This is a genomic window from Pantoea sp. JZ2 (genome assembly GCF_035191405.1).
Lineage (GTDB): Bacteria > Pseudomonadota > Gammaproteobacteria > Enterobacterales > Enterobacteriaceae > Pantoea > Pantoea stewartii.
In genome coordinates this window covers 57,672-173,014 of record NZ_CP045247.1, presented here as the reverse complement: position 1 = coordinate 173,014, position 115,343 = coordinate 57,672, and the positions used below count along the sequence as shown (strand labels likewise).

The 115,343-nt window shown below is 52.2% G+C and carries 104 protein-coding genes, 1 tRNA gene and 3 rRNA genes (2 of these 108 cut by a window edge); 62 read left to right on the top strand and 46 right to left on the bottom strand.

Annotation, left to right across the window (positions count from 1 at the left end; translation table 11 throughout):
- From GC087_RS00805 to cpxP, 6 genes are all read right to left on the bottom strand, one after another.
- On the bottom strand, window positions 1-408 hold the 5' portion of the coding sequence (locus tag GC087_RS00805) for a CDP-diacylglycerol diphosphatase (RefSeq protein WP_058701586.1). Its footprint begins 366 nt before the window's first position; only the first 408 of its 774 coding nucleotides appear in the window; it begins with the start codon at window positions 406-408; its stop codon lies off the left edge, out of view.
- A gap of 108 nt (window positions 409-516) precedes the next feature.
- Window positions 517-1,506 carry a sulfate ABC transporter substrate-binding protein gene (locus GC087_RS00800; RefSeq protein ID WP_033738094.1) on the bottom strand — a complete coding sequence of 330 codons (990 nt, stop codon included), beginning with the start codon at window positions 1,504-1,506 and terminating at the stop codon, window positions 517-519.
- Between the two features lie 138 nt (window positions 1,507-1,644).
- On the bottom strand, window positions 1,645-2,607 hold the full coding sequence (gene pfkA, locus GC087_RS00795; RefSeq protein WP_006121288.1) for a 6-phosphofructokinase: 963 nt from the start codon (window positions 2,605-2,607) through the stop codon (window positions 1,645-1,647).
- A gap of 205 nt (window positions 2,608-2,812) precedes the next feature.
- Window positions 2,813-3,715, bottom strand: a complete 903-nt coding sequence (gene fieF, locus GC087_RS00790) for a CDF family cation-efflux transporter FieF (protein WP_006121287.1) — start codon at window positions 3,713-3,715, stop codon at window positions 2,813-2,815.
- 231 nt (window positions 3,716-3,946) lie between these two features.
- A complete protein-coding gene (locus GC087_RS00785) occupies window positions 3,947-4,111 on the bottom strand; it encodes a KGG domain-containing protein (protein ID WP_028723167.1) in 165 nt (54 codons plus the stop codon).
- A 434-nt stretch (window positions 4,112-4,545) separates the two neighbouring features.
- Window positions 4,546-5,055, bottom strand: coding sequence for a cell-envelope stress modulator CpxP (gene cpxP, locus GC087_RS00780; RefSeq protein ID WP_033738090.1), 510 nt, complete (start codon window positions 5,053-5,055; stop codon window positions 4,546-4,548).
- Between the two features lie 148 nt (window positions 5,056-5,203).
- Between cpxP and cpxR the strand changes: the two genes are divergently transcribed.
- The 3 genes from cpxR to trmL are packed head-to-tail and all read left to right on the top strand — an operon-like array spanning window position 5,204 to window position 7,787.
- Window positions 5,204-5,902, top strand: a complete 699-nt coding sequence (cpxR, locus tag GC087_RS00775; RefSeq protein WP_006121283.1) for an envelope stress response regulator transcription factor CpxR — start codon at window positions 5,204-5,206, stop codon at window positions 5,900-5,902.
- Window positions 5,899-7,278: an envelope stress sensor histidine kinase CpxA gene (gene cpxA / locus GC087_RS00770; RefSeq protein ID WP_058701579.1), complete on the top strand. Its 1,380-nt coding sequence runs from the start codon at window positions 5,899-5,901 to the stop codon at window positions 7,276-7,278. Before cpxR ends, cpxA begins: the two co-directional genes overlap by 4 nt.
- 35 nt (window positions 7,279-7,313) lie before the next feature.
- Entirely contained in the window at window positions 7,314-7,787 is a 474-nt protein-coding gene (gene trmL / locus GC087_RS00765; protein ID WP_006121281.1) for a tRNA (uridine(34)/cytosine(34)/5-carboxymethylaminomethyluridine(34)-2'-O)-methyltransferase TrmL, read from the top strand.
- On the opposite strand, the gene cysE is transcribed toward trmL, so the two are convergent.
- The 5 genes from cysE to GC087_RS00740 form a co-directional block, all read right to left on the bottom strand.
- On the bottom strand, window positions 7,784-8,605 hold the full coding sequence (cysE, locus tag GC087_RS00760; RefSeq protein ID WP_006121280.1) for a serine O-acetyltransferase: 822 nt from the start codon (window positions 8,603-8,605) through the stop codon (window positions 7,784-7,786). The two genes, trmL and cysE, sit on opposite strands and share 4 nt — an antisense overlap.
- Window positions 8,606-8,672: 67 nt before the next feature.
- Window positions 8,673-9,689, bottom strand: a complete 1,017-nt coding sequence (gene gpsA, locus GC087_RS00755) for an NAD(P)H-dependent glycerol-3-phosphate dehydrogenase (RefSeq protein WP_006121279.1) — start codon at window positions 9,687-9,689, stop codon at window positions 8,673-8,675.
- Complete coding sequence (secB, locus tag GC087_RS00750; RefSeq protein ID WP_006121277.1) at window positions 9,689-10,153, bottom strand: protein-export chaperone SecB; 465 nt, start codon at window positions 10,151-10,153, stop codon at window positions 9,689-9,691. The genes gpsA and secB overlap by 1 nt, the downstream gene beginning before the upstream one ends.
- Before the next feature lie 38 nt (window positions 10,154-10,191).
- Window positions 10,192-10,446, bottom strand: a complete 255-nt coding sequence (grxC, locus tag GC087_RS00745) for a glutaredoxin 3 (RefSeq protein ID WP_033738087.1) — start codon at window positions 10,444-10,446, stop codon at window positions 10,192-10,194.
- A 16-nt stretch (window positions 10,447-10,462) separates the two neighbouring features.
- Window positions 10,463-10,894, bottom strand: coding sequence for a rhodanese-like domain-containing protein (locus GC087_RS00740; protein WP_006121275.1), 432 nt, complete (start codon window positions 10,892-10,894; stop codon window positions 10,463-10,465).
- A gap of 252 nt (window positions 10,895-11,146) precedes the next feature.
- On the opposite strand from GC087_RS00740, the gene envC reads away from it, so the two are divergent.
- Both envC and GC087_RS00730 read left to right on the top strand, forming a co-directional pair.
- A complete protein-coding gene (gene envC, locus GC087_RS00735) occupies window positions 11,147-12,448 on the top strand; it encodes a murein hydrolase activator EnvC (protein ID WP_033738084.1) in 1,302 nt (433 codons plus the stop codon).
- A complete protein-coding gene (locus GC087_RS00730; protein ID WP_033738082.1) occupies window positions 12,449-13,360 on the top strand; it encodes a divergent polysaccharide deacetylase family protein in 912 nt (303 codons plus the stop codon).
- A 63-nt stretch (window positions 13,361-13,423) separates the two neighbouring features.
- Here GC087_RS00730 and tdh read toward each other — a convergent pair whose 3' ends face one another.
- Together tdh and GC087_RS00720 are read right to left on the bottom strand one after the other, a co-directional pair.
- Entirely contained in the window at window positions 13,424-14,452 is a 1,029-nt protein-coding gene (gene tdh / locus GC087_RS00725; RefSeq protein ID WP_033738079.1) for an L-threonine 3-dehydrogenase, read from the bottom strand.
- A 9-nt stretch (window positions 14,453-14,461) separates the two neighbouring features.
- On the bottom strand, window positions 14,462-15,658 hold the full coding sequence (locus GC087_RS00720; RefSeq protein WP_039342497.1) for a glycine C-acetyltransferase: 1,197 nt from the start codon (window positions 15,656-15,658) through the stop codon (window positions 14,462-14,464).
- Window positions 15,659-15,885: 227 nt separating this feature from the next.
- Here GC087_RS00720 and rfaD point away from each other — a divergent pair, with 227 nt between their 5' ends.
- From rfaD to GC087_RS00690, 6 genes are read left to right on the top strand one after another with little or no spacing between them, the layout of a single operon-like run.
- On the top strand, window positions 15,886-16,818 hold the full coding sequence (rfaD, locus tag GC087_RS00715) for an ADP-glyceromanno-heptose 6-epimerase (protein WP_033738074.1): 933 nt from the start codon (window positions 15,886-15,888) through the stop codon (window positions 16,816-16,818).
- A 16-nt stretch (window positions 16,819-16,834) separates the two neighbouring features.
- On the top strand, window positions 16,835-17,893 hold the full coding sequence (gene rfaF / locus GC087_RS00710) for an ADP-heptose--LPS heptosyltransferase RfaF (RefSeq protein ID WP_324029429.1): 1,059 nt from the start codon (window positions 16,835-16,837) through the stop codon (window positions 17,891-17,893).
- Complete coding sequence (rfaC, locus tag GC087_RS00705; RefSeq protein ID WP_054632875.1) at window positions 17,881-18,849, top strand: lipopolysaccharide heptosyltransferase RfaC; 969 nt, start codon at window positions 17,881-17,883, stop codon at window positions 18,847-18,849. The genes rfaF and rfaC overlap by 13 nt, the downstream gene beginning before the upstream one ends.
- Entirely contained in the window at window positions 18,846-20,015 is a 1,170-nt protein-coding gene (locus GC087_RS00700) for a glycosyltransferase (RefSeq protein WP_054632874.1), read from the top strand. The genes rfaC and GC087_RS00700 overlap by 4 nt, the downstream gene beginning before the upstream one ends.
- On the top strand, window positions 20,012-21,268 hold the full coding sequence (locus GC087_RS00695) for an O-antigen ligase family protein (RefSeq protein WP_164482766.1): 1,257 nt from the start codon (window positions 20,012-20,014) through the stop codon (window positions 21,266-21,268). Before GC087_RS00700 ends, GC087_RS00695 begins: the two co-directional genes overlap by 4 nt.
- Entirely contained in the window at window positions 21,265-22,233 is a 969-nt protein-coding gene (locus GC087_RS00690; protein WP_324030560.1) for a glycosyltransferase family 2 protein, read from the top strand. The genes GC087_RS00695 and GC087_RS00690 overlap by 4 nt, the downstream gene beginning before the upstream one ends.
- A gap of 22 nt (window positions 22,234-22,255) precedes the next feature.
- Here GC087_RS00690 and GC087_RS00685 read toward each other — a convergent pair whose 3' ends face one another.
- Entirely contained in the window at window positions 22,256-23,227 is a 972-nt protein-coding gene (locus GC087_RS00685; protein ID WP_054632871.1) for a polysaccharide deacetylase family protein, read from the bottom strand.
- Between the two features lie 320 nt (window positions 23,228-23,547).
- On the opposite strand from GC087_RS00685, the gene GC087_RS00680 reads away from it, so the two are divergent.
- A complete protein-coding gene (locus GC087_RS00680; RefSeq protein ID WP_033738067.1) occupies window positions 23,548-24,633 on the top strand; it encodes a glycosyltransferase in 1,086 nt (361 codons plus the stop codon).
- A 102-nt stretch (window positions 24,634-24,735) separates the two neighbouring features.
- Here GC087_RS00680 and GC087_RS00675 read toward each other — a convergent pair whose 3' ends face one another.
- Window positions 24,736-25,818 (bottom strand): glycosyltransferase family 9 protein, encoded by a 1,083-nt coding sequence (locus tag GC087_RS00675; protein WP_054632869.1) that lies wholly within the window; start codon window positions 25,816-25,818, stop codon window positions 24,736-24,738.
- Window positions 25,819-26,033: 215 nt separating this feature from the next.
- On the opposite strand from GC087_RS00675, the gene GC087_RS00670 reads away from it, so the two are divergent.
- The 6 genes from GC087_RS00670 (at window position 26,034) to coaD (ending at window position 31,883) form a co-directional block, all read left to right on the top strand.
- Window positions 26,034-26,984: a glycosyltransferase gene (locus GC087_RS00670; protein ID WP_232379007.1), complete on the top strand. Its 951-nt coding sequence runs from the start codon at window positions 26,034-26,036 to the stop codon at window positions 26,982-26,984.
- Between the two features lie 73 nt (window positions 26,985-27,057).
- The gene (gene rfaQ / locus GC087_RS00665; protein WP_033738063.1) at window positions 27,058-28,134 is read left to right on the top strand and encodes a putative lipopolysaccharide heptosyltransferase III; all 1,077 of its coding nucleotides are present in this window, start codon (window positions 27,058-27,060) and stop codon (window positions 28,132-28,134) included.
- Window positions 28,127-29,263 (top strand): glycosyltransferase family 4 protein, encoded by a 1,137-nt coding sequence (locus tag GC087_RS00660; protein WP_058701566.1) that lies wholly within the window; start codon window positions 28,127-28,129, stop codon window positions 29,261-29,263. Before rfaQ ends, GC087_RS00660 begins: the two co-directional genes overlap by 8 nt.
- A 90-nt stretch (window positions 29,264-29,353) precedes the next feature.
- Window positions 29,354-30,628 (top strand): lipid IV(A) 3-deoxy-D-manno-octulosonic acid transferase, encoded by a 1,275-nt coding sequence (gene waaA / locus GC087_RS00655; protein WP_039342468.1) that lies wholly within the window; start codon window positions 29,354-29,356, stop codon window positions 30,626-30,628.
- Window positions 30,628-31,407 carry a glycosyltransferase family 2 protein gene (locus tag GC087_RS00650; RefSeq protein ID WP_324029425.1) on the top strand — a complete coding sequence of 260 codons (780 nt, stop codon included), beginning with the start codon at window positions 30,628-30,630 and terminating at the stop codon, window positions 31,405-31,407. Before waaA ends, GC087_RS00650 begins: the two co-directional genes overlap by 1 nt.
- A complete protein-coding gene (gene coaD, locus GC087_RS00645; RefSeq protein ID WP_006121252.1) occupies window positions 31,404-31,883 on the top strand; it encodes a pantetheine-phosphate adenylyltransferase in 480 nt (159 codons plus the stop codon). The genes GC087_RS00650 and coaD overlap by 4 nt, the downstream gene beginning before the upstream one ends.
- On the opposite strand, the gene mutM is transcribed toward coaD, so the two are convergent.
- The 4 genes from mutM to radC form a co-directional block, all read right to left on the bottom strand.
- A complete protein-coding gene (gene mutM / locus GC087_RS00640; protein WP_324029423.1) occupies window positions 31,880-32,689 on the bottom strand; it encodes a bifunctional DNA-formamidopyrimidine glycosylase/DNA-(apurinic or apyrimidinic site) lyase in 810 nt (269 codons plus the stop codon). The genes coaD and mutM overlap by 4 nt on opposite strands.
- Window positions 32,690-32,758: 69 nt before the next feature.
- Window positions 32,759-32,926, bottom strand: coding sequence for a 50S ribosomal protein L33 (rpmG, locus tag GC087_RS00635; protein ID WP_001051798.1), 168 nt, complete (start codon window positions 32,924-32,926; stop codon window positions 32,759-32,761).
- 20 nt (window positions 32,927-32,946) lie between these two features.
- Window positions 32,947-33,183 carry a 50S ribosomal protein L28 gene (gene rpmB, locus GC087_RS00630; protein ID WP_006121249.1) on the bottom strand — a complete coding sequence of 79 codons (237 nt, stop codon included), beginning with the start codon at window positions 33,181-33,183 and terminating at the stop codon, window positions 32,947-32,949.
- Window positions 33,184-33,421: 238 nt separating this feature from the next.
- Window positions 33,422-34,078, bottom strand: a complete 657-nt coding sequence (gene radC / locus GC087_RS00625) for a RadC family protein (protein WP_033738055.1) — start codon at window positions 34,076-34,078, stop codon at window positions 33,422-33,424.
- Window positions 34,079-34,259: 181 nt separating this feature from the next.
- Between radC and coaBC the strand changes: the two genes are divergently transcribed.
- The 3 genes from coaBC to slmA all read left to right on the top strand — a co-directional run bounded on the left by coaBC (window position 34,260) and on the right by slmA (window position 36,633).
- Window positions 34,260-35,480 (top strand): bifunctional phosphopantothenoylcysteine decarboxylase/phosphopantothenate--cysteine ligase CoaBC, encoded by a 1,221-nt coding sequence (gene coaBC / locus GC087_RS00620; protein ID WP_324030558.1) that lies wholly within the window; start codon window positions 34,260-34,262, stop codon window positions 35,478-35,480.
- Window positions 35,458-35,916, top strand: coding sequence for a dUTP diphosphatase (dut, locus tag GC087_RS00615; RefSeq protein ID WP_058701564.1), 459 nt, complete (start codon window positions 35,458-35,460; stop codon window positions 35,914-35,916). The genes coaBC and dut overlap by 23 nt, the downstream gene beginning before the upstream one ends.
- 120 nt (window positions 35,917-36,036) lie before the next feature.
- Window positions 36,037-36,633 carry a nucleoid occlusion factor SlmA gene (slmA, locus tag GC087_RS00610; protein WP_006121245.1) on the top strand — a complete coding sequence of 199 codons (597 nt, stop codon included), beginning with the start codon at window positions 36,037-36,039 and terminating at the stop codon, window positions 36,631-36,633.
- Between the two features lie 30 nt (window positions 36,634-36,663).
- Here slmA and pyrE read toward each other — a convergent pair whose 3' ends face one another.
- Window positions 36,664-37,305, bottom strand: coding sequence for an orotate phosphoribosyltransferase (gene pyrE, locus GC087_RS00605; protein ID WP_006121244.1), 642 nt, complete (start codon window positions 37,303-37,305; stop codon window positions 36,664-36,666).
- Window positions 37,306-37,354: 49 nt separating this feature from the next.
- Window positions 37,355-38,071 carry a ribonuclease PH gene (rph, locus tag GC087_RS00600; RefSeq protein ID WP_058701563.1) on the bottom strand — a complete coding sequence of 239 codons (717 nt, stop codon included), beginning with the start codon at window positions 38,069-38,071 and terminating at the stop codon, window positions 37,355-37,357.
- Between the two features lie 154 nt (window positions 38,072-38,225).
- Between rph and GC087_RS00595 the strand changes: the two genes are divergently transcribed.
- Window positions 38,226-39,410, top strand: coding sequence for a NupC/NupG family nucleoside CNT transporter (locus GC087_RS00595; protein WP_033738051.1), 1,185 nt, complete (start codon window positions 38,226-38,228; stop codon window positions 39,408-39,410).
- Window positions 39,411-39,444: 34 nt separating this feature from the next.
- Here GC087_RS00595 and GC087_RS00590 read toward each other — a convergent pair whose 3' ends face one another.
- Window positions 39,445-39,888 (bottom strand): DUF3574 domain-containing protein, encoded by a 444-nt coding sequence (locus GC087_RS00590; RefSeq protein WP_324029420.1) that lies wholly within the window; start codon window positions 39,886-39,888, stop codon window positions 39,445-39,447.
- Between the two features lie 160 nt (window positions 39,889-40,048).
- Here GC087_RS00590 and GC087_RS00585 point away from each other — a divergent pair, with 160 nt between their 5' ends.
- The 5 genes from GC087_RS00585 to GC087_RS00565 all read left to right on the top strand — a co-directional run bounded on the left by GC087_RS00585 (window position 40,049) and on the right by GC087_RS00565 (window position 45,643).
- Window positions 40,049-40,912, top strand: coding sequence for a YicC/YloC family endoribonuclease (locus GC087_RS00585; RefSeq protein ID WP_033738048.1), 864 nt, complete (start codon window positions 40,049-40,051; stop codon window positions 40,910-40,912).
- A gap of 504 nt (window positions 40,913-41,416) precedes the next feature.
- Complete coding sequence (locus GC087_RS00580) at window positions 41,417-41,692, top strand: YmdA family protein (RefSeq protein ID WP_033738047.1); 276 nt, start codon at window positions 41,417-41,419, stop codon at window positions 41,690-41,692.
- Window positions 41,693-42,206: 514 nt separating this feature from the next.
- A complete protein-coding gene (lpxP, locus tag GC087_RS00575; protein WP_033738046.1) occupies window positions 42,207-43,130 on the top strand; it encodes a kdo(2)-lipid IV(A) palmitoleoyltransferase in 924 nt (307 codons plus the stop codon).
- A gap of 785 nt (window positions 43,131-43,915) precedes the next feature.
- On the top strand, window positions 43,916-44,557 hold the full coding sequence (locus GC087_RS00570; RefSeq protein WP_324029418.1) for an oligosaccharide flippase family protein: 642 nt from the start codon (window positions 43,916-43,918) through the stop codon (window positions 44,555-44,557).
- A 468-nt stretch (window positions 44,558-45,025) separates the two neighbouring features.
- On the top strand, window positions 45,026-45,643 hold the full coding sequence (locus GC087_RS00565) for a trimeric intracellular cation channel family protein (RefSeq protein WP_006121350.1): 618 nt from the start codon (window positions 45,026-45,028) through the stop codon (window positions 45,641-45,643).
- On the opposite strand, the gene ligB is transcribed toward GC087_RS00565, so the two are convergent.
- Complete coding sequence (ligB, locus tag GC087_RS00560) at window positions 45,557-47,326, bottom strand: NAD-dependent DNA ligase LigB (RefSeq protein WP_164482760.1); 1,770 nt, start codon at window positions 47,324-47,326, stop codon at window positions 45,557-45,559. The two genes, GC087_RS00565 and ligB, sit on opposite strands and share 87 nt — an antisense overlap.
- A gap of 241 nt (window positions 47,327-47,567) precedes the next feature.
- Between ligB and gmk the strand changes: the two genes are divergently transcribed.
- The 7 genes from gmk to GC087_RS00525 all read left to right on the top strand — a co-directional run bounded on the left by gmk (window position 47,568) and on the right by GC087_RS00525 (window position 56,682).
- Window positions 47,568-48,191, top strand: a complete 624-nt coding sequence (gene gmk, locus GC087_RS00555; RefSeq protein ID WP_006121348.1) for a guanylate kinase — start codon at window positions 47,568-47,570, stop codon at window positions 48,189-48,191.
- A 54-nt stretch (window positions 48,192-48,245) separates the two neighbouring features.
- A complete protein-coding gene (gene rpoZ, locus GC087_RS00550; RefSeq protein WP_003851346.1) occupies window positions 48,246-48,521 on the top strand; it encodes a DNA-directed RNA polymerase subunit omega in 276 nt (91 codons plus the stop codon).
- 20 nt (window positions 48,522-48,541) lie between these two features.
- The gene (gene spoT / locus GC087_RS00545) at window positions 48,542-50,647 is read left to right on the top strand and encodes a bifunctional GTP diphosphokinase/guanosine-3',5'-bis pyrophosphate 3'-pyrophosphohydrolase (protein ID WP_006121343.1); all 2,106 of its coding nucleotides are present in this window, start codon (window positions 48,542-48,544) and stop codon (window positions 50,645-50,647) included.
- Window positions 50,648-50,650: 3 nt separating this feature from the next.
- A complete protein-coding gene (gene trmH / locus GC087_RS00540) occupies window positions 50,651-51,352 on the top strand; it encodes a tRNA (guanosine(18)-2'-O)-methyltransferase TrmH (RefSeq protein ID WP_006121342.1) in 702 nt (233 codons plus the stop codon).
- On the top strand, window positions 51,349-53,427 hold the full coding sequence (gene recG, locus GC087_RS00535) for an ATP-dependent DNA helicase RecG (protein ID WP_033738042.1): 2,079 nt from the start codon (window positions 51,349-51,351) through the stop codon (window positions 53,425-53,427). Before trmH ends, recG begins: the two co-directional genes overlap by 4 nt.
- Window positions 53,428-53,510: 83 nt before the next feature.
- A complete protein-coding gene (locus GC087_RS00530; RefSeq protein WP_394515237.1) occupies window positions 53,511-54,884 on the top strand; it encodes a nucleobase:cation symporter-2 family protein in 1,374 nt (457 codons plus the stop codon).
- Window positions 54,885-55,002: 118 nt separating this feature from the next.
- A complete protein-coding gene (locus GC087_RS00525) occupies window positions 55,003-56,682 on the top strand; it encodes an AsmA family protein (protein WP_172912710.1) in 1,680 nt (559 codons plus the stop codon).
- Between the two features lie 32 nt (window positions 56,683-56,714).
- On the opposite strand, the gene fabY is transcribed toward GC087_RS00525, so the two are convergent.
- From fabY to typA, 5 genes are all read right to left on the bottom strand, one after another.
- Complete coding sequence (gene fabY / locus GC087_RS00520) at window positions 56,715-57,662, bottom strand: fatty acid biosynthesis protein FabY (protein ID WP_033738037.1); 948 nt, start codon at window positions 57,660-57,662, stop codon at window positions 56,715-56,717.
- 59 nt (window positions 57,663-57,721) lie between these two features.
- Window positions 57,722-58,159, bottom strand: coding sequence for a D-aminoacyl-tRNA deacylase (gene dtd / locus GC087_RS00515; RefSeq protein ID WP_006121336.1), 438 nt, complete (start codon window positions 58,157-58,159; stop codon window positions 57,722-57,724).
- Complete coding sequence (locus tag GC087_RS00510) at window positions 58,156-59,025, bottom strand: virulence factor BrkB family protein (RefSeq protein ID WP_033738033.1); 870 nt, start codon at window positions 59,023-59,025, stop codon at window positions 58,156-58,158. Before GC087_RS00510 ends, dtd begins: the two co-directional genes overlap by 4 nt.
- A 3-nt stretch (window positions 59,026-59,028) precedes the next feature.
- A complete protein-coding gene (gene yihX / locus GC087_RS00505; RefSeq protein ID WP_006121333.1) occupies window positions 59,029-59,625 on the bottom strand; it encodes a glucose-1-phosphatase in 597 nt (198 codons plus the stop codon).
- Window positions 59,626-59,850: 225 nt separating this feature from the next.
- On the bottom strand, window positions 59,851-61,674 hold the full coding sequence (gene typA, locus GC087_RS00500; protein WP_006121332.1) for a ribosome-dependent GTPase TypA: 1,824 nt from the start codon (window positions 61,672-61,674) through the stop codon (window positions 59,851-59,853).
- A 432-nt stretch (window positions 61,675-62,106) separates the two neighbouring features.
- On the opposite strand from typA, the gene glnA reads away from it, so the two are divergent.
- The 3 genes from glnA to glnG all read left to right on the top strand — a co-directional run bounded on the left by glnA (window position 62,107) and on the right by glnG (window position 66,177).
- On the top strand, window positions 62,107-63,516 hold the full coding sequence (glnA, locus tag GC087_RS00495) for a glutamate--ammonia ligase (RefSeq protein ID WP_006121331.1): 1,410 nt from the start codon (window positions 62,107-62,109) through the stop codon (window positions 63,514-63,516).
- Between the two features lie 194 nt (window positions 63,517-63,710).
- Entirely contained in the window at window positions 63,711-64,760 is a 1,050-nt protein-coding gene (gene glnL, locus GC087_RS00490; protein WP_033738029.1) for a nitrogen regulation protein NR(II), read from the top strand.
- A gap of 7 nt (window positions 64,761-64,767) precedes the next feature.
- Window positions 64,768-66,177, top strand: coding sequence for a nitrogen regulation protein NR(I) (glnG, locus tag GC087_RS00485; RefSeq protein ID WP_006121329.1), 1,410 nt, complete (start codon window positions 64,768-64,770; stop codon window positions 66,175-66,177).
- Window positions 66,178-66,213: 36 nt separating this feature from the next.
- Here the strand turns inward: glnG and hemN are convergent, their stop codons facing one another.
- Window positions 66,214-67,587, bottom strand: a complete 1,374-nt coding sequence (gene hemN, locus GC087_RS00480; RefSeq protein WP_324029414.1) for an oxygen-independent coproporphyrinogen III oxidase — start codon at window positions 67,585-67,587, stop codon at window positions 66,214-66,216.
- Between the two features lie 235 nt (window positions 67,588-67,822).
- Window positions 67,823-68,341 carry a Der GTPase-activating protein YihI gene (gene yihI, locus GC087_RS00475; protein WP_205958961.1) on the bottom strand — a complete coding sequence of 173 codons (519 nt, stop codon included), beginning with the start codon at window positions 68,339-68,341 and terminating at the stop codon, window positions 67,823-67,825.
- A gap of 551 nt (window positions 68,342-68,892) precedes the next feature.
- Here yihI and yihA point away from each other — a divergent pair.
- Entirely contained in the window at window positions 68,893-69,528 is a 636-nt protein-coding gene (yihA, locus tag GC087_RS00470; protein WP_006121326.1) for a ribosome biogenesis GTP-binding protein YihA/YsxC, read from the top strand.
- Window positions 69,529-69,894: 366 nt separating this feature from the next.
- Here yihA and polA read toward each other — a convergent pair whose 3' ends face one another.
- The 4 genes from polA to GC087_RS00450 all read right to left on the bottom strand — a co-directional run bounded on the left by polA (window position 69,895) and on the right by GC087_RS00450 (window position 75,022).
- Window positions 69,895-72,678 (bottom strand): DNA polymerase I, encoded by a 2,784-nt coding sequence (polA, locus tag GC087_RS00465; protein WP_162286826.1) that lies wholly within the window; start codon window positions 72,676-72,678, stop codon window positions 69,895-69,897.
- Window positions 72,679-73,059: 381 nt separating this feature from the next.
- Window positions 73,060-73,689: a thiol:disulfide interchange protein DsbA gene (gene dsbA, locus GC087_RS00460; RefSeq protein WP_006121321.1), complete on the bottom strand. Its 630-nt coding sequence runs from the start codon at window positions 73,687-73,689 to the stop codon at window positions 73,060-73,062.
- A gap of 25 nt (window positions 73,690-73,714) precedes the next feature.
- Window positions 73,715-74,701, bottom strand: coding sequence for a serine/threonine protein kinase (locus GC087_RS00455; protein ID WP_006121320.1), 987 nt, complete (start codon window positions 74,699-74,701; stop codon window positions 73,715-73,717).
- Between the two features lie 45 nt (window positions 74,702-74,746).
- Window positions 74,747-75,022, bottom strand: a complete 276-nt coding sequence (locus GC087_RS00450; RefSeq protein ID WP_006121318.1) for a YihD family protein — start codon at window positions 75,020-75,022, stop codon at window positions 74,747-74,749.
- Between the two features lie 71 nt (window positions 75,023-75,093).
- On the opposite strand from GC087_RS00450, the gene mobA reads away from it, so the two are divergent.
- The gene (gene mobA, locus GC087_RS00445) at window positions 75,094-75,684 is read left to right on the top strand and encodes a molybdenum cofactor guanylyltransferase MobA (RefSeq protein ID WP_324029412.1); all 591 of its coding nucleotides are present in this window, start codon (window positions 75,094-75,096) and stop codon (window positions 75,682-75,684) included.
- Complete coding sequence (gene mobB / locus GC087_RS00440) at window positions 75,666-76,175, top strand: molybdopterin-guanine dinucleotide biosynthesis protein MobB (protein ID WP_205952450.1); 510 nt, start codon at window positions 75,666-75,668, stop codon at window positions 76,173-76,175. The genes mobA and mobB overlap by 19 nt, the downstream gene beginning before the upstream one ends.
- 274 nt (window positions 76,176-76,449) lie before the next feature.
- On the opposite strand, the gene rrf is transcribed toward mobB, so the two are convergent.
- From rrf to GC087_RS00420, 4 genes are all read right to left on the bottom strand, one after another.
- Window positions 76,450-76,565 (bottom strand): 5S ribosomal RNA (rrf, locus tag GC087_RS00435).
- A gap of 104 nt (window positions 76,566-76,669) precedes the next feature.
- A 23S ribosomal RNA gene (locus GC087_RS00430) occupies window positions 76,670-79,575 on the bottom strand.
- Window positions 79,576-79,788: 213 nt separating this feature from the next.
- A tRNA-Glu gene (locus tag GC087_RS00425) sits at window positions 79,789-79,863 on the bottom strand.
- Window positions 79,864-79,955: 92 nt separating this feature from the next.
- A 16S ribosomal RNA gene (locus tag GC087_RS00420) occupies window positions 79,956-81,497 on the bottom strand.
- The 16S, 23S and 5S rRNA genes sit together here with 1 tRNA gene alongside, the layout of an rRNA operon.
- Before the next feature lie 537 nt (window positions 81,498-82,034).
- On the opposite strand from GC087_RS00420, the gene mdtD reads away from it, so the two are divergent.
- A complete protein-coding gene (mdtD, locus tag GC087_RS00415) occupies window positions 82,035-83,435 on the top strand; it encodes a multidrug transporter subunit MdtD (protein ID WP_006121179.1) in 1,401 nt (466 codons plus the stop codon).
- On the opposite strand, the gene rbsR is transcribed toward mdtD, so the two are convergent.
- The 7 genes from rbsR to GC087_RS00380 all read right to left on the bottom strand — a co-directional run bounded on the left by rbsR (window position 83,432) and on the right by GC087_RS00380 (window position 89,809).
- Window positions 83,432-84,415 carry a ribose operon transcriptional repressor RbsR gene (gene rbsR, locus GC087_RS00410; RefSeq protein ID WP_033737206.1) on the bottom strand — a complete coding sequence of 328 codons (984 nt, stop codon included), beginning with the start codon at window positions 84,413-84,415 and terminating at the stop codon, window positions 83,432-83,434. The genes mdtD and rbsR overlap by 4 nt on opposite strands.
- A 13-nt stretch (window positions 84,416-84,428) precedes the next feature.
- Complete coding sequence (rbsK, locus tag GC087_RS00405; RefSeq protein ID WP_262959630.1) at window positions 84,429-85,358, bottom strand: ribokinase; 930 nt, start codon at window positions 85,356-85,358, stop codon at window positions 84,429-84,431.
- Window positions 85,359-85,419: 61 nt separating this feature from the next.
- Complete coding sequence (gene rbsB, locus GC087_RS00400; RefSeq protein WP_033737208.1) at window positions 85,420-86,295, bottom strand: ribose ABC transporter substrate-binding protein RbsB; 876 nt, start codon at window positions 86,293-86,295, stop codon at window positions 85,420-85,422.
- A 26-nt stretch (window positions 86,296-86,321) separates the two neighbouring features.
- Window positions 86,322-87,293 (bottom strand): ribose ABC transporter permease, encoded by a 972-nt coding sequence (rbsC, locus tag GC087_RS00395; RefSeq protein ID WP_006121183.1) that lies wholly within the window; start codon window positions 87,291-87,293, stop codon window positions 86,322-86,324.
- Window positions 87,290-88,798 (bottom strand): ribose ABC transporter ATP-binding protein RbsA, encoded by a 1,509-nt coding sequence (rbsA, locus tag GC087_RS00390; RefSeq protein WP_033737209.1) that lies wholly within the window; start codon window positions 88,796-88,798, stop codon window positions 87,290-87,292. The genes rbsC and rbsA overlap by 4 nt, the downstream gene beginning before the upstream one ends.
- Window positions 88,799-88,805: 7 nt before the next feature.
- Window positions 88,806-89,225 carry a D-ribose pyranase gene (gene rbsD, locus GC087_RS00385; RefSeq protein WP_006121185.1) on the bottom strand — a complete coding sequence of 140 codons (420 nt, stop codon included), beginning with the start codon at window positions 89,223-89,225 and terminating at the stop codon, window positions 88,806-88,808.
- A 182-nt stretch (window positions 89,226-89,407) separates the two neighbouring features.
- Window positions 89,408-89,809, bottom strand: a complete 402-nt coding sequence (locus tag GC087_RS00380; RefSeq protein ID WP_006121186.1) for a YgiW/YdeI family stress tolerance OB fold protein — start codon at window positions 89,807-89,809, stop codon at window positions 89,408-89,410.
- 160 nt (window positions 89,810-89,969) lie between these two features.
- On the opposite strand from GC087_RS00380, the gene qseB reads away from it, so the two are divergent.
- On the top strand, window positions 89,970-90,641 hold the full coding sequence (gene qseB, locus GC087_RS00375; protein WP_006121187.1) for a quorum sensing response regulator transcription factor QseB: 672 nt from the start codon (window positions 89,970-89,972) through the stop codon (window positions 90,639-90,641).
- Entirely contained in the window at window positions 90,629-91,969 is a 1,341-nt protein-coding gene (gene qseC / locus GC087_RS00370; protein WP_324029410.1) for a quorum sensing histidine kinase QseC, read from the top strand. Before qseB ends, qseC begins: the two co-directional genes overlap by 13 nt.
- A 30-nt stretch (window positions 91,970-91,999) precedes the next feature.
- Here qseC and kup read toward each other — a convergent pair whose 3' ends face one another.
- Complete coding sequence (gene kup, locus GC087_RS00365) at window positions 92,000-93,868, bottom strand: low affinity potassium transporter Kup (protein ID WP_006121188.1); 1,869 nt, start codon at window positions 93,866-93,868, stop codon at window positions 92,000-92,002.
- 271 nt (window positions 93,869-94,139) lie between these two features.
- Between kup and ravA the strand changes: the two genes are divergently transcribed.
- The 19 genes from ravA to pstS form a co-directional block, all read left to right on the top strand.
- Window positions 94,140-95,636 (top strand): ATPase RavA, encoded by a 1,497-nt coding sequence (gene ravA, locus GC087_RS00360; RefSeq protein ID WP_033737396.1) that lies wholly within the window; start codon window positions 94,140-94,142, stop codon window positions 95,634-95,636.
- Window positions 95,633-97,093, top strand: coding sequence for an ATPase RavA stimulator ViaA (gene viaA / locus GC087_RS00355; RefSeq protein WP_033737214.1), 1,461 nt, complete (start codon window positions 95,633-95,635; stop codon window positions 97,091-97,093). Before ravA ends, viaA begins: the two co-directional genes overlap by 4 nt.
- A gap of 74 nt (window positions 97,094-97,167) precedes the next feature.
- The gene (gene ovoA / locus GC087_RS00350) at window positions 97,168-99,306 is read left to right on the top strand and encodes a 5-histidylcysteine sulfoxide synthase (protein WP_324029408.1); all 2,139 of its coding nucleotides are present in this window, start codon (window positions 97,168-97,170) and stop codon (window positions 99,304-99,306) included.
- Between the two features lie 103 nt (window positions 99,307-99,409).
- Complete coding sequence (gene asnC, locus GC087_RS00345) at window positions 99,410-99,871, top strand: transcriptional regulator AsnC (protein ID WP_006121192.1); 462 nt, start codon at window positions 99,410-99,412, stop codon at window positions 99,869-99,871.
- A 154-nt stretch (window positions 99,872-100,025) separates the two neighbouring features.
- The gene (gene mioC, locus GC087_RS00340; RefSeq protein WP_054634784.1) at window positions 100,026-100,466 is read left to right on the top strand and encodes an FMN-binding protein MioC; all 441 of its coding nucleotides are present in this window, start codon (window positions 100,026-100,028) and stop codon (window positions 100,464-100,466) included.
- A gap of 431 nt (window positions 100,467-100,897) precedes the next feature.
- Window positions 100,898-102,787 carry a tRNA uridine-5-carboxymethylaminomethyl(34) synthesis enzyme MnmG gene (gene mnmG / locus GC087_RS00335; protein ID WP_324029406.1) on the top strand — a complete coding sequence of 630 codons (1,890 nt, stop codon included), beginning with the start codon at window positions 100,898-100,900 and terminating at the stop codon, window positions 102,785-102,787.
- A 47-nt stretch (window positions 102,788-102,834) separates the two neighbouring features.
- Window positions 102,835-103,452: a 16S rRNA (guanine(527)-N(7))-methyltransferase RsmG gene (gene rsmG / locus GC087_RS00330; RefSeq protein WP_006121195.1), complete on the top strand. Its 618-nt coding sequence runs from the start codon at window positions 102,835-102,837 to the stop codon at window positions 103,450-103,452.
- Window positions 103,453-104,141: 689 nt separating this feature from the next.
- Window positions 104,142-104,525 (top strand): F0F1 ATP synthase subunit I, encoded by a 384-nt coding sequence (atpI, locus tag GC087_RS00325; RefSeq protein ID WP_006121196.1) that lies wholly within the window; start codon window positions 104,142-104,144, stop codon window positions 104,523-104,525.
- A gap of 8 nt (window positions 104,526-104,533) precedes the next feature.
- Window positions 104,534-105,352: a F0F1 ATP synthase subunit A gene (gene atpB, locus GC087_RS00320; protein ID WP_033737226.1), complete on the top strand. Its 819-nt coding sequence runs from the start codon at window positions 104,534-104,536 to the stop codon at window positions 105,350-105,352.
- A gap of 48 nt (window positions 105,353-105,400) precedes the next feature.
- Window positions 105,401-105,640 (top strand): F0F1 ATP synthase subunit C, encoded by a 240-nt coding sequence (gene atpE / locus GC087_RS00315; RefSeq protein WP_003849523.1) that lies wholly within the window; start codon window positions 105,401-105,403, stop codon window positions 105,638-105,640.
- A gap of 102 nt (window positions 105,641-105,742) precedes the next feature.
- Window positions 105,743-106,213 (top strand): F0F1 ATP synthase subunit B, encoded by a 471-nt coding sequence (gene atpF, locus GC087_RS00310; RefSeq protein WP_013023933.1) that lies wholly within the window; start codon window positions 105,743-105,745, stop codon window positions 106,211-106,213.
- A 14-nt stretch (window positions 106,214-106,227) separates the two neighbouring features.
- A complete protein-coding gene (gene atpH / locus GC087_RS00305; protein ID WP_006121199.1) occupies window positions 106,228-106,761 on the top strand; it encodes a F0F1 ATP synthase subunit delta in 534 nt (177 codons plus the stop codon).
- 14 nt (window positions 106,762-106,775) lie between these two features.
- Window positions 106,776-108,317, top strand: a complete 1,542-nt coding sequence (gene atpA, locus GC087_RS00300) for a F0F1 ATP synthase subunit alpha (RefSeq protein WP_028725331.1) — start codon at window positions 106,776-106,778, stop codon at window positions 108,315-108,317.
- Window positions 108,318-108,369: 52 nt separating this feature from the next.
- Window positions 108,370-109,236 (top strand): F0F1 ATP synthase subunit gamma, encoded by an 867-nt coding sequence (atpG, locus tag GC087_RS00295; protein WP_006121201.1) that lies wholly within the window; start codon window positions 108,370-108,372, stop codon window positions 109,234-109,236.
- A 30-nt stretch (window positions 109,237-109,266) separates the two neighbouring features.
- Window positions 109,267-110,664, top strand: a complete 1,398-nt coding sequence (gene atpD / locus GC087_RS00290) for a F0F1 ATP synthase subunit beta (protein WP_006121202.1) — start codon at window positions 109,267-109,269, stop codon at window positions 110,662-110,664.
- A gap of 24 nt (window positions 110,665-110,688) precedes the next feature.
- On the top strand, window positions 110,689-111,108 hold the full coding sequence (locus GC087_RS00285) for a F0F1 ATP synthase subunit epsilon (protein ID WP_013023936.1): 420 nt from the start codon (window positions 110,689-110,691) through the stop codon (window positions 111,106-111,108).
- 161 nt (window positions 111,109-111,269) lie between these two features.
- Complete coding sequence (gene glmU / locus GC087_RS00280) at window positions 111,270-112,640, top strand: bifunctional UDP-N-acetylglucosamine diphosphorylase/glucosamine-1-phosphate N-acetyltransferase GlmU (protein ID WP_110268684.1); 1,371 nt, start codon at window positions 111,270-111,272, stop codon at window positions 112,638-112,640.
- A 145-nt stretch (window positions 112,641-112,785) separates the two neighbouring features.
- Window positions 112,786-114,615 carry a glutamine--fructose-6-phosphate transaminase (isomerizing) gene (gene glmS, locus GC087_RS00275; RefSeq protein WP_006121205.1) on the top strand — a complete coding sequence of 610 codons (1,830 nt, stop codon included), beginning with the start codon at window positions 112,786-112,788 and terminating at the stop codon, window positions 114,613-114,615.
- A gap of 684 nt (window positions 114,616-115,299) precedes the next feature.
- Window positions 115,300-115,343 carry the start of a phosphate ABC transporter substrate-binding protein PstS gene (gene pstS / locus GC087_RS00270; RefSeq protein ID WP_006121207.1) on the top strand. The gene runs 1,000 nt beyond the window's last position, so 44 of the gene's 1,044 nt are visible here — the first part of the coding sequence; the start codon lies at window positions 115,300-115,302; its stop codon lies beyond the right edge, outside the window.

Below are 115,343 nucleotides of genomic sequence, written 5' to 3'. Positions count from 1 at the left end.
ACGGCCGTACTGGGAATTGATGGCCAGTGACAGCACACTGTCGTTGATGGGCTTGCCATATTTTTGCGCCACGACGCCTCTGTCCTGCCAGGACAGGTCAAAATAATTCGGCGTGTCTGAACGGAGCAACTGTGGGCTTTCGATTCCGGTGATTTTATCAATGGGGATGAGCAGATACTGAAGGGGGCCGTTTCGGTCTTTCAACAGCGCGTAGCGGTGCTGCAGATCAACGTGCTGACACGGCGCGGGTTGACCATGCGTGAGCTGATCGGGCAGACACTTTTCACTGACGATTTGCCAAAGCGCATCCGCATTCGTTTTAACATGCGTAGCCGCAACCAGGATCCCTGCGCCAATCAATACCAGCAGAAGCGCAATGATGATGAAGGCCCGACGATTTGCCTGCATTGTTATCTTCCCCTGACTGTTTTCATTCGCATCCTCACCTGACAGCGCGTAAATGTCACGCATAAAAAAACCAGCGTTTCCGCTGGCTTCAAGAATAACCGGTAAGGATTACGGCTTCATGATCTGATCATAGGTGCCGCCATCAGCGAAGTGCGTTTTTTGCGCCTTCGCCCAGCCGCCAAACTTATCGTCGATGGTAAACAGTTTTACCGGCGCAAACGTACTGGCGAACTTCTTCGCGACCTCTTCATTGCGCGGACGATAATAGTTTTCAGCCGCAATCGTCTGCCCTTCCGTCGAGTAGAGATATTTCAGATAGGCTTCCGCCACCTGACGCGTTCCCTTCTCATCGACCACCTTATCCACGACGGACACAGTTGGCTCCGCGAGAATCGATTCACTTGGCGTCACAATTTCAAATTTGTCTTTACCCAGTTTATTGACCGCCAGGTAGGCTTCGTTTTCCCAGGCGATCAGGACATCACCAATACCACGCTCTACAAAGGTATTGGTTGCGCCGCGCGCACCGGAATCCTGCACTTCAACATGCTTAAACAGATCTTTCACGTAACGCTGTGCTTTTGCCTGATCGCCGTTGTTATGATCCAGTGCCCAGCCCCAGGCAGCCAGGTAATTCCAGCGAGCGCCGCCTGACGTTTTAGGATTTGGAGTAATCACCGAAACGCCGGGCTTGATAAGATCGCTCCAGTCATGGATGCCTTTAGGATTGCCTTTACGCACCAAAAAGACAATCGTGGAGGTATAAGGCGCGGAGTTGTCGGGCAGACGTTTAATCCAGTCTTTATCAATGCGACCGCGATCAGCAATTGCATCAACATCCGACTGCAGCGCCAGCGTCACCACATCAGCACGAATACCGTTGATGACAGAAGTCGCCTGTTTACCTGAACCGCCGTGCGACTGGCGGATGACCACGTTGTCGCCCGTTTCCTGTTTGTAGTGCGCGCTAAAGGCCTTGTTGTACTGCTCGTAGAGTTCCCGGGTAGGATCATAAGAAACGTTTAGCAGCTGAATATCCTTCGCCAGAACACTGCCAGATGCCAGTAACAACCCTAAACCCACGGCCCATTTATTCATTGCGCACTCTCCCCATTCATGATGAGACAAGCGTGACATAAACGTGATTATAGCTAAAAGAATTAAAAATAAGCGGTTATAACTTTGGGGAATATGAGGAAGGCACAAGGGCATGCCGTTAAGCATGCCCGGTAATACTTAGTACAGCTGCTTAGCCGTATCCATCCAGTCACGCTTAAAGGGACGTTTCATATTTTCAATGGCATCAATGATATCGTGATGGACCATCTTGTCATTCTGGATACCTACACACCGGCCACCGTAGCCCTGCATCAGCAACTCAATCGAATAGGCACCCATGCGCGACGCAAGAATGCGGTCATAAGCGCAGGGCGCGCCGCCGCGCTGGATATGACCAAGTACCGTGGCGCGCGTTTCGCGTTTGGTTTCTGTTTCGATGAAACGCGCCAGGTCGTCGATATCACAGATGTGCTCCGTAATAGCTACGATCGCGTGCTTTTTACCTTTCGCAATACCGGCTTTAATCTCTGCCACCAGTTCCTCACGAGTGTAAGGAATCTCAGGTAACACGATAAATTCACATCCCCCGGCAATAGCCGCAGCCAGCGTCAGGTCGCCACAGTAACGGCCCATGACTTCAACAATCGAGATGCGCTGATGCGATGACGACGTATCACGCAGGCGGTCAATGGCTTCGACGACCGTTTCCAGCGCCGTAAAGTAGCCGATGGTGTAATCTGTCCCGGCCACGTCGTTGTCAATCGTGCCTGGCAGACCGATACACGGAAAGCCCATTTCGGTGAGCCGCTTGGCCCCCATATACGAACCGTCGCCACCGATCACTACTAAGGCATCAATGCCCCGCTTTTTCAGGTTCTCGATTGCTACCTGGCGGACATCATCATTACGAAACTCAGGAAAACGTGCAGAACCCAGGAACGTGCCGCCGCGATTGATCATATCTGACACACTGTAGCGGTCGAGGTTGATCATGCGATCTTCATATAAACCCTGATAGCCGTCATAGATACCAAAAACTTCCAGCCCTTCGCTTAATGCGGAGCGAACTACACCGCGAATGGCTGCGTTCATGCCTGGGGCGTCACCGCCGCTGGTCAGTACACCAATTTTTTTGATCATGACAACCTCTGGATTGTTCAAAACTAAGGGTTAATCCGGCCTGTGCAACGCTGATGAACACTGATGTGGTAAGCGCGACATATGATGGCAGATAGTATATCAAAGGCCTGATGCTGAATTGATTCAGGTCAGACAACTTTTCACTAATTTTTTTAGCAATGTTAGCTGCATGTCATTTTCATCTTTCTAACGTCTTTCCTGTGCGTCAGAAATTGAATGCATCCTGTTTCTCTGACGGTACCACAGAACAGGGATCCTGATGAATAATGACGTCCGACCCGGGAAAGGCTTCGCGTAATGCTTTTTCAACCTGATCGGCGATTCGGTGTGCCTGCACTAACGGTAATTGATCTTCCAGCTCTACGTGAAGCTGAATAAATTTCGTCGGGCCAGACTGACGCGTCCGCACATCATGAACGCCTTGCACACCGGGCCAGTTTGATGAAATCGCAATAATATGTTGTCGTTCTTCATCGGGTAAGGCTCTGTCCAACAGGGACTGAACGGCTTCATAGCCCATCCGAAGTGCGCTGACGAGAATATACACGCCAATGCCCAGCGCAAACAGCGCATCGGCACGAGCGAATCCGTAGCTGGTTAACACCAGCGCGACCAAAATTGCCCCGTTCATGAAAACATCGGATTGATAATGCAGCATATCGGCCCGAATCGCCTGACTGCGTGTTTTTCGTACGACCCAGCGCTGGAAAGCCACCAGCAGTAATGTCGAAATGAGAGCCAGCACCGTCACGATAATGCCCATACCGGGCGATCGCAGTTCATTCGGGGAAGCGAGATGCTGAATACCCGTCAGAAAGAGGAAAAGTGCCGAACCTGAAATGAACATGCTTTGCGCCAGGGCGGCCAGCGATTCCGCTTTACCGTGGCCAAAGGTGTGATCGGCGTCAGCGGGCTGAAGGGAATAGCGCACCACCAGCAGGTTTGTCAGGGAAGCGGCAATGTCCACCAGCGAATCAACCATGGCAGCCAGCAGGCTAACCGATCCGGTATACCACCAGGCAAAAATCTTGATAATTAACAAGGTTGTCGCCAGCAGCGTCGCCGCAATCGCCGCAGATTTAACCCACTTTCCATACGAAGCCTGCATGCCACACTCCATGAACATCATGACTGAAGAGGTAAAATAACAGCAGAGAAGGGCTAAGTTTAACACTGACGCAGGCGATGCGCCCGACTGATACCGTTCGGACAGCGTGATGAGGGATAAGACGGGAAGAGATAATACGACTTCGCCCCATCGGGTAACGATGGGGCGAAGGATTGCTTACCTAAGTAAGCGCCAAATCAACGTGCAGATTTGGTTCAGTGCTCAGCAAAATTATTTTTTGCCGCCTTTCTTGCCCGCTTCGGAGGCTTTTTCGGGGTTATTTTTGAAATTACCGCCGCCGCCGTTGCCGCTGCTCTTTCCGCCTTTTTTACCGGCTTCAGAGGCTTTTTGCGGGTTGTCTGCGAAATTACCTGAACCACCACGATGCTCTGCCATAATTTACTCCATTAATAGATTAATTCGGACTACATGATGTGGTTGCTGCTCTCCGTTAATTTCAGAAGTGCATCGGCTTCCTTGCTGAGACAATATAAGTGTAGGCGAGGCCGGATAAGGTGCAAGCGGAGCGGGATATTTACAGCCCCTTGAAAAGAAAGGAAAATGCACAAATAAATTAATGAATCTTTATATTTATCAATCGATTGGAAATAACTCATGACCTGTAAAACAGATCGGCAAGACAGTAATAACAGACAGGAAAGCGTGCGTAAGAAAAATAAAAAAACGTTGCCATTCAATCGTCCAGATCATTTTTTCGCGCACTGTAAAACTACAGTAAATAATGGCGAAAAACAGATAAAAAAAACCCCCTCATCATGAGGGGGAAGACAGGGATGTGTCTATGGCAAGGAAAACAGGGATACTATTTACTACTGGTTACTACTGGTACGACTTACGGGTTGCAGCGTCGAAGCTGGCTGCAAACTTGAGAGCTTACGCATGGCATTCAGGCGCTGCTCATAATTCTTCTGTAACGCGGCCTGCTGCTCGGGCGTTAACAGGTGGTACATCTGATTACGCACTCTCGCCATCTCAACTTGCTGTTCAACCTGAACTTTGGCGATGGCCTCTGCCTTGTCACGTATGGCCGCTTCGTTAAATTTATCTGCCGTCACCAAATCGTGCATAGCTGCGATATCATCAATATTCGTTGCCGGACGGTCATGTCGGGCTTGCTGCATAAGGTCACGCATTTGTTGTCGTTGATGTTCCGTCAACTCAATGCCGTCGAACATGTGACTTTGCGAATTTTGCGTCATACTGCCTGTCGTAAATCCGCCGTGATGCACCTCGTCAAGCGCCATCGACTCTGCTGCTCCTGCGCTGGCGTGACTGAGAACCATCGCTGAGGCAAGAACGACGGCGGTTAATTTGCGCATCGTTTACTCCAGTTCGTTCTGTTTTGCGATTCAACGATAGCCAGTGTACGGCGATAGCTGCAAACATCCGTCAGGGGGTGTAAAAGTACGTAAAGCGATGGATTGGTATCATAGGAACACGCTATTTTGCCTGCGGAGGGCTACAAAAATGAATAAAATCCTGTTGGTAGATGATGACCGCGAATTGACTTCGCTTTTAAAAGAACTGTTAGAAATGGAAGGGTTTGAAGTGGTGGTTGCCAGCGATGGTGAGCAAGCACTGAATCTGCTCGATAACTCAATTGATTTGCTTTTACTGGATGTCATGATGCCCAAGAAAAACGGTATCGACACCCTGAAAGAATTACGCCAGCAGTATCAAACACCTGTGATTATGCTTACCGCCCGCGGAAGCGAGCTTGATCGTGTGCTGGGCCTTGAGCTGGGCGCCGATGACTATCTGCCTAAGCCCTTTAACGATCGGGAGCTGGTTGCGCGCATACGCGCTATCCTGCGCCGTTCGAACTGGAGCGAACAACAGCAGCAGCACGATAACAGCTCACCTACGCTGGAAGTGGACTGCCTGCGCCTGAACCCGGGCCGTCAGGAAGCCAGTTTCGATAACGAAACGCTGGATCTCACCGGCACAGAATTCACCCTGTTGTACCTTTTGGCTCAGCATTTAGGTCAGGTTGTCTCGCGCGAGCATCTTAGCCAGGAGGTGCTGGGTAAACGCCTGACGCCTTTTGACCGTGCCATCGATATGCACATCTCGAACCTGCGCCGTAAACTCCCTGAACGTCGCGATGGGCATCCGTGGTTCAAGACCTTACGTGGCCGCGGTTATTTGATGGTTTCGGCATCATGATAGGCAGTTTGACTACCCGCATCTTTGCTATTTTCTGGCTGACGCTGGCACTGGTATTGATGCTGGTGCTCATGGTACCCAAGCTTGATTCACGCCAGATGACGGCGCTGCTGGAAAGCGAGCAGCGCCAGGGCACGATGATCGAGCAGCACGTTGAAGCCGAGCTGTCACGCGATCCGCCTAATGATTTGATGTGGTGGCGGCGCTTATTTCGCGCTATTGAGAAGTGGGCTCCACCCGGCCAACGTTTGCTCCTGGTCACCAGTGAAGGCCGGGTCATCGGCGCACAGCATAATGAAATGCAGGTCATTCGTAACTTCATCGGTCAGTCAGATAACGCCGATCACCCACAGAAGAAGAAATATGGCCGGGTAGAGATGGTAGGTCCTTTCGCCGTCCGGGATGGAGAGGATAACTATCAGCTGTATCTGATCCGCCCCGCCAGCAGCTCTCAGCTGGATTTTATTAATCTGTTGTTTGATCGCCCTTTGCTGCTGCTCATTGTTACCATGCTGATTAGCTCACCGCTTCTGTTGTGGCTGGCGTGGAGCCTGGCGCGTCCTGCACGGAAACTTAAATATGCCGCGGACGAAGTCGCCAGCGGTAATCTGCGCCAGCATCCTGAACTGGAATCAGGCCCACAGGAATTTCTGGCGGCAGGTTCCAGCTTTAACCAGATGGTCAGTGCGCTGGAACGGATGATGAACGGTCAGCAGCGCTTACTGTCTGATATCAGCCACGAATTACGCACGCCGCTAACGCGATTACAGCTGGCGACCGCCCTGCTGCGCCGCCGTCATGGTGAAGGCAAAGAGCTGGAACGTATAGAGACGGAAGCACAACGCCTCGATGGCATGATTAATGACCTACTGGTGCTGTCGAGGACCCAGCATAAGAACGCGCTGGTCAGCGAGGCCATGAAGGCAAATCAGCTGTGGAACGGCGTGCTGGAAGACGCCCGATTTGAAGCGGAACAAATGGGTAAGACACTGGAGATCCCTTATCCTCCGGGGCCATGGCCTTTGTATGGTAACCCCCATGCGCTTGAAAGTGCGCTGGAGAATATCGTGCGGAATGCGTTGCGCTACTCTCATACCCATATCAGCGTCAGTTTTTCCGTTGATATTGCAGGCATTACCGTTCACGTTGACGACGATGGTCCCGGCGTGAGCCCGGAAGATCGTGAGCAGATATTCCGACCGTTTTACCGCACTGACGAGGCGCGCGACCGAGAGTCCGGCGGCACCGGCCTGGGGCTGGCCATTGTGGAAACGGCCATTCAGCAGCATCGTGGCTGGGTAAAAGCAGATGACAGCCCACTGGGTGGTCTGCGTCTGACAATCTGGCTGCCACTTTACTCCTCTGGCAGACAATAATTTGCTATGCTTCGGCCCTCGTTACCGGGGGCCTTATGCTTAACATCGTACTCTTTGAACCAGAAATTCCACCCAATACAGGTAATATTATTCGCCTGTGCGCCAATACCGGCTTCCAGCTTCACCTTATCGAACCGCTGGGTTTTGCCTGGGACGACAAGCGCCTTCGTCGCGCGGGACTGGATTACCACGAGTTCACCGCCATTAAGTTCCATGCTGATTTTCAGGCGTTCATGACGACCGAGCAACCTGCGCGGCTGTTTGCGTTGACAACGAAGGGGACGCCCGCGCACAGTGCCGTCGCCTGGCAGCAGGGAGATTATCTGCTGTTTGGTCCAGAGAGTCGGGGCTTGCCCGCAGAGGTGCTACAGACGCTGCCTGCAGAGCAAAAAATACGGATTCCCATGCGGGCGGAAAGCCGCAGTATGAATTTATCAAATGCGGTATCCGTGGTGGTATACGAAGCCTGGCGCCAACTCGACTACGCTGGCGCGTTGATTAAGTCCTAAATTCCGTCACCAAACTGAAAACCTGCGCCATTGCCGCTGAAATGCTGGTCCATATCCATGGACGGCTTTTCACTGCCGGGCTTGCCAACGATGCGCGCAGGCACGCCAGCGGCGGTGGTGTGAGGCGGAATGGGTTGCAGCACAACAGAGCCAGCACCAATCTTGGCACCGCGACCAACTTCAATATTGCCCAGAATTTTTGCACCTGCGCCAATCATGACGCCTTCGCGAATTTTCGGATGACGGTCGCCGCTGGTTTTACCGGTCCCGCCGAGCGTCACCGACTGCAGGATGGACACATCGTTTTCCACGACGGCCGTTTCACCGATCACAATACCTGTAGCGTGATCCAGCATGATCCCGTGTCCAATTTTTGCGGCCGGATGAATGTCCACAGCAAAGGAAACGGACACTTCATTTTGCAGGTAAACGGCTAAAGCGCGTCGGCCTTCATTCCAAAGCCAGTGCCCGATACGATGGGCCTGGAGCGCATGAAAACCTTTCAGATACAGCAGCGGCGTCGAATATTTATCAACCGCAGGATCGCGCTGGCGTACGGCCTGAATATCGCAGGCAGCGGAAGCAATCATTGAGGGATCTTTTCGGTAGGCCTCTTCGACAACTTCACGAATCGCAATAGCAGGCATGATTGGATTCGCCAGCTTATTGGCCAGCATATAGCTCAGGGCGCTGCCCAGATTCTCATGCTTAAGCAATGTCGCATGATAAAAGCTGGCCAGCATTGGCTCGCAGTCTGCCAGCGCGCGTGCTTCTGCCTTAATGTTGTTCCAGACCAGTTCTAACTCATCAGACGACATGCTGTTTTCTCCCGATAAAAAAAGCGCCTTGACCGGCGCTACAGGTGATGACGCTTGGCTTCCTGCTTTAGTTTGTGCTGTTTTCGTCCTTCCGTGAACGCCCCAGCAGGCTTAATGCTGCATCTCGTGCCGGTTTTCCGCAATAGAGCACCTGATAAATCTGTTCGGTGATAGGCATTTCAACCCCTGTGCGTGCAGCCAGCGCTTTGACTTCTTTGGTATTTCTGTAGCCTTCTACAACTTGTCCGATAATGCGTTGTGCGCTATCGACATCTTCACCCTGCCCGAGCATCATGCCAAAACGGCGATTGCGCGATTGGTTATCAGTACAGGTCAGCACCAGATCACCCAAACCGGCCATGCCCATAAATGTTGTGGCATCTGCGCCTAATGCCGCACCCAGACGACTCATCTCGGCCAGCCCGCGCGTAATTAACGCCGTGCGTGCATTCGCACCAAAGCCGATGCCATCAGACATGCCAGCACCGATAGCAATGACGTTTTTCACCGCGCCGCCCAGTTGAACCCCAATAAAATCGGGATTGTTATAGACGCGAAAGCTTTTGCCGCAGTGCAGTCGCTGTTGTAAATCGTCTGCGAACTGCGCGTCAGTAGCCGCCAGCGCAATCGCTGTTGGTAAACCCGCTGCCAGTTCTTTTGCAAAAGTGGGGCCGGAGATGACGGCCAGTGGAATCGTTTCGCCCAAAATGTCGCGGGCAACATCCTGCAGCAGACGACCCGTTTCCTTCTCCAGTCCTTTCGTTGCCCAGACGATGCGTGAGTCATCACGTAAACCGGGCTTTATCTGCGTCAGCACATCGCCGAAAACATGACTCGGTACAACAACCAACAAATCGCGGCTGGCGGCTATAACGGTATTCAGGTCAGGTTCAACAGTCAGATTATCGGGAAACGTTACATCTGGCAGGAAAGCACGGTTGCAGCGGTCGGACTGAAGTTGTGCCATATGGGCAGGATTGTGCCCCCACAGCAGCACCGGGTGGCCATTGCGGGCCAGCGTAATCGCCAAAGCGGTGCCGTATGAACCGGCACCGATGACGCTAATCGAAGCGTGAGTGGTCATCAGGCATCCTGATGTTGCGCTTCTTCGCCTTGCTGCTGCTGCAGATAATTCATAAACAGCGCATCAAAGTTCACTGGCGCAAGGTTAAGCTGCGGGAAGGTACCACGTGAAACCAGGCTGGTGATGCATTCGCGGGCATAAGGGAACAGGATATTTGGGCAGTAAGCGCCAAGGCAATGCGCCATCTGGGTACCTTCAATGCCACCGATGGTGAAAATACCTGCCTGCTGAACTTCACACAGGAAAGCGGTATCTTCGCCAACGGTTGCCGTAACGGTCACACGCAGCACCACTTCATACACTTCATCAGCCAGCTGCGAAGAGGCAGTATCCAGATCCAGCTTAACGTCTGGCTCCCACTCTTTCTGAAACACCTGCGGCGCATTGGGCGCTTCAAAAGAAATATCCTTCGTGTAAACGCGCTGAATCTGGAATTGCATTTCGTTAGTGTTATGTTCTGACATGTGACTAAGTCCTGTAAGTTAAAATGTCTGGCGTAAAACTACGCCTGAAGTAACGGATCTAAACCCTGACGATCGTTAAGTGCCATCAAATCGTCGCAGCCACCAATATGCTGGCCATCAATAAAGATCTGAGGCACTGTCGTGCGGCCGCTGCGCTTAATCATCTCTTCACGTTTTGCCATGTCCCCATCAATGGGGATCTCCTGGAACGCCGCGCCTTTCTCATTCAGCAGCGCTTTTGCGCGATGACAATACGGACAGGTTGGTTTGGTATAAATCTCAACGTTTGCCATAGGGACCTCAGGATGGTTATTTACCGCGAACTAACGGCAGATTTTCGCCGCTCCAACCGCTAATACCGTCTTTGAGCACGCTCACCTGATTGAAACCTGCCGCGCTCAGATGTGCAGCAGGATCGGCCGCGCTCTGCCCGGTAGCGCATACCACAATTATGGGCTGTGTTTTATGCTTTTCCAGCTCGCCAAAACTGCCTTTCTTGATATCAGCTGCAGCGACGTTGACCGCGCCCGAAATATGCCCCTTGCGGTAATCGTCGCGCGAACGCACGTCTACCACCACCGCATCCTCTTTGTTAATAAGTCGGGTTGCTTCGCCTCGACTGATCGTTTTTACTTTAGAGAACATCCCTTTAACGGTGGTCACAATCACCAGTATAAGTAAAACGACCCATGCCAGACTCAGGATGGGGTGATTGCTTGCAAACTGCATAATTTCTTGCATGAGGGGTAACGACTCCAGACCGGGCTAATAAGCTAAAACAAGGCTTCTGAGTATACCTGCGCCACTTCGCATGTACAGACGCTAAGCGGGCAGAGTGATAATTTGTGCGTCATTTTCCAAAAAAATTCACCGAATGGCAAAAATGTCGTGACGCTTATGCCTTGTACTGTTGAAAATGGTCACGTTTAGGGAAGCAAAAGCCGGTCGGCAATGCTGGTAAGCAACTGTTCATCGTGGAATAATCATCGACCTATGAAGGGAAAGACACCTGCTCTGCCAACATGGACCCGTCACAACGGCGTTACCGTGCCGCTGTTTACACGCTTGTCCGTTCTGTCTTTTAGCCTGCTTTATGCGGGCCTGTTGTCATTGCCCTTACCCGGGCTGGCCGCTGATGATAACAAAGCGCAACTGAAATCCATTCAGCAGGAAATTGCTGAAAAAGAAAAAAGCGTTAAGGCGCAAAAAGCCCAGCGCAGCCAGTTGCTTAATCAGCTGCAAAGTCAGGAAAAAATCATTGCGCAGGCCAGCCGGCAGTTGCGTGAAACGCGCAATAGTCTGTCCGCCTTAAACAATGACATCGCGCAGGTCACCGCCTCCGTTGCCCACCTTGAGAAACAACAGGCTCAGCAGGAAAAACTGCTGGCAGAGCAACTGGATGCCGCTTTTCGTCAGGGCCAGCACAAGGGCCTGCAACTGCTGTTAGGTGGTGAAGAAAGTCAGCGCAGCGAGCGCATCCTGGCCTACTTTGGTTACCTGAACACGGCACGTCAGGAAAATATCACCGCCCTGCAAACTACCCGCAAGGAACTGGCTCAACAGCGCGCATCGCTGGAACAAAAACAGCAGCAGCAAAAATCGTTGTTAACTCAGCAGCAAGCACAGCAAGACAAACTTCAGCAAGCCAGTGCCGCCCGCAAAAAAACGCTAACCTCTCTGGAAAGTGCGCTGCAGAAAGATCAGGCTGATTTGGTCGAGATGCGGCAGAACGAAAGCCGCCTGCAAGACAAAATTGCCCGTGCCGAGCGAGAAGCGCGTGAACGCGCCGCACGGGAAGCGCGTGAGGCTGAAAAAGTCCGCCAGCGTCAGGTGCAGGCAAAAGCGAAAGGCTCCAGCTATCAGCCAACCCAGAGTGAACGCGAACTGATGGCGCGCACAGGCGGGCTTGGGCGGCCAAATGGTCAGGACATCTGGCCAGTAAGAGGACGGATTGAGCATCGCTTCGGTGAGGAGCTTCAGGGCGAATTACGCTGGAAAGGGCTGGTCATTAACGCGCCTGAGGGCACAGAAGTTAAAGCCATTGCCGATGGTCGCGTGTTGATGGCTGACTGGTTACAGGGTTATGGCCTCGTCGTCGTGATTGAACATGGCAAAGGGGATATGAGCCTCTATGGTTACAACCAAAGCGCACTGGTCAGCGTCGGCGCTCAGGTAAAAGCAGGTCAGCCTATTGCCCTGGTCGGCACCAGCGGTGGCCGTGGTACACCTTCGCTCTACTTTGAAATCCGGCGTCAGGGTAAAGCGGTTAATCCACTTCCGTGGTTAGGAAAATAAGTGTTACGTCAGCGAAAGACCCTGGTTGCGCTGCTGAGTGGATTGCTGCTCAGTTTCGCAGCCCAGGCCGGTAAGCTCGCCATTGTTATTGATGATGTCGGCTACCGGCCTACAGAAGAGAATAAAGTGTTGCAGATGCCGCAGGCGATATCGGTTGCCGTCCTCCCCGATGCGCCCTATGCACGTCAAATGGCAATCAAAGCGCATCAGGGCGGACACGAAGTCCTGATTCATCTGCCCATGGCCCCTCTCAGTAAGCAACCCCTTGAAAAAAACACGTTAACGCCCGAGATGAGCAGCGCCGAGATTGATCGCATCATCCGCAGTGCAGTAAATAACGTGCCTTATGCGGTGGGGCTGAATAACCATATGGGCAGCAAAATGACGTCCAGTCTGCCGGGTATGCAAAAAGTCATGCAGGCCCTTAACCAGTACAATCTGTACTTCCTTGACAGCATGACGATTGGCAACAGCCAGTCTGTACCCGCCGCCCAGGGCACGCATGTCAGAGTGCTAAAGCGCAGGGTCTTTCTGGACGACAGCCAGGACATCAACGCCATCCGTCAGCAATTTAGTCGGGCAGTGAAACTGGCCGAGCGGGATGGCTATGCGATTGCGATTGGTCACCCGCACCCGAACACTGTGCGCGTGTTGCAACAAATGCTGCCCACTTTGCCTGCGGATATTACGCTGGTGACACCGGGTCAGTTATTAAATGAGCCGCTGCGTAACGGCAGTGCTTCGCCGGCAAAAACCCTGCCGCGCAATAAACCAGTGCAAGGCTTCCAGCCGCCAGGCGAATGTAAAGTGAAGCAACCACTGTCACCTGTGCCTGCTACACGCGCACTGGGCGTGATTGGTGAGAGCATCGCTGAGAGCCCGCTGTATCGCCGTATTAATGCACTTTTCTGACACACTCAGCATCGGCCTTAAACCCGATGCTGAGCGTCAACGTTAAAAAAACAAAGGGCAACATTACGTCCAGCTCAAAATCACCTTTCCTGATTGCCCCGACCGCATATCATCAAAACCTCGCTGAAAGTCATCTATATCGTAGCGATGTGTAATGATCGGGGTGAGATCCAGACCTGACTGTATCAGTGCGGCCATCTTGTACCAGGTTTCAAACATCTCCCGCCCGTAAATGCCCTTAATAAACAGCCCTTTAAAAATCACCTGATTCCAGTCGATGGCCATTTCACCGGGCGGAATGCCCAGTAAGGCGATACGACCGCCGTGATTCATGACGTCAAGCAGGGTCCGAAAAGCAGGCGGTGCGCCCGACATTTCTAAGCCCACGTCAAAGCCCTCTCGCATGTCGAGCGTATGCATGACCTCACGCAAGTCATGTTTCGCCACGTTGACCGCACAGGTCACGCCCATTTTACGGGCCAGTTCAAGGCGATAATCATTAATGTCTGTGATGACGACATTTCGTGCACCCACATGACGACATACCGCCGCCGCCATGATTCCAATCGGCCCTGCCCCAGAGATCAGAACGTCTTCTCCCACCAGATCGAAGGACAAAGCGGTATGAACTGCGTTGCCAAACGGGTCAAAAATCGACGCCAGTTCGTCTGAAATATTGTCAGGAATTTTGAAGGCATTAAAGGCAGGGATCACCAGATATTCAGCAAAGCATCCCTGCCGGTTGACACCTACACCTTGCGTATTGCGGCATAAATGTGTCCGCCCTGCCCGGCAGTTACGGCAGTGCCCGCAGGTAATGTGACCTTCACCCGAAACGCGATCGCCAATCTGAAACCCTTTCACTTCCTGCCCCACAGCCACCACTTCGCCTACATATTCATGGCCAACAATCATGGGCACGGGGATCGTTTTACGGGACCAGTCGTCCCAGTTGTAAATATGTACATCGGTGCCGCAGATCGCGGTTTTGCGGATTTTGATCAGCAAATCGTTGTGGCCAGGCTCCGGCATGGGCGCATCGTTAACCATCCAGATACCCTGCTCTTTTTTCAGTTTCGCAAGTGCTTTCATGGTCTGTCCTCAGGCGATCACGCCAAGTTGCTTACCAATCCGCGTGAAAGCGGCCACAGCGGTATCGAGCTGCTGCTGGCTGTGCGCGGCTGAAATTTGTGTGCGAATACGTGCCTGACCTTTTGGCACTACCGGATAGAAAAATCCGGTCACATAAATCCCCTCCTGCTGAAGCAGATGTGCAAACGCCTGCGCTACGCTGGCTTCGCCCAGCATGACCGGAATGATGGCGTGATCGGCCCCCGCCAGCGTAAAGCCCGCTGCCGTCATTTTTTCGCGGAACAGGCGTGCGTTTTCCCAGAGGCGCTGACGCAGTCCGTCGCCTTCGCTTAACAGATCCAGAACGCGCAATGAGGCAGCCACGATTGCGGGTGCCAGTGAATTAGAGAACAGATAAGGTCTTGAACGCTGACGTAGCCATTCTATAACCTCGGTTTTGGCTGCCGTATAGCCACCGGAAGCACCCCCCAGCGCCTTACCCAGGGTGCCGGTGATGATGTCTACCCGCCCCATGACATCACAATACTCATGCGTTCCCCGCCCTGCCTTTCCCACAAAACCCACCGCATGGGAATCATCGACCATGACCAGGGCAGAGTATTCGTCTGCCAAATCGCAAATGCCTTTCAGATTGGCAATTACGCCATCCATAGAGAAGACGCCATCGGTTGCAATCATGATGGTCTTTGCGCCGTTATCTTTGGCTTCCTGCAGGCGGGCACGTAACTCGTTCATGTCATTATTGGCGTAACGGTAGCGTTGTGCTTTACACAGACGCACACCATCAATAATCGACGCGTGATTAAGTGCGTCAGAAATGATGGCATCCTCAGCCCCCAGCAGTGTTTCAAATAATCCGCCATTCGCATCGAAGCAGGAGGAGTAAAGTATGGCGTCTTCCATACCCAGAAAATCAGCCAGTTTTCTTTCCAGTTGTTTGTGCTTATCCTGCGTGCCACAGATAAAGCGCACCGATGCCATCCCAAAACCGTGCGAATCCATTCCCTCTTTCGCGGCCTGAATCAAAGCAGGATGGTTAGCCAGCCCAAGGTAATTATTTGCACAGAAATTAATGACAGCGTGATGATGCCCAACGTCGATTTCAGCCTGCTGCGCGGAAGTGATAATACGTTCTTTTTTGAACAGCCCTTCTTGCTGGGCGATAGCCAGTTGCTGACGAATATGCTGATAAAAATGCGCTGACATTATTACACTCCTGAAAAGGTAGGAAGGGGCAAATACGACTGAACATATCGCCTTTTAACGCCTAATCGACCAAAATAATGTGAATTATGTAGCACAGTTCACGTCACAGGCATTTTGGGTCCTGACCTTACGGAGTCATCTGGCTGTCTGTGGCGGGATGAAATGTTATGATGGTGACATTACGCGTGAGACGTCCCGTTTCACCACAAAACGTTAAAGGTAGCAATATGATTATCGTAACCGGTGGCGCAGGTATGATCGGCAGCAATATCGTTAAGACGCTGAACGATCGTGGCCATACAGATATTCTGGTCGTAGATAATCTGAAAGATGGCACCAAGTTCGTGAATCTTGCCGATCTGGACATCACAGATTACATGGATAAAGAAGAGTTCTTAACCTACATCATGTCGGGTGAAGATCTGGGTCCGATTGAAGCGGTGTTCCATGAAGGTGCCTGCTCAGCCACAACGGAGTGGGATGGTAAGTACATGATGGATAATAACTATCAGTACTCAAAAGACCTGCTGCACTTTTGCCTTGAGCGTGAAATCCCCTTTCTGTATGCCTCTTCGGCAGCCACCTATGGTGGACGCAATGAGAATTTTATCGAAGAGCGTCAGTACGAGCAGCCGCTAAACGTTTACGGCTACTCAAAAATGCTGTTTGACCACTATGTACGCCAGATTCTGCCAGAAGCAACGTCACCAGTCTGTGGTTTCCGTTACTTCAACGTTTACGGACCGCGCGAAGGCCACAAAGGCAGTATGGCGAGCGTTGCCTTCCATCTGAATACGCAGATCAGTAATGACGAAAATCCAAAACTGTTCGAGGGCAGCGACAGCTTTAAACGCGATTTTATTCATGTTGATGATGTTGTGTCAGTCAATCTGTGGTGCTGGGAGAACGGCATTTCCGGGATTTATAACTGCGGCACAGGCCGCGCCGAATCGTTCCAGGAAGTTGCGGACGCCGTGCTTAATTTCCATCAGAAAGGTGAAATTGAATACATTCCTTTCCCGGAAAAACTGAAAGGCCGTTATCAGGCTTATACCCAGGCTGATCTGACGAAACTGCGTGAGGCAGGCTACGACAAGCCTTTTAAAACCGTGGCACAGGGCGTGTCTGAATATATGGCCTGGTTAAACCGCAACGTCTAAGGAACGGATACCGGTAATGAAAATTCTGGTGATCGGCCCGTCGTGGGTCGGCGATATGATGATGTCGCAAAGTCTCTATCGTACGCTCAAGGCCGAACATCCTGATGCGGTGATTGATGTGATGGCACCTGAATGGTGCCGTCCTTTACTTTCCCGAATGCCTGAAGTGAATCAGGCGCTGGCCATGCCACTCGGCCATGGAGCGCTGGCGATAGGCGAGCGCCGCCGTTTGGGTAAATCACTGCGCGATCAGGGTTATGATCGCGCTTACGTGTTGCCCAACTCATTCAAATCGGCATTGGTGCCCTTTTTTGCGGGTATTCCTCGCCGCGTCGGCTGGCGCGGAGAAATGCGCTATGGTCTGTTGAATGATGTGCGGGTACTGGATAAGGCCGCGTTTCCTTTAATGGTAGAGCGTTATGTTGCGCTGGCCTATGACACGCCTTTCCGTTCAGCCCGTCAACTGCCACAACCCTTGCTGAAACCGCAGTTACAGGTCAGCGAAGCGGAAAAAAGCGTAATGGCTGCGCAGTTTCAACTTTCCTCTGAGCGCCCGGCTATTGGCTTTTGCCCCGGCGCCGAATTTGGTCCGGCAAAACGCTGGCCGCATTTTCACTACGCCGCACTGGCAGAACAGTTAATTCGCGAAGGGTTTCAGATCCTGCTGTTCGGTTCAGTAAAAGATGGCCCTACTGGCGAAGAAATCATCGCGTCGCTGCCCGAGAAAAGTCGTGAGCATTGCCGCAATCTGGCAGGTCAAACCCAGCTGGAACAGGCTGTCACTCTGCTGGCCCAGTGCCGGGCGATAGTGAGCAATGACTCTGGTCTTATGCACATTGCCGCCGCGTTGAACCGCCCACTGGTGGCTTTATATGGTCCCAGTAGCCCGGACTTCACCCCGCCGCTGTCGGATCAGGCGCGTATCATCCGTTTAATCAGCGGTTACCATCGCGTCCGTAAAGGGGATGCTGAGCAGGGCTACCATCAAAGCCTGATTGACATCCAGCCTTCACAAGTCCATGAAAGATTACGCAGTTTGTTGCGTGAAGCCCAGGAGAGTTCATGCACGTCCTGATTGTTAAAACCTCGTCAATGGGGGATGTGCTCCATACGTTACCTGCCCTGACTGATGCTATGCATGCCCTTCCCGGTATTCGTTTTGATTGGGTGGTAGAAGAAAATTTTGCCCAGATTCCTGCATGGCATCCCGCCGTTGATAAGGTTCTGCCCGTTGCAATCCGTCGCTGGCGTAAGCACTGGTTCGGCAGCGAGCAGCGTGAAGAACGTGTTCGATTTAAACGCGATTTACAGTCTCGCCACTATGATGTGGTGATTGATGCTCAGGGGCTGATTAAGAGTGCCGCACTCGTGACGCGTCTGGCTAAAGGTGTCAAGCACGGTCTGGACAGCCGCAGTGCGCGTGAACCCTTTGCCAGTTGGTGGTACGACAAAAAGCACGAGGTCAGTAAGCAGCAACACGCAGTAGAGAGGACCCGGGAACTGTTCGCGAAAAGCCTGGGTTATGAGAAGCCGCAAACGCAGGGAGACTATGCTATTGCTGGCCATTTCCGCAATGTGGCATTACAGGGTGAAAACGCTTATCTGGTCTTCCTGCATGCCACGACCCGTGATAACAAGCACTGGCCGGAATCCCACTGGCGCGAGTTAATTGAACGGCTCCAGCCGACAGGTTTGCGCGTAAAACTGCCCTGGGGCGCTGAGCATGAGCATCAGCGTGCGATCCGGCTGGCTGAGGGTTTTGAGCATGTAGAGGTATTGCCCAGGCTCACTCTTGAAGCGGTTGCTCAGCAGCTGGCAGGTGCGAAAGCTGTTGTCTCAGTAGACACAGGTTTGAGCCATATGGCAGCAGCACTGGACAGACCCAATATTACGTTATACGGTCCGACCGATCCCGGCTTGATTGGTGGTTACGGACAAAATCAGCATGTTTTGCGTCCTGCAGAGGGCAGCAAATTGGCAGATATTAGCGCTAAGGACGTGGCAGATATGGTTTTTGAGATTACCGCATGAAGAAACTTCATATCATTAATCTCGGCAAAATGGGTGGCGTTGAGCGTCTTTTCCTACAGTACATCAACGATTTTTCTGACGGGCGTGACGATGTTATTTGCATCAGTAACGAGATCGATGATGACATTCGCCGTCACATCCCTCAACAAAAAATCATCTTCGCCAATCGATGGTTAAATAACCTGAAAATAAAAGTCCCACAATTTCTTCGGAAATATTTGCTACAAAAGCGCGTAGAGTCGAGCGATGCCGATGTAATCGTCGTCTGGGATTTGATTCCGGGATTAAGCGCAAAACCTGAGCGGGCAAGTCTGGTTTATTACGATCATGGCTGCTCATGGCGATATCCCAAAAATAAAAAAACGCTGGGCTTTATGGCCATGCTGGATGGTGTCATTTCTGCTTCTTATGCCTCTAATCGCGTGATGCAGCTTCGTTTTAATCTGCCCTGTCCCCATCACGTAGTGATTAACCGCATCATGGTGCCTCAGGGAATCCATTCTGGCATCCGGACGCTAAATAACCCGATCCGTCTCGGCACTGCTGCTCGTCAGGTTAGCCTGAAGGGTATTAGCGTCGCGCTGTTAGCTTTAAAGGAATTACGCCAGCGCGGCCGGAATGTCGTACTGGAAATTGCGGGAAAAGGGCCCGATCATGATGCTTTTGTTGCACTCGCTAAACGTTTAGATATCAGCGAATTCGTTACTTTCAGCGGTTTTCAGCATGACATTGGTGCATTTTTCAATCGTATTGATATTTATCTCAGCACACCTGTCACTGAACCCTTTGGTCTTTCCTGTATGGAAGCACTCTATTTCGGCGTCCCCGTGATATTCCCGATGATCGATGGACAACCTGAAGTGGTCAGGCATCAACAATGTGGCCTGGGGTTGATTCCTTCAGTAACGATTGATGAACATGAAAAATTAACAGGAATTCATGTGGATTTCCCTTATAAGATTTACGATCCTGTGCGGGATGTAATGCAAGACGCCAAACTGGTTTCTCATATTGATTGCGCCGATGCCGTTGACGTTTTATCTCAGCATGAAACCTATCAGCAATACAGTGACACAGCAAAAAACTGGACAGCAGAACATTTTGATTATGCGCTGTTTAAGACAGAATTTAACGATGCTTTAATGGACGTTATAAGAAAAAAATGAAAACTGACCATTTAATTATTAAAAAAGAGGCCTTATCTCGCACTATAAAAATACTTATTTTTATAGGGTGTATCTTTTCCTTTATTACTTCGCCGTTCGGTGGTTCTCTTGGCAGAAATGCGTTTTATCTGACGAGTTATCTCTCTTTTTTATTGGTCGTTTTCAATCTAAAAACTTATCTCGTTAACAAACGCAACCTAATATTACCTGGGGCATTTTTTGCTGTTGGGATTATCAGCATAATCTGGACAGTAATGTATAAACAGCCCGGTGATTTTATTAGTCTTTATCGACAGTACCAGTCGACAGGGCGACTACAGATTGCTGCCGCATTTATTTTACTTGTGACGCTCAATGAAAAAGCAGCCCTGCAAAAAAATACAATCATTGCTGCCATTCTTTGTGGGCTGGTTGTGAACGGCTATGCGATTTACCAGGGCATTGACATGCATATCCATCGTGTAGAGCTGAATTTCGACAGGGCGACGGTTGCCGCCTATATTATTACGGCGGTTAACCTGGTTTTCATTAAAGCGGTCTTACTCTTAAAATCAAGACACAGAGTCCTGCTTTTCCTTGCTGCCTTTACCTTTAGCTATGCTTCGATCGTGCTGACCGGAACGCGGGCCGCGATGCTTGCTTATCCAGTCCTGACCTTGATCATTGTGCTGATGAGTACTCACATCATCAGCCGCCGACATAAAATCATTCTGTTCACGCTGGTCCCTGTGATGATTGCGCTAAGTGCAGCCATCTTCCATAACGTTATTGCTTTGCGCATTCAACAATTTAATGAAGATATTGCGCATAAGCATGAGCAAAAAGGTGAAAACTCGATTATTTCGCGCTTAAGTATGCAAACTGTGGCATTTCGGACAGGCTCAGAAGCCATTTGGGGAGAGTCCGCTGAGCAAAGAGCGGAGGAAGCAAAAGCCATTGTGGCAAAAGAACCCGCACTTTATGGCGCGCTTACTTATCTCACGGTTCACATGCATAACGAAGTAATGGAAACCTTTTCGATTAAAGGCATTCTGGGCGTGCTGGCGCTGATTGGCCTGTATTTCTGTTTATTATATAATGCTCTGCTGCCTTATCGTAATCCAGCGTTGTTGGCCGTGACCATTTCGCTCATAACCTATGGTCTGAGCGACGTCATCTTTTTCAGTACTGAAGGCACATTGATCTATTGCCTGGCTGTCATCATGAGTATCTTACTCATAAAAACATCCGATGGATTACAGGAAACGGAATGAGTCAACACCGGGACTGGCTATTAAGCATCATCATCCCTCTATATAATAGTCAACAATATATTCATTCTTGCCTGACGTCGCTGTTCATTCAGGCAGGTGAGGATATCCAGGTCATCATTATCGATGATGGTTCGACAGATGACTCTGCGCTGCGTGTTAAAGAATTGCTGAGCACAAATCCACCCTGTTCAGTTGAATTTATCCAGCAAACTAATCAGGGCGTTTCTGCTGCCCGCAATGCAGGCCTTCAGGAAGCCAAAGGTAAATTCATTACCTTTCTGGATGCTGATGATTTGCTCAGCAGGAACTATCTCTCAATTATCCGGCCGCTATTGTTAGCCGATGTGGATGACCTGATTGATTTTAATTATGCCCGATTTGAGCACAGTATTCCGGAAGCCACAGATGACGAACTGCCCCAACGCATCTCGTACGATTTTTCAGGTCAGGGGTTGAATTGCCTGAATTCACTCTTTACCCGATCCATGTGGCACCTGTGGAATCGCATTTACAGACGCACTTTGCTGGAAGGTGAGCGCTTTGAAGTAGGGAGACGTTACGAGGACGTGATGTTCACTCCCTTTCAATACCTGAAAACACAAAAAATCGCTCATCTTGAGAACACACTCTATTACTACCGTGATAACAACCACAGTATTACGCGGAATGTACGCAAGAGTGATATTCAGGATATGCTGTTCGCGATGAACAAAATGTGTAAGATGGCGCAGTCAAATAATGAACTGCGCGATCTTGCGGCGGGCATGATCGTTAATTGCTTTAATGAAGCCAAAAGCATGTCGAAAAAAGTTTATGGCTTTTATCATTATGACAATCAGACTAAACACGCAATCAAGTCTGCGGCACGTCTTTGCAAGGGCAGTTGCAAAACAAAAAAATACATGCAAATGCGCTACCCGGAAGTCGACACGTTTTTTTCATGGCTTCGCTACAAAAGCCAATAGCGGGCCTTTAACGTTCCCCCGGTCATGACACCGGGGAATGTTTTTTCTTTAGGGCGTATTCAGTCAGCGTCATGCCCTGAGTGCGTACCTGAAGCCAGCTAAACAGCTGTTCCAAATCATCATACAGACGGTCTATATCAGCGTGGTTTTTGAAGGTCGGGCTCCCGTCTGGCATAAATTCAGACGAATGCAGCATGAACTCAACATAATCATTGCCCTGCGCCAGGGTTTGTTCAACCACCTGTTTCATTTGTGCCAGATTTCCACCCACGGGCCTCAACCAGTTTACCCTTGCTCCTCTTGATTTACCCCGAACATTATCCCAGGCTTTTTTTAGCGTATTTTTCAATGCGCCATGCCGGTACTGAATGCTCATCGGTAATTCTAATAAGGTCGAGTCGCCAGGTTTCGAAATGTCGTTGATATCGACATAATAAGCCTGGTCAGGGAAACCACTGTAATCGGTACCGCCCGTTCCCTGAGGTGCCCCCAACGAATTGCGCCAGTCAACACGTGGTGTGACGGAGCAGTCCACCAGATAACCATGCTCAATTAGTGCGCGTGCGTATATTTCATTAAAGGCCCAGCGACCGGCCCGATGACTGCGCATTTTTGTCTCAAAGGCGGTCTCAAGCAAATCCGTCATACGGGCGACTTTATCCCGCAGGATGTTTTCAGGATATTCAATCAGGTAAGGTTTATAACGCCAGTCATCTTCAGTCAGCGCATAATCAGGAGGACTATACCAGGCGTGCAGATGCATACCGATTTCACCCTGCCCCCGTGAAAGAAGGTCACGCCCGAATTCAACATAAGCCGGATCGCTAACCATTTCATAGTTGGTAAGCCAGGTAGGTTTGAACGCGTATTTTTCGCACAGAGACTGAAAACGTGGCAAAAACCGAACATTGTGCGTAGTGACATTGCCACTGCGATTGCGCCAGATATTATCGCCTTCAGTATCCAGGGTGATTAAAAACGCGGGTTTGTCCATAACTTATCCAACAAGCGGTAGAGATCATCCTGCTATGTTACGCAGGGCAACCGACGCAAGCAAAACTATAATTGTCCACAGCGCGATCTTTATCCGTGGTCAGCCGCTAAGTGATATCCTAGAATAATGCGTTTAATCAGGATGTCTTCATCGTAAAAATACGGTAGAAGTATGGCGATGTTTTCTTGATATTCAGTGAGATACCTCAGAACAGTCCGGTCCGTTTTTTGGTATCCCTTTTATGACGGGAAATGTCAGCGTTGAGATCATGCATAAATTGTCGGCGTTGATGAGGTGGTAAGTTGTCCAAGCGTATTTTGATGATAATTGATGGGTTACCCGGCGGCGGCGCTGAAAAAGTGGTGCTGACGCTGGCTCAGGGTATGATCAATGAAGGACATCGCGTATCGCTTTTTTCACTGCGGGACGTTTGCGATTATGCCCTTCCGGCAGGGCTTGATTATCAGGTTATTCGCGACACATGTCGTCGCCCCTGGCGGAAGCTCACAGAAACAGCTCGCCGTGCCACTCTGCTGGACAATGCCGTCCGACTCAGCGAGGCCCGGGAGGGCAAATTTGATTTAGTGCTCTCACATCTTCATAAAACTGACCGCATTGTAAGCGCTTCGCGTGCACTTAACGCCCTTAAGACCTGGTACTGCATCCACGGCGTCTTTTCAGCCTCTTATCTGGCGCGCAAATCCGGCTTTTCGTTGTGGCTTAAACGTCAGAAAATCCGTCACGTCTATCGTAATCGCCAGGTGATAGCCGTTTCTCAGTATGCGCTTGATGATCTAATTACACGCGTTGGCGTGAAACCTTCCCGGACCGGTGTGATTTTCAATCCTTTTGATTTTGATGAAATCAGACAACGCGCATCAGAACCGTGCCCACTTGCAGGCACTGAATTTCTTCTACATATCGGGCGCTTTCATGAAACTAAACGCCACGACCGTTTGCTGGATGCTTATGCGCAAAGTGGGATTCACGCACCTTTAGTTCTACTGGGTCAAGGCAACGAAGGGGCAAAAGAAAAGTTATATCGTCTGGCTCAACAATTGAGTATTTCAGACCGCGTACAATTTGCAGGCTTTCAGTCGAATCCTTATCCCTGGCTACGGCATGCGCGAATGCTGATTTTGAGTTCGGACAGTGAAGGATTTGGCAATGTGCTGATTGAAGCCATGAGCTGTGGAACGCCGGTGGTCAGCACGCGATGCCCCGGTGGACCTGCAAGTATTTTAACCGGCGATTTAGCACGCGGTCTTTCTGAAATGAATGCCGCCTCGCTGGCTGAAAAAATGCGTGACATCTACGCTAATCCGCCCGATTTGAACCAGGTGGACTTAAGCATCTATAGTCTTTCCACGATTTGTCACCAATATCTGCAGTTAGCGGAGACCTGAACCCTCGCGCTCGCCGTTACTTAATTTTTTTGCTCGTTAGCCGTTCTGTCATCGCCTTAACAGATGACAGGAACGGCATGTTCGAGAGGGGCTATGTCTTATTCAGGACGTCTGAAAAAAAACAGGCGACTCACAGAAGGTTGACTGCCTGTATTCTCCTTTTTGCGAGATCCCCTCGAGTTCTCGCCAGGCGTGGATAACGTATTCCGGGGTGAAATCATTGCTTTCACCAGAAGGTGACTGCAAAATTTTGTATTCACCTGACCACGGATGCCAGCCAAGGGCATCCGTATCACCAAAAAACACGACCTGTTTTTTGTGCAAACCCGCTGCGATATGCATTTGACCGCCGTCACTACACAAAATCTGATCACAGCAATGAAAACCCGCCATCAGATCACGCACTGACCCTGTAGGATAGGCTGCTATTCGTGAAGAATTAACTAACTGTAGGAGCTTTTCAGCACGCGCGTTATCTCCCATATCCTCAGGCCCCAGCGCACCCTGAGGTGACCAAAACAGTAATACGCGAGCCTTTTCATCCTTTAAGAGGTGATGGATAAACGCAGCATAATTATCTATTGCCCAGCGGCGCTTTGCACAGCGACTGCTGATATGCACGCCATAAGTCTGGCCCTCAACGGGAAACAACGCATGTACACGCGATTCTGCCTCCTCCCGCTCTGACTTTGTCAGATAAACTCTTACGGGGGGAACGTCGGGTAAATGAGCGGTTAACGATGAGAGGTAAGAGTAGGTGTGTTCAACCTGATGATTTCCAGAAAAATCTGCGCTACTGAAACTTCGGGTAAACCCTTGATTAGGCTGGCCCGCGCCAATGATATTTGTTGCTCCCGCTAAACGTGCGAGACGCAGGCTGTACCTGCAGGGCACCGGATTGGCCAGCACTACCGCATCAAAACGAGTCTGACGCAACATCCAGAAAATTTTCAAACGATGCCAGTAGACACCCATTGCGCTCTCGTTTTTACTACGGTGTTTGGCTTTTTTATAGACATGTAGCGAATCAATGTGGGGATTATTCAGCACCACATCCTGCGCGACTTTGTTAACCAATAATGTCAGTTTTGCCTCGGGAAAAACCTTTTTAATACCTTCCAGCAGCGGGGTGGTACACACCATATCCCCGATGTTATCGCGCCTGATGACGAGAATATTTTTCATACTGTGCCCAGGTTAAAACAGTCATAGCCGGGCTTTTGATCACCCGCACGCAAAAGTTGCATAAAAAATAATTTCTGCTACTCGTTTATTTGACCCTAAATGCACAAAAAGTTCTGAATGCTTTCGTAATAATGCGGGCAAAGTTCCGCCTAGATTTCACTAAAATGCATAATGCCGTGATACAGAATTCGCCTTTATTGTCCATTATCACGCCGATGTTTAATGCTGGTGCCGGTTTTGAAAGCTTTATCCAGTCTTTACTGGCGCAGACGCTCACATCACTTGAAATCATCATCGTTGATGATGGTTCCACCGATGACTCCGGTAAACAGGCTGACAACTACGCGCAACGCTATCCTCACATTCGGGTCATTCACCAACCAAACGGTGGCGTATCCCGTGCGCGCAATGCTGGCCTGGCAGTGGCTCGCGGCAAGTACGTGACCTTTCCTGATGCTGATGACACCATGAAGCCCGACATGTACCAGACGCTGACAGATATGGCAGAAGCGGATAATCTGGATGTAGCGCAATGTAACGCTGAATGGTTTTTTCCGGCCGACAATGCGATTCAACCGCTAATACCGCTGGAGCGCCTTTCTGGCACGACAGTTCTCAGCGGCCCAGAGTGGCTTAACAAGGCGCTGAAAACACATCGCTATAAGCATGTTGTCTGGCTGGGCATTTATCGCCGTGAACTGATTGAAAAAACAAAACTGGCGTTCGAACCCGGACTACACCATCAGGACATTCCGTGGACGACAGAACTTATGCTCAATGTGCAGCGCGTGCGCTACACCGACAGACAACTGTACCGTTATCATACGCATGACGCTTCAATCAGTAACCGCAAGCGCACCGGACAGGCCAATGTCGAATATCAGCGCCATTACCTGAAAATTGCCAGAATGCTGGAAGAGATTAATGCGCGCTACCGCGATAAAGTTAAAATATACCCGACGTTCCATTATCAGGTAACGCACGAAGCCCTGAGCGTTTGTCACAGTATTCGACGTGAGCCCGATGAGGCTGCGCGTCAGGCGATGATTGCAGATGTGTTCGCGACCGGGACGCACAAACGTATGTTGCGCAATGCACGTGGTATTAAGCAGTGGTATCACCTGCTGCTGTGGCTGGGACGGATTTATTACTGGCGCAGGAAATAAGCGCCGTCACTTGCTTTAACCCCTAAAGGGTTTGCCCTACAATCAGCTCACTGAATTTTGAGAGCATTTGAGTATGACAAGCCCGATTCCAGTCCAGTTTGCACCGAAAAAAATACTGATAATCAAACTGCGTCATCATGGCGACATGCTGCTGACCACGCCTGTCATCAATGCTTTGCATCGGCATTACCCACAGGCCGTGATTGATGTTCTGCTCTATAAAGAAACCCGTCCTATGCTGGAAGCACATCCTGCCATCCGCCATCTGCATGTCATTGACCGCGGCTGGAAAAAGGAAGGTGGCTGGCAAAAATTCCGCCATGAAATGGCGCTGGTCGCTGCCGTCCGCAACTGTCAGTATGACCTGGTCATTAACCTTGCCGATCAGTGGCGCAGCGCCATTATCACCGGTTTATCTGGTGCACCAGTACGTATTGGCTTTGCCTTCACAAAACGTGACAAGGCCATCTGGCGCTGGTGCCACACGCATTTGGTTACCACTGAAAATCATGAGCAATTACACACAGTGGAACAAAATCTGTCCGCACTTTCTCCATTGACTATTCCAGCGGAAGGCATCGGTGCCTCAATGCATTTCAGCCCCGACGATGCGCAAAAAGTGCAGGACAAGCTCCGTCAGCAGCAGGTTGCCGGGGGCTATATTGTTTTACAGCCCACTTCACGCTGGCAGTTTAAATGTTGGGAAGAGGACAAGGTCGCGGCCACCATCGATCAGTTAGCCCAAGCCGATCGCAAAGTGATACTGACGGCAGGCCCCGATGCAAATGAACGGGAGATGGTCGAACGTATTCTGGCACAATGCCATTCCCCTCACGTTATCTCGTTTGCGGGTCAACTCTCTTTACCTCAGTTGGCGGCGCTTATCGCGGGCGCGCAACTCTTTATCGGTGTCGACTCCGCGCCCATGCATATGGCGGCGGCGCTGGATACACCCTGCATCGCCCTTTTCGGACCGACCAAGCTGCAGCACTGGCGTCCGTGGGGAGATAACAATCGGGTGATCTGGGCGGGCGACTATGGATCTCTGCCCCATCCGGATTCTATTGATACCCGGACCGATCAGCGTTATTTATCGGCCATCCCGGTTGAGGATGTCGTGAATGCCGCAAGGAGCTATCTGAATGCGTAAGTTACGTCTGGCCATTGTCCGGCAAAAATATCGTCCTGATGGCGGCGCAGAACGGTTTATCTCACGCGCGCTGGAAGCGCTGGGAAGTGAGCAACTGGATCTCAATATCATTACCCGCAGCTGGCAGGGCAAACCCAACCCAGACTGGCATCTGCACATCTGTAATCCAGGCAAACTGGGGCGGGTTTCACGCGAGCGAGGATTTGCACAGGCTGCGCGGGCCTGCTGGGAGCGGGAGAAGTTTGATATCGTACAAAGCCATGAGCGCATCGCAGGCTGTGATATTTTTCGGGCCGGCGATGGCGTTCACCGTGTCTGGCTTGAGCAACGTGCCCGCATTGTATCACCACTACAGCGCCTGAGTGCCAGCCTGAGTCCTTACCATCGTTACGTTTTGCGGGCGGAAGCGGACATGTTCCAGTCTCCCTCACTGAAAGCGGTGATCTGCAATTCTGAGATGGTAAAACAAGACATTTTGCGCTGTTTTACGCTGCAGGCAGACAAAATACACGTTATCTACAATGCGATTGATGCCACGCGCTTTCAGCCTGCGACCGAGGCCACGCGCCATGCCATGCGGACCCAACTGAATCTGCCCACCAACGCGACAGTGCTGATTTACGTGGGATCGGGTTTTGAACGCAAAGGCCTGAAAGCGGCCATTGAAGCGCTGGCCAACAGTCATCGTTATCTGATTGTGGTAGGCCAGGACAAACAGGTAAAACGTTATCAGCAGTTGGCTAATCAACTGAACTGCCTTGACCGCTTGCGTTTTGTCGGCGTGCAGCAGGACGTACAGCCTTTCTATCATGCTGCCGATGGTTTGCTGCTGCCGACCTTATATGATCCCTTCCCCAACGTCGTACTGGAGGCGATGGCCTGTGGTTTACCGGTCATTACCAGCACCGGCTGTGGCGGCGCTGAGTTTATTCGCGAAGGCCAGGAAGGATTTGTTCGCGATGCGCTGGATATTAAAGGCCTGAACCAGGCGATAAACGCCCTGTCGAGTCTGACCGTCGACGCGCGAATGGGAGAAGCGGCGCGGCGCAGGGTTGAGCCATACAGCCCACAGCACCTGGCGCATTCCCTTACCTCCCTCTATGAGCAGGTGCTGCGTACCCAATCATGATGTGAGATGAGTGATCATGCTGTTTCTGATAATATGCAGTAATCTGACTTTAAACTGCTTTTTTGACGCCAACGTGTCATAACGGTAACTATGACGACCATTTACACCGCATTGCTCTATTTCATTCAGCCACTCATCTGGCTGCGCCTGTGGCTGCGCGGTCGTAAAGCCCCGGCCTATCGCAAACGCTGGGCAGAGCGTTATGGCTACTGCGCCGGAAAAGTGAAGCCGGACGGCATTGTCCTGCATTCGGTTTCTGTGGGGGAAACGCTGGCGGCGGTGCCGTTGGTACGCGCGCTGCGTCATCGCTATCCTACCCTGCCCATTACCGTGACCACCATGACGCCAACCGGTTCGGAGCGCGCGCAGTCCGCTTTTGGCAAAGATGTACACCATGTCTATTTGCCTTACGACTTACCCGGCGCCATTAATCGTTTTCTTGATACGGTGAATCCACGTTTGGTCATCATTATGGAAACGGAGCTGTGGCCTAATATCATCCGTATTCTGCATCAGCGCCATATTCCGCTGGTGATCGCCAATGCTCGCCTGTCAGAACGCTCAGCCAAAGGCTATCGCAAGCTGGGCAAGTTTATGCGCAATCTCCTGCAGAGCATCACGCTGATCGCTGCGCAAAATGCCGAGGATGGTGAGCGTTTTATCCAGCTTGGGCTGAAACGCTCTCACCTGTCGATCACCGGCAGCCTGAAATTCGATATTTCAGTTACTCCCGAGCTGGCGGCACGCGCCGTCACGCTGCGTCGCCAATGGGCTCCGCGCCGTCCGGTCTGGATCGCGACCAGTACACATGAAGGTGAAGAAGCGATTCTGTTGGATACGCATCGCCGTTTACTGGAGACCTTTCCCGATCTGCTTCTGATTTTGGTACCACGCCATCCTGAGCGCTTCAACGATGCGCGCGAACTTACTCAAAAACGTCACTTCAGCTTTACCTTACGCAGTAGCGGAGAGATCCCCTCCAGTTCAACACAGGTTGTCATTGGTGACTCAATGGGCGAACTGATGCTGCTCTACGGTATAGCCGACCTGGCTTTCGTAGGAGGCAGCCTGGTTGAGCGTGGCGGTCATAATCCGCTGGAACCGGCAGCCCATGCTATCCCGGTACTGATGGGCCCGCATACCTGGAACTTCAAAGATATTTGCAGCAAACTGCAGGAGGCACAGGGATTGATCACTGTGACTGACGCGGCGTCGCTGGAAAAAGAAGTGACGAATTTGCTACAGGATGACGACTATCGTCGTTATTACGGTCGCCACGCCGTCGAGGTGCTGCACCAAAATCAGGGTGCGCTGCAGCGCCTGCTACAGTTACTTGAACCTCATTTACCGCCACGGGCTCATTGATGACCGCTACGCGCCAACGCCTTTCAGTGGTGATGATTGCCAAAAATGAAGCCGCCTTGCTGCCTGACTGTCTTGCGTCAGTCAGCTGGGCCGATGAAATTATCGTGCTGGATTCCGGAAGTACCGATGACACCTTCTCGCTGGCTCAACAGGCCGGCGCACAGGTTTTTCAGGCAACGGAATGGCAGGGTTATGGAAAACAACGCCAGAGGGCGCAAAGTTTTGCCAGTGGCGATATGATTTTGATGATCGATGCCGACGAGCGCGTGACGCCAGAATTGCGTCAGGCGATTGAACAGGTTCTGGAAGCGCCGCCGGGGCCAACCGTTTACAGCCTCAGTCGTAGCAACCTGTTCCTGGGCCGTTTTATGCGTCACAGCGGCTGGTATCCTGACAGAGTGATGCGTCTGTATCCTCGTACACTGGGTTATAACGATAATCAGGTCCATGAGTCACTCAAGACCGAAGGTGCGCCCGTTAAGGTACTGAAAGGGGATTTACAGCATCTGACCTGCCGTGACCTGATGGTTTTCCAGCGAAAACAACTGGCTTATGCTGAAGCCTGGGCGCAGGAAAGATTCCAGCATGGAAAAACGTGCAGCCTGTTTTCTGTCTTCAGTCATACAGCGGGTGCCTTTGTAAAAACGCTGCTGCTGCGTGCCGGATTCCTTGATGGCAAACAGGGCTGGCTACTGGCAGTCGTTAATGCCCAGTACACATTCAATAAATATGCAGCGCTTTGGGCGCTAAATAAGACTTCGGCGGAAGGGCGCACATGACGACAAAAGCGATTTATCCTGGCACCTTCGATCCCATTACCCTGGGCCATATTGATATCGTCACTCGTGCAGCACAGATGTTTGATCGGCTTGTTGTGGCGATTGCCGCCAGCCCGAGTAAAAAACCGCTGTTTACGCTGGACGAAAGAGTGGCGCTGGCGCAACAGGCCACTGCACATCTGCCCAATGTCGACGTGGTCGGTTTTAGCGATCTGATGGCAAACTTCGCCCGGGCGCAGCAGGCAAATGTGCTGGTTCGTGGATTACGTGCCGTGTCCGATTTTGAATATGAAATGCAGCTCGCGCGTATGAACCGACACCTGTTGCCAACGCTGGAAAGCGTATTTTTAATGCCTTCAGAAGGCTTTTCTTTTATCTCATCGTCACTGGTCAAAGAAGTGGCGCGGCATGGTGGCGATGTCTCTGCCTTCCTGTCCGCACCTGTCCATCAGGCCTTACTCGCAAAGCTGCCTTAATGCTGGCAGTTGGGGCACCAGTAGGTGCTGCGCTGCCCGTGCTTCCTACTCACAATCGGCGTGCCGCATGCCCTGCAGGGTTCGCCAGCCCGGCCGTAAACCTGTAACTCCTGAGCAAAATAGCCTGGCTTGCCATCGCTTTGTAAAAAGTCACGCAATGTCGTTCCACCCTGCTCGATAGAGCGGAGCAGTACCGCTTTAATAGTGTTAGCCAAAAACGCCGCTTCATCGTGAGACAAGCTCATCGCTGCTCGATCAGGCAGGATCCCTGCTGTAAACAGTGACTCGCTCGCATAAATATTGCCCACGCCCACCACGACTTTATTGTCCATCAACCACTGCTTGATCACCGTTCGCTTACCGCGGGATTTTTCAAACAAATAGTCGCCACTGAATATTTCACTCAGTGGTTCTGGACCTAAATGGGCAAGTACGCTGCTTCCGTCCAGATCGCTGCTCCACAACCAGGCACCAAAACGTCGGGGATCGGTGTAGCGCAGGACCTTCCCGTTGCTCATCACCAGGTCAACATGATCGTGTTTGGCGGCAGGCAATTCTTCGGGCAGAACGCGCAGACTGCCAGACATACCAAGATGGATAATGATCCAGCCGTGTGGCAGCTCAAGCAAAAGGTATTTAGCGCGCCGCTGAACACTCAGTACTGGCTGATCGCTTAATGCGAGGATTTCATTGGATACCGGCCAACGCAAGCGTGCGTTGCGAACGACGGCGTGAAGAATTGTTTGACCAACCAGATGTGGCTCAATGCCGCGTCGGCTGGTTTCTACCTCTGGCAACTCTGGCATAACCTCTCCCCTGCGCATTACACAAACAAAAAACCCGGCCGGAGCCGGGTTTTTAGCAGAACACCAAAATTATTTAATTTTGGCTTCTTTGTAGATCACATGCTGACGTACAACCGGATCGAACTTTTTCAGTTCAAGTTTTTCTGGTTTAGTACGTTTGTTCTTCGTGGTGGTATAGAAGTGACCTGTACCAGCAGAGGAAACCAGCTTGATCTTCTCACGAATACCTTTAGCCATGATTCAGTTCCTTAGTACTCTTAGTACTTCTCACCACGGGCACGCATGTCGGCTAACACCGTATCAATGCCCTTTTTATCAATAATACGCATACCTTTTACAGATACACGCAGAGTAACGAAGCGCTTCTCGCTCTCAACCCAAAAACGGTGTGAGTGCAGGTTCGGAAGGAAACGGCGTTTCGTCGCGTTCATTGCGTGGGAACGGTTGTTACCGGTCACCGGACGCTTTCCAGTTACCTGGCAGACTCGTGACATGTCTATTCTCCAAAAATCAAATCAGCTCGAGCTTTAAAAATTAGGTTTTGGCCGCCTCGTCAGGCTTGCAGCCCGCCAGGCGAGTTCCATGGAACCCGCTAAGCTGGCCTAACCGCCAAACCCGAGATTCTCAAAGGTGGCGTAGTATACGCCGCTCGGCCCAAGTGCTCAAGTCCCGAACAGATAAAGATCCCGAATGATCGTGTAAAAAGCCGCCACCTGGACCAGATTTTCAGGCTCAGAGCCATCCGCGTTCGACAAATGAGACAGATTGACCGTGTCCAATCACCAGATGATCAAGCAACCGGATATTCAATAAGCGACAAGCTTCGCAGATTTTTAGTGTAATGTCGCGGTCAGCCTGGCTGGGTTCAGCAATTCCTGACGGATGGTTATGCGCCACGATGAGCGCAGCCGCGTTGATTTTCAGGGCTTCACGCACAATTTCACGAGGATGGACTTCGACGCTGTTGATGGATCCGGAAAACATTTCTCTGGCCATTAATACCCGATGTTGATTATCCAAAAACAGCACGACAAACACCTCACGCTCCTGCCTGGCCAATAATGTCTGCAGGTACTGACGCGTCGCTGCGGGACTGTCAATTGTGCTCTCACGCGCCAGCTGGCTGGCGAAAAACCGTTTGGCCAGTTCTGCCACTGCGCGCATCTGAATCAACTTGATTTCGCCAGCGCCTTTAATGCCCTTAAAGTCTGCAGCCGTCGCATTAACGATATTATAAAGCGACCCCAGCTCCTGCAGCATCTGCTGCGCCAGCATCATGACAGGAACGCCTTTTGAACCTGTTCGTAAGAAAATCGCTAACAGCTCTACGTCACTTAACGCATCCGCACCCCATTGCTGAAGTTTTTCTCGTGGTGGCAAATTTTTCATTGCTGCTCTCCCTGTCGCCCCCTGTATCATCGCGTGCGAACCTATCCGCCACCAGCGCGTGATTGTGATTCTCCGGCATGTCTCGCAAACGCAGCCATTGAAAAGGTGCATGCCACGTTTTGTGATAAAATTCGGCCATTACACCGTCCCTGCGACGGCAATCGAAAATGAGGTCAACAGCATGATGGGATTAGCCGGTAAAAAAGTTCTTCTGGGCGTCAGTGGTGGAATTGCTGCCTATAAAACCCCCGAGCTGGTCCGTCGTCTGCGCGATCGCGGTGCCGATGTCCGCGTGATGATGACTGAGGGCGCAAAGGCTTTTATCACACCACTCAGCCTGCAGGCCGTCTCCGGTTATCCTGTTTTTGATGATCTGCTTGACCCGGCAGCCGAGGCCGCAATGGGACACATTGAGCTGGCCAAATGGGCTGACCTGATCGTGCTGGCCCCGGCCACGGCCGACCTGATTGCGCGCATTACGGCAGGGATGGCCAATGATTTAGTCACCACTGCCGTGCTGGCAACAGCAGCGCCTGTCGCGATTGTGCCGGCGATGAATCAGCAGATGTATCGCGCTGCCGTAACGCAGGAAAACCTGGTCAGGCTTCAGGCGCGCGGCCTGTTAATTTGGGGGCCAGACAGCGGCAGCCAGGCCTGCGGGGATATTGGCCCCGGTCGCATGCTTGACCCTTTAGCTATCGTTGACCACGCCGTACAGTGGGCCGCGCCCGTCAACGACCTGCAACATCTCAATATTATGATTACCGCGGGTCCCACCCGGGAAGCGATCGACCCCGTGCGTTATATCAGCAACCACAGTTCGGGAAAAATGGGGTTTGCGATTGCGGCGGCGGCGGCAAAGCGCGGCGCCCGCGTTACGCTGGTAAGCGGTCCGGTTGCCCTGCCAACGCCCGCCGGCGTTAAACGAGTGGATGTGACCTCGGCCCTGGAAATGCAGGCGGCGGTAATGGGGGAGATAAACGCACAACATATTTTCATTGCAAGCGCAGCCGTGGCAGACTACCGGGCAATTGAGATCGCGGATGAAAAAATAAAGAAACAGGATGACGATGAGAAAGTCAGCCTGCAGCTCATTAAAAATCCCGATATTGTCGCGGGGGTGGCGGCCTTAACGCAGAGCCGGCCATTTGTGGTTGGATTTGCGGCTGAAACCCAGAATGTGGAAGAATACGCCCGAAAAAAACGCGCGCGTAAAAACCTGGACCTGATTTGTGCTAACGATGTGTCAAAAGCAGGCCGCGGGTTCAATAGCGACACCAATGCTCTTCACCTTTTTTGGCAGGAAGGAGAAAAAACCTTACCGCTCAGCGATAAGTCACTCCTTGGTCAACTTTTAATAGACGAGATTGTCAGCCGTTATGATGAAAAAAATAGACGTTAAAATTCTTGATGCGCGCGTCGGCAAAGCGTTTCCCTTGCCGACCTATGCGACACCGGGTTCCGCTGGGTTAGACCTTCGTGCCTGTATTGATGATGTGATGGAAATCGCACCCGGCACAACCACATTAATTCCTACCGGTCTGGCTATTCACATCGCCGATCCGAACCTTGCCGCCGTGATTCTTCCGCGCTCTGGCCTGGGCCACAAACATGGTATTGTCCTGGGTAATCTGGTTGGTCTGATTGATGCCGACTATCAGGGACAACTTATGGTATCGGTATGGAATCGCGGGCAGGAAAGCTTTACGCTTCAGCCGGGCGACCGCATGGCCCAGATGGTTTTTGTCCCTGTCGTCCAGGCCGAATTCAATCTGGTAGACGAGTTTGACGCCAGCTTGCGCGGTGAAGGTGGCTTCGGTCACTCAGGCCGTCAGTAACCAGCACGACCGATTTTCACTTACGCCAATCTTATTATTTCTCATCGCCCCAAGGCTTTCTCTTGTGGCAGATGCGTAGGTGTTGCCTGTATATGGTGAAATTCAGGGGTTTTTAAGGGCATGGCAGAGAAAAAAGTCGTAAAGCGGAATCGCCGCGAGGAGATTTTGCAGGCGCTGGCGCAGATGCTTGAGTCAAGTGATGGCAGCCAACGCATTACTACTGCAAAACTGGCGGCTAACGTCGGTGTATCGGAGGCGGCGCTTTATCGTCACTTTCCCAGTAAAACGCGGATGTTTGACAGCCTGATCGAATTTATTGAAGACAGTCTGATTACCCGCATCAATCTGATCCTGAAAGATGAAAAAGAAACAATGGCGCGCCTGCGTCTTATTGTGCAACTGATTCTGGGATTTGGTGAGCGTAATCCGGGGCTGACGCGGATTTTGACAGGTCACGCGTTAATGTTTGAACAGGACCGTCTGCAGGGGCGCATTAATCAGCTGTTTGAGCGCATTGAAGTGCAGCTACGCCAGGTGATGCGCGAACGCAAAATGCGCGAAGGTGAAGGCTTTCAAACGGATGAAACCTTACTGGCCAGCCAGCTGCTGGCCCTGTGTGAAGGGCTGTTATCGCGGTACGTCCGTTCCGAGTTCCGGTTTAGCCCAACGGCCGACTTTGACACCCGCTGGCCGCTGATTGCGGCACAACTGGTGTAATACAAAGGCGGGCGCAATGCCCGCCAGTTATCAGACGCCGTACGCCTTTTGGTACGCCCGAACCTGCGCTAAATGATCGGCCATGTGCGTTTTTTCAGCCAGGTAATCAATCAGGTCGTTAAGCGTAATTATCGCGGTAACTTTGCAGGAATAATCCCGTTCCACTTCCTGAATAGCGGAGAGTTCACCCCGGCCGCGTTCCTGACGGTCCAGTGAAATCAGCACGCCCGCCAGGCTGGCATCATGTGCATTGATAATATCCATGGATTCGCGAATCGCCGTGCCGGCCGTGATGACATCATCGACCAGCATCACTTTACCCTGCAGCGGGCTTCCCACCAGCAAACCGCCCTCACCATGATCTTTCGCTTCTTTACGATTGAAGCAGTAAGGTACGTCACGATCGTGATGATCGGCTAACGCAACGGCTGTGGTGGTGGCGATAGGGATGCCTTTGTAGGCCGGACCAAATAACAAATCAAAATCGATTCCGCTGTCGACTAACGCCTGCGCATAAAACCGTCCCAGCAGCGCTAAATCCCGGCCCGTGTTAAATAAACCGGCATTAAAAAAATAGGGGCTTTTACGACCCGACTTTAATGTGAACTCACCAAATTTGAGCACCTGCTTATTCAGTGCAAATTCAATAAACTGCCGCTGCCAGGCTTTCATGTCTTACTCCTCAGATAAAAAAAAGGCGACTCTGTGGTCGCCTGTTACCTTAACTTTCCAGCGCCGCTTTCTGGGCCTGAATCAATTCTTCAATACCGCCACGCGCTAACGCCAGTAATGCCAGCAGTTCTTCGTGGCTAAAGGGTTCACCTTCAGCGGTGCCCTGCACCTCAATCATGCGGCCATCTTCCATCATGACGACATTCATATCCGTTTCAGCGGCAGAGTCCTCAACGTATTCAAGGTCACACAACGCTTCACCATTGACAATCCCCACTGACACGGCGGCAACCATGCCTTTCATCGGATTCGCTTTCAGCTTACCACTCGCGACCAGGGAATTAAGCGCATCTGCCAGGGCTACACAGGCGCCAGTAATGGAAGCCGTACGTGTACCGCCATCGGCCTGAATGACGTCACAATCGAGCGTAATCGTGTATTCACCGAGCATGGTGAGATCGACCGCAGCACGCAGTGAACGGGCGATCAGACGCTGAATTTCAAGCGTGCGACCACCCTGTTTGCCTTTCGCGGCTTCACGCGCCATACGACTGTGAGTGGAACGCGGCAACATGCCATATTCGGCAGTGACCCAGCCCTGGCCCTGCCCTTTGAGAAAGCGCGGAACTCCTTCATCCACCGTTGCAGTGCAGAGCACTTTGGTTTCACCGAATTCCACCAGAACGGAGCCCTCTGCGTGTTTAGTGTAATTGCGGGTCAATGTGACTGGACGCACCTGATGTGCGCTACGGCCTGCTGGACGCATGGTTATCTCCGGCTTGCTAATGATTGGCTGCGTATTATACGGACTTCCTGGCCTGCTGTCTCTTGCAGTGGTCAGTGCAGCCTGGGATGAAATTCATGCCGGAGTATGGCTAAATGCCTTACCTTTTCCTGCATATCCGCTAACTGACTAAACTATGACCGCTCTTCTTCATTTCCTGCTGGCGCTGGTGGTAATTTTTGCCCTTGCGCTACTGGTCAGTCATGACCGAAAACGCATTCGCCTGCGCTTTATTATTCAACTGATTGTTGTAGAAGCCGCACTGGGCTGGTTCTTTCTTCACTCAGCCAGTGGACTGGCGCTGGTAGGCGCGGTGGGGCATTTCTTTGAAACGCTGCTGCGTTTTGCTGCACAGGGCACGGAATTTGTGTTTGGTGGCATGAGTCAGCAGGGGCTGGCCTTTATCTTCCTTGGCGTGCTCTGCCCTATTATTTTTATTTCCGCACTGATTGGTATTTTGCAACACTGGCGCATCCTGCCGTTACTGATTCGCGTTGTTGGCACGCTATTATCAAAAGTTAACGGCATGGGAAAACTGGAGTCCTTTAATGCGGTAAGCACGCTGGTGCTGGGCCAGTCAGAGAACTTCATTGCCTATAAAGGTATTTTGGCCGATATCCCACCACGCCGACTTTACACAATGGCGGCCACCGCGATGTCTACCGTTTCGCTGTCGATTGTTGGTGCGTATATGTCGATGATCGAGGCCAAATATGTCGTTGCGGCTCTCCTGCTTAACATGTTCAGCACGTTTATCATCCTGTCGATTATTAACCCCGGCAAAGGCAGCAATGAGCAGGCTATTCCGCTGGATAAATTACACGAAGATCAGAGTTTCTTTGAAATGCTGGGGGAATACATCCTCGCTGGTTTCAAAGTCGCGATGATTATTCTGGCCATGCTGATTGGTTTTATTGCCTTAATCGCGGCCATCAACGCCCTGTTTGCCACCCTGTTTGGGTACAGTTTCCAGCAGCTTCTTGGCTATGTTTTTTATCCTTTTGCCTGGCTGATTGGCATTCCCGCTACTGATGCATTACAGGCTGGCAGTATTATGGCCACGAAGCTGGTGGCGAATGAATTCGTCGCCATGATTGAACTGAAAAAGATAGCGGCAGGCATGACGCCACGCGGATTGGGCATCCTGTCTGTTTTCCTGGTTTCCTTCGCGAACTTTGCTTCTATTGGAATTGTTGCGGGCGCGATAAAAGGCCTGAACGAACAACAAGGCAATGTCGTCTCAAGGTTTGGCTGGAAACTGGTCTATGGTTCCACCCTGGTCAGCCTGCTTTCCGCTGCATTTGCCGGACTGTTTATCTGATGGACTCAACGGCGGCACAGGCCGCCGTTTGTCCCTAAAAACTAATGCAGGCTGGCGTATCCACGCGCATAACCGATTCCTGACCAAACTGTTTTTTATAGCGAGCACGCAGCGCTTCGACACGACTGTTGCTGTCACTGTCGAACTGATAGATAAGCACTAACGCCTTGCTTTTCTCACGTGCTAACTGACCGTTTTCGCCCAGCCATTGGCCCTGCGCATCATAAACAGACAAGCCAGACCTGAAGCGCGGTGTTACCTCTTTATCGACAAAATTCATCCAGTTCAGTGCGCTCACATTGCCGCCCTGCGGCTTGCTGAGACCAAACCACAATGTGGTTTGCATCATGACCTCACCGCCGGCGCACACCGGAACGGGTCGGGTAGAAGGCGGATATGATGGTAATGATGGAGAAGGCGACTGACAGCCCACAAGCAGCAGGCTGAGTATGAGTGGAAGAGACGGTACGCGCGACATAAAAAGAGGGCCTCAACGAGTAAACCAGTAATTAGCATAAGTGGCTGTTGAGAAAAGCGGAAACATTTTGTTATCGCATCCTGTACACGCTTACACCTGTTCTGGTCAGCCTTGCCTCGTTATACTGGCCTCAACCTTATTTAAAAAAAGAGTAACGCTTATGATCCGCAGTATGACCGCCTATGCCCGCCGTGAAATTAAGGGCGACTGGGGCAGCGCCGCCTGGGAGTTGCGTTCTGTCAATCAACGTTATCTTGAAACCTATATTCGTCTGCCTGAACAGTTTCGCGGACTGGAACCGATGATCAGGGAGCGCATTCGCCAGCGACTGACGCGTGGAAAAATCGAATGTAATCTGCGCTTCGAGGCCGATCCTGGCGCGCAGGGCGAACTGATGCTCAATGAGTCACTGGCCAAACAACTGGTTCAGGCGGCTAACTGGGTCAAACTGCAGACCGATGAGGGCGTTATCAATCCGCTGGATATTCTGCGCTGGCCGGGCGTCATGGCAGCACCTGAACAGGATTTGGATGCAATTAATACTCAGCTGATTCAGGCGCTGGATGGCGCGCTGGATGATTTCATCGCCGCACGTGAAAGCGAAGGCAGCGCTCTGAAGGCACTGATCGAGCAGCGGCTGGAAGCGGTAACGCATGAGGTCAGCAAAGTCCGCGCTCAACTGCCCGATGTGATTAAGTGGCAGCGGGAGCGCCTGATCGCCAAACTGGAAGATGCTGAGGTGCAGCTTGAAAATAATCGCCTTGAGCAGGAATTGGTGATGATGGCACAACGTGTCGATGTCGCAGAAGAGCTGGATCGTCTGGATGCGCACGTTAAAGAGACCTATAACATTCTGAAGAAAAAAGAGGCGGTAGGCCGTCGTCTTGACTTTATGATGCAGGAGTTCAACCGCGAGTCAAACACACTGGCTTCAAAATCCATTAATGCAGAAATTACGAATTCAGCGATTGAGCTAAAAGTGTTGATTGAACAGATGCGAGAGCAGATTCAAAATATTGAGTAATCAGGCTATCTGTCGTCATTTGGCAACCTTACCAGAAAAAGTCCGCGTAGATGCGGACTTCTTTTATTTTTTCAGCCATTAAACAGGTGTATAACAATAATCGCTTGATTCGGTTAACGTTGTCAGTCTTTATTGAAATTAGCCCGTTTTATAAGGATGGAAAAATTTCCAGTCAGATGATGCCAGGCATTTTTTAACAAAACTACCGAGGCGTTGGTTTTTCTATAGCTGGTTTAAATATTTCACTTTGAAAAAAATAGCAGGCTATATATCTACCCGTTTTCCCCCTCTCCGTCACAGCCTGCTCAGGCAAAGAAAAGATCCAGTCCGTTAAAAAAATAACCGTGCCACTATTTCAGGCGATGCGTGGACGTCTTTCTCAAATCGCGGCGTGATCACAATTGTGAATAAAATAACAACAGAAAGGAAACAAATACATCTGTTCGACTAAAGTTTTAATAAGGATTGCCGTTATTTAAGTAACCCCCACCTGAGATCGTCATTATGAAAAAATCAGCCGTTTTACTCGCATTACTCATGCTATCACCCCTTTCATTTGCCACAAGTGGACAAATTAACTTCAGGGGCGCTATTGTCGAAAGTCCTTGCGACACGCTGATTGCGCCCAACCAGATACAGCAAAGCTGCACACGAGGAGGAAAGACCGTTATTAATAAGGTCAGTCTGAACAATGCCCAGCAACCCATGCCTTATAAACTTGGCACGGTGCAGGTCAGGCAAACTGGTAACGTTAAAATGATGACGGTCAGCTACAATTAACGCTGCTTTATCGTTATTTTAATGGGTACGGCTTATCGGCTAAACCCGCCTCTGGATAAGGTCAAATAACATGATTAGGACAGGATGCCTCTCATAAGGTGAGATGACTGGCGCAGAAGCGATTGTCATCTCCGTTATTTTACCTTTTACCAATGACAGCCAAATTCCTGTTCAATTTTTCAACTTTCGCCATAATGGAATGTAAGTTTTTCGAAAAGAGTACATTTTTTTATTGCAGAACCGTCCTGATTTTTATTGCTCTCTTTGCATCGCCTGTTAAAAGCATAAAAATACAACCTGTTGTTTTATAGATAATTTAAATAAAAAAAGCGCTATCTTTCTTCTGATTATGACGCTGTCAATCCCTCATTTTATTCCTCGCTGTAACTGACGCTCCCTGTGCTTTAAGGCACTTTTTGATAAAGTGTGGGTCTTAGTCAGTACAGCTGTACCGCTTGAGAACTTAAGGAATGGGTCTTTTTGCGCTACATCCATTACTTCCTTAAGGTTCATAATGAAAAACACCAGGCAGTTTAGTCGTTCCCTTTTACATCCCCGCTATTGGTTTACGTGGTTTGGTCTTGGCATTCTTTGGCTGTTGGTTCAACTCCCCTATCCTGTGCTGATGCGACTTGGCGCAGGTGCCGGCCGGCTTTCCCGCCATTTTCTTCAGCGCAGAGAGCGCATTACGCGCCGTAATATTGAACTCTGCTTTCCGGATATCAGTGACGAAGATAAAGAAATCATGATTGCGGGAAATTTTGCCTCTCTCGGCATGGCACTGATGGAAACGGGTATCGCCTGGTTCTGGCCAGACCATGCCGTTAAACGTCTGTTCAACGTCTCGGGCCTGTCAAACCTCTACTCAGCCCAGAATGAGCGTCGTGGCGTAATGCTCATCGGCATCCATTTCATGTCGCTGGAGCTGGGTGGTCGCATCAGCGGGTTGTGTCAGCCGATGATGGCAATGTACCGTCCCCATAATAACCACGCGATGGAGTACGTACAGACCAGAGGCCGTATGCGTTCGAATAAAGCGATGATAGACCGTCGCGATCTGAGAGGGATGGTGCAGGCGCTGAAACAAGGTGAATCTGTCTGGTTTGCGCCAGACCAGGATTACGGTCCCAAAGGCAGTACGTTTGCCCCCTTGTTTGCTGTAGAAAAAGCCGCGACGACCAACGGTACCTATGTGTTGTCCCGGTTGGCTAAGCCCGCTATGGTTCCAATTATGCTGATTCGTAATCCTGGCAATGATGGCTATAAGCTGATTATTGAACCGATTCTGGAAAATTACCCGCATGCGGATGAAGCCGCAGCCGCAGCTTATATGAATAAAGTGATTGAGAACCAAATCATGCGAGCGCCTGAGCAATACCTCTGGCTACATCGCCGCTTCAAAACGCGTCCGCCTGGCGAAGCCTCTCTTTACGTATAGACAGACATAAAGCAGGTTTCGGCCTGCTTTTTCGTGTGACAGACCTCTCTGTTAATTTGGAGGCTTCCTTCTGACGACCTGTTTTCACTATTACCGCGATAATCCTGCCTCCCTGCCACGGGCTCTGTTCGCCTTCTTAGCCCGAACTCAGATCCAGACTGAGCCATAAATCGTACGCATTACAAATATTTTCGCAGTCAACATGCATTAGCAGTATATCGGGTCTGAATGCTTACCCTTCGGTTATTATTTGCCCTTGCTTAAGCATGCTGTATGGGAAAAATCCTGGAGAATGACGGGCGAACCCGTGTATGTACGGCTTATTTAACGTTTTTTTTTTTTTTCATGTATTGCTTCAGTTTCCAGACTTAACGAAAAAAGAAAAAAAGAGAACGCTGTGATAAGGCCTGTGCAAATAATGCTGTAAATGATGAATATTATTTCCTTAGCCAAATCACATATCAGATTTTCCTTATGATGTTAACTTTCATAAAACGCGCTATAAATCATCTGCACACAGCAAAGCTATTCAAAACATAACAGCATGACATTTCCGGCGAACATTATTTCCTCCGGAAAATTTAAGCAATTTAAAATGAACGGATAATAATAATGACAACAGGGGAAATTCATCACCAGGGGAACGTTTATTATTAGCAGTATGCTTTAACACACAGCTCATTATAAAGATAAAAATTTACTTTATTAAATTATAGTAATGCCAGCGCTGTCCTGATGAATACTCATCGGCGCAGCGCCCTACTACTCTGCCCGGCGAGAAAAAAATGACAACACGAAAAATAAATCTGGAAAACGTCAAGTGGCCTTTTCTTTCATCGGTCAAAATGCTGAGTATGGGTGTGTTACAACTTTCAGTATTGGGAAAAGTCCTGCAGGCCGATACCTATAATCTGCTGGCGGTCGTCATTACAGGCTTGATGGTTATTGACACACTGGCCGATCGTGGTTTTTCCAATACGTTGATTCGATATGCACCGCTGCCAGTAAAAACGCTGTCCGTGCTTTACTGGGGCAATATATTCATGGGCCTGGTCATTTTTTCTGCCCTTTTTACTTGCGGTCTTATGCTTGAACATATGTTTGGGCTACCCGAGGTGGCCAGGGTTTTTGAAATCGCATCGGTCATCTTTATTATTATTCCTCAGGGCCAGTCTTATCGCGCCCTGATGCAGCGTGAAAAGCAATTCTCTGATATCGCTTTTTGCGAGATCGCCTCTGTATTTGTCGGCCTGATCATTACACTATTGACCCTATGGCTGGCGCCTTCCGTTTTATGTGCTTTATGGGGCTATCTGGCAATGGCATCAGTGAGAATGCTGACGTATTGCTTTTATGGTCGTAAATGGTTTCGACCCGACTATGACTTCAACCTGAAAGCGTTCTTTCAGCTTCATATGAAGCACTGACAAACCGTTACTGGCTGGAAGCAGCCCGACGGTAAAAGCAGGAAAACGTGCTGTTAACCGGTACGTTTTCCTTAATAAAACCCACCACTTTTCATTTCAGACACCTTCTGTGTGCGTTGTTGTCCTCTTTATCCTTATTCTCACCTTACTTCCCCCCGCATTTAGCCCACGGACAGGTCCCCATGCTCTGCTTTGCGTGGTTTGCTTTCTCTGTCTGTCACCACATAATGTCGCCGACGGGCAAGGGTTCAACGTTGTAAACAGGCTGGCGTCATATCGGCGAAAAATTCGCATCACGACGTTTTTTAATTCGTCTCCGTGTAAAAACCGATACAGCCTTTTGATAATAAAGGCATTACTCTTGCCCGCATAATTTTTACTAATACTTTAACTCTTAATAACAGAAAAACTCAGTCGCGCCGTTTTTGTCAGTGGCGTAGCCTTGCCGCCGTTTTCCTGGAGCCTGCTATGTTACTTACTGTTCTTTATATTATTGGGATCACCGCCGAGGCGATGACAGGTGCGCTTGCCGCAGGTCGCCGTAAAATGGATCTGTTCGGCGTCATTATCATTGCTTCCGTTACCGCGATAGGCGGAGGCTCCGTGCGCGATATATTGCTGGGGCACTATCCGCTTGGCTGGGTCAAACATCCTGAGTACATCATGATCGTGGCCGCTGCCGCTGTAGTAACGACTTTTTTGGCACCGCTAATGACGCACCTGCGCAAAGTGTTTCTGGTATTGGATGCGCTGGGCCTGGTGGTATTTTCGATTATTGGCGCGCAGGTGGCACTGGACTCAGGCCACGCCATGATCATCGCCGCAATCAGCGCCGTGATCACAGGCGTCTTTGGCGGCGTTTTACGCGATATGTTTTGTAACCGCATCCCACTGGTGTTCCAAAAAGAGCTGTACGCCGGCATCGCTTTTGCAGCGGGCTGGATGTATATCCTGCTCCTGAAAACGCCGCTGCCGCATGAAGCAGTGGTGATTATCACCTTACTCTTCGGCTTCTTTGCGCGTCTGCTGGCGCTGAGATTCCGTCTCGGGCTGCCCATCTTCAATTACCCTCATCCTGAGCACTGATGAAGAAGGAATGCCCTGCTGCTGCAAAAAGTGGATTAACGCTCTGAGCCCGGCATCCTGAAACTGCGACGTAATCTGCTCTGCCCGGCGTGCGCCAACGCCCGGCAGAGATTGCCAGGCCTGTTTATCACGGGCAAGAATGCTTTCCCAGTCGCCGTCGGCCAATGACAGTAGCGCCTTTTGTGGCAACGCCACACCTAACGCGCTAACCCAGCGGCGCAAAGGCTGTTGACGGGTCAAACTGAATTGATGCCAGATTTGCTGCGCTCTTTCGGGTGAAATACTCGCTGCTGTCGCGATCTGTTCGGGGGTTAAGGCCAGCCACGCAAACAGATGTGTAATCAAACCCGTTTCCAGTAACCGTTGCCAGGTGCTGCGTTGCACGCCCGCAATATTCAGCACCGATTTTTGACTCAACCAACTCAGGCGCGCCAGTAACTGACGATGGCACTGCGGTGCTAAAACATAACAACTCAGCGACGTGAAACGATCCGTCTGAGGCGGCTCAGGATAGTCACGTTGCGCAACGCGCCAGATAACGCGATCCAGACGTGGAATGCCTTGGCCGGCAAGGCTGACCGTCACCTGGTCGCCCGCAATAATGTCCCGCTCTCGCCAGCGTTTTAGTGAGCCGATGCTGACTCGCCTGACGATTTTGTCATCCAGTTGAACGGGTTGCAGGTTGAGTACGACCGCGATTTTTCCCGTTCGCCCGATTGAGAAATCAACGGAACGGACCTCAGTGCTGACCTCAGGAGGCGGGTATTTCCAGGCGACAGCCCACTCGCCTTCACCGGGCCGCCAGTGTTTGCCTGCAGGCCGGGCCGTCTGATGCACAACAATGCCATCGGTTACAAAAGGCAGTGGCGCGTGAAACCAGCGCTCGCGCCATTCAGCCGCGTCCTCTTCATCCTGAACAGGCTGACTCCATTGACGGGCAAGGCTAAACCCCCAATCCGATAAACGCGTCAGTCTTTCCCGCATGGCATCAGGTCCGTCAGGCCATCCCCAGATAAAAATGCCCAGTTGTGTCAAAAGCGGTGTGGCGTCATTACGCAACATTGCGCCTGCGACCAGAGCCCTGGCATTCTTCCCGCCGTCAACCGCCTGGTGATGACCGGTCATCTGCAAAAAGAGTTCGCCCTGTAAAACCACGCTCTCTTCATCGCTGTCAATCTCCAGCGGAATAGCAGGGATCAGCCTGGCTTTTTCGACCCACTCCTCACCGTGTAAGCCGTCGCCACGACTGATGAATGACACCAGTTTCCCGTGCCGATAGACCAGCGAAACGGCCACGCCATCGACTTTGGGCTGCACCCAGAGATCCCGGCGTGGCTGCATCCAATAGCCTAAAGCACGCTTATCCCAAACCTTTTTGACACCAGTATGCGCAACGGGATGCCAGCGCGTGCCATCGTTGGGCAATACCGGTACATCCTCTTTCTCACCCGTCCTGAAGCAGCGTTGCCAGTGATTGAGCCGCGTCTGCAGGCTATCGTAGTCGGCATCGGCCACGGGTGAATGGCCTTGCTGATAATACGCCGCGTCCCACTGCCGGAGCTGTTGTTGTAAATGGTCAATCTCCTTTGCCGCTCGACCCGGCGTCCAGGTCGGGCACAGCGCCCCAAACGCGGAAAATGTGCTGGCTGTTATGAGCAGCCCGGCGGCTAAGCATCCTTTCATCCCTGACCTCCTGATGTTTAGGATATTCAACCGCCAAAACAGCCGGTTCAGCCAGCCCCGCTTCCCGGTTCTGGAACGCCTCCTGGAAAATGAATACCTATTTACAGCCTGCGAAACAGTGGTTGCGGCGCACCCCGCATAAACTTTTCGTGATGAGGGCGGTGCAAACGCTGCGTGGCGCGGGGAAGCCGTGTATACTGTGCAGGAAATCGACTCCGCAATTAATCAATTCAAGAACATCATGGCCCAAGGTACGCTCTATATTGTTTCTGCTCCTAGCGGCGCAGGAAAATCCAGCCTTATTCAGGCACTGTTAAAAACGCAGCCGCTGTACGATACGCAAGTGTCTGTTTCGCACACCACTCGCGGCATGCGCCCCGGTGAAGCGCACGGTGAGCATTACTTCTTTGTGCAAAAGCATGAGTTTGAAAAAATGATTGCGGAAGATGCTTTCCTTGAACACGCGAAAGTTTTCGATAACTACTACGGCACGTCGCGCAAGGCGATCGAACAGGTGCTGGCAACCGGCGTCGATGTTTTCCTTGATATAGACTGGCAGGGCGCACAGCAAATTCGCGCTAAAATGCCCGACGCGCGCAGTATATTTGTCCTGCCTCCTTCTAAAGAAGAGCTGGATCGTCGCCTGCGCGGCCGCGGTCAGGACAGCGAAGAGGTGATTGCCCGTCGTATGGCGCAAGCCGTGGCCGAAATGAGCCACTATGGCGAATACGATTATTTAATTGTGAATGATGATTTTGATCTGGCGTTATCCGATCTGAAGACCATTATTCGTGCAGAACGTCTGCGCATGGCCCGCCAGAAAGCGCGCCATGATGCTTTAATCAGCAAACTGTTGGCAGTCTGAACCCAGTTTCAGTATGATGCCGAGTCATTTCTTCATCTGTGGAGTAGCACACCTATGGCACGCGTAACCGTTCAGGACGCAGTAGAAAAAGTTGGTAATCGTTTTGACCTGGTGTTGGTCGCTGCACGTCGTGCACGTCAGATGCAGGTAGGCGGCAAAGATCCGCTGGTTCCGGAAGAGAACGATAAACCGACCGTTATCGCATTGCGCGAAATCGAAGAAGGTCTGGTCACCAATCAGATTTTAGATGTGCGTGATCGTCAGGAGCAGCAAGAGCAGGAAGCCGCTGAGTTACAGGCCGTTACCGCTATCGCTGAAGGTCGTCGTTAACCGCGAACTGCAGGTCAACCTTGTATCTGTTTGAAAGTCTCAATCAACTGATTGAACAATACTTGCCTGAGGACCAGATCAAGCGCCTCAAGCAAGCCTATCTCGTATCACGTGATGCCCACGAGGGACAGACACGCTCCAGCGGTGAGCCTTACATTACCCATCCTGTTGCGGTGGCGTGCATTCTGGCGGAAATGAAGCTCGACCATGAAACCCTCATGGCCGCGCTTTTGCACGACGTCATTGAAGATACGCCAGCGACCTATCAGGACATGGAACAACTGTTTGGCAAAAGCGTAGCTGAACTGGTTGAAGGCGTTTCGAAGCTGGATAAGCTGAAGTTCCGTGATAAAAAAGAGGCGCAGGCAGAAAACTTCCGCAAGATGATTATGGCGATGGTGCAGGACATCCGCGTTATTCTCATCAAGCTGGCTGACCGCACCCACAACATGCGTACGCTCGGGTCCTTACGCCCTGATAAACGTCGTCGCATCGCGCTGGAAACGCTGGAAATATACAGCCCACTGGCGCACCGCCTGGGTATTCATCACCTTAAAACGGAACTGGAAGAGCTGGGTTTTGAAGCGCTCTATCCGAACCGTTTTCGGGTAATTAAAGAGGTCGTGAAAGCGGCCCGCGGCAACCGTAAAGAGATGATTCAAAAAATCCTCTCTGAAATCGACGGCCGTTTGCAGGAAGCCGGTATTCCCTGCCGGGTAAGTGGTCGCGAAAAGCACCTTTACTCGATTTACCGCAAAATGACGCTGAAAGAGCAGCGTTTTCACTCGATCATGGATATCTATGCCTTTCGCGTCATCGTGAAAGATCTGGATACCTGTTATCGCGTACTGGGCCAGATGCACAGCTTATATAAGCCGCGTCCGGGCCGGGTCAAAGATTACATTGCTATCCCCAAGGCTAATGGCTATCAATCGCTGCATACCTCTATGATCGGGCCGCATGGCGTGCCGGTTGAGGTACAAATCCGTACCGAAGATATGGATCAGATGGCCGAAATGGGGGTGGCGGCACACTGGGCCTATAAACAGGCCGGTGAAAGCGGCACAACCGCGCAGGTGCGTGCGCAACGCTGGCTGCAAAGCCTGCTGGAGCTGCAACAAAGTGCCGGTAGCTCATTTGAATTCATCGAAAGCGTCAAATCCGATCTCTTCCCGGATGAAATCTATGTCTTTACACCGGAAGGCCGCATCGTCGAGCTGCCTACCGGGGCAACGCCTGTCGATTTTGCCTACGCGGTCCATACCGATATCGGTCATGCCTGTGTTGGCGCGCGCGTTGATCGCCAGCCTTATCCGCTGTCGCAGCCGCTTACCAGCGGCCAGACCATCGAGATCATCACAGCGCCTGGTGCGCGTCCTAACGCGGCCTGGCTCAACTTTGTCGTCAGTTCCAAAGCCCGCGCGAAGATTCGTCAGTTGCTGAAAAACCTGAAGCGCGAAGACTCGGTAAATCTGGGGCGTCGCCTGCTCAGCCATGCGTTGGGTGGCAGTCGTAAACTGGCGGAGGTGCCAGCCGAAAACATCAAGCAGGAGCTTGATCGGATGAAGCTGACCTCACTGGACGATCTGTTAGCCGAAATCGGCCTGGGTAATGCCATGAGCGTGGTCGTCGCCAAGAACCTGTTGCAGACCGACACCAGCGCGCTCAACAACAAAAAACAAGGCAAGCTGCCGATTAAAGGGGCAGACGGCGTCCTCATTACCTTTGCAAAATGCTGCCGCCCCATTCCAGGCGATCCTATCGTTGCCCACGTCAGCCCGGGCAAGGGCCTGGTCGTTCACCATGAATCCTGTCGCAATATTCGTGGCTACCAAAAAGAGCCCGAAAAATTCATGCCTGTGGAGTGGGATAAAGTTACAGAGCAGGAGTTTGTCGCAGAGATAAAGGTGGATATGTTTAACCACCAGGGCGCACTGGCCAACCTGACGGCCGCCATCAATACGGCGGGCTCCAATATTCAGAGCCTGAATACGGAAGAACGCGATGGCCGTGTTTACAGTGCTTTTATTCGTCTGACCGCACGCGATCGCGTCCACCTGGCCAATATCATGCGTAAAATCCGTGTGATGCCGGATGTGATTAAAGTTCACCGCAACCGTAACTAGTGCATGAATCCTCAACGTTTTGCCCGAATTCAGGAAATGCTGGCCTTGCGCCAGCACGACCTTACCGTCTGCATGGAGCAGGTACATAAGCCGCACAATGTTTCTGCTGTCATTCGCACCGCGGATGCTGTCGGTATCCATGAAGTCCATGCCGTATGGCCAGGCCAACGCATGCGAACGCAGGCCTCAGCCTCGGCTGGCAGCAACAGTTGGGTAAACGTAGTAACGCACCGCTCAATCAGCGACGCGATTAGCCACCTCAAAACGCAAGACATGCAGATACTGGCGACGAACCTGTCGGCGGATGCTGTGGATTTTCGTGAGATTGACTACACCAAACCTACCTGCATTTTGATGGGTCAGGAAAAAACGGGCATTACCGATGAAGCCCTGGCGCTGGCCGACCACCATATCATTATCCCGATGGTGGGTATGGTCCAGTCGCTTAACGTTTCCGTTGCCTCTGCCCTGATTCTGTATGAAGCCCAGCGCCAGCGGCAGAATGCTGGCATGTACCGTCGTCAGTCCAGCCTCCTGGCAGAGAAAGAGCAACAGCGTCTGCTGTTTGAGGGCGGCTATCCCGTTCTGGCGCGCGTGGCAAAACATAAGCGGATGCCTTATCCCCATATTAACGCGCAGGGTGACATTGAAGCCGATGAGAGTTGGTGGGCCGCCATGCAGTCAACGGGCAGACGTCAGAAATGAAAGGCCGTCTGCTGGATGCCATCCCGCTCAGTACCCTGACCGGCGTCGGCGCCAGTCAGGCAGCAAAGCTGGCTAAAATCGGCCTGCACACCATTCAGGATTTACTGCTTCACCTTCCTCTGCGTTATGAAGATCGTACGCAGTTATATGCCATTAACGACCTGTTGCCCGGCATTTGGGCGACAGTGGAAGGCGAAGTCCTGCATACCGATATCACCTTTGGCCGTCGGCGCATGATGGTCTGTCAGATCGGGGATGGCAGTGGCGTTTTAACGCTGCGCTTTTTCAACTTCAATGCCGGCATGAAAAACAGCCTCGCACCGGGCCGACGCGTCACCGCTTACGGCGAAATCAAACGCGGTCAGCGCGGCGCAGAAATCATCCATCCGGAATACCGCGTACAGGGCGAGCACAGCCATGTCACGCTGGAAGAAACGCTGACGCCCGTGTATTCCACGACCGAGGGCATTCGTCAGGCGACCCTGCGCAGCCTGACCGATCAGGCTTTAACCCTGCTGGATAGCTGTGCCATCACAGAACTTTTGCCGCAGGCGTTAAGCGGCGGGCTGTTAAGCCTGCCTGAAGCCCTTCGCACGCTGCACCGCCCGCCGCCGGACCTCAAACTCAGCGAACTCGAGAGTGGGCAGCATCCCGCACAGCGCAGGCTGATTCTGGAAGAACTGCTGGCGCATAACCTCAGTATGCTGGCCGTCAGGGCCGGCGCACAGCGCCATTACGCCCTGCCGATGCCTGCCCGGCATACATTGAGTGACCGGTTACTGGCCGCCCTGCCGTTTTCCCCCACGGCAGCCCAAAAACGCGTTGTCGCAGAGATCGAAAAAGACTTAGCGAATGACTTCCCCATGCTGCGCCTGGTACAGGGAGACGTCGGTTCAGGTAAAACCCTGGTTGCCGCGCTCGCCGCGCTGAACGTTATCGCCCACGGTAAGCAGGTGGCCCTGATGGCACCTACAGAGTTACTGGCTGAGCAACACGCCAATAATTTTCGCCAGTGGCTGGCACCGCTTGGCCTTGAGGTCGGCTGGCTGGCGGGCAAACAAAAGGGCAAAGCGCGACAGGCCCAGCAAGAGGCGATTGCCAGCGGGCAGGTTGCGATGGTGGTCGGCACGCATGCCCTGTTCCAGGAGCAGGTGAAGTTTAACGGGCTGGCGCTGGTCATCATTGATGAGCAACACCGCTTTGGCGTACATCAGCGACTGGCGTTATGGGAAAAAGGAGAAGAGCAGGGTTTTCATCCCCACCAGCTCATCATGACAGCGACGCCGATCCCGCGCACGCTGGCCATGACCGCCTACGCCGATCTTGATACCTCAACCATTGATGAGCTGCCGCCAGGCAGAACACCGGTGACCACCGTAGCGATCCCTGACAGTCGTCGTAATGAGATCATTGAGCGTGTGCAAAAGGCCTGTCACGAGGGCCGTCAGGCTTACTGGGTCTGTACGTTAATTGAAGAGTCAGACCTGCTGGAAGCTCAGGCTGCGGAAGCCACATGGGAAGAACTCAAAGTGGCGCTGCCTGATTTGCAGGTCGGGCTGGTTCATGGCCGTATGAAGCCAGCGGAGAAGCTGGCGGTCATGCAGGCTTTCAAAGCCAACGAAATCCAGCTGTTAGTTGCTACAACCGTCATCGAAGTCGGTGTGGACGTGCCGAACGCCAGCCTGATGATTATTGAAAATCCGGAACGACTTGGCCTGGCGCAACTGCACCAGCTACGTGGTCGCGTAGGACGCGGCGCGGTCGCCTCTCATTGTGTTCTGCTGTACAAAGCGCCGCTGAGCAAGACGGCCCAGAAGCGTTTGCAGGTGTTGCGTGACAGCAATGACGGTTTCGTGATTGCTCAGCATGATTTAGAGATTCGCGGTCCGGGGGAGCTACTGGGAACGCGCCAGACCGGTAATGCGGAGTTTAAAGTTGCCGATCTGCTGCGCGATCAGGCCATGATCCCTGAAGTCCAGCGCGTCGCTCGTCATATTCACGAACATTATCCTGAGCAGGCGCAGGCGCTGATTGAGCGTTGGCTGCCCGAAACCGGCCGCTACAGCAACGCCTGACCTTTTTTTGCAACCGTGAGCAAACGTTTGCTTTTGATCCGGGGACGATTACAATCGCCTCACTTTTTTTGGGAACCATGACGATGTCGACCACACAGCAACCAGCCCCCACCACCGCCAGTAAAAGTGAACTGATCTATCGCCTGGAAGATCGTCCACCGCTAACACAAACCTTGTTTGCAGCCGGACAACATCTTCTGGCGATGTTTGTTGCGGTGATCACGCCCGCGCTGCTCATCTGCCAGGCGCTCGGTTTACCGGCGCAGGATACACAGCACATTATCAGCATGTCCCTGTTCGCGTCCGGTGTGGCATCGGTACTGCAAATCAAAACCTGGGGACCGATCGGTTCAGGGTTACTCTCCATTCAGGGCACCAGCTTTAACTTTGTCACACCGCTGATTATGGGGGGAATGGCGCTGAAAAATGGCGGCGCGGACGTACCCACAATGATGGCGGCGCTGTTTGGTACATTGATGGTAGCCTCCTGTACGGAAATGGTGCTGTCGCGCGTGCTGCATCTGGCACGCCGCATCATCACGCCGTTAGTCTCAGGTATTGTGGTGATGATTATCGGCTTATCCCTGATTCAGGTCGGCCTTACCTCTATCGGCGGCGGGTTTGCTGCGATGAACGATCACAGCTTCGGCGCGCCGAAAAATCTGCTGTTAGCCGGTGCCGTGCTGGTGGTGATTATCCTGCTGAATCGCCAGAAAAACCCCTATCTGCGCGTTGCGTCGCTGGTGATTGCGATGGCGGTAGGCTACCTGCTGGCCTGGGCAATGGGCATGCTACCCACCATCAGCACGCCTGCCGGACAGCCGATCGTGGCATTCCCCACTCCGCTCTATTACGGCCTGGGATTTGACTGGAATCTGCTGATCCCGCTGATGCTGGTCTTTATGGTGACCTCGCTGGAAACCATTGGGGACATCACCGCCACTTCGGATGTCTCTGAACAGCCGGTCAGCGGCCCGTTATACATGAAGCGCCTGAAAGGCGGTGTGCTGGCAAACGGCCTGAACTCTTTTGTATCTGCCCTGTTTAATACCTTTCCTAACTCCTGCTTTGGCCAGAATAATGGCGTGATTCAGCTGACTGGCGTTGCCAGCCGCTACGTGGGATTTGTTGTCGCGCTGATGCTGATCCTGCTGGGACTGTTCCCGGCAGTGAGCGGACTGGTACAGCACATTCCTGAGCCCGTGCTGGGCGGCGCTACGATTGTGATGTTTGGCACAATCGCCGCATCCGGTGTCCGTATCGTTTCCCGGGAGCCGCTGAATCGCCGGGCTATCATGATTATCGCGCTGTCGCTGGCAGCAGGACTCGGTGTTTCCCAGCAGCCCCTGATTCTGCAATTTGCACCCGACTGGCTGAAAACGTTACTCTCTTCCGGTATCGCTGCGGGTGGGATTACCGCGATTGTGCTGAATCTTATCTTCCCACCCGAAAAGTAACGTTCAAGGCAGGCGGCAACCCGCCTGCTATTTCGGCTGATTTACATCCAGGCGGTTGAGCTATAACGATAATTCAGGCATAACAACCTTTCAGCGGACTGAACCCGGGAAGGATACGATGAAATTTATAGGAAAGTTTTTCCTCACCTTATTGTTACTGCTGCTGTTTGCGCTGATCGTCGTCTATGTTCTGCTGCAAACTCAGTGGGGCGCGGGCTGGTTTAGCCGTTGGGTGAGTGATAAAACAGAATGGCATCTGTCGCTGAGCAAAATTGAGCACAATTTTTCTTCACCTACGCACATTATTCTGGATGACTTCAGCTTTGGTCATGACGGCCAGCCTGCCGTACTGGTGGCCAAACGCGTCGACCTTGGCATCGCCCTGTTACAGTTCAGCGATCCGTTTCATTTTGCCAGCATAGAATTACGCGACGGCGAGGTAAACCTTGCTAACCTGGCGAACAAAAGCGCACTGCCCATGCAGGCAAACCGCCTGCAGTTAAACAACATGCGCATCGACAGCCCTGCCTCAGCGCTACCGCTGGCGGCACAGCAGGTGAATGGCGGCATTGTGCCCTGGCATCCGCAGGCCGGTGATTTGCTGGGTCGTGATGCGCAGTTCCAGATGAGCGCGGCCAGGATGACGCTCAACAGCGTTGACGGTGAAAACGTGCTGATTCAGGGTAATGTGTCCCAGGGCCGCATGGTATTTAGCAACATTGGGGCGGACTTAGTACGCGGTTCAATGACCGGTAACGGTGAGCGCGACGCGCAGGGTAACTGGAAGATTAATCAACTGCGTCTGAACGATATCCGTCTGCAAACGGCGCATACGCTTGTCGATTTCCTGAAACCGTTTGAAGAAGTACCCTCAGTTACGCTCAACCGGGTTGATATTACCGATGCCCGGCTCCAGGGCCCTGACTGGGCGGTGACCGATCTCGATCTGACGCTGAAAAATCTGAGCTGGAAGGGCCGGGACTGGCAGAGCCAGGACGGATCGCTGGCCATGAATGCCGGTAACTTTATTAACGGGCGCTTCGAACTTAACGATCCCATCATCAACATGGATTTCTCGCCTCAGGGGATTGCCCTGACGCAGTTCAGCTCGCGCTGGGCCAATGGCGTTATCCGGGCTGACGGCAACTGGTCACGTCAGGATAAACGGTTAACGCTGAATAATCTGGCGGTGGCCGGGCTGGAATATACCTTGCCTCAGAACTGGCGGGCGTTATGGCAGGATGCCCTGCCTGACTGGCTGGATGCCGTAACCGTGACGCGCTTTACCTCGAACCGCAATTTACTGATCGATATTAATCCGGCCTTCCCTTTCCAGCTCACTTCACTGGATGGCAGCGGCGAAAATCTGCAGCTGGCCCGTCAGCATCAATGGGGAATCTGGTCAGGTAAGCTGAGTCTGAACGCGGCGGAGTCGACCTTCAATCGTACGGATTTACGTCATCCTTCTGTCGCACTGGAGGCTGACGAACAACAAATTAAGGTAACAGAGCTCAGTGCGTTTAGTGGTAAAGGGTTGCTGGAAGGCACGGCGACCATAGGGCAGCAGGCTGATCGACCTGTCAACCTGAACCTGACGGGACGCGGCGTGCCCGTTAATGTTCTGCAAAACTGGGGCTGGCCGGCGCTTCCCTTGCAGGGCGACAGCAATTTGCAGCTGCGCCTGAACGCCTCACTGAAAGCGAATCAGCCGCTGGCCCCGTCGGTTAACGCGACACTGTCCGTAACCACAGACAGCCAGCAGCTACAGCAGAGCATGCAGGCCGGACAGGTCCGCTAACGCACACAGGGCCGCAATAGCGGCCCTGTGATTTAATTGATACGCGCGCCGGAGCCGCCCTCTTCCAGTGGTCCGTCGGGATCCACCGGCAACACGATGTAAACCGCTTCAAATACCGCGCCACACTCATCATCGCCAAACAGCTGCACTTCAAGCTGAACACGGGCTTTGCGTCCGCGCGCCAGTCGATCAAGATCGCCACTCAGTGAGCCAAGATCGGCAATAGCACCGGGTTTACCGGTAATCGGACGACTGTAGCGTATGTGCGCGTCGGCCAGAATAATGGTGCCGCCCAGATGGCGCTCCCGCAGTAACAGCCAGATCAGCCCCCAGCCGGTGAGCGTAGCCAGTGAAAACAGGCTTCCGGCAAACAACGTATGGTGCGGATTTTGGTTGCCGGTTTCCGGCATGGTGGTAATAAACTTCTGCCCGGTATATTGCAGGATGCGCACGCCCATTTTTTCACTCAGAGGAATGTGCTCATACCAGGCCTGTTGTAACTGCCCGCACCAGTCCGCACGGTGCAGAATATCGTCCAGTGTGACAACCGGCTTGATCATCAGAAAGTGGCGCACCGGCGTCGTCTGCGGTGCGGTAATCTCGCCCTGATTCAGGTAGCCAAGTTTAGCGAAGAACGCCACCGCATCTTCTCGTGCGCTACAGGTCACGCGCTTCACACCTTCCTGACGCGCAACGGACTCCAGCGTCATCGCCACCAGCGTGCCGAGGCCTTTGCCCTGTACGGTGGGATGAACGGCCAAAAAACGGATAGCCGCTTCGTTATCAGCATTGATATAGAGCCGTCCTACCGCAACCGGCTTGCCCTGTTCATCCACCACCATTTGATGATGCGCTAATGCATCCCAGGCATCGCGTTCAGAACCCTGAGGCTGATGCAGCGGCTTTCGTAACATTTCCCAGCGGAACTGATAATACATATCCAGCTCTTCCGCCGTTTGTGGCACACGAAGATGATACATAAAATGGTTCTCTCGTTCTGAGGCGGGGTTGCCGAGGCTAAGCCGTGCGAAATGAGGCGTCATACCTGTAACCAGAACGTCACCGGACCGTCGTTGACCAGAGCAACCTGCATATCGGCAGCAAAACGGCCATTGGCGGTCGTGACATCATGACGGCGACAACACGCGCTGAAATACTCATATAACCGCTCCGCTTCCTGCGGCGCGGCGCCACCGGAAAAAGAGGGCCGCATGCCCTTTTGCGTATCGGCAGCCAGGGTGAACTGTGATACCACCAGCACGCTTCCGCCAGCCTGTTTGACGTTCAGGTTCATTTTGCCCTGTTCATCGCTAAAAATACGGTAGCCCAGTACGCGCTCCGCCAGTCGTTCAGCGCGCTTTTCGTCATCACCTTTTTCAACGCCTAACAGAATTAATAATCCCTGCCCGATCTCACCCACGACCGCATGATCAATGCTGACGCTGGCACGCTGAACGCGTTGAATTAAAGCAATCATCCGTCCTCTCGTTCTTTTTCTCTTTCCTGCCGTTTGAACTGGCGATAGTCATCTAAGGTAACCGTAATTTCGGCACCGAGCAAAACGATGCACCAGGTCCAGTACACCCACAGGAAAAGAATGGGGATCACCGCCAGCACGCCATAGATTAACTGATACGTCGGGAACATCGTAACATACAGCGCAAACCCCTTTTTCCCCAGTTCAAACAGTAACCCGGCGACCAGCGCCCCCGTCAGCGCATCGCGAGAAGGCACCCGCTGCGTTGGGACAATACTGTACAGCAACCAAAATGACAGCCACGACAGAAGCAAGGGAAAGAAACGCAGCGTCTGATCGACCAGGCTGGTCACCCCCGTCACGTTTATCCATTTCAGCGACAGCAGGTAAGAGCTGATGGCTAAACTGGCACCAGCCAGCAACGGCCCAAGCGTCAATATCATCCAGTAGACGGCAAAGGAATAGACCAGCGGGCGCTTTTTATGACTGCGCCAGATAGCATTCAGAGCCGAATCGACAGAATGCATCAACAGCAGCGCCGTGACAATCAGCCCCACGGCGCCCACGGCGGTCATACGGTGCACGTTAGCCACAAACTGCTCAAGGTAACGCTGCAACGTGTTCCCCGCAGCAGGCATAAAGTTGGCAAAAATAAAGTTTTTAAGCTGGACGCTGATATCAGAAAACACAGGAAACGCGGCAAACAGCGCAAAAACTACGGCGATCAGCGGCACCAGCGCCAGTAGCGACACAAAGGCCAAGTTGCCCGCCTGTGTCGTCATGGCATCATTATCAATACGCTTCCAGAGCAGCTTAAGCCACAGCCAGAAGGCATGAAACCTGGGGCGAAAACGATGTAACTTCATGGCTTAAGGCTGACCCGCGAACCAGTCGGGCACGGTTTTACTGTCGGTCACCAGCACACTGGTAATGCCTAATGCGCGCGCACCTTCAATATTGGCGGCATTGTCGTCGAAGAAGACGGCCTGATCGGCACTGAATCCTTCCGCATCCAGTACGTGCTGATAAATGCGGGCTTCAGGTTTACGCATGCCCAGTTCCTGGGACAGATAAATCTTGTCAGCCGCCTGCTGCACATCAGGATACTGGGTCGGCCAGAAGGTGCAATGCAGTGCATTGGTATTCGACAATATCACCACCCGATGTCCTGCCTGGCGTAGCTGATTCATCAGCGCCAGCGTATCCGGACGCACTCCCACAAAGATAGCCTGCCAGCCCGCGGCAAACTGTTCATAGCTCAGCGCAATCTCCAGTTTTTCACATAAGGCTTCTGCAAAGGCTTCATCGCTGATTTCACCGCGCTCATGCTGCTCAAAAGCCGCATCCATTTGAAAATGACTTTGAAGCGATGCCAGCGGTACGCGGCTGAGGTCACTCCAGACGCCCAACACGCGGTTAAAGTCGATATCGATAATCACATTGCCCAAATCAAAGATATACAGCATGGTGCCTCCTTTGGTTCCCTGGATCATTCACTCTAGCGGTAAAAGTGCGGCCTGAACAGGCGGCCCGGACGAGAAAATTACACACTTTAAATTAAGGTACGACAGGACAAAGTGGGAAGGGGACAAAGAAGAAGTTACAGGCTGGTTTAGACTGGATTTAACTGAGCTGGTAAAAACCCCGGACAAAAAAAAGCCCCGTTAAAACGGGGCTTTATTACTACGCGATTAGGCGTCTTTACCGCCGCGTGAAGCACGCTTACGGTCGTTCTCAGTCAGGTGACGTTTACGGATACGCACTGACAGAGGCGTAACTTCGACCAGTTCGTCATCATCAATGAACTCGATCGCCTGTTCCAGCGTCATTTTCTGCGGTGGAACCAGTGTGGTGGCTTCGTCAGTACCGGAGGCACGCATGTTAGTCAGCTTCTTACCGGTCAGGCAGTTCACGGTCAGGTCGTTAGAACGGCTGTGAATACCGATGATCTGGCCTTCATAAACTTCCGCGCCATGGCCCAGGAACAGCTTACCGCGATCCTGCAGACCGAACAGGGCGAACGCTACCGCTTTACCCTGGCCGTTAGAGATCAGAACGCCGTTCTGACGCTGACCCACTTCGCCCGGACGAATATCGTCGTAGTGGCTGAAGGTGGAGTACAGCAGACCTGTACCTGATGTCATGGTCATAAATTCGTTACGGAAACCGATCAGACCACGGCTTGGGATGACGTAGTCAAGACGTACGCGGCCTTTGCCATCTGGATCCATATTTTTCAGGTCGCCTTTACGCTCGCCCATGGCCTGCATAACGGAACCCTGATGCGTTTCTTCGATATCCAGCGTCACGTTCTCGAATGGCTCTTGTTTACGGCCTTCGAATTCGCGGAAGATAACTTTCGGACGGGATACCGCCAGTTCGAAACCTTCACGACGCATGTTCTCGATCAGTACAGACAGATGCAGCTCACCACGGCCCGATACGCGGAACGCGTCAGCATCTTCGGTCTCTTCCACACGCAGTGCCACGTTGTGAACCAGTTCTTTGTTCAGACGCTCAAGGATCTGACGTGAGGTCACGTACTTACCTTCTTTACCGCAGAACGGTGAGGTGTTGACGTTGAAGAACATGGTTACCGTTGGCTCATCCACGCTCAGGGCTGGCAGCGCCTGCACATTCTGCGGATCGCAAATGGTGTCAGAAATGTTCAGTTCACCCAGACCGGTGATCGCAATGATGTCGCCCGCCTCTGCCAGGTCGCTGTCAATACGCTCCAGCCCCAGGTGAGTCAGCACTTTACCCACTTTACCGTTACGGGTTTTGCCTTCGCTGTCTACGATGGTGACTTGCTGGTTAGGCTTCACTTTACCGCGCTTGATGCGGCCGATACCGATCACGCCCAGATAGTTGTTGTAGTCCAGCTGAGAGATTTGCATCTGCAGCGGCGCTTCGACTTCAACCTGTGGAGGTGAAACGTGGTCAACGATTGCCTGATACAGCGGGGTCATATCGTCAGCCATGTCGGTGTGATCCAGACCGGCAATACCATTCAGCGCAGAGGCGAAAATGATAGGGAAATCGAGCTGCTCGTCCGTTGCATCCAGGTTAACGAACAGGTCAAACACCTGATCAACAACCCAGTCAGGACGTGCGCCAGGGCGGTCAACTTTGTTGATAACCACAATCGGCTTCAAACCATGCGCGAACGCTTTTTTGGTAACGAAGCGGGTTTGCGGCATAGGGCCATCCATCGCATCTACAACCAACAGTACCGAATCCACCATAGACATTACGCGTTCAACTTCACCACCGAAGTCGGCGTGTCCTGGGGTATCAACGATGTTGATACGGTAGTCGTTCCATTTAATGGCGGTATTTTTTGCGAGGATGGTAATCCCACGCTCTTTCTCCAAATCATTGGAGTCCATCACGCGCTCGGTGGCTTCAGTACGGGCATCAAAAGTACCAGACTGTTGCAGCAGTTTATCAACCAGGGTGGTCTTTCCATGGTCAACGTGCGCGATGATGGCGATGTTACGCAAATTTTCGATCACAGCTTTTTTGCCTCAGGCATTAGAAATAACGCGGTATTGTACACGGATTAAGCGGGAGACTGAACACGATCACACTTTTCACTGAAAGTTTATTGCATTGTCGCAAAATCGCACTAATAGCCGTGCAAAAATTGCACTGCAATGATGTTTTGCACCACAATGGTGCTCATTTTCAACGCCAATGCACATAAAAAGTGCAGTGCAACTATCATGGTGCACGTCTTTTATGACAAAAAGGTGCATGACAGCGCGATTTTGTGCAAAGAAATAAAGTTGGCACAGAATTCGCTTTGTATTATCCAGATGAAAACGACGTAAGACAACGGTTGCAGAGCTGGCCGGGATCAGACTGAGGTATGGCTGACACATGTCGCACATTTCCTCACCCGGTTCTCACCATGTAGACAATGACCATTTCCAGGAGAGTTGAGTATGTCCGCTGAACACGTTCTCTCGATGATGAACGAGCACGAAGTTAAGTTTGTTGACCTGCGTTTTACCGATACCAAAGGTAAAGAACAGCACGTTACTATTCCGGCTCACCAGGTTAACGCTGACTTCTTCGAAGAAGGCAAAATGTTCGATGGCTCTTCCATCGGCGGCTGGAAAGGCATTAACGAATCAGACATGGTACTGATGCCGGATGCAACCACGGCAGTTATGGATCCGTTCTTTGAAGATTCAACACTGATCATTCGCTGTGATATCCTTGAGCCTGGCACCATGCAAGGCTATGACCGCGATCCACGCTCTATCGCAAAGCGCGCTGAAGACTATCTGCGTTCTTCAGGCATCGCTGATACCGTTCTGTTTGGACCCGAGCCAGAATTCTTCCTGTTCGACGATATCCGTTTCGGTTCGTCAACCTCTGGTTCGCACGTCGCTATCGATGATATCGAAGCGGCCTGGAACACCGGCAAAGAATACGAAGGCGGTAACAAAGGTCACCGTCCAGGTCTGAAAGGCGGCTACTTCCCGGTTCCACCGGTCGATTCATCACAGGACATCCGTTCTGCTATGTGTCTGACAATGGAGCAAATGGGTCTGGTTGTTGAAGCTCATCACCACGAAGTTGCGACAGCGGGTCAGAACGAAGTGGCAACCCGCTTCAATACCATGACCAAAAAAGCTGACGAAATTCAGATCTACAAATATGTTGTGCACAACGTGGCGCATGCTTACGGCAAAACGGCAACCTTTATGCCGAAGCCAATGTTTGGTGACAACGGTTCAGGTATGCACTGCCACATGTCTCTGTCTAAAGGCGGACAAAACCTGTTCTCTGGTGACAAATACGGCGGCCTGTCTGAAACCGCGCTGTTCTACATCGGCGGTATCATCAAGCACGCAAAAGCAATCAACGCCCTGGCCAACCCAACCACCAACTCTTACAAGCGTCTGGTTCCGGGTTATGAAGCACCGGTTATGCTGGCTTACTCTGCCCGTAACCGTTCTGCATCAATCCGTATCCCGGTTGTTGCCAGCCCGAAAGCACGTCGTATTGAAGCGCGCTTCCCGGACCCAGCGGCTAACCCGTACCTGGCGTTTACTGCACTGCTGATGGCTGGCCTGGATGGCATCATCAACAAAATCCATCCTGGTGATGCGATGGATAAAAACCTGTATGACCTGCCACCGGAAGAAGAAGCTGAGATTCCAAAAGTTGCAGGTTCACTGGAAGAAGCGCTGAATGCACTGAACGAAGACCGCGAGTTCCTGACCCGTGGCGGCGTCTTCACTGACGACGCGATCGATGCTTACATCGAGCTGCGTAAATCAGAGAACGACCGTGTGCGCATGACGCCACATCCGGTTGAGTTCGAACTGTACTACAGCGTCTAATTTCAGAGTCAGCAAAATGGGTGCCGCATTGAAAGATTGCAATTGCGGCACGCTTAACCTGAAACGTTTTTTTGTTGCCGTGGAAACTTTAGCCCATCTTCGGATGGGCTTTTTTCTCCGCGAATTCATCGTTCATTCGCTTTAATTCCGGCTTAAAGACTACAATGCACTAAATTAGTGCAGAGGAACGCTGTATGGCAACTGCCTCCCTGCCCGACGCCGGGCAGATTCTCAATACCTTAATCAACAGTATTTTGTTGGTGGATACCGATTTGGCGATCCATTATGCCAACCCGGCGGCACAGCAATTACTGGCGCAAAGCTCACGTAAATTGTTCGGCACGCCGTTACCTGAATTAACCGGCTACTTTTCGCTGAATGTCGAGGTCATGCGCGAGAGTCTTGAGGCGGGCCAGGGCTTTACTGACAGCGAAGTTACTCTGGTCGTGGATGGCCGGGCGCACATTATGTCGCTCACGGCACAGCGCCTGCCTGATGGGTTGATTCTGCTGGAAATGGCACCGATGGATAATCAGCGTCGCCTGAGTCAGGAACAGCTGCAGCATGCTCAGCAGGTGGCCGCACGCGATCTGGTCCGCGGGCTGGCCCATGAGATTAAAAACCCGCTAGGTGGATTGCGCGGCGCGGCGCAGCTTTTGTCACGCGCCCTGCCGGACCCTGCCCTGAATGAATATACCAAAGTCATTATTGAACAGGCAGATCGCCTGCGAAATCTGGTTGATCGCTTACTGGGGCCGCAACAGCCCGGTATGCATATTACCCAGAGTATTCATCAGGTAGCGGAACGTGTCGTTAACCTGGTTTCGATGGAGCTGCCAGAAAACGTATCTCTGGTTCGCGATTACGATCCCAGCCTGCCGGAATTACCGCACGATCCCGATCAGATTGAGCAGGTTTTGCTGAACGTCGTGCGCAATGCGCTGCAGGCGTTAGGCGAAGACGGCGGCACAATCGTGATTCGAACCCGTACAGCCTTCCAGTTAACACTGCATGGCACACGTTATCGTCTGGTTGCCCGCATTGATATCGAAGATGACGGCCCCGGTATTCCAGCCCAGCTACAGGATACGCTGTTCTATCCAATGGTAAGCGGACGGGAAGGCGGTACCGGCTTAGGCCTTTCTATTGCCCGTAGCCTGATTGATCAGCATTCGGGAAAAATTGAGTTCAACAGTTGGCCGGGTCATACCGAGTTTTCGGTTTACCTGCCTATTCGCCAGTGAGGTTTCTATGCAACGAGGGATAGTCTGGATCGTCGATGACGATAGCTCCATCCGCTGGGTGCTTGAACGCGCGCTCACTGGAGCCGGTTTAAGCTGTGCCACTTTTGACAGCGCGAACGACGTGCTCAATGCACTCGCAACAAAAACCCCGGACGTTTTATTGTCTGATATCCGTATGCCGGGTATGGACGGGCTGGCTCTGCTAAAACAAATCAAGCAGCGCCATCCCATGCTTCCGGTCATCATCATGACAGCGCATTCCGACCTGGATGCCGCGGTAAGCGCCTATCAGCAAGGCGCGTTCGATTACCTGCCCAAACCGTTCGATATCGACGAAGCGGTCGCGCTGGTTGAACGTGCCATCAGTCACTATCAGGAGCAACAGCAGCCACGTAATCAACCGGTAAGCGGCCCCACCACCGATATTATCGGTGAAGCGCCCGCCATGCAGGACGTGTTCCGTATTATTGGCCGTCTCTCCCGTTCGTCAATTAGCGTGCTGATCAACGGGGAATCGGGTACAGGTAAAGAGTTGGTAGCGCACGCACTGCACCGCCACAGTCCTCGCAGTAAAGCGCCGTTTATTGCCCTCAACATGGCGGCGATCCCTAAGGATTTAATTGAGTCGGAACTGTTTGGCCATGAAAAAGGGGCCTTTACCGGTGCGAATCAGATTCGTCAGGGACGCTTTGAACAGGCCGACGGCGGGACGCTGTTTTTAGATGAAATTGGTGATATGCCGCTGGATGTTCAGACGCGCCTGCTGCGCGTACTGGCAGACGGGCAGTTTTACCGCGTCGGTGGCTATGCACCGGTCAAAGTGGACGTGCGCATCATTGCCGCTACGCACCAGAACCTTGAACTGCGGGTACAGGAAGGCAAGTTCCGTGAAGACTTGTTTCACCGCCTGAATGTCATCCGCGTACATTTGCCGCCGCTGCGTGAGCGTCGTGAAGATATTCCCCGTCTGGCCCGTTATTTCCTGCAGGTGGCCGCACGCGAGCTTGGTGTGGAAGCCAAGATCCTGCATGCGGAGACCGAGACCGCGCTGACCCGTTTGCACTGGTCGGGTAACGTGCGTCAGCTGGAGAATACCTGCCGTTGGTTAACGGTGATGGCCGCCGGTCAGGAAGTGCTGATTCAGGATTTACCACCGGAGTTATTCGAATCCAGTACGCCGGAAAGCCCCACGCAGTCGCTTCCCGACAGCTGGGCAACCCTGCTGGCACAATGGGCCGATCGTGCCTTGCGTTCCGGTCATCAAAACCTGCTGTCAGAAGCACAGCCGGAAATGGAACGCACGCTTCTGACGACTGCACTGCGCCACACGCAGGGTCACAAACAGGAAGCCGCGCGTTTGCTGGGTTGGGGAAGGAATACGCTGACGCGTAAGCTGAAAGAACTGGGCATGGAATAAGCCATTCCGCCGGAACAGCCTGTGCTGTTCCGGCGGTTAAATCACACGCGAATAGGGCTGCGGTTGCGTCTTTTGTCGCAGATAAGCATCAAAACACATACAAATATGGCGAATCAGCAGTCGTCCTGTTCCTGTCACTTTCAGGCCTGTCGCGTTTTGCACCACCAGCCCATCCGCAATCAGCGGTTTTAACCGCGCCAGCTCTTCGGCAAAATAGCTGTCGAAGGTGATATTCCACTGCGTTTCTGTCGCGCTGAAATCGAGCGCAAAGTTGCAGATAAGCGTTTTGATCACATCGCGGCGCAGGCAATCGTCCTGACTGAGCGTGAATCCCCGCCATAAGGCATGGCCCTGTTTTTCAACCTGGCTGTACCAGTCATTCAGGCTTTTCTGGTTTTGCGCGTAGCGATCGCCGATCATGCTAATGGCGGAGACACCCAGACCGAGTAAATCGCAGTCGCCCTGGGTGGTATAACCCTGAAAATTGCGGTGCAGGTTCCCCTCGCGCTGAGCCACCGCCAGCTCGTCCTGCGGTTTAGCAAAGTGGTCCATACCGATGAACTGGTAGCCATGCCGGGTCAGCGTTGTAATGCTCTGCTGCAGGATGGCCAGCTTCTGTTGCGCCGAGGGCAGTTCATTTTCTTTAATTTTTCGCTGTGCGGCAAAGAGTGACGGAAGATGCGCATAGTTAAAAACGCTCAGTCGATCGGGATCCAGCGCGATAACCCGCTGCAGCGTAAAGGCAAAGCTTTCCGGCGTTTGCAGCGGCAGACCGTAAATCAGGTCGATGCTGGTTGAACGAAACCCCTGCTCACGTGCCCGTGCCATCAGGGCAAAAATCACGTCCTCATCCTGCACCCGGTTAACTCGTTCCTGCACCGCCTTGTTAAAGTCCTGTACGCCCATGCTCAGGCGATTAAAACCGCACGTCCGGAGATGATCGATCATCTCCAGTTCAATTTCACGCGGATCGACCTCGATCGACATCTCCGCGTCATCCTCGAAGGTGAAATGCTTTTTCAGCAGCGCCACCAGCCGGCTAACCTGCTGCTTATTCAAAAATGTCGGCGTGCCGCCGCCCCAGTGCAGTTGAGTGACGCGACGATCACGAAACAGTGGCGCGCGGGCGACAATCTCCTGTTCCAGCGCGTTCAGATAGCGGTCGGCTTTATGTAAGTGACGCGTGACAACCTTATTGCAGCCACAGAAATAGCACAGGCGATGACAGAACGGGATATGAACATAGAGCGACAGCGCGCGTTGCGGATAACGTTCAGTGGCACGGTGAAAATCAGCGTCTGTAAAGGTCTCGCTGAACGCTAGCGCGGTGGGATAAGAGGTATAGCGCGGACCCGCCGCATTGTATTTTTCAATTAATGCCTGGTCCCAGTCGATTTGTGACGCTGACATGCTGACTCCTTCCGTTTACCTCGCTGTGGGAAAGGCCGCGATGCAGAAGGAAAGAGAGGAGTGCGGGAGGAAACCCGCCGTAAACGCTGCTTCAGACGCGACAGTCGTTGTAGTTTAAACAATAACCACAGGAGATAACATGTCATCAAAAGCACGAAAATTGATCCAGGCCAAAACATTGTCGTTTACCTGTTAATCCAGGCATGCGCATTTACGCATGCCGATCAAAGACGGCTTAATTCCCTTTAAGCAGGCGGTACATATCTTCTTCCGCCTCCGGATCGTCTTCCTCGTCCATCGCGATGCCGAGCTGTTCCATCAGTTCATCAATGCGATCCAGCGTGACATCAAGCCAGCCCTGATCCTCAGATGACAGCGTTTCGCCTTTCTCAAGGCGGTCCAGTAGCGCATCAAGACGCTCGCTGTTCTCTAACTGCGCCAGCTCTTCTTCCGGTGTCAGCACCACTTTCTGCTTCGCCAGTTTTGCCGTCACTTTTTTGGTTTTTGCGGGTGCAGCGTTGTCGTCAACGATTAACGACACCGGCTTTTTACTGCCGATACGCGGATCTTTTGCCGGGGCCGCTTGCTTACCGTTGCTGCTCTGCGCTTGCGGGTTAGCACGGCTGCCTGACGCATGGCCACGATGCTTTTTATCGCGTTTACGATCGCGCGCTTCGTTATTGATCTCTTCACGCGATTTACGTTTTGCTTTGGCGACAGGCTTGCCCTTCGCCGCGCTTGCAGGTTGCTTCATAATCTTGGGTTCCGGTGTTTTTTATTCAGTATAGAATTGCGGCGAAATCTAGCAGAAACCAGACAAAGAAAAAAGGCGACAGCTCAAGCTGTCGCCTTATTTCATACCTTCGGCAGAAGGAATCATTTTTCAAATCCGTTTCGGCTCACAACATCCCGGTTAATCCTGCGCCTGCTCAACTCCGGAGCTCATCCTTTTCCTTTTCTGGTCCGCAATCCCTGACCATTTCCTTTCCTGTCGCTCTTCGTTATCCCAACGTTCCTGAGCGCATCATCCTGATGAATGCTGTCCTGCACTGCTGAATAATGTAGACCAATTGGTAAAAGGCTCAAGTAATACTTGTATGGTGTTTGAGCGAAAAACCTGTACTTTAGTATAATGCACTGAATTTTAATCATTTATTTTTTTAATTTTTTAATTAAAAAGCGACATAACTTGCAAGATTTATGGCAAATGTCTTACAGGCAGCCCTGAACAATGGTATTGAGCACTTTCCCGCCATAATGCGTATAATCAGCGCCATTGCCCTAATGCGTTTCTGGAGTACTACCTTGTCTGAACTGAATTACCATGTCACCCGCTTCATCCTTAGCGCGCCTGATATCCGCCATTTACCTTCTGATACCGGCATTGAAGTGGCGTTCGCTGGCCGTTCTAATGCGGGGAAATCCAGCGCTTTAAACACGTTAACCAACCAAAAAAGCCTGGCGCGTACCAGTAAAACGCCCGGTCGTACGCAGTTGATTAACCTGTTTGAGGTGGCCGAAGGTAAGCGCCTCGTCGATCTACCCGGTTATGGCTATGCCGAAGTGCCGGAAGAGATGAAACTCAAGTGGCAGCGGGCACTGGGAGAATATCTGCAAAAACGCCAGGCATTAAAAGGCCTGGTGGTACTGATGGATATTCGTCACCCTCTTAAAGATTTGGATCAGCAAATGATTCAGTGGGCCGTTGACAGCGGTATTCCTGTTTTGCTGCTGCTGACGAAAGCCGACAAGCTCGCATCTGGCGCACGTAAGGCCCAGCTTAATATGGTGAAGGAAGCCTCGCTGGCTTTCATGGGAGATGTGCAGGTGGAGGTTTTCTCATCGCTGAAAAAGATTGGCGTTGATAAAGTGCGCCACAAGCTGAATAGCTGGTTTAGTGAACTGGAACCCGCAGTGGACGATCAGGACAGTGACGCATAAGGCCGGGCAAAAAGCCCAATAAAAAACGCCCCAGTCACAGAATGACTGGGGCGGCTAAATTCAGCCAAATCCGATTACGTGAAGTAAAAGGTCTGAAAGATAGAACATCTTACCTCTGTACCCTACGCCTCGAACTTTACCTGATTTTTTGTGAGCAACAAAGGTTTTTTTGTTACTCCCATTCATTTTCCGCCACTTTTTTTACTATGCTCGTCACAAAAATGAAGATGACATGTAGTTAAATTATCAAAAAAATGGTGGAGGCAGAGTCAGTCATTCCTTCATGATGCTGAGAAAACCTGAATGGTTGAACGGGCAACGTTTCTCACCGGGCGCTAACGCATCACGTCAGCGCCGGTTGCTTACCTAGTGTGCCTGCTCCCAGTTATCCCCTACCCCAACTTCAACCAGTAAGGGCACATCCAGCGCCATACTGCCTTCCATTAGCGTACGAATCTGCTTACTGGCCGCTTCAACGGCCTCCTCTTTGATTTCGAACACCAGTTCATCGTGCACCTGCATAATCATCTTCACTGCGTCGCTTCGCTGTTCCTGTAACCAGTTATCAACCGCGATCATCGCGCGTTTAATGATATCGGCCGCCGTTCCTTGCATGGGGGCATTGATTGCGGCGCGTTCTGCCGCTTTACGTCGTATCGCATTGCTGGACTTGATGTCAGGCAACCACAGGCGACGCCCGTCCAGCGTTTCGACATAACCGTTACTCGCGGCGAGCTGACGCGTATTTTCCATGTAGCGCAGGACGCCTGGATAGCGCTCGAAGTACAGATCCATATATTTCTTCGCCTCACCTGCACCGATATTCAGCTGGCGGGATAAGCCAAATGCACTCATACCGTAGATGAGACCAAAATTGATGGCCTTCGCGCTGCGACGTTGTTCACCCGTCACCTTACTGAGCGGTACGCCAAACACTTCCGCTGCGGTAGCCCGGTGGATATCTTCTCCCTGCGAGAACGCGTCCAGCAGGCCTTTATCCTGCGACAGATGGGCCATGATACGCAGTTCAATCTGCGAGTAGTCCGCCGCGACGATGCGGTTGCCCTTGCCTGCTACGAAGGCCTGGCGAATGCGCCGTCCTTCGTCATTCCGCACCGGGATGTTTTGCAGATTAGGATCGGTAGACGATAAACGTCCGGTCGCGGTGACGGCCTGATGGTAAGACGTATGCACGCGGCCGGTTACAGGATTGATCATCAACGGCAGCTTATCGGTGTACGTGGACTTGAGTTTTGACAGCCCACGGTGCTCCAGAATGACTTTCGGTAATGGATAGTCCAGCGCCAGCTCTGCCAGCACTTCTTCGCTGGTCGACGGCGCACCACCCGGCGTTTTCTTGGTGGGCTTGATGCCCTGCTTTTCAAACAGGATGACCTGCAGCTGCTTCGTGGAAGAGAGATTAAACGGCTCGCCCGCCAGTTCATGCGCTTCACGTTCCAGTTCAGCCAAGCGCGCTGTCAGCTCTTTTGAGTGCTGCGCTAAGATGGCCTGATCGATCAACACGCCATTACGCTCAATGCGCGAAATGACCCTGAGCAACGGCATCTCGATCTGTTCGAACACCTTTTTCGGGCCGGCTTCTTTTTCAAGCTCAGGCCACATCTTCAGGTGCAACTGCAACGTGACGTCAGCATCTTCTGCCGCATAATGCGCAGCCTGCTCAAGGGCAATCTGATTAAACGTAAGCTGATTTTTACCCTTACCGGCGATCTCTTCGAAGGTGACCGTTTTATGATTCAACCAGCGTGCCGACAGGCTGTCCATATCATGCTTGCCCACCACACTGTTCAGGATGTACGACTCAAGCATGGTGTCATATTTAATGCCTGCTAACTCAATATCGTAGTTCTTAAGGACACCGCGATCGTACTTGAGGTTTTGCCCCACTTTGCTGACATCAGGATCTTCCAGCAGCGGTTTGAGCTGTGCGAGCACCGCATCGCGATCAAGCTGTTCGGGCGCATCAAGATAATCATGCGCGACAGGAAGATAAGCCGCTTCGCCTGGCGCGATGGCGAAACTGAGACCCACAATGTTGGCTGTTAACGTGTCCAGCGCATCGGTTTCAAGGTCAAACGCGAAAACGTCGCTTTTTTTCAGTTTCTCAACCCAGTTGTCCAGCGTTTGCTGATCCAGGATGGTGACATAACCCTCGGCAGACAAGACGCTTGAGGCTTCCGCCTTTACAGGCTCATCGACAAGAACCTGTTGGGCCTGTCGGTTGCTTTTCTTACCCTGTAGCCATTTTCCCTCTTGCAGGTCGGTCAACCAGCGCCTGAACTCGTAACGGCTAAACAGCGCCTGCAAGGCCTGAATATCCGGTTCACCGACGGTAAGCGCCTCACAAGGCTGATCCAGCGCCACATCCGTTTTAATGGTCGCAAGTTGATAGGAGAGAAACGCCACCTCGCGGTTTTGTTCCAGCTTTGTGGCCATAGTTTTGGCACCACGGAATGAAAGATCGGCAACTTTATCGAGATTATCGTAGATCGACTGCATCCCTCCCAGTCCCTGTAGCAGGGCCTGAGCCGTTTTTTCACCCACGCCTGGTACGCCTGGAATGTTATCTGAGCTGTCGCCCATCATCGCCAGAAAATCGATGATCAAGGCGGGTGGCACACCATACTTTTGCTCAACTTCTTCCGGCCCAAGAATGGTGTTAGTCATCGTATTGATTAACGTTATCGCTGGCGTCACCAGCTGCGCCATATCTTTGTCGCCCGTACTGATAAGGACAGAGTAACCCTTTTTTTCCGCTTCTAACGCCAGCGTACCAATCACATCATCCGCTTCGACACCGCTGACGGCCAGCAGAGGCAATCCCATCGCACGCACCATTTCGTGTAACGGCTCAATCTGTGACCGCAGATCGTCGGGCATGGGCGGGCGATGAGATTTGTAATGTTCAAACAGCTCATCCCTGAAGGTTTTGCCTTTAGCATCAAACACCACAGCAACATGTGTAGGGCTGTATTGAACCAACAGGCTTTTAAGCATGTTCAGCACGCCATACATAGCACCGGTAGGCTCTCCTGCACTGTTCGTCAGCGGCGGGAAAGCGTGGTACGCGCGATAAAGATAGGATGAGCCATCAACCAAAATCAGGGGGTTTTCTGCTATTTGCGCCATATGTCTGTGTATTCTTCGTTGCCATGGATTGGTCTATAAGGATGCCACACCTTGGCGAAAAGGGTTAATCAAGACAAACGGGAAGTTGTTTTTTTGGTGCTGTAGCCTTTTGGATCGTAACAATCTTCCTGTGGATAACTTTGTGCGTAAAAATCATATCAATCATTTATTTATATCATAGCGATCCTAGCCAGCAATGATACTTGTTTAAAATTAGTAACTTAAAACAAAACCGTGATGTGATCGTGATTTTTGACGGCATGTCTGCTTGTGTGGATAGAAAAACTGTGCTTCTCCAGTCCAGCAGAGATAAGGTGAGTGATGGCAAAAGAAAACGCCAGCGAATGCTGGCGTTTTGCGGAAGATGATAGCAAAAAACGCTTATTTCTTTTCGACCAGGAATTTAACAACGTTGGCATAATCCGCCACGAAGTTTTCCATTGAGCTCGTATCCAGTCCACCATTATTAACCATGTATTTGCCGTTAATAAAGATAGCGGGAACACCGCGCAGATCCACATCAGCGGCCGCTTTTTGCTGCTGGGCAACCAGCGCTTTTACTGCAAAGCTGTTCCAGGCCGAATCATATTGCTCAGAGGTAATGCCTGCGGCTTTGATGAAAACGTCTTTCAGACTGGCGGGATCGGTAATGGTCTGGGTTTTCTGAATACCGTCGAAAATAGGTGCCGTGACTTTATCTTCAACCCCCAGCGCCATGGCCACAGCCCATGCGTGCGTGACAACCGGCCCCAGCTCGCCGCCCAGGAAATCAACATGGTATTTAACCATTTTGGTATCCGCTGGCAGGTTCTTTTTCACCGCATCACTGACATGATAGATTTCTTCAAACTGGTAGCAGTGAGGACAGAAAAAAGAGAAAAACTCCATGACCTGCGGTTCACCGGCAACCGGCTTAGGCAGGCTGACATATTGTTTACCTTCAGAGAATTGTGCAGCAGATGCGCTGAAGGCCAGCACCAAACCCATCAGTGCAAAAAATATTTTCTTCATTGGGGAAAACTCTCCTGACTTGTCATTAAAATTGCGGGGTCAGCTGCAACGGGGGTTCCCGCAACACCTTTTCCTGCTCGATAAACTGCAAAATTTGCCTGCGCCAAAAATCCTCATCGGTCATCCAGGGAAACGCGCGCGGAAAGGCGGGGTCCTGCCAGCGGCGAACAACCCAGGCCAGATAATAAATCATGCGCATCGCACGTAAAGGTTCAATCAGTGACAATTCGTTAATATCGAAATCACTGAATTCACTATAGGCTTCCAGCAGAATATCCCACTGGATCCGCTGCTCCTGCTTATCGCCGCTGATCAACATCCACAGATCCTGAACGGCCGGGCCATTGCGGGCATCGTCGAGATCGACAAACAGGGGGCCGTCCCGCCACAGGATATTGCCTGGGTGGCAATCACCATGTAATCGTAACGGCTGCCAGTTGTCGTGCCAGCATTGACGGAGTGTCATACCCAGCTTATCAACGGCCTCTGACAGTGCACTGCGCAGCGACGCGGGCACAAGTTCAGCGTTTGCCAGCACATCCCGGGGCTGATCCAGATATTCATCAAGCCCCATTGAGGGGCGGTGCCGGAACAGATTTTTTCGGCCAGTTTGATGCATGCGGCCCAGGAAGCGCCCAACCCATTCCATCTGATCGTCGTTATCGGTTTCATATTGTCGGCCCCCGAGGCTGGGGAAAACCGCAAAGTAAAAACCCGCATGCTGTTGCAACGTATTACCCTTAAGAACCAGGGGCGCAGCAATGGGCACTTCATCGCCGAGTAAATCGTGAGAGAACTGATGCTCCTCAGTAATCTGCTCAGCTGACCAACGCTGTGGTCGGTAAAACTTGGCCACATAGCGCTGCCTGTTATCATCGCTAAACTGATAAACGCGGTTTTCGTAGCTGTTCAGGGCCGTAAGACCGGAGTCTACCCGAATACCTGTTTCCCAAAGCGCATCAAGCAGGACATCTGGATTGAGCGTTTGAAAATTAAAGGCGGCATCACTCATGGTTATCCCTGTGCTTATCTTTACTGTGAACGGCTAAGGATAACACTACTCATCATTTTTAATGACTCCACGTGCACGTAGCAGCGCCGTTTTAAAATCAACTTCATAATCTTTTTTCAGTCCGGGAATCTGATCATGGCTGGCAGAATCACGCATTTTTAGATGATAAATCAATATGTCATCGCTTAATTCACTTAATGGGCCAACGAAACCGGACGCCTGAGCCAGTTTTTGTAAAAATGCCAGCAGGTTAAGATCAGGTTCTTTTTCCCAGGCAGGTTGCAGGAGTTCGAGCAGTTCACTCAGCCGATGCGTTTTCATGATAATTCCTTTATGCAGGTGGTCCGCTGCCGCAATGTGAGTATCGTCCAGATTTGAGTCAGGAGACGAAAATGACAGCAATTACCGGGGTAATCCTTGCAGGTGGACAAGGTCGCCGTATGGGAGGACTGGATAAAGGGTTAATAATGCTGCAAGGTAAACCACTTTATCAGCATGTTCTTCAGCGGTTAAAGCCGCAGGTAGACATTGTGTTAATAAGCGCCAACCGTAACATTGATCGTTATCAGATAAGTGGTTGTCAGGTCGTGGCTGACACCATGCAGGACTATCCCGGACCACTGGCAGGTATGCTGAGCGGTTTGCGAAACAGTCCTACTGAGTGGGTTGCGTTTTGCGCGTGCGATACACCTGATATTCCCGGCGATTTTGTTGCGCGTCTTTGGCAGCAGCGTAACAGCGCACCTGTTGTCTGGGTGCAGTCATCCGAACGTGATCATCCGACTCTGGCGCTGATGAATCGGGCGCTGATCGGCGATCTTGAAGCGGGCCTGTTACGTGGTGAACGCAGGCTTATGCAATTTATGCGTGAACAGGGTGGGCATCCCGTACTGTTCAGTGATGCGGAATCAGCTTTCCGCAATATTAATACGCCTGACGATCTGGTTAATCGGGAGAAATCATCATGCCCGTCCCGTTATTAGCGATTGTCGCCTGGAGCGGAACCGGTAAAACCACGCTGCTTGAGCAGGTTATACCGCTGTTGAAAGCGCAGGGAATACGAGCAGGACTGATCAAACATACGCATCATCAGATGGATGTTGATACGCCAGGTAAGGACAGCTATCGGCTGCGAAAAGCCGGTGCCGATCAGGTTATTGTCGCCAGCGATCGGCGCTGGGCGATGATGTGTGAAACGCCAGAGCAGCCCGTTAGTCTGAGGACGTTAGCCTCACGAATGGATAGTACGCAACTGGATTTGGTGCTAGTAGAAGGCTTCAAAGATGAGCCCGTGCCCAAAATGGTGCTTTGGCGATCGGGTGTTAAAGGGGAGTTGGTCGATCTGCTGGATGAGCATGTCGTGGCGGTTGTCACTGACGACCTTTCGCGGAAGCCGGATGTGCCCACTGTGGATATCAACCAGCCCGGAGAGGTTGCTGCGTTTATCATGACATGGCTGGAAAAGGCCAGTTAAGGGAACGAGATACAGGGCGCGTTATCTCTGACAGGTATCGGCTGAGACGTCGTATGGGGTTGTACGAGGGCGGCGTCGGAAGATAAACGTCATGACGGTCCCGCATACATGCAGAGGCAAGGTAAACGGTCAGGGCAGGACCAGGGAGGAGACCGGCAGGCAGCAACAGAGCTCTGCCCTGAAGCCCGCAGAGGTCCGGCAGGCCCCGCTCTCTCCGGACGGCGGACGTAAAAAAGCCCCGTACTTCCGTACGGGGCTTCTTCACCTGATTGATGCCTGGCAGTTCCCTACTCTCGCATGGGGAGACCCCACACTACCATCGGCGCTACGGCGTTTCACTTCTGAGTTCGGCATGGGGTCAGGTGGGACCACCGCGCTACAGCCGCCAGGCAGATTCTGTCTGCCGCACCGCCCTCTCGGGCCGCACGGCGTTATCCGGTAAACAAGGCTGAAAATTATTTCTGTCTCTCAACCCAAAACGCCTCTGGCGTTGTAAGGTTAAGCCTCACGGGTCATTAGTACCGGTAAGCTCAACGCATCGCTGCGCTTACACACCCGGCCTATCAACGTCGTCGTCTTCAACGTCCCTTCAGGAGGCTCGGAGCCTCAGGGAGAACTCATCTCGGGGCAAGTTTCGTGCTTAGATGCTTTCAGCACTTATCTTTTCCGCACTTAGCTACCGGGCAGTGCCACTGGCGTGACAACCCGGACACCAGCGGTGCGTTCACTCCGGTCCTCTCGTACTAGGAGCAACCCCCCTCAATTCTCCAGCGCCCACGGCAGATAGGGACCGAACTGTCTCACGACGTTCTAAACCCAGCTCGCGTACCACTTTAAACGGCGAACAGCCGTACCCTTGGGACCTACTTCAGCCCCAGGATGTGATGAGCCGACATCGAGGTGCCAAACACCGCCGTCGATATGAACTCTTGGGCGGTATCAGCCTGTTATCCCCGGAGTACCTTTTATCCGTTGAGCGATGGCCCTTCCATTCAGAACCACCGGATCACTATGACCTGCTTTCGCACCTGCTCGAGCCGTCACTCTCGCAGTCAAGCTGGCTTATGCCATTGCACTAACCTCCTGATGTCCGACCAGGATTAGCCAACCTTCGTGCTCCTCCGTTACGCTTTGGGAGGAGACCGCCCCAGTCAAACTACCCACCAGACACTGTCCGCAGCCCGGATCACGGGCCCACGTTAGAACACCAAACATTAAAGGGTGGTATTTCAAGGACGGCTCCACGCAGACTGGCGTCCACGCTTCAAAGCCTCCCACCTATCCTACACATCAAGGCTCAGTGTTCAGTGTCAAGCTGTAGTAAAGGTTCACGGGGTCTTTCCGTCTTGCCGCGGGTACACTGCATCTTCACAGCGATTTCAATTTCACTGAGTCTCGGGTGGAGACAGCCTGGCCATCATTACGCCATTCGTGCAGGTCGGAACTTACCCGACAAGGAATTTCGCTACCTTAGGACCGTTATAGTTACGGCCGCCGTTTACCGGGGCTTCGATCAAGAGCTTCTCCTTACGGATAACCCCATCAATTAACCTTCCGGCACCGGGCAGGCGTCACACCGTATACGTCCACTTTCGTGTTTGCACAGTGCTGTGTTTTTAATAAACAGTTGCAGCCAGCTGGTATCTTCGACTGGCCTCGGCTCCGGGAGCAAGTCCCCTCACCTACGCGCCAGCGTGCCTTCTCCCGAAGTTACGGCACCATTTTGCCTAGTTCCTTCACCCGAGTTCTCTCAAGCGCCTGGGTATTCTCTACCTGACCACCTGTGTCGGTTTGGGGTACGATTTCGTGTTACCTGATGCTTAGAGGCTTTTCCTGGAAGCAGGGCATTTATCACTTCAGCACCGTAGTGCCTCGTCGTCACGCCTCAGTGTAAAGTGCACCGGATTTGCCTGGCGCACACACCTACACGCTTAAACCGGGACAACCGTCGCCCGGCCGATATAGCCTTCTCCGTCCCCCCTTCGCAGTAACACCAAGTACAGGAATATTAACCTGTTTCCCATCGACTACGCCTTTCGGCCTCGCCTTAGGGGTCGACTCACCCTGCTCCGATTAACGTTGAACAGGAACCCTTGGTCTTCCGGCGACAAGGTTTTTCACCTTGTTTATCGTTACTTATGTCAGCATTCGCACTTCTGATACCTCCAGCATGCCTCACAGCACACCTTCAACGGCTTACAGAACGCTCCCCTACCCAGCAACGCTTACGCGTCGCTGCCGCAGCTTCGGTGCATGGTTTAGCCCCGTTACATCTTCCGCGCAGGCCGACTCGACCAGTGAGCTATTACGCTTTCTTTAAATGATGGCTGCTTCTAAGCCAACATCCTGGCTGTCTGTGCCTTCCCACATCGTTTCCCACTTAACCATGACTTTGGGACCTTAGCTGGCGGTCTGGGTTGTTTCCCTCTTCACGACGGACGTTAGCACCCGCCGTGTGTCTCCCGTGATAACATTCTCCGGTATTCGCAGTTTGCATCGGGTTGGTAAGCCGGGATGGCCCCCTAGCCGAAACAGTGCTCTACCCCCGGAGATGAGTTCACGAGGCGCTACCTAAATAGCTTTCGGGGAGAACCAGCTATCTCCCGGTTTGATTGGCCTTTCACCCCCAGCCACAGGTCATCCGCTAATTTTTCAACATTAGTCGGTTCGGTCCTCCAGTTAGTGTTACCCAACCTTCAACCTGCCCATGGCTAGATCACCGGGTTTCGGGTCTATACCCTGCAACTTAACGCCCAGTTAAGACTCGGTTTCCCTGCGGCTCCCCTATACGGTTAACCTTGCTACAGAATATAAGTCGCTGACCCATTATACAAAAGGTACGCAGTCACACCACGAAGGTGCTCCCACTGCTTGTACGTACACGGTTTCAGGTTCTGTTTCACTCCCCTCGCCGGGGTTCTTTTCGCCTTTCCCTCACGGTACTGGTTCACTATCGGTCAGTCAGGAGTATTTAGCCTTGGAGGATGGTCCCCCCATATTCAGACAGGATACCACGTGTCCCGCCTTACTCATCGAACTCACAACCTGTGCACCTTTGTGTACGGGAGTATCACCCTGTACCCTGCGACTTTCCAGACGCTTCCACTGATGCACAAGCTGATGCAGGTTCTGGGCTCCTCCCCGTTCGCTCGCCGCTACTGGGGGAATCTCGGTTGATTTCTTTTCCTCGGGGTACTTAGATGTTTCAGTTCCCCCGGTTCGCCTCATGCCGCTATGGATTCACTGCATGATAGTGTGACGAGTCACACTGGGTTTCCCCATTCGGGTATCGCCGGTTGTAGCGGTTCATATCACCTTACCGGCGCTTATCGCAGATTAGCACGCCCTTCATCGCCTCTGACTGCCAGGGCATCCACCGTGTACGCTTGGTCGCTTAACCTCACAACCCACAGGCGTTTTGCGCTTGCGTGTCGTGAGCTTTTGAGAGACCCGAACGCATCGTGCTGTGTTCCTTATTACGGAGGAACACGACGTGCGTCGTTTCAAATTTTCAGCTTGTTCCGGATTGTTAAAGAGCAAATATCTCAAACGTGACCCTGAGGCCAGTTTTGAGATACTTCGTGGAGACACCTTTCACCTGTCACCAAGCAAGTGGCGTCCCCTAGGGGATTCGAACCCCTGTTGCCGCCGTGAAAGGGCGGAGTCCTAACCGCTAGACGAAGGGGACACGTACGTGTGTCTCGGCTTCGCAGCCGTCTTGCTTCTTCAGCTTTCTATCAGACAATCTGTGTGAGCACTTCGCACGAAGGTATCTTCAGGTAAGGAGGTGATCCAACCGCAGGTTCCCCTACGGTTACCTTGTTACGACTTCACCCCAGTCATGAATCACAAAGTGGTAAGCGCCCTCCCGAGGGTTAAGCTACCTACTTCTTTTGCAACCCACTCCCATGGTGTGACGGGCGGTGTGTACAAGGCCCGGGAACGTATTCACCGTGGCATTCTGATCCACGATTACTAGCGATTCCGACTTCACGGAGTCGAGTTGCAGACTCCGATCCGGACTACGACGCACTTTATGAGGTCCGCTTGCTCTCGCGAGGTCGCTTCTCTTTGTATGCGCCATTGTAGCACGTGTGTAGCCCTACTCGTAAGGGCCATGATGACTTGACGTCATCCCCACCTTCCTCCGGTTTATCACCGGCAGTCTCCTTTGAGTTCCCGACCGAATCGCTGGCAACAAAGGATAAGGGTTGCGCTCGTTGCGGGACTTAACCCAACATTTCACAACACGAGCTGACGACAGCCATGCAGCACCTGTCTCAGCGTTCCCGAAGGCACCAAGGCATCTCTGCCAAGTTCGCTGGATGTCAAGAGTAGGTAAGGTTCTTCGCGTTGCATCGAATTAAACCACATGCTCCACCGCTTGTGCGGGCCCCCGTCAATTCATTTGAGTTTTAACCTTGCGGCCGTACTCCCCAGGCGGTCGACTTAACGCGTTAGCTCCGGAAGCCACTCCTCAAGGGAACAACCTCCAAGTCGACATCGTTTACGGCGTGGACTACCAGGGTATCTAATCCTGTTTGCTCCCCACGCTTTCGCACCTGAGCGTCAGTCTTCGTCCAGGGGGCCGCCTTCGCCACCGGTATTCCTCCAGATCTCTACGCATTTCACCGCTACACCTGGAATTCTACCCCCCTCTACGAGACTCAAGCCTGCCAGTTTCAAATGCAGTTCCCAGGTTAAGCCCGGGGATTTCACATCTGACTTAACAGACCGCCTGCGTGCGCTTTACGCCCAGTAATTCCGATTAACGCTTGCACCCTCCGTATTACCGCGGCTGCTGGCACGGAGTTAGCCGGTGCTTCTTCTGCGGGTAACGTCAATTGATGAGGTTATTAACCTCACCACCTTCCTCCCCGCTGAAAGTACTTTACAACCCGAAGGCCTTCTTCATACACGCGGCATGGCTGCATCAGGCTTGCGCCCATTGTGCAATATTCCCCACTGCTGCCTCCCGTAGGAGTCTGGACCGTGTCTCAGTTCCAGTGTGGCTGGTCATCCTCTCAGACCAGCTAGGGATCGTCGCCTAGGTGGGCCGTTACCCCGCCTACCAGCTAATCCCATCTGGGCACATCCGATGGTGTGAGGCCCGGAGGTCCCCCACTTTGGTCTTGCGACGTTATGCGGTATTAGCTACCGTTTCCAGTAGTTATCCCCCTCCATCGGGCAGTTTCCCAGACATTACTCACCCGTCCGCCACTCGTCACCCGAGGAGCAAGCTCCTCTGTGCTACCGTCCGACTTGCATGTGTTAGGCCTGCCGCCAGCGTTCAATCTGAGCCATGATCAAACTCTTCAATTTAAAGTTTGATTTGCTGCAACCAGTGCAGCGATGCTCAAGGAAAACGTCGTAATGAATTTCAATACGTGTTCACTCTTAAGACTTGATATTTTTTTGCGTCCGGAGACGCGGATATCAATCCTGCGAGTGCCCACACAGATTGTCTGATAAATTGTTAAAGAGCAGTGCAACCAGCGGGTTAACCGTCTGTTGCGAGGTGGCGTATATTACGCTTTCCTCTTTCAGAGTCAACCTCTTTTTCAGAAGTTTTTCTCCGGCGAAAACTCCGGGGAGTTTTCTGCTGAACACCGCGTTACGTAAGCCGTTGTGCCGTGTCAGTGGAGGCGCATTATAGGGCGTTCTTTCTGGGTGACAAGCATTAATTATAAAAAAATGACTGAGCGATTCATTTTTAAACGAACGGGGTAAAAAGCGACACATCCTGCGTAAATAACGCACGGAAATCACCACATATCGGTTGAAAGAGGCGTATTGTGCATTTCTGCCAATGCTATTCTTTTTTATATTCTTTGCCGAAGACATTACGAAGGACGCTCAATGATTAAATCCGCGCGCAGTATGGCCGGTCTGCCATGGATTGCCGCTATGGCCTTCTTTATGCAGTCACTGGATGCCACGATACTCAATACCGCGCTGCCCGCGATCGCTACCAGCCTTGAACGTTCCCCGCTAGCCATGCAGTCCGCCGTTATCAGCTACACCTTAACTGTTGCCATGCTTATTCCGGTTAGTGGATGGCTTGCAGACCGCTTTGGCACACGCAAGATCTTTATTATTGCCGTTTCGCTGTTTACGCTGGGTTCACTTGCCTGTGCCTTATCGCCCTCCTTATCAATACTGGTCACATCGCGCGTTATTCAGGGCGTGGGTGGCGCGATGATGATGCCCGTCGCGCGGCTGGCACTTCTGCGTGCCTATCCCCGTAGTGAACTCTTACCTATTCTCAACTTTGTCACCATGCCGGGATTAGTCGGACCGATACTGGGGCCGTTGCTGGGGGGAATCATGGTGACCTATGCCACCTGGCACTGGATCTTCCTGATAAACATTCCGATAGGTCTGCTCGGCATCGTCTATGCACGTAAATTCATGCCTGACTTCACGACACCAAAGCGCCGTTTCGACTTTCTGGGATTTTTATTGTTCGGCATTGGATTAGTGATGATCTCTACCGGCATAGAGCTGTTTGGTGAGCGTATTGTCTCACCCTGGCTTGCGGCAGGCGTTCTGACTGGCGGCGTTGTCTTGTTGCTCCTCTATATAGCCCATGCCCGGCGTCATCCCTCGCCGTTGATCAATCTGCCCATGTTTAAGACACGCACATTCTCGGTAGGCATCATTGGTAACATCGCTTCGCGGCTGGGCACTGGTTGCGTGCCGTTTTTGATGCCGCTGATGCTTCAGGTAGGATTTGGCTATTCTGCGATTCTGGCTGGCTGCATGATGGCCCCCACAGCCATTGGCTCCATTCTGGCTAAACAAAGCGTGACGCAATTACTGCGCTGGTTTGGCTATCGCCGCCTGTTAGTCAGTATTACGATGATCATTGGCGTGATGATCGCCAGCTTCTCGCTGCAGTCACCTTCTGAGGATATTGCGTTCTTATTAATTCCGCTCTTTCTGTTAGGTATGGCGATGTCCACCCAGTTTACGGCAATGAACACCATTACCCTGGCTGATTTGGATGACGACAATGCCAGTGGCGGCAACAGTGTACTCGCGGTGACACAGCAGCTCGCGATCAGCTTTGGGGTGGCCGTCAGTGCGGCCGTCCTGCGCTTTTATCAGGAATTTGATAGCACGACAGTAGAACAATTCCATTCTACCTTCCTGACGATGGGCATCGTCACCGTCCTGTCAGCGCTGACGTTTACGATGCTGCGCAATGGCGACGGACGCAACCTGATTAAAAATCGCGATAAAAAGAAGAAAGCTTAAACCGATCCCCGCGGAACCAGTTCCGGCGTCAGTACCAGCGTCTGCTGGCTGACGTCGGGATTACTCAGACGATAAATCAACGTATCAATAGCCAGTTCACCCAGCTCATCTTTCGGTTGATGAATGGTGCTCAGCGGCGGCGACATATAGCGCGCCAGTTCCACGTCATCATATCCCATCACCGCCATATCCTGCGGAATCTGCAAGCCGGCCTGATGTAGTGCATGGTAAACCCCAACCGCCATCGCGTCGTTGCTGGTAAAAACGGCATGCGGTGGGGTATCCAGCGCCAACAGTTCGAACATGGCGTTATAACCGCCCGCAAACTCAAAGTCACCGCTCACGACATAGTCTGGCGGGACCTCCAGACCGTTTTTCTGCATTGCCTGATGAAAACCTTCAAGGCGCATGCGCGCCGGGGTTTTATCAAGCGGCCCGGAAATACAGGCGATTCGCGAATATCCGCTGTCAATCAGATGCTGTGTCGCCAGTTCACCCCCCAACAGCGCGTTATCCTGAATGATATCGCCCCGCCCTTCGAAAGGCGCCCAGTCCATCATCACCATAGGAATAGAAGGATAACGATTCAGGATTTCCGCCGACGGTAAATGGCTTTCCGTGCACATAATCAGCAAACCATCGACCCGCTTTTGCAGCAAGGTTTCCAGGCTACGATTCATACGGTCTTCGTCCCCGGCGGTATTGCACAGAATCAGGCTGTATCCACGCTCATAACAGCTGTCTTCAACACCACGTACCACTTCGGCATAAAAGGGGTTACTGCTGGCGGTCAGTAGCATGCCGATCGTATGGGTTTGGTTAAGCTTGAGGCTACGAGCCAGTGCCGACGGCGCATAGTTCAGATCGCGAATCGCCTGTTCGATTTTTTCACGCACCCCATCGCTCACAAAACGATTCTTGTTGATGACGTGTGAAACCGTTGAGGTGGAGACGCCCGCCAGCCGGGCGACATCTTTCATCGTAGCCAAGCGCTTAACCCTGTTGCTGTAAAAAGTCGTCGATCTCGGCACGCCAGGGTACAGAGGGCTGTGCTCCCGAACGGGTTACCGCAATTGCCGCAGCAGCGTGCGCAAAGCGAACGGCATCCAGCATGGCCTTGCCTTCAAGACGTGCTGTGATAAACGCGCCGTTAAACGTATCACCCGCCGCAATCGTATCTACGGCTTTCACGTCAAAACCCGCAACACGTTGCCCCTGGCCCTTTTCACTCAGCCAGACGCCACGGCGTCCCAGGGTGATCAAGACAGTGGGGATGCCTTTATTATGTAACGCAGCCGCCGCACGCGCAGCGTCCTCATCATTTCTGACGGCGATTCCTGTCAGGATTTCAGCCTCAGTCTCGTTTGGCGTAATCACGTCAACCAGCGCTAACAGACTGTCCGGCAGAGCCGTTGCTGGCGCAGGATTCAAAATGACCTGCGTCTGATGCTGTCGGGCAAGGCTTGCCGCCGCTACCACGCTGTCCAGTGGCGATTCAAGCTGCATCAGTAATGCGTCAGCCCCGGCGATAACCTGCTGGTGACGCGCGACGTAGGCTGGCGTTAACGCGGCATTAGCACCGGAATAGATGCCTATATTATTTTCGCCTTCACCATTGACGAAGATCATCGCAACGCCCGTCGATTCACCCTCAATGACCTCTACCGGCTGGGTATCAATCTTATCCTGCGCGAGTTGCTGACAGACACGTTCACCAATGTCATCGGCACCGACACAAGCAATAAAGGCAATATCAGCGCCCGCACGGCCGGCCGCAACCGCCTGATTGGCGCCTTTACCACCAAACGCAATCTGATATTTCTGCCCGATCACCGTTTCGCCGGGACGGGGAAAGTGTGCCAGATTAAGGATATGGTCAGCATTGATGCTGCCGAGAACGGCCAGTTTTGCGTGTTTGCTCATTGGGAGAGTCCGAAATAAGTGCGCCACCGATGGGTGGCGCAGTGCCCTGCTTTTCTTTGATTTATTTAGTAACCAGTTTCAAATCAACTGGATAAACTGCCTGCACTTTTTCGCCTTTCAGCACTTTATCAGCAGTCTGAACGCCGATCATGCCAATTTTCTCTGGCATCTGAGCAACGGTCGCCGCCAGCTTACCGCCTTCAACGGCTTTCACACCATCTGGCGTGCCGTCAAAGCCCACCACCAGCACATCGGTCTTGCCAGCAGTCTGCAGTGCACGCAGGGCACCCAGTGCCATTTCGTCGTTCTGGGCAAATACCGCCTGCACATCTGGATGCGCCTGCAACAGGTTCTGCATCACGTTCAGGCCTTTAGTACGGTCAAAGTCAGCAGGCTGGCTGGCCAGAACCTTGAACTTGTGTGCATCAACGGCTTTCTGGAAGCCTTCGCCACGTTCACGGGCTGCTGAAGTTCCCGCGATCCCTTCTAATTCGATGATTTTCGCGCCATCACCCAGTTTACGGGCAATAAAGTCACCTGCCATTTTTCCGCCGAAGCGGTTATCAGATGCAACATGGCTTACCACGGTACCCTGAGCCGCCACGCGATCCAGCGTGATAACAGGGATTTTTGCCTGGTTAGCCAGCTTGATGGCATTGCCTACAGAGTCAGAATCGGTTGGGTTGATCAGCAGTGCTTTGGTGCCGCGAACAGTCAGATCCTGCACGTTAGCCAGTTCTTTCGCAGGGTTGTTCTGTGAATCCAGCACGACCAGGTTGTAACCCAGTTTGTCCGCTTCTTTTTGCGCGCCGTCTTTCAGGGACACAAAGAACGGGTTATTCAGCGTAGAGATAACAAGGGCAATGGTATCTTTCGCCATTGCGCTGGCGCTGAGGGTTGCGCCAAGAATGACAGCGAGTGCAGTTAACTTTTTCATCATTTTATCCTGTATAAGAGTCTGAGTTATTTGCTGCTTTTATTATCCACCAGCACCGCCAGCAGAATAACGACTGCTTTGACGATCATCTGGTAGTAGGAAGATACACCCATCAGATTTAATCCATTGTTTAAAAAGCCAAGGATTAATGCGCCAATTAAGGTGCCAACGACGCGGCCTTTACCGCCTGCCAGACTCGTTCCGCCCAGCACGACAGCCGCGATAGCGTCCAGTTCATAGCCTGTACCCGCTGTTGGCTGGGCAGAAGACAGACGCGCCACTTCAATCGATCCCGCCAGCGCGGCCAGCATGCCAGACAGTGAGTAAACAATAACTTTCACACGGTTAACGTTGATGCCGGAGAGACGCGTGGCCGCCTCATTACCGCCCAACGCATAAATATAGCGACCCAGGCGCGTGTGATGCAGCATGTACCAGGCGGCGACAAACACCAGCGCCATCAGCCAGACCGGGGTTGGAATACCCAGCGGACGACCAATACCAATCCAGCCAAACAGATCCGCATTATCGTTAAAACCGGTATTGACCGGACTGCCGTTGGTATAAACCATGGTGACGCCGCGCAGCAGTAACATCATGACCAGCGTAGCGATAAACGCCTGCACCTTGCCCCGCGCCACGATGGTTCCCGTGACCGCACCAATCGCCGCGCCCAGCACCAGGGAGGCTGCAACGGCAACAAAGGCATTCACCTCCATGCCTACCAGCGAGGCGGCCACCGCGCCCGTCAGCGCCAGCAGCGAGCCGACGGAAAGATCGATGCCGGACGTTAAAATGACCAGGGTCATTCCCACAGCCATGATGGCATTGACCGATGTCTGCTGAAGAATGTTGAACAGATTGGCCACAGTAAAGAAATTCGGGCTCTGGCTCGCCACCACAGCAATCAACACAATCAGCGCAATCAGCGATTTTTGCTCAAGTAGCCAGGCTTTGCTGAACCAGCGACGGTTAGATGGAACGGTTTGGGTGGTCATACAACTAAATCCTCACTGTGTTGCTTACCGACGGCTGCTGCCATCAGGCTTTCCTGGGTAGCTTCTTCACGGCTAAATTCGCCGCTTAAACGGCCTTCATGCATCACGACAATGCGGTCACTCATGCCCAGCACCTCTGGCATTTCTGACGACACCAGGATGATGCTCAGCCCTTCAGCTTTGAACTGATTAATCAGCTGATAGATCTCTTTTTTGGCCCCGACGTCCACGCCGCGCGTCGGTTCGTCAAGAATCAACACGTTAGGGCGCGTCATCAATCCACGGGCTATCGCCACCTTCTGCTGATTCCCGCCCGATAACAGGCCAATCGGCTGCTCCATCGACGGCGTTTTCACGTTAAATAAGCGAATGAAATCTTTTACAGCGAGCTGCTCTTCCGCATGGCGCAGTCTGCCAGCCGGGTGACTGAAATAGCGTAAGGCGGTAAGCGACATGTTTTCTTTGACTGACATGCCTAACACCAGGCCATCGCGCTTGCGATCTTCGGAGATATAAACGATGCCGTTAGCCAGGCCATCCTGAGGAGAACGGATCACGACTTCACGTCCACTCAGCCAGACCTGCCCCCCGGTACGGGGCAAGGCACCATACAAAATTTTCATTAACTCTGTCCGGCCTGCGCCCATCAGGCCCGATACGCCGAGAATTTCGCCTTTACGTAAGGTAAAGCTGACGTCATCCACGCCAGGGCCGCTGAGGTTCTGAACCTTAAGACGAATTTCGCCGGGCGCCTCATCCAGATGGGGATACTGATCTTCTAATTTGCGCCCCACCATCATTTCGATCAGGCTCTCTTCGCTCATCTCGGCGACCGGACGCTCTGCAATAAATTGCCCGTCACGGAAGACCGTCACGTCATCACAAATCTCAAAAATTTCTTTCATGCGATGAGAGATATAAACGATGCCGCATCCTTGCGCCTTCAGTTCATTGATCACCCGGAACAAGGACAATGTTTCAGTATCCGTCAGCGCATCCGTGGGCTCATCCATAATGATGACTTTCGATTCAAAGCTCAGAACCTTGGCAATTTCGACCATTTGTTGATCGCCGATGGATAAATCGCCCACCAGCTTGTGACTGCTAAAACGCAGATTCAGGCGTTTCAGGAGCGCATCCGCCTCGGCATACATCCGCTTCCAGTTAATGCGACCAAAACCATTAACGAATTCACGCCCAAGAAAGATGTTTTCTGCCACAGTCAACTGCGGGATCAGGTTGAGCTCCTGATGGATAATGCCGATACCGGCTTCCTGCGAGGCTTTCGGTCCACTGAAGGTGGTTTCTTCGCCCAGCCACTGCAGTGATCCGGCATCACGGGTATAAATCCCGGTCAGCACCTTCATCATGGTGGACTTGCCGGCGCCATTCTCACCGACTAATGCCATAACGCGTCCTGCCCAGACGGACAGCGACGCGCCATTTAATGCTTTCACGCCCGGAAACGCTTTTTCGATGCCTTTGAGCTGCAGTAACGGTTGCATAACGGCCTCAGAAGGTCACACCGGCACTCAGGATGACATTCGCATACGGAGAGCACTCTCCGCTGCGAATGACCGCCTGGCTACGTTGTGTTTGTTGTTTAAACTGTTCATGACTGATGTAGCGGATGGTAATGCGATTTCCCTGGTGCTGTTGCAATGCGTCGAGCACGGCGATCAGTTCGCTATGGAGCTGCGGATTGTGTTGCTTAATTTCTTCCGCGATAAAGGCGCTTTCCACCTGCATCTCATGCGTTACCGCTTCCACCACCTGCATGAAGCCTGGCGTACCCGGTATCAGTGCCAGATCGATACGCTGCGTTTCTGCCGGAATGGGCAACCCCGCATCAGCGATCGTCAACGTATCTGTATGGCCCAGGCGGGCGATAACGTAAGAGAGTTCAGCGTTTAACAGGCGACCTTTTTTCATTTTTCCACTCCAGAGCGAAACGTTTCGCTTTCTGGAGTGTATAAAAAGAAGGTTACAATTCAACCACTGGAGAAGAAATTTGTGATCGCTATCGAAACGTTTCGATATTGCCGGAGGGAATTTGAGTTAGGGACTGTTCTGAAAGGAAAACCGGACCGTCAATACGGTCCGGTCACGGGAGATTAAGGAAGCTTCTTAACCTGTTTCACATCCAGTTCAATGCTGTTGAAATCTTTATCCAGTTCACCTGTCAGCTCAACCCGATCTTTCGGCGAAACCGTGACGCCATTCCAGCGCTTATGGTCGATCTCGACCGTCATTGTGCCGCTTTCATCGCGGAACAGATAATCTTCGTTACCCGTTTGTTTTTCAAGCTGACCCCGTACGGTAATCCAGCTGTCATCTTTCATCGCTTCAGCCTGCTTCACCGTCACGACGCTGGTGTGATCGGCGTGAAAACCACCCTGCTGCGTGTGTGCTGCCGGTGCAGGCGCATTCGGGTCAACAAAACCGCCTTGTTGTGCCGCCAGTACAGGCGCAGACGCTAACAGTGTTACAGCGATAAGTGCAGCATACTTTTTCATTTCGTCACCTCTTGTCTGTGAATCCGTTCTTTCAGTGAAAGCAGTAAACCACACAGTTCTTAACAGGATCTTAAGGGGAAAATATCCTCTTTTTTTAGCCAGACTCGCTGTACAACCGCCATTTCGCTTCGTATAAATCGCTTATTAAAAGGGAGAAACGATGCGCATTTTACTGATTGAGGACGATCGCCTGATCGGCGACGGCATTAAGGCTGGACTCAGCAAGCTGGGGTTTAGCGTCGACTGGTTTGTCTCAGGCGAGGCCGGATTTCAGGCCCTGAATGCCGCCCCGTGGGATGCGGTTGTGCTTGATTTGTCCCTGCCGGAGCGTGACGGGCTGGACATTCTGCGTCAGTGGCGTCAGCAGGGCTACGATGTCCCGGTACTCATTCTGACGGCGCGCGATGCACTCGACCAACGGGTTGAAGGATTACAGATGGGCGCGGACGATTATCTGTGCAAACCCTTTGCGCTGACCGAAGTCGCCGCGCGTTTACAGGCACTGATTCGACGACGCCACGGGCAACTGCAACCCGAACTGCGTCACGGCGATGTCGTATTGATCCCCGGTAACCTCAGCGTGGTACAAAACGGGGCCAGCGTTGAACTAAAAAGCCGCGAGATGGCGCTGCTGGAACTGTTTATGCGTAACCCGGGGCGCGTGCTGACGCGCAGCCAGTTAGAAGAAAAACTTTACACCTGGGATACCGAGGTTTCGAGTAATGCGGTTGAGGTGCATATTCATCATCTGCGCAGGAAATTAGGCCAACGCTTTATTCGCACGATCCACGGCGTGGGCTATACGCTGGGGGAAAGCGAATGCGATCGATGAGCTTATTCCTGCGTATGGGCATTGGACTGATGTTGATACTCGGCATCTGCTGGGGAGCGGCCACGCTGAGCGCTCGCTACCAGACGCGCGAAACGATCAATGAGCTGTTTGATACGCAGCAACTGTTACTTGCAAAGCGCCTGCTGACGCTGAATTTCACCTCAGTGAACGAAACCTCGCTTCCCAGGAGTAAAAAAATACTGCCCCATAACCGGGGCGAACAGGATGATGATGCGCTGGCCTTTGCCGTCTTTACGCGTGATGGAAAACCGGTCCTCAACGATGGCGATAACGGCAAAGATCTTCTCTTTAATGCCGATCATCAGGGCTTTCTGAATGGTCAGCTCAGGGATGATGACGATCCCTGGCGGTTAGTCTGGCTGACCACGCCCGATCAACGCTACCGCGTAGTGGTGGGTCAGGAATGGGAATACCGGGATGACATGGCCAACGATATCGTGAAGACCAGCACGCTGCCCTGGCTGATTTCACTCCCCTTTATGCTGCTGATGTTAACGGGCCTGGTCTGGTATGAACTCCGCCCGCTAAAAAAGCTCAGCCAGCAACTGGCTCAACGCGCACCTGATGATGATGCGCCTTTACAGGCTGACCGCGTGCCGAAAGAGGTGCGCCCGGTCATTGACGCGCTGAATGGGCTGTTTGGTCGAATTCATACGATGGTGCAGCGGGAACGCCGCTTCACGTCCGATGCGGCGCACGAATTACGCAGTCCGCTGGCGGCCCTGCAGGTACAAAGCGAGGTCATCCAACTGGCCGCCGATGACGAGGCAATGCGCACGCATGCACTTCAGCAGTTGGATGCGGGCATTGTCCGGGCGACACGTCTGGTGGATCAGTTACTGACGCTGTCGCGTATTGAAGCAGAGGATGCCCGTAACGCGTTCCAGCCCGTAATGCTGAAAAAAGTGGCGCAGGAAACCCTGGCCTCACAGCTGCCGCTGGCAGAGAAAAGTGATATCCGGTTGCGCTTCAATGCTGAAGCCGATCCGGTCATTTCGGGACATCCCTTGCTGCTGTCTTTGCTGATAAGGAATCTGCTTGATAACGCCATTCGTTATACACCGCCAGGCAGCAACGTGGATCTGATTCTTCAGTCTGGAAGATTGCGAGTGGAAGATAACGGCAACCGTTTATCACCCGACGCGCTACAACGACTGGGTGAGCGTTTCTGGCGTCCGCCAGGGCAGGAGAAAAGCGGCAGTGGATTAGGTTTATCCATTGTGCGCAATATTGCCCAGTTACATGGCATGACGCTGCACTTCAGTCAGCTTCCGGAAGGCGGGCTGTGCGTCAGCCTGAGCTGGTAAAAAAAGCGCCTGACAGGCAGGCGCACGCTGTTAAATCTCGACCTGGGTACCCAGTTCAATCACCCGGTTGGGCGGAATCTCAAACTGATCGGGCGCACGTAGCGCATTGCGCTGTAGCGTCATGAACAGCTTGCCGCGCAGTCGCAGATACCATGGCCGTTTGCCGATAATCAGCGACTCATGAGACATAAAGAATGAGGTCTCCATCATGCGGCAGTTCAGTCCCTCCAGCCCACAACGATGGAAAATCTCCTCTACGTTTGGCGTTTCACGCCAGCCGTAACTGGCTACCACACGCCAGAAGGTCGGCGACAACTGTTCGATAGTCACGCGTCTGACGTTATGCACATAGGGCGCGTCTTCTGTGCGCAGTGTTAATAACACCACGCGTTCGTGCAGCACCTTATTGTGCTTAAGGTTATGCAGCATGGCAAAAGGGATCACATTTAGTGCGCGTGACATATAAACCGCCGTTCCGGGCACGCGCACAGGCGGCGATTTTTCCAGAGAAGCAATCATTGCCTCCAGAGAGTTGCCGTGTTCATGCATACGACGCAGCAAACGGAAGCGTTCACTCTTCCATGTCGTCATCACGATAAACATCATCAATGCCAGAGTCAGCGGCAGCCAGCCACCGGAGAAAATCTTGATCAGGTTGGCCGAGAACAGGGATACGTCAATGCACAGCATGGCAATCAAAATCAGTCCAACCAGATAGCGATTCCAGTGCCAGTTCATTATCGCGACGGTCGCGCAAAGCACAGAGGTCAGCACCATTGTGCCCGTGACCGCAATCCCGTACGCCGCAGCAAGATTACTCGAATGCTCAAAACCAATAATCACAATCACCACAGAGAAATAGAGCAGCCAGTTAATGATTGGGATATAGATCTGGCCTGACTCTTTTTCTGAGGTATGAACAATGCGCATGGGCGGCAGATAGCCGAGACGCACGGCCTGTCGGGTTAACGAGAATACGCCGGAAATAACCGCCTGCGAGGCGATGACGGTAGCTAACGTTGCCAGAATCAACATGGGGACGAGCGCCCAGTCGGGTGCCAGCAGGAAAAACGGGTTTTTGATCGCTTCCGGGTGTTTCAGCAACAGCGCACCCTGACCAAAATAGTTGAGCACCAGCGACGGCAGCACCACCACAAACCACGCCAGACGAATAGGAAACTTACCGAAGTGCCCCATGTCTGCATACAGCGCTTCAACGCCCGTAATCGCCAGCACAACGGCGCCAAGCGCAAAGAAGGACACCGATTTATATTCCACAAAGAAGTGCAGCGCCCAGTAAGGATTCAGCGCCTGGAGTACCTCAGGATTGTTGGCAATGCTTCGTGCGCCCAGTATTGCCAGCACGATAAACCACAGCAGCATGACCGGCGCAAACAGTTTACCGACAATCCCTGTACCGTGTTTCTGGATAATAAACAGCAGCGTAAGCACGGTGATTGCCAGCGGAACAATATAGCTGTCCAGGTTGGGCGCGGCGATTTCCAGCCCTTCAATCGCTGACAGGACGGAGACGGCTGGCGTAATCACCACTTCGCCATAGAAGAAGCTGCCGCCAATCAGTCCCATAATTACCAGCGTTGCCGTTATGCGCCCGCCCGTATGTCGGCCCGCCAACGACATCAGCGTCAGAATACCGCCTTCTCCGGCATTATCAGCACGCATAACGTAGCTGATGTATTTCAACGAGACCACCAGCACCAGCAGCCAGAAAATCAGCGAAAGAAAGCCAAAGACGGCATCCCGTTCAACGCCAAAACCAAACTGTCCCGAAAGACATTCGCGTAAGGTATAAAGCGGGCTGGTACCGATATCGCCATAGACGACCCCAATAGCCGCCAGCGTTAATCCGCCTAGTGAGTGCTTATTATCAGAGCTCATAAAATGATCTTTTGTTAGATTCTGAGAGGCGCTCAAGCCATCAAAAAGCGCACAGTATGCACGTATTCACGAAAATTTATACTCCGCCGTCAGGGTTACAGGCGGTCATCCCCTGATTTCTTGCGTTCTTATTAACATTAAAAGCCGCGCTATCGAACCTTATGAAACAAAAAAGCTGACATCGATTAACGCTTTCGCGCATCATACCCTATAGAGTATTGCGTTCGCTAAAACGCTGCGGCTCGACGATCGTAAGGACATAGATGTGATTATGGCTCAACCCCATCTTTTGGCAGAAAGAATTTCTCGGCTCAGCAATGCGTTAGAAAAAGGTTTGTATGAGCGACATCATGCCATTCGCCTTTGCCTGCTGGCCGCACTTAGCGGCGAAAGCGTTTTTTTACTTGGCCCGCCAGGTATTGCAAAAAGCCTGATTGCCCGCCGACTGAAATGCGCCTTTCAACATGCCCGTGCCTTTGAATATTTGATGACCCGCTTCTCCACACCGGAAGAAGTCTTTGGTCCCCTTTCCATCCAGGCATTGAAAGATGAAGGCCGCTATCAGAGGCTGACCAAAGGTTATTTACCGGACGCTGAAATCGTTTTTCTGGATGAGATCTGGAAAGCCGGCCCGGCCATCCTGAATACGCTGCTCACCGCCATCAACGAACGCCGCTTTCGCAATGGCGATAGCGAAGAAAAAATTCCGATGCGCCTGCTGGTCACCGCCTCGAATGAGTTACCGGAAGCCGACAGCGGACTGGAAGCCCTGTATGACCGTATGTTGATCCGCCTGTGGCTGGACAACGTGCATGAAAAACAAAACTTCCGCAGCATGCTGACCCACCAGCAGGATGAAAATGACAATCCGGTAGCCGAGTCGCTGCGCATCAGTGACGAAGAATATGTGCAATGGCAGCAAGGCATCAGTCAGGTTGCGTTGCCGGATAATGTCTTTGAACTGATTTACCAGCTACGTCAGCACCTGGAGAAGCTACCAGAGGCACCCTACATTTCCGATCGCCGCTGGAAAAAAGCCATTCACCTGTTGCAGGCCAGCGCTTTTTACAGTGGCCGCAATGCGATAGCGCCTCTCGATCTGATCCTGCTTAAGGACTGCCTGTGGCACGACGTCGCATCGATGAAAATTCTGGACAGTGAAATCGATCAGTTGATGACGCAGCACGCCTGGCAACAGCAAACGATCCTGCTGAAACTCCAGCAGCTCAAAGCGCGTCGGCTGGCGTTGCAACAGCAGCAAAGCGTCGCTGCTGCAATTACGCTGGAAAAACACAGCGGTATGTTTAGCCGTAAACCCCATTACGATTTGCCCGAAAGCTTTACCGAGGCACAGTTAACCCTGATGTTGCAGAAACCCCTTGTGCTGCACGACATGCAGGTGACGCATTTGGTGATCGAGCGCGAAGCGCTGGATCACTGGCTGCAAAAAGGTGGTGATGTGCGCGGTAAATTAAATGGCATCGGTTTTGCGCAGACGCTGGATTTGCTGGTGGATGCGCAGCACTGCCTGGCGATACGCGACGTCAGTTTGCAAACCGCCAGGCTGACATTGCCGGGTGCCAGCAGCGCCGATGCCTTGCCGCAGGAAATCAGCGACGCGCTGGATGAACTTGACGGCCAGTTGCGTCAACAGCGTCACCTTTTCAGCCAGCAGCAACGTTGCCTGTTTATCAGCGATGACTGGCTGGCACGTGTCGAAACCAGCCTGCAGGATGTGGCGGAACAGCTCAAACAGGCGCGTAAATGATCTCACTGGAGACGCTGAGTACATTGCTGTCAATCGGCGAAACGGACCTGATTGAAGAGCTTATTCTGGCCTTACTCGCGTCTCCACAGCTGGCGCTTTTCTTTGAAAAATTCCCCGGTATGAAGAAGGCGCTGCTACGTGACGTCCCTCGCTGGAAAGCCGAGATTGACGCCGAACTCAAAGCCACGCCCGTTCCCGACATGCTGGCGGAAGAATTTCAGCTGTTTCAGCGTATTCAGTTACTCAGCGATCGTGAATTTAGCCAGCAGCTTGATGAAACGCTTGCTCACCTCGAACGCCTGACATCCCCTTTCTTAGAGGAAGCTCGACGGCTGCTGCTGCATAACGATCCCGGTAATCTCAGCACCGCACAACATACCTTATTCCTGCAACGCTGGCGGCTCAGCCTCACACTGCAAACGCTCACGCTGAATGAACAACTCCTTGAGCAGCAGCGTGAACGTCTGATGGCAGAGTTGCAGCAACGTATGGCACTGAGCGGGCAGCTGGCGCCGGTACTGGCGGATGATGACGAAGCCGCAGCCGGACGCTTGTGGGATATGGGCAAAGCCCCGCTCCAGCACGGCGATTACCAGTTGATGCTGCAATATGGGGATTTTCTTGCGCAGCAGCCTGAATTAATGAAGCTGGCTCAGCAACTGGGCCGCAGCCGGGAAGCAAAGTCGGTGCCTTCACAGGATGCCCCGCTGGAAACATTCCATCATCTGGTACGCGAACCGGATGCCGTGCCGGAAGAAGTCAGCGGCATTCATCAGAGCGATGATGTGCTGCGTTTATTACCGCCTGAGCTTGCGGCATTAAGCGTCAGTGAACTGGAACTTGAGTTTTACCGCCGCCTGGTAGAGAAGCGATTACTTACTTACAAACTTCAGGGTGACGCCTGGCACGAAAAGATCACTCAGCGTCCGGTCAGCCACCAGCAGCATGAAGAACAGCCACGTGGCCCCTTTATCGTTTGTGTCGATACGTCCGGCTCGATGGGCGGTTTCAATGAGCGATGTGCAAAAGCCTTTTGCCTGGCCCTTCTCAAGATTGCGCTGGCCGATCGGCGGCGCTGTTACATCATGTTATTCGCGCATGACGTAATTGGTTACGAATTAACGGGCGATGACGGACTGGAGCAGGCCATTCGTTTTCTCAGCCAGCGTTTTCGCGGTGGCACCGACCTGGCAGCCTGCCTTTCCGCCGTCATTGCCCGCATGGAAGGGCCGCAATGGCAGGATGCGGATGCCGTCATCGTGTCTGATTTTATCGCGCAACGCCTGCCAGATGAGGTTGTGCGCAGCGTTAAACATCGCCAGCAACAGCAGCAGCAACGCTTTCACGCTGTCGCCATGTCTGCGCACGGAAAACCCGGCATCATGCGTATCTTTGACCATATCTGGCGTTTTGATACCGGCATAAAAAGCCGTTTATTGCGTCACTGGCGCCGTTAAGCCCTACGGCAGAAATTCCATTTTGCTTTATAGTAAATATCTGCAATTACTTATTCAGCAATCTGGAGTGCCCTGTGAACGCTGTTCAACACCATCATGATTTGCCAGCCCCAACCCGAACATTGCTGCTCTCTGGCCAAAACGTCGAACAAAAACGTGCCGAGCTCCTGGCTTATTTCAACCAGACCTGGGCGCTGTACGAGGATCTGTTTACCTGCCTCAACGATCAACGCGCCTGGTTTACAAAAGCGATACCGCTGCGTCATCCGCTGATCTTCTATTTCGGCCACACCGCCACCTTTTATATAAACAAGCTCATGGCAGGCCGCTACATCGACTCACGTATTGACGATCGCATCGAAGCGATGCTGGCAATAGGCGTCGATGAAATGAGCTGGGATGATCTTAATGACAGTCACTATGACTGGCCTTCAGTGGAAGCTGTACGCGATTATCGCGGCAGTGTGAAAGCACTGGTGACGCAGTTTATTGAAACGATGCCGCTGGAATTGCCTGTTAGCTGGGACAGTCCGGCCTGGGTTATTTTGATGGGCATTGAGCATGAACGTATTCATCTTGAAACATCCAGCGTACTGATTCGGCAGTTACCGGTTGAATGGGTAAAACAGCAACCACAATGGCCGGTCTGCAGCGAAGCGCGTCACGATCGCCAGTCCGTCCCGACAAACAGCCTGGTTTCTCAGCCAGGCGGACTGATTACGCTGGGTAAAACCGATGACACCTACGGCTGGGACAACGAATACGGCACGCAGCAGACCGAGCTGAAACCGTTTAAAGCCAGCAAAATGCTGGTCAGTAATGCCGAGTTTTATACCTTTATCGAAGCGGGCGGTTACCAGAACGATCGCTGGTGGGATGAAGAAGGGCTGGGCTGGCGTAAGTTTGCCAAGGCGACAATGCCGACCTTCTGGGTCGGCAACGCCGCGATGCCCGATCAGCTAAAACTGCGTTTGATGTGCGAAGAAGTGGCAATGCCATGGGACTGGCCTGCTGAGGTGAATCAGTTGGAAGCGGCCGCGTTTTGCCGCTGGAAAGCCGAGGAAACCGGAAAATCTGTGCAGTTGCCTTGCGAAGCAGAATGGTACCAGTTGCGTGAACAGGTTGAAGGCGACCAGCCAGACTGGGATCAGGCGCCGGGCAACATAAACTTGGCCTACTGGGCTTCATCCTGTCCTGTTGATCGCTTCCCACAGGGTGAGTTCTTTGACATCGTGGGGAACGTCTGGCAGTGGACGACTACGCCAACCAATGGCTTTGAGGGCTTCAAAGTTCATCCCCTTTACGATGATTTCTCGACACCTACCTTTGATGGTAAGCATTCACTTATTAAAGGTGGCAGTTGGATATCGACTGGCAATGAAGCCATTAAATCGTCACGTTATGCCTTCCGTCGCCACTTTTTCCAGCATGCCGGCTTCCGCTATGTCGTTTCTTCCCATCAGGAAACCATGGCGCTGAACCCTTATGAAACCGACAGCATGGTTTCACAATATCTCGATTTCCAGTACGGCCCACAGTATTTCGGCGTTGATAACTATGCAGAAGCGCTGGTCACACTGGCGCTGCCGCACTGTAAGAACCACGGAGAGGCACTGGATATCGGCTGCGCGACGGGCCGCGCGAGCTTTGAGCTGGCTCGTCACTTTGCGCATGTGACCGGCATGGATTACTCGGCACGCTTTATTGATGTCGCGTTACAGCTGACCACGGGTGAGGATTTCCGTTATGTCGTGCCGGAAGAAGGCGAGTTGGTTGAGTATCGTCAGGTAAGGCTTAAGGACTTTTCTGTTACCAGCGAACAGGCAAAGCGTATTCAGTTTATCCAGGGTGATGCCTGTAATATGAAACCCCAGCCTACACGTTACGATCTGGTCCTGGCATCAAATCTGATTGATCGCCTGCGCCAGCCGGCCCGGTTCCTTCATGATGTCACTCCCATGATCCGCCCGGGTGGCCTTCTGGTTCTGTCATCGCCGTACACCTGGCTTGAAGAGTTTACGCCGAAGGAAAACTGGTTGGGCGGGGTAAGGGAAAATGGCGAAGCGCTGACGACCTTACAGGCGCTACAACGCCTGCTGGCGGCAGACTTTGAGCAAATCGGTTCGCCACAGGACGTGCCGTTTGTGATTCGTGAAACCGCCCGTAAGTTCCAGCACACGCTTGCCCAGGTCACGCTCTGGCGTAAGCGTTAACCCGTGGGCAGCGGCACATGCCGCTGTCCGTTGGTTGCCAGGGCCGTTATTTTGCTGCACATTCTCCTCAGTTCATTGAAGAAAAACGATAACGAGGATGACAATGCCTGACCATCTGCAGTTGGATAATCTGGACCGGGGCATTCTGAATGCCCTGCTGGAAAATGCGCGAACCGCCTACGCCGAGCTGGCCAAACAGTTCAATGTCAGTCCGGGAACGATTCATGTACGCGTCGAAAAGATGAAGCAGGCGGGCATCATTCTGGGCACGCGGGTCGAGATCGACCCGCGTCAGCTGGGTTTTGATGTCTGCTGTTTTATCGGCATTATCCTGAAAAGCGCCCGTGATTATCCGGCAGCCCTCAGCAAGCTTGAAGCCCTGGATGAGGTCGTGGAAGCCTGGTACACCACCGGGCACTACAGTATTTTCATTAAAGTAATGTGTCGTTCTATCGATGCCCTGCAGCAGGTGTTAATCAATAAGATCCAGACCATCGACGAAATCCAGTCCACTGAAACACTGATCTCACTGCAAAATCCAATTATGCGAACCATCAAGCCCTGATCTTTCCACCGGCTTGTGCACAATCTTATCCTTTGACGATCAGCCGTCTGACAACGGCTGTATCGGGTTTATCTAAACTAATAACCTTGTTTTCCACAGGTGGATCACTGCTTGATCACAGCGTACAATACCGGCTTCACCTCAGGAGAGCACGATGGCCGACATTACGTTAATCAGTGGCAGCACCTTAGGCAGCGCCGAATATGTTGCCGAACATCTCGAAGAAAAACTGCAGGAAGCGGGCTTCTCTACGCAGATGATGCATGGCCCTGAGCTGGAAGAGGTGCCGCAGGAAGGCATCTGGCTGGTGGTAAGTTCAACCCACGGCGCCGGTGAGTTACCTGACAATCTGCAACCTTTTTATGATGCTATTAATGAAAGCCGTCCCGATCTGTCTGCCGTCCGTTTTGGGGCTGTTGGCATTGGCAATCATGAGTACGATCTGTTTTGTGGCGCCATCCGCAATATTGATGCTCTGCTGATTGCCTGCGGCGCGCAGCGTATCGGTGAACGACTGGAAATCGACATTCTCGAACATGAGATCCCTGAAGATCCGGCTGAAGAATGGGTGATGACCTGGAAATCCGCGATCTGAGCGGGTGTGGGATCGTGAAATAATGACGATCCCCAGCAGATAATATTGTTTTTCGTCGGATCCTGCTGTTTGTTTTGTGGATAACTACCCTGCTTTTCTGCGTATAACCGGTAGTTATCCAAAGAACAACCGTAGTTTACTTTCTGAGCTGTGGATAAGGACCTGTTTTGATCCCAGCTTATACGGATCGGGATCACCGATCATTCACAGGTATCGATCCTCGCTACCGACTTGTTTCCTTTGAGGTTTCCGCAGATATCCACAAGGCATGGCGATCCTAATAAGAGATCTAACAGAGAGATCATATAAAGAATAAAGATCTTATCTTTTAAACCTGACGATCCCGCTGCTTTCGCCTCAGCCATAATTTCAGTAGAATCCACCGCCCAGAGAGAACGATCTCTGACTATTCATCAACGAGGTACCACTTCATGTTTTATCAAGATCCTTTTGACGTCATCGTTATTGGTGGTGGTCATGCGGGCACGGAAGCTGCCATGGCAGCAGCCCGAATGGGTCAGCAAACCCTGTTACTGACCCATAACATTGATACGCTGGGACAAATGTCCTGCAATCCGGCGATCGGTGGTATCGGCAAAGGACATTTGGTAAAGGAAGTGGATGCCTTAGGCGGTTTGATGGCCAGCGCGATCGACCAGGCCGGCATTCAGTTTAGGATACTAAACGCCAGTAAAGGCCCTGCTGTTCGGGCAACGCGTGCGCAGGCCGACCGCGTGCTTTACCGTCAGGCTGTGCGTACAGCACTGGAGAATCAGCCCAACCTGATGATCTTCCAGCAGGCCGTCGATGATCTCATCGTTGAAAACGATCGTGTCGTCGGTGCTGTGACGCAAATGGGCCTGAAGTTCCGTGCCAAAACCGTTGTGTTAACCGTGGGCACGTTCCTTGACGGGAAAATTCATATCGGGCTGGATAACTACAGCGGTGGACGCGCGGGTGATCCCCCTTCTATCCCGCTGGCGAAACGTCTGCGTGCGTTACCCTTACGTGTTAATCGTCTGAAAACCGGCACACCGCCGCGTATTGACGCACGTAGCATCGACTTCAGCGTGTTATCGCCGCAGCATGGTGACAACCCCATGCCTGTGTTTTCGTTCATGGGAAGCGCGTCACAGCATCCTCAGCAGGTTCCGTGCTGGATCACCTATACCAATGAAAAAACGCATGATGTGATCCGCGATAACCTCGATCGTAGCCCGATGTATGCCGGGATCATCGAAGGGATCGGCCCACGCTATTGCCCTTCGATTGAAGACAAAGTCATGCGCTTTGCCGATCGCAATTCGCATCAGATTTTCCTTGAGCCTGAAGGGCTGACCAGTAACGAGATCTACCCGAACGGTATCTCCACCAGCCTGCCATTCGATGTGCAGATGCAGATCGTACGTTCTATGCAGGGTATGGAAAATGCAAAAATCGTGCGCCCGGGCTATGCCATTGAGTATGATTTTTTTGACCCACGTGATCTGAAACCCACGCTGGAAAGCAAATTTATTGCCGGTCTGTTCTTTGCTGGCCAGATCAACGGCACCACCGGTTACGAAGAAGCGGCGGCCCAGGGCTTGCTGGCAGGCCTGAATGCGGCAAGACAGTCTGCTGATAAGGAAAGCTGGGCGCCACGTCGTGACCAGGCCTATCTGGGCGTGCTGGTGGACGATCTTTGTACGCTCGGCACCAAAGAACCGTATCGCATGTTTACCTCGCGTGCTGAATACCGTTTGATGCTGCGTGAAGACAACGCCGATTTGCGTCTGACGGAAATGGGTCGCGAACTCGGTCTGGTGGATGATGCGCGCTGGGCGCGCTTTAACCAGAAGCTGGAAGCGATCGAGCAGGAGCGTCAGCGACTGCGTGATATTTGGGTCCATCCTAAATCCGCAAACATCGCCGACGTGAATACCGTAACCAGCGCACCGTTGACGAAAGAAGCGAGCGGTGAAGATTTGCTCCGTCGTCCTGAAATGACCTACCTGAAACTGATGACGCTGGAAGCATTTGGCCCGGCGTTAACCGATGAGCAGGCTGCTGAGCAGGTCGAAATCCAGGTGAAATACGAAGGTTATATTGCGCGCCAGCAGGAAGAGATTGAACGTCAGCTGCGAAACGAAAATACATTACTGCCTGCGACGCTGGATTATCGTCAGGTCAGCGGTCTGTCCAATGAAGTTATCGCCAAGCTGAACGATCATAAACCCACGTCAATTGGTCAGGCGTCACGCATTTCAGGCATTACGCCTGCGGCAATCTCGATTTTACTTATTTACCTGAAAAAACAAGGTCTGTTGCGCAAAAGCGCCTGATCTGAACCGGGGCGGGCTTACCCGCCCCCGCTGACTGGACTTATGCTGTGATCAACAAACTCACTTCGCTGCTGCAAGCGGCAAACATTTCTCTTACCGATCAACAAAAACAGCAACTGGTAGCCTACGTCGGGCTGCTGGATAAATGGAATAAAGCCTACAATCTGACGTCCGTACGGGATCCCCAGCAGATGCTGGTGCGCCATATTCTGGACAGCATTGTGGTTGCGCCGCATCTTAAAGGTGCCCGCTTTATCGATGTCGGGACAGGGCCGGGCTTACCTGGTATTCCTCTGTCCATCGTCATGCCTGATGCGCATTTCACTTTACTGGACAGCCTCGGTAAGCGTGTGCGTTTTTTACGGCAGGTCCAGCATGAACTCGGTTTGACCAATATCACGCCAGTGCAGAGCAGGGTAGAGGACTTTCCTGCAGAGCCGCCATTTGACGGCGTCATCAGCCGTGCTTTTGCCTCCCTGGACGATATGGTGAGCTGGTGCCACCACTTACCGGCGGAAGACGGCCACTTTTATGCTCTTAAAGGCGTACGGCCTGATGATGAAATTGCCAACCTGCCTGCGGGCTATGCGCTTGATAGCGTGGTTGCATTGCGGGTACCTCAGCTTGAGGGTGAACGTCACCTGGTCATTATCGGACGTGAATAGCTGAAGTTTGCACCGTGCGCGACGACGAGGCACGGTGCACGTGTTACCAAAGATGCGGTAGGGCGACATTTGTCTCATCGGTTATTTCACCTCGCAATGTTAAATACCCACCCGGAAATTATCTGAAAAACTTTTTCACATTTAACTTTTAATTCACAACTTTTTATCAAAATAATCACGCATTCCTGGAATTTTCCAGGTGTGAATCACCCATTATCCGGTTAAACGGCAATGAAATGTGGTCACGGGGAATAAGCATTTTACGATTCTGAACCCGTCTTCGATGTCAATAGACCCTTTTTATCGCTATTACGAAAAAATGAGGCGGTAATTCTTTTTAAGTGACTGTCCATAAAGGGTTTATTTATTGATTCTTAGCTCAGGTAATTACAGGACGATAAAACCTGCTACGGTGCGAATGCTTATTATGTGATCTAAAGCACGCTTTAAAACAGCATGACGACCGAACTTTTCGGCGTGTAATTCGTAACGACCTGCTCTCTATCTTTGGAAAAATAGTCCTTCGGAAAGAAATTTAGATAATTGTTCACCTTTTCGTTACTTAACGATTGAAATCACAGGTGCGGCCCGTATAATTTGCACGGCTTTTGCTACTTGACTCAAATGCACAAAGGCAGTCTTATACGACACGCGACATACCCCTAAAGGGGCAGGAGAGTATCAGCGTCATGTCAGTGTCTCTTTACAGTGTAAAATACGCCCGAACGGTGCTGATGATTCAGTTAGTGACCATTGTCATCGTCGGTGTTCTCTTTTTTGCCCTGAAAGATATGACCTGGGGCGCCTCTGCACTTGCTGGCGGCGTGGCAGCCTGGCTGCCGAACGTGTTGTTCTTGTTTATAGCCTGGCGCCTGCAAGGGCAAACCCCGGCATCGGGGCGCGTCGCATGGAGCTTTGCTTTGGGTGAAATAGCCAAAGTGTTCGCGACCATTATTTTGCTCATTGTGGCGTTGGGTGTATTCGATGCGGTCTTTTGGCCGGTCGGAGTAGCCTGGTTATCGGTGCTGGTCGTACAGATGTTGGCACCGGCGGTAATTAACAACAAAGGGTAAGAGGCATCATGGCTGCAGGAGAAATCTCTACTCCGCAAGAGTACATTGGTCACCACCTGACTCATCTTCAGTTGGACCTGCGTACCTTCGAGTTAGTGAATGCTCACGACGCTCCCGCGACGTTCTGGGTATTAAATATCGATTCCATGTTTTTCTCTCTGGTGCTGGGAGTTATCTTCCTGGTGTTGTTCCGTAGCGTGGCGAAAAGCGTCACCAGCGGTGTGCCAGGGAAAATGCAGGCGGCTATCGAGCTGGTTGTCGGTTTCGTTGATAGCAACGTGCGCGACATGTATCACGGTAAAAGTAAACTTATCGCCCCGCTGGCTCTGACAATTTTTGTCTGGGTCTTCCTGATGAACTTCATGGATCTGCTGCCAATCGATCTGCTGCCGTATATCGGTGAGCATTGGTTAGGCCTGCCAGCGCTTCGCGTTGTGCCGTCCGCAGACGTGAACATCACGTTATCTATGGCGTTGGGCGTCTTTATTTTGATTCTGTTCTACAGCATCAAAATGAAAGGCATTGGCGGCTTCACGAAAGAGCTGACGCTGCAGCCTTTTAATCACCCGATCTTTATCCCCATCAACCTGATTCTGGAAGGTGTTAGCCTGCTGTCCAAACCGGTTTCTCTCGGTCTGCGACTGTTCGGTAACATGTATGCGGGTGAACTGATCTTTATCCTTATTGCCGGTCTGTTGCCGTGGTGGTCACAGTGGGTTCTGAATGTGCCGTGGGCCATTTTCCACATCCTGATCATTTCGCTACAGGCTTTCATCTTCATGGTCCTCACGATTGTCTATCTGTCGATGGCATCTGAAGAACATTGATTTTTTTCTCAACAATACGCGTTTAACTGAAACAAACTGGAGACTGTCATGGAAAACCTGAATATGGATCTGCTGTACATGGCTGCCGCTGTGATGATGGGACTGGCGGCAATCGGTGCTGCGATCGGTATCGGCATCCTCGGAGGAAAATTCCTGGAAGGCGCTGCTCGTCAGCCTGACCTGATTCCTCTGCTGCGCACGCAGTTCTTTGTTGTAATGGGTCTGGTGGATGCAATCCCAATGATCGCTGTTGGTCTGGGCCTCTACGTGATGTTTGCTGTCGCCTAAAGCCCTGTGTTCACTCTGCGCCCGGCGCAGGCGTGAACGGATTCTGCCGTTTATCACTGATAGCGGCAGAAAAGTTTACTACTTAATTAGAGGCATTGTGCTGTGAACATTAATGCAACAATCCTCGGCCAGGCCATCGCGTTCATCCTGTTTGTCGCGTTCTGCATGAAGTACGTATGGCCGCCGATTATGGCTGCCATCGAAAAGCGCCAGAAAGAAATTGCTGAAGGCCTTGCTTCTGCTGAACGCGCGAAGAAAGATTTGGATCTCGCGCAGGCTAATGCGACCGACCAGCTGAAAAAAGCGAAAGAGGAAGCTCAGGTCATTATCGAGCAGGCGAACAAGCGTCGCACGCAGATTCTGGACGAAGCCAAGACTGAAGCTGATAACGAACGTACTCGCATCGTGGCACAAGCGCAGGCTGAAATTGACGCCGAGCGTAAACGTGCACGTGAAGAACTGCGTAAGCAAGTCGCGTTGCTGGCAATGGCTGGCGCCGAGAAGATCATCGAACGTTCCGTGGATGAAGCTGCTAACAGCGACATCGTTGATAAACTGGTCGCTGAACTGTAAGGAGGGAGGGGCTGATGTCTGATCTGATTACTGTAGCTCGCCCCTACGCCAAAGCAGCTTTTGACTTTGCTGTTGAGCATCAAAGTATTGAACGCTGGCAAAAGATGCTGGCGTTTGCCGCAGAAGTGGCTGCCAATGAACAGATGGCTGACCTGCTTTCCGGTGCGTTAGCACCTGAAGCGCTGGCTGCCTCGTTTAACGCAGTCTGTGGTGATCAACTGGATGAACCCGCGCAGAACCTGATTAAGGTGATGGCGGAAAACGGACGTTTGACAGCGCTTCCAGCTGTACTGGCGCAATTCATTCAACTTCGGGACGCGTATGAAGCGACGGCCGAAGTGGATGTCATTTCTGCCAGCACGCTGAGTGACGACCAGCTGACTAAAATCAGCGCCGCGATGGAAAAACGTCTGTCACGCAAAGTTAAGCTGAATTGCAAAATTGATAAGTCTGTGATGGCAGGCGTGATCATCCGTTCGGGTGATCTGGTGATTGATGGCAGCGTACGCGGCCGTCTTGACCGTCTGGCAGACGTCTTGCAGTCTTAAGGGGACTGGAGCATATGCAACTGAATTCCACCGAAATCAGCGAACTGATCAAGCAGCGCATTGCTCAGTTCAATGTCGTGAGCGAAGCTCACAATGAAGGTACTATTGTTTCTGTAAGTGACGGTATCATCCGCGTACACGGCCTGGCCGATGTAATGCAGGGTGAGATGATTTCCCTGCCGGGAAACCGTTACGCTATCGCCCTGAACCTCGAGCGTGACTCTGTAGGTGCCGTGGTGATGGGTCCGTATGCTGACCTGGCCGAAGGCATGAAGGTCAAGTGTACTGGCCGTATTCTGGAAGTACCGGTTGGCCGTGGCCTGCTTGGCCGCGTGGTGAACACCTTGGGTGCACCTATCGATGGTAAAGGCGCAATCGACAACGACGGCTTCTCGCCAGTCGAAGTGATTGCACCCGGTGTTATCGATCGTCAGTCCGTAGACCAGCCTGTTCAGACGGGTTACAAATCTGTCGATGCGATGATTCCAATCGGCCGTGGCCAGCGTGAGCTGATCATCGGTGACCGTCAGACCGGTAAAACCGCGATGGCAATCGACGCCATCATCAACCAGCGTGATTCAGGCATCAAGTGTGTCTACGTTGCGATTGGTCAGAAAGCGTCAACCATTTCTAACGTGGTACGTAAACTGGAAGAACACGGTGCGCTGTCTAACACCATCGTTGTTGTGGCTTCTGCATCTGAGTCTGCTGCACTGCAGTACCTGGCTCCGTATGCGGGTTGCGCCATGGGCGAATACTTCCGTGACCGCGGTGAAGATGCGCTGATCGTATACGATGACCTGTCTAAGCAGGCTGTTGCATACCGTCAGATTTCTCTGCTGCTGCGCCGTCCACCAGGTCGTGAAGCATTCCCGGGCGACGTGTTCTATCTCCACTCTCGCCTGCTGGAGCGTGCATCACGCGTTAGCGCTGACTACGTTGAGCGCTTCACCAATGGTGAAGTAAAAGGCCAGACCGGTTCTCTGACCGCACTGCCTATCATCGAAACTCAGGCGGGTGACGTTTCTGCGTTCGTTCCGACCAACGTAATCTCGATTACTGATGGTCAGATCTTCCTGGAATCTAACCTGTTCAACTCCGGTATCCGTCCGGCTGTTAACCCGGGTATCTCTGTATCCCGTGTAGGTGGTGCTGCTCAGACCAAGATCATCAAGAAACTGTCCGGTGGTATTCGTACCGCGCTGGCACAGTACCGTGAACTGGCTGCATTCTCCCAGTTTGCGTCTGATCTGGACGATGCAACCCGTAAACAGCTGAGCCACGGTCAGAAAGTGACCGAGCTGCTGAAGCAGAAACAGTATGCGCCGATGTCTGTCGCGCAACAGGGTCTGGTTCTTTTCGCAGCGGAACGCGGCTATCTGAACGACGTTGAGCTGGCAAAAATTGGTAGCTTCGAAGCGGCTCTGCTGGCGTTCGCAGATCGCGATCACGCCGAGCTGATGGCTGAAATCAACCAGTCTGGTAACTTCAATAACGACATCGAAGAGAAGCTGAAAGGCCTCCTTGAGACGTTTAAAGCAACCCAGTCCTGGTAATGTCTGGCGGCTTGTCTGAAAAGGCAGGCCGCAAGGCTTTGAGGAGAAGCTAATGGCCGGCGCAAAAGAAATACGTACCAAGATTGGAAGCGTAAAAAATACGCAGAAGATCACCAAAGCGATGGAAATGGTCGCCGCCTCCAAAATGCGTAAAACGCAGGAACGCATGGCGGCCAGCCGTCCGTATGCAGATACCATGCGCAAAGTGATTGGTCACCTTGCGTTAGGCAATCTGGAATACAAGCACCCTTACCTGGATGAGCGCGACGTTAAGCGCGTCGGCTACCTGGTCGTTTCGACTGACCGCGGGCTTTGTGGTGGTTTGAACGTTAACCTGTTCAAAAAATTGCTGGCAGAGATGAAGGCCTGGTCCGACAAAGGCGTACAGAGCGATCTGGCCATTGTGGGATCGAAAGGCGTGTCATTCTTCGGCGCTGTTGGTGGCAATGTAGTGGCACAGGTCACTGGCATGGGCGATAAGCCTGCGCTGTCTGATCTTATTGGCCCGGTAAAAGTGATGTTGCAGGCCTACGATGAAGGCCGTATCGACAAGCTGTACATTGTTAACAACAAGTTCAACAACACCATGTCTCAGACTCCGACCATTACCCAACTGCTGCCGTTACCGCCAGCGGAAGGTGAAGAAGAGATGAAGGCGAAGACCTGGGATTACCTGTACGAGCCCGATCCGAAAGCGCTGCTGGATACGCTGCTGCGTCGCTATGTCGAATCGCAGGTTTATCAGGGTGTGGTGGAAAACCTGGCCAGTGAGCAGGCCGCACGTATGGTGGCAATGAAAGCTGCAACCGATAACGGCGGAAATCTGATCAAAGAGCTGCAGTTGGTTTACAACAAAGCTCGTCAGGCCAGCATCACCCAGGAACTTACCGAGATCGTCTCGGGAGCCTCCGCGGTTTAACCAGGTTTGGAATTAGGTAGAGGATTCAAGATGGCAGCTGGAAAGATTGTCCAGATTATCGGCGCCGTAGTTGACGTCGAATTCCCTCAGGATGCAGTACCGCAAGTGTACAGCGCTCTTGAGGTTAAGAATGGTGATGCTCGTCTGGTGCTGGAAGTTCAGCAGCAGCTGGGTGGTGGCGTAGTGCGTACTATCGCCATGGGTACTTCTGACGGCCTGAAGCGCGGTCTGGAAGTTGCCGACCTGAAAAAACCGATCCAGGTACCGGTTGGTAAAGCAACCCTCGGCCGTATCATGAACGTGCTGGGCGAGCCTATCGACATGAAAGGCGACCTGAAAGAAGAAGATGGCAGTGCAGTAGAGGTTTCCTCTATTCACCGCCCTGCGCCTTCTTATGAAGAGCAGTCTAACTCGCAGGAACTGCTGGAAACCGGCATCAAGGTTATCGACCTGATGTGTCCGTTCGCGAAGGGCGGTAAAGTCGGTCTGTTCGGTGGTGCGGGTGTGGGTAAAACCGTAAACATGATGGAGCTGATCCGTAACATTGCGGCTGAGCACTCAGGTTACTCGGTATTTGCCGGCGTAGGTGAGCGTACTCGTGAGGGTAACGACTTCTACCACGAAATGACTGACTCCAACGTTATCGACAAAGTTGCGCTGGTGTATGGCCAGATGAACGAGCCGCCGGGTAACCGTCTGCGCGTTGCACTGACCGGTCTGACCATGGCGGAGAAATTCCGTGATGAAGGCCGTGACGTTCTGCTGTTCATCGACAACATCTACCGTTATACCCTGGCCGGTACAGAAGTCTCTGCACTGCTGGGTCGTATGCCATCTGCGGTAGGTTATCAGCCAACGCTGGCAGAAGAGATGGGTGTGTTGCAGGAGCGTATTACCTCCACCAAAACCGGTTCAATCACCTCCGTACAGGCCGTTTACGTCCCTGCGGATGACCTGACTGACCCGTCACCGGCAACTACCTTTGCTCACTTAGACTCAACAGTCACCCTGAGCCGTCAGATCGCCTCTCTGGGTATCTACCCAGCCGTTGATCCGCTGGACTCAACCAGCCGTCAGCTGGATCCACTGGTTGTGGGTCAGGAGCACTACGATGTTGCACGTGGCGTACAGTCACTGCTGCAGCGTTATCAGGAACTGAAAGACATTATCGCCATCCTGGGTATGGACGAACTGTCTGAAGAAGACAAACTGCTGGTGGCACGTGCGCGTAAGATTCAGCGCTTCCTGTCTCAGCCTTTCTTCGTAGCAGAAGTGTTCACCGGTTCTCCAGGTAAATACGTGACGCTGAAAGACACCATCCGTGGCTTTAAAGGCATCATGGAAGGTGAATTTGACCACCTGCCAGAGCAGGCCTTCTACATGGTTGGTGCCATCGAAGAAGCGGTCGAAAAAGCGAAGAAACTGTAATAACGGTTTCCCAGGAGGAAAATTATGGCTATGACTTATCACCTGGATGTTGTCAGTGCAGAGAGCCAACTGTTCTCTGGTCTGGTACAGAAAATTCAGGTGTCAGGTAGCGAAGGTGAACTGGGGATTTTCCCTGGCCACGCCCCGCTGCTGACTGCCATTAAGCCTGGAATGATCCGTATCGTGAAACAGCACGGCGAAGAGGAGTTTATTTACCTCTCTGGCGGCGTGCTGGAAGTGCAGCCTGGCAGCACTACCGTTCTGGCCGATACCGCTATTCGCGGTACCGATCTGGACGAAGCGCGTGCCCTGGAAGCAAAACGTAAAGCAGAAGAGCATATGAACAGCAGCCACGGCGACGTGGACTATGCTCAGGCTTCTGCAGAACTGGCGAAAGCCATTGCCAAACTGCGCGTGATCGAGCTGACCAAAAAAGCGATGTAATCCGGCTTTATGCGTCACGAAATGCCAGCCCATTGGGCTGGCATTTTTTTTATCTGAAGCCCGGATAGCGGGATAATAGCTAATTTCGGAACGAGAAAAATGTAGTAATCTCAGTGCTAAATCGTTTAACGTTCCTCAGTCAAAAATCAGTCAGGATAGATATGTCTAACAGTGCGATGAGTGTGGTGATTCTTGCGGCTGGCAAGGGCACCCGTATGTATTCCGATCTGCCAAAAGTCTTGCATACGCTGGCAGGTAAACCGATGGTTCAGCACGTCATTGATGCCGCAAAAGGGCTGGGTGCGCAACAGGTTCATCTGGTTTACGGACACGGCGGTGACCAGCTCAAAGCCACGTTAACCGACAGTGCCGTTAACTGGGTGTTGCAGGCAGAACAACTCGGTACCGGGCATGCCATGCAGCAGGCAGCTCCGCACTTTGCAGACGACGAAGACATCATGATGCTTTATGGTGATGTTCCGCTGATTTCTGAAGAGACATTACAACGTCTGCGCGACGCGAAGCCGGAAGGCGGGATTGGACTGTTAACCGTCGTACTGGATAACCCTACGGGCTACGGCCGCATCGTGCGTGAAAATGGCACCATCGTCGGCATTATTGAGCAGAAAGATGCCAGCCCTGCGCAACTGGCCATTAATGAAATCAATACTGGCATCCTTATCGCTAACGGTGGTGATCTAAAACGCTGGCTGGCAAAACTTACCAATAATAATGCTCAGGGTGAATATTACATCACCGACATCATTGCCCTGGCGCATCAGGAAGGTCGGGTCATCAATGCGGTACACCCGGCACGCAATAGCGAAACTGATGGCGTAAACAACCGTCTGCAACTGGCAACTCTCGAGCGCACTTACCAGCAGGAGCAGGCAGAAAAACTGCTGCTTGCGGGCGTTATGCTACGCGATCCGGCACGCTTCGACCTGCGCGGCACGCTGCAGCATGGTCGGGACGTTGAGATCGACGTCAATGTCATTATTGAAGGCCAGGTAACGCTGGGCAACCGGGTCAAAATTGGTACGGGCTGCGTCATTAAAAACAGCGTCATCAGCGATGATTGCGAGATTAGCCCCTATTCGGTGATCGAGGATGCGAATCTGGCCACTGACTGTACGGTCGGCCCGTTCGCGCGTTTACGTCCCGGCAGTGAACTGGCCCAGGCCGCCCACGTCGGCAATTTTGTTGAAATGAAAAAAGCCCGACTCGGGAAAGGCTCTAAAGCAGGTCACCTGTCTTATCTGGGTGATGCGGAGATCGGTGCCAATGTGAATATCGGTGCAGGGACGATTACCTGCAATTACGATGGCGCAAACAAATTCAAAACCGTTATTGGTGACAATGTATTTGTTGGCTCGGATACGCAGTTGGTCGCACCGGTGAGTGTGGCAGCAGGCGCAACGATTGCCGCCGGAACAACGGTGATGAAAGACATTTCCACTGCCGATCTGGTCTATAACCGTAAAGAGCAGAATCACAAAGCCGGCTGGCAGCGCCCGCAGAAGAAAAAATAATTTTTACGGCCCGGGCTAAACGGGCCGCTTGCAGTACCAAAACTATAATCCCCACTCTCTACAAGGCTCGGGGAACCGGCAATGCCGGACTATCAGGTCATATGACAACGCAATGGCAAACAGCCATGAAGTCAGGAAATAACTTATGTGTGGAATTGTTGGTGCAGTAGCACAACGTGATATCGCAGAAATTTTGTTAGAAGGTTTACGCCGCCTGGAATACCGCGGTTATGATTCAGCCGGTCTGGCCGTCGTCGATCAGCAAGGCCATATCACCCGTCTGCGTCGTCTGGGCAAAGTTCAGATGCTGGCTGCCGCAGCGGAAGAACAACCTCTGAACGGCGGAACCGGTATCGCGCATACGCGCTGGGCAACCCATGGCGAACCCTCAGAGGCCAATGCGCATCCGCACGTTTCTGAGCACATCGTTATAGTGCACAACGGTATTATCGAAAACCATGAGCCGCTTCGTGAAGCGCTGATTGCGCAGGGTTACCATTTCAGCTCAGAAACCGATACCGAAGTGGTAGCGCATCTGGTTCATCTGGAGCAGAAAAAGGGCGGTTCGCTGCGTGAAGTCGTGCAGCGTGTGATTCCCCAACTACGCGGTGCCTATGGCATGGTGATCATGGACAGTCGCGATCCATCGTGTCTGGTGGCCGCCCGTTCAGGCAGCCCACTGGTGATCGGTCGTGGTGTGGGTGAAAACTTCATTGCTTCTGACCAACTGGCACTGTTGCCGGTCACTCGCCGCTTTATTTATCTGGAAGAGGGCGATATCGCTGAAATCAGCCGTCGCGATGTTACGATCGTCGATCGTGCGGGTAATACCGTGCGCCGCGATGAGATCGAATCCAGCGTACAGTACGATGCCGGCGATAAAGGTATCTATCGCCATTACATGCAAAAAGAGATCTATGAGCAGCCAAATGCGATTAAAAACACCTTAACGGGGCGTTTTAATCACGGTGCAGTCGATCTCAGCGAACTGGGGCCAAATGCAGAAGCGCTGCTCAGCAAGGTTGAGCACATCCAGATCATCGCCTGTGGCACTTCTTACAACTCTGGCATGGTCTCGCGTTACTGGTTCGAGGCGCTGGCAAACCTCCCTTGTGATGTCGAGATTGCGTCCGAATTCCGCTACCGCAAATCGGCGGTACGTAAAAACAGCCTGCTGATTACCCTGTCCCAGTCGGGGGAAACGGCGGATACGCTGGCCGCGCTGCGCCTGTCGAAAGAGCTGGGGTACCTGGGATCGCTGGCTATCTGTAACGTCGCGGGTTCGTCGCTGGTGCGTGAATCCGATCTGGCGCTGATGACCAAAGCGGGTACGGAGATTGGTGTAGCCTCTACAAAGGCCTTTACCACTCAACTGACCGTACTGCTGATGCTGGTGGCAAAACTCGGTCGCCTGAACGGCATGTCCGCAGAAAAAGAGCACGAAATTGTGCATGGTCTGCAGGCTCTGCCAAGCCGCATTGAGCAAATGCTGGCGCAGGATAAGCTGATTGAAAACCTGGCCGAAGATTTCTCTGATAAGCACCATGCCCTGTTCCTTGGCCGTGGTGATCAGTACCCTATCGCGATGGAAGGGGCGCTCAAGCTGAAGGAGATCTCGTATATTCATGCGGAAGCCTATGCGGCAGGGGAACTCAAGCACGGTCCGCTGGCGTTGATCGATGCCGATATGCCGGTCATTGTGGTGGCACCGAACAATGAACTGTTAGAGAAGCTGAAATCGAATATCGAAGAAGTACGCGCGCGTGGCGGTCTGCTGTACGTGTTTGCCGATCAGGATGCCGGTTTCAGTGACAGCGAAGGAATGAAAATCATTCCTCTGCCGCACGTCGAAGAGGCCATTGCGCCTATCTTCTATACCGTGCCGCTCCAGCTGCTCTCCTATCATGTGGCCCTGATCAAAGGCACCGATGTGGATCAGCCGCGTAACCTGGCGAAATCGGTAACGGTCGAGTAATGCATCTTATGCGTGAATCCCCGACGGGATTCACGCGTTTCATTTATTTGATCTTGCTACTGCATTGCTCCAGTGCACGCTGTTGATCGCTGATTTTGCGGTTAGCCTCATCGAGTGAACGCTGCAGGTTATTGATCGTATCCTCATTGTTGCTTAGCTTTTGGCGAGTTGACTGAGGATATTTGCCTGATTTTATAGCGTTTTTGTTAAGTCTTTAATCTTATCTTTCATTGCAATAACACCTTCAACATCGACGGATGATTGTTTAACGGCGCCGTAATAACCCAATATAGCCAGAGCGCCTCTGTTATTAGCTGCGGTATAAAATTTATCTAAATGAATCGTGGGTGTCGTATCATCCGCCTTTAAGCCTTTAAGCCTTTAAGCCTTTAAGCCTTTAAGCCTTTAAGCCTTTAAGCCTGTAAGCCTGTAAGCCTGTAAGCCTTTAAGCCTGCCAGCGTACAGAGCAGGACGACATTGCACACCAGAAGCTTCTTCATAAATCTCATCGAACATGTCCTTTTCGAGAGGAGTCTTATGAAATGAGCAATAATTGTGCCTGTCATATAACTGTAATATTAACTACATTTTTCTGTCACTAAACTGTCCTATTTTCCCTCCTGCAGCAATCACTGACTCTTACTAAAAAGGCACTTAGCCTGACTTTTCTCCCCTGGAGGGAACATGACACTGATGCGTAGCACCGTAGCCCGAATCCTCGCCGCCTC

What these genes read in the sequence shown, in the direction of transcription:
- GC087_RS00800 (WP_033738094.1), bottom strand. Translation starts at nt 1,506, where the DNA reads ATGAATAAATGGGCCGTGGGTTTAGGGTTGTTACTGGCATCTGGCAGT.
- pfkA (WP_006121288.1), bottom strand. Translation starts at nt 2,607, where the DNA reads ATGATCAAAAAAATTGGTGTACTGACCAGCGGCGGTGACGCCCCAGGC.
- fieF (WP_006121287.1), bottom strand. Translation starts at nt 3,715, where the DNA reads ATGCAGGCTTCGTATGGAAAGTGGGTTAAATCTGCGGCGATTGCGGCG.
- GC087_RS00785 (WP_028723167.1), bottom strand. Translation starts at nt 4,111, where the DNA reads ATGGCAGAGCATCGTGGTGGTTCAGGTAATTTCGCAGACAACCCGCAA.
- cpxP (WP_033738090.1), bottom strand. Translation starts at nt 5,055, where the DNA reads ATGCGCAAATTAACCGCCGTCGTTCTTGCCTCAGCGATGGTTCTCAGT.
- cpxR (WP_006121283.1), top strand. Translation starts at nt 5,204, where the DNA reads ATGAATAAAATCCTGTTGGTAGATGATGACCGCGAATTGACTTCGCTT.
- cpxA (WP_058701579.1), top strand. Translation starts at nt 5,899, where the DNA reads ATGATAGGCAGTTTGACTACCCGCATCTTTGCTATTTTCTGGCTGACG.
- trmL (WP_006121281.1), top strand. Translation starts at nt 7,314, where the DNA reads ATGCTTAACATCGTACTCTTTGAACCAGAAATTCCACCCAATACAGGT.
- cysE (WP_006121280.1), bottom strand. Translation starts at nt 8,605, where the DNA reads ATGTCGTCTGATGAGTTAGAACTGGTCTGGAACAACATTAAGGCAGAA.
- gpsA (WP_006121279.1), bottom strand. Translation starts at nt 9,689, where the DNA reads ATGACCACTCACGCTTCGATTAGCGTCATCGGTGCCGGTTCATACGGC.
- secB (WP_006121277.1), bottom strand. Translation starts at nt 10,153, where the DNA reads ATGTCAGAACATAACACTAACGAAATGCAATTCCAGATTCAGCGCGTT.
- grxC (WP_033738087.1), bottom strand. Translation starts at nt 10,446, where the DNA reads ATGGCAAACGTTGAGATTTATACCAAACCAACCTGTCCGTATTGTCAT.
- GC087_RS00740 (WP_006121275.1), bottom strand. Translation starts at nt 10,894, where the DNA reads ATGCAAGAAATTATGCAGTTTGCAAGCAATCACCCCATCCTGAGTCTG.
- envC (WP_033738084.1), top strand. Translation starts at nt 11,147, where the DNA reads ATGAAGGGAAAGACACCTGCTCTGCCAACATGGACCCGTCACAACGGC.
- tdh (WP_033738079.1), bottom strand. Translation starts at nt 14,452, where the DNA reads ATGAAAGCACTTGCGAAACTGAAAAAAGAGCAGGGTATCTGGATGGTT.
- GC087_RS00720 (WP_039342497.1), bottom strand. Translation starts at nt 15,658, where the DNA reads ATGTCAGCGCATTTTTATCAGCATATTCGTCAGCAACTGGCTATCGCC.
- rfaD (WP_033738074.1), top strand. Translation starts at nt 15,886, where the DNA reads ATGATTATCGTAACCGGTGGCGCAGGTATGATCGGCAGCAATATCGTT.
- rfaF (WP_324029429.1), top strand. Translation starts at nt 16,835, where the DNA reads ATGAAAATTCTGGTGATCGGCCCGTCGTGGGTCGGCGATATGATGATG.
- rfaC (WP_054632875.1), top strand. Translation starts at nt 17,881, where the DNA reads ATGCACGTCCTGATTGTTAAAACCTCGTCAATGGGGGATGTGCTCCAT.
- GC087_RS00700 (WP_054632874.1), top strand. Translation starts at nt 18,846, where the DNA reads ATGAAGAAACTTCATATCATTAATCTCGGCAAAATGGGTGGCGTTGAG.
- GC087_RS00695 (WP_164482766.1), top strand. Translation starts at nt 20,012, where the DNA reads ATGAAAACTGACCATTTAATTATTAAAAAAGAGGCCTTATCTCGCACT.
- GC087_RS00690 (WP_324030560.1), top strand. Translation starts at nt 21,265, where the DNA reads ATGAGTCAACACCGGGACTGGCTATTAAGCATCATCATCCCTCTATAT.
- GC087_RS00685 (WP_054632871.1), bottom strand. Translation starts at nt 23,227, where the DNA reads ATGGACAAACCCGCGTTTTTAATCACCCTGGATACTGAAGGCGATAAT.
- GC087_RS00680 (WP_033738067.1), top strand. Translation starts at nt 23,548, where the DNA reads ATGATAATTGATGGGTTACCCGGCGGCGGCGCTGAAAAAGTGGTGCTG.
- GC087_RS00675 (WP_054632869.1), bottom strand. Translation starts at nt 25,818, where the DNA reads ATGAAAAATATTCTCGTCATCAGGCGCGATAACATCGGGGATATGGTG.
- GC087_RS00670 (WP_232379007.1), top strand. Translation starts at nt 26,034, where the DNA reads ATGTTTAATGCTGGTGCCGGTTTTGAAAGCTTTATCCAGTCTTTACTG.
- rfaQ (WP_033738063.1), top strand. Translation starts at nt 27,058, where the DNA reads ATGACAAGCCCGATTCCAGTCCAGTTTGCACCGAAAAAAATACTGATA.
- GC087_RS00660 (WP_058701566.1), top strand. Translation starts at nt 28,127, where the DNA reads ATGCGTAAGTTACGTCTGGCCATTGTCCGGCAAAAATATCGTCCTGAT.
- waaA (WP_039342468.1), top strand. Translation starts at nt 29,354, where the DNA reads ATGACGACCATTTACACCGCATTGCTCTATTTCATTCAGCCACTCATC.
- GC087_RS00650 (WP_324029425.1), top strand. Translation starts at nt 30,628, where the DNA reads ATGACCGCTACGCGCCAACGCCTTTCAGTGGTGATGATTGCCAAAAAT.
- coaD (WP_006121252.1), top strand. Translation starts at nt 31,404, where the DNA reads ATGACGACAAAAGCGATTTATCCTGGCACCTTCGATCCCATTACCCTG.
- mutM (WP_324029423.1), bottom strand. Translation starts at nt 32,689, where the DNA reads ATGCCAGAGTTGCCAGAGGTAGAAACCAGCCGACGCGGCATTGAGCCA.
- rpmG (WP_001051798.1), bottom strand. Translation starts at nt 32,926, where the DNA reads ATGGCTAAAGGTATTCGTGAGAAGATCAAGCTGGTTTCCTCTGCTGGT.
- rpmB (WP_006121249.1), bottom strand. Translation starts at nt 33,183, where the DNA reads ATGTCACGAGTCTGCCAGGTAACTGGAAAGCGTCCGGTGACCGGTAAC.
- radC (WP_033738055.1), bottom strand. Translation starts at nt 34,078, where the DNA reads ATGAAAAATTTGCCACCACGAGAAAAACTTCAGCAATGGGGTGCGGAT.
- coaBC (WP_324030558.1), top strand. Translation starts at nt 34,260, where the DNA reads ATGATGGGATTAGCCGGTAAAAAAGTTCTTCTGGGCGTCAGTGGTGGA.
- dut (WP_058701564.1), top strand. Translation starts at nt 35,458, where the DNA reads ATGATGAAAAAAATAGACGTTAAAATTCTTGATGCGCGCGTCGGCAAA.
- slmA (WP_006121245.1), top strand. Translation starts at nt 36,037, where the DNA reads ATGGCAGAGAAAAAAGTCGTAAAGCGGAATCGCCGCGAGGAGATTTTG.
- pyrE (WP_006121244.1), bottom strand. Translation starts at nt 37,305, where the DNA reads ATGAAAGCCTGGCAGCGGCAGTTTATTGAATTTGCACTGAATAAGCAG.
- rph (WP_058701563.1), bottom strand. Translation starts at nt 38,071, where the DNA reads ATGCGTCCAGCAGGCCGTAGCGCACATCAGGTGCGTCCAGTCACATTG.
- GC087_RS00595 (WP_033738051.1), top strand. Translation starts at nt 38,226, where the DNA reads ATGACCGCTCTTCTTCATTTCCTGCTGGCGCTGGTGGTAATTTTTGCC.
- GC087_RS00590 (WP_324029420.1), bottom strand. Translation starts at nt 39,888, where the DNA reads ATGTCGCGCGTACCGTCTCTTCCACTCATACTCAGCCTGCTGCTTGTG.
- GC087_RS00585 (WP_033738048.1), top strand. Translation starts at nt 40,049, where the DNA reads ATGATCCGCAGTATGACCGCCTATGCCCGCCGTGAAATTAAGGGCGAC.
- GC087_RS00580 (WP_033738047.1), top strand. Translation starts at nt 41,417, where the DNA reads ATGAAAAAATCAGCCGTTTTACTCGCATTACTCATGCTATCACCCCTT.
- lpxP (WP_033738046.1), top strand. Translation starts at nt 42,207, where the DNA reads ATGAAAAACACCAGGCAGTTTAGTCGTTCCCTTTTACATCCCCGCTAT.
- GC087_RS00570 (WP_324029418.1), top strand. Translation starts at nt 43,916, where the DNA reads ATGACAACACGAAAAATAAATCTGGAAAACGTCAAGTGGCCTTTTCTT.
- GC087_RS00565 (WP_006121350.1), top strand. Translation starts at nt 45,026, where the DNA reads ATGTTACTTACTGTTCTTTATATTATTGGGATCACCGCCGAGGCGATG.
- ligB (WP_164482760.1), bottom strand. Translation starts at nt 47,326, where the DNA reads ATGAAAGGATGCTTAGCCGCCGGGCTGCTCATAACAGCCAGCACATTT.
- gmk (WP_006121348.1), top strand. Translation starts at nt 47,568, where the DNA reads ATGGCCCAAGGTACGCTCTATATTGTTTCTGCTCCTAGCGGCGCAGGA.
- rpoZ (WP_003851346.1), top strand. Translation starts at nt 48,246, where the DNA reads ATGGCACGCGTAACCGTTCAGGACGCAGTAGAAAAAGTTGGTAATCGT.
- trmH (WP_006121342.1), top strand. Translation starts at nt 50,651, where the DNA reads ATGAATCCTCAACGTTTTGCCCGAATTCAGGAAATGCTGGCCTTGCGC.
- recG (WP_033738042.1), top strand. Translation starts at nt 51,349, where the DNA reads ATGAAAGGCCGTCTGCTGGATGCCATCCCGCTCAGTACCCTGACCGGC.
- GC087_RS00530 (WP_394515237.1), top strand. Translation starts at nt 53,511, where the DNA reads ATGTCGACCACACAGCAACCAGCCCCCACCACCGCCAGTAAAAGTGAA.
- GC087_RS00525 (WP_172912710.1), top strand. Translation starts at nt 55,003, where the DNA reads ATGAAATTTATAGGAAAGTTTTTCCTCACCTTATTGTTACTGCTGCTG.
- fabY (WP_033738037.1), bottom strand. Translation starts at nt 57,662, where the DNA reads ATGTATCATCTTCGTGTGCCACAAACGGCGGAAGAGCTGGATATGTAT.
- dtd (WP_006121336.1), bottom strand. Translation starts at nt 58,159, where the DNA reads ATGATTGCTTTAATTCAACGCGTTCAGCGTGCCAGCGTCAGCATTGAT.
- GC087_RS00510 (WP_033738033.1), bottom strand. Translation starts at nt 59,025, where the DNA reads ATGAAGTTACATCGTTTTCGCCCCAGGTTTCATGCCTTCTGGCTGTGG.
- yihX (WP_006121333.1), bottom strand. Translation starts at nt 59,625, where the DNA reads ATGCTGTATATCTTTGATTTGGGCAATGTGATTATCGATATCGACTTT.
- glnA (WP_006121331.1), top strand. Translation starts at nt 62,107, where the DNA reads ATGTCCGCTGAACACGTTCTCTCGATGATGAACGAGCACGAAGTTAAG.
- glnL (WP_033738029.1), top strand. Translation starts at nt 63,711, where the DNA reads ATGGCAACTGCCTCCCTGCCCGACGCCGGGCAGATTCTCAATACCTTA.
- glnG (WP_006121329.1), top strand. Translation starts at nt 64,768, where the DNA reads ATGCAACGAGGGATAGTCTGGATCGTCGATGACGATAGCTCCATCCGC.
- hemN (WP_324029414.1), bottom strand. Translation starts at nt 67,587, where the DNA reads ATGTCAGCGTCACAAATCGACTGGGACCAGGCATTAATTGAAAAATAC.
- yihI (WP_205958961.1), bottom strand. Translation starts at nt 68,341, where the DNA reads ATGAAGCAACCTGCAAGCGCGGCGAAGGGCAAGCCTGTCGCCAAAGCA.
- polA (WP_162286826.1), bottom strand. Translation starts at nt 72,678, where the DNA reads ATGGCGCAAATAGCAGAAAACCCCCTGATTTTGGTTGATGGCTCATCC.
- dsbA (WP_006121321.1), bottom strand. Translation starts at nt 73,689, where the DNA reads ATGAAGAAAATATTTTTTGCACTGATGGGTTTGGTGCTGGCCTTCAGC.
- GC087_RS00455 (WP_006121320.1), bottom strand. Translation starts at nt 74,701, where the DNA reads ATGAGTGATGCCGCCTTTAATTTTCAAACGCTCAATCCAGATGTCCTG.
- GC087_RS00450 (WP_006121318.1), bottom strand. Translation starts at nt 75,022, where the DNA reads ATGAAAACGCATCGGCTGAGTGAACTGCTCGAACTCCTGCAACCTGCC.
- mobA (WP_324029412.1), top strand. Translation starts at nt 75,094, where the DNA reads ATGACAGCAATTACCGGGGTAATCCTTGCAGGTGGACAAGGTCGCCGT.
- mobB (WP_205952450.1), top strand. Translation starts at nt 75,666, where the DNA reads ATGCCCGTCCCGTTATTAGCGATTGTCGCCTGGAGCGGAACCGGTAAA.
- mdtD (WP_006121179.1), top strand. Translation starts at nt 82,035, where the DNA reads ATGATTAAATCCGCGCGCAGTATGGCCGGTCTGCCATGGATTGCCGCT.
- rbsR (WP_033737206.1), bottom strand. Translation starts at nt 84,415, where the DNA reads ATGAAAGATGTCGCCCGGCTGGCGGGCGTCTCCACCTCAACGGTTTCA.
- rbsK (WP_262959630.1), bottom strand. Translation starts at nt 85,358, where the DNA reads ATGAGCAAACACGCAAAACTGGCCGTTCTCGGCAGCATCAATGCTGAC.
- rbsB (WP_033737208.1), bottom strand. Translation starts at nt 86,295, where the DNA reads ATGAAAAAGTTAACTGCACTCGCTGTCATTCTTGGCGCAACCCTCAGC.
- rbsC (WP_006121183.1), bottom strand. Translation starts at nt 87,293, where the DNA reads ATGACCACCCAAACCGTTCCATCTAACCGTCGCTGGTTCAGCAAAGCC.
- rbsA (WP_033737209.1), bottom strand. Translation starts at nt 88,798, where the DNA reads ATGCAACCGTTACTGCAGCTCAAAGGCATCGAAAAAGCGTTTCCGGGC.
- rbsD (WP_006121185.1), bottom strand. Translation starts at nt 89,225, where the DNA reads ATGAAAAAAGGTCGCCTGTTAAACGCTGAACTCTCTTACGTTATCGCC.
- GC087_RS00380 (WP_006121186.1), bottom strand. Translation starts at nt 89,809, where the DNA reads ATGAAAAAGTATGCTGCACTTATCGCTGTAACACTGTTAGCGTCTGCG.
- qseB (WP_006121187.1), top strand. Translation starts at nt 89,970, where the DNA reads ATGCGCATTTTACTGATTGAGGACGATCGCCTGATCGGCGACGGCATT.
- qseC (WP_324029410.1), top strand. Translation starts at nt 90,629, where the DNA reads ATGCGATCGATGAGCTTATTCCTGCGTATGGGCATTGGACTGATGTTG.
- kup (WP_006121188.1), bottom strand. Translation starts at nt 93,868, where the DNA reads ATGAGCTCTGATAATAAGCACTCACTAGGCGGATTAACGCTGGCGGCT.
- ravA (WP_033737396.1), top strand. Translation starts at nt 94,140, where the DNA reads ATGGCTCAACCCCATCTTTTGGCAGAAAGAATTTCTCGGCTCAGCAAT.
- viaA (WP_033737214.1), top strand. Translation starts at nt 95,633, where the DNA reads ATGATCTCACTGGAGACGCTGAGTACATTGCTGTCAATCGGCGAAACG.
- asnC (WP_006121192.1), top strand. Translation starts at nt 99,410, where the DNA reads ATGCCTGACCATCTGCAGTTGGATAATCTGGACCGGGGCATTCTGAAT.
- mioC (WP_054634784.1), top strand. Translation starts at nt 100,026, where the DNA reads ATGGCCGACATTACGTTAATCAGTGGCAGCACCTTAGGCAGCGCCGAA.
- mnmG (WP_324029406.1), top strand. Translation starts at nt 100,898, where the DNA reads ATGTTTTATCAAGATCCTTTTGACGTCATCGTTATTGGTGGTGGTCAT.
- atpI (WP_006121196.1), top strand. Translation starts at nt 104,142, where the DNA reads ATGTCAGTGTCTCTTTACAGTGTAAAATACGCCCGAACGGTGCTGATG.
- atpB (WP_033737226.1), top strand. Translation starts at nt 104,534, where the DNA reads ATGGCTGCAGGAGAAATCTCTACTCCGCAAGAGTACATTGGTCACCAC.
- atpE (WP_003849523.1), top strand. Translation starts at nt 105,401, where the DNA reads ATGGAAAACCTGAATATGGATCTGCTGTACATGGCTGCCGCTGTGATG.
- atpH (WP_006121199.1), top strand. Translation starts at nt 106,228, where the DNA reads ATGTCTGATCTGATTACTGTAGCTCGCCCCTACGCCAAAGCAGCTTTT.
- atpA (WP_028725331.1), top strand. Translation starts at nt 106,776, where the DNA reads ATGCAACTGAATTCCACCGAAATCAGCGAACTGATCAAGCAGCGCATT.
- atpG (WP_006121201.1), top strand. Translation starts at nt 108,370, where the DNA reads ATGGCCGGCGCAAAAGAAATACGTACCAAGATTGGAAGCGTAAAAAAT.
- atpD (WP_006121202.1), top strand. Translation starts at nt 109,267, where the DNA reads ATGGCAGCTGGAAAGATTGTCCAGATTATCGGCGCCGTAGTTGACGTC.
- GC087_RS00285 (WP_013023936.1), top strand. Translation starts at nt 110,689, where the DNA reads ATGGCTATGACTTATCACCTGGATGTTGTCAGTGCAGAGAGCCAACTG.
- glmU (WP_110268684.1), top strand. Translation starts at nt 111,270, where the DNA reads ATGTCTAACAGTGCGATGAGTGTGGTGATTCTTGCGGCTGGCAAGGGC.
- glmS (WP_006121205.1), top strand. Translation starts at nt 112,786, where the DNA reads ATGTGTGGAATTGTTGGTGCAGTAGCACAACGTGATATCGCAGAAATT.